Origin of the sequence: Aequorivita antarctica (genome assembly GCF_007997155.1) — a bacterium.
Lineage (GTDB): Bacteria > Bacteroidota > Bacteroidia > Flavobacteriales > Flavobacteriaceae > Aequorivita > Aequorivita antarctica.
This window is the reverse complement of sequence record NZ_VORT01000005.1, coordinates 173,015-288,357: the sequence shown is the minus strand read 5'-3', so window position 1 is coordinate 288,357 and position 115,343 is coordinate 173,015. Positions and strand designations below refer to the sequence as shown.

Below are 115,343 nucleotides of genomic sequence, written 5' to 3'. Positions count from 1 at the left end.
CCAAAATTGAAAGCATAATTTTATTCAGCTTATCAGTTACATTTTCCAAATCCGCAAATGTGGTTTTATCCAATTGCCAAAAGCTATTTTCTTTTATTTGTTCGCTGTTGCAAAAAGCGGAAATGTTTTGTTGCAAAATATAGTCAACCGCTAATAGTTTAAAACGTATTCCAAAAATTTGCCTGTTTGGCTCAATAGAAACGTCAACTTGTTTGATCCAAAGTCCTGTTAGGGAAATTTCTTCTTGCTTGTAATTGTTTAACGAAATGATTAGGTCAAAACAGCCATCTGGCAAAATTGTAAAGTCAAGTTGCTGCTTTGCAGAATTGTCAAACCACCAATAATTCTTAACGAAGTCGGTTAATAAATTGTCGGGCTGAAATTCTTTATAAATCATTCTAATTTTTTACTTATAATTCAATTCTTCTGTTGTAGTTGAAATTATACATAACAACAAGTGTATATACGACATTACTATTCGCAATATCCGGCACAGAAATACAACTAGTTATTAATAATTTCAAATATAAGTCAATACCGTATTACTTCATAACGGAAAAACGTAAAAGCGCGCTAGCGTGTATTATTTAAACTTTATAAGTAGGGGTAAAATCTGTGCTAACGGTTATAATCTTTAAACGTACAGAAAATATATCTTGGCTATTTGATTTATAAATTTTTACCTGATTTCAGGTAGAAAAAGTTACGCCAATATAGGTATAGGTATTTATTATATTGAATACTAGATTTGTAATTACAAAATGGGTTTTTAAGAATATTACATCCAGTATTTTATATCTAAAAATAACTCGAATTATAAACGTTAATAAGCTTTAACAATATTATTTGAGGTTAATCCTAAATGCGTTCAAACTTCAAGTGATATTATTCATTTTTATAATTCATGTTGGGTCATACATGCAGGATATTCAGAAGATGATTTTATGATGTATTAGTTAAATGATTTTTGACTCATTCTTGATTTTTTTTATATGGCTATGAATTTTTCAAAATTCACTACACACCAAGCATTTTAATATATTTTTTAAATATTAATTTAACAATCAAAGATTATGAAATCAACCTTTTTAATAGTAGTCATTATTTTTTTGACTCACCCTATTTGTTTTTCTCAAACCATATTTCATAAAAGAATAAATGAAAGCCCTGCCAATACATATTGGAATAGAGTTGAATTTAATGATGACGGATTTTTGATTATAGGGGAGTCTTTTTTTACAGAGTATTTGAATCTTAATTACTCAGGAGATTTAATAAATTCTAATAAATTTAGTCCAAATTCTTTTTTAAATATTAGTGCTTTTAACACAACCAAACCAATTTTTTCAAATAGTCTCTCAGATTTTGAACTATTTAATTTCGATGATAATGTTTTAAATATTATCAATGCACAAAATTTTCAATTCTTAAACGGCAAAAGCTATAGCGTTGCAAACTCACTTTTTAATTCAGAGAACACTATTTTTAAATTTGGAAAAAAATTAAGTGATTCTAAGTCTATAATATGTGGTTCTTATAATTATTTAAATCCAGATGAAGAAACAATAGACAGTTCTTCTATAATTGCATTATTTGACAACCAGCATAATTTATTGTGGTCTAATGTCTTCACATTAGATGGCTACTACTTATTGCCTGATTTTCTTTTAGAAAATGACACTAATTACACTGTAATAGGTAAAATAGGTATAGAAGGAGCAGGATTACCAAGTTCTGCTCAACAAGTTTTTATATTAAAAATTGATAAAAGTAATGGGAATCCAATCGGTTTATTGGAAAGGTATAGCCTTGGAACTCATTTTGAAATTACGAATGTGTCTTCAAATAATTTATTTCTTACTGGCGGTTATGAGGATCTTTTGAGTCCGAGTGTAATACCTACAACTGGATTAATAGTAAAATTAAATCAAAATGGAAGCCCAGCCATTAATTCTGTTGAAGCCATTCAGGTAAATAATTTTGATATATCGTTATTAGATTTTATAGAACAGTCAGATGACGGATCTGTTTATTATAGTGGAACACTTGGTAAATATCTTCAAACTGGAGGTTGGTCAATAGATTTTTCTCATTTTTTTGTTGGAAAATTAGATAGCACTTCAAATAATAGTATATGGAGCACTGTATTTTCAGATTCAGCATCAAATGGTCAACTAACAGAGTATGGTAGAGCAAACTATTTAAAAGAACTTGAACATACAATTTTTGCAATCGGAACTTATTCGGGAGCTAATGGGAATGATTATTTTATAAAGATTAATAAAGAAACAGGTTTGTCTTCGTGTAAAAATATTACTGTACAATCACAACTTGAGAATATACCTTTATCATTGAATTTTCATAGTGTTGAAGTTACAAATAATGTTCTTTTATTTAATCAAAATTTGACATTAGACAATGATGACCAAATTCCGAGCTTTGTAGATGATTCCTTAGTAATATGTGAAGAGGTTTTAAGCACAAATGATTTTGAACATGATTCTTTAAAAGTTTATCCAAATCCTGTAAATTCTAATTTGAATATTTATAGTAACTCAGCTAGTTTTTTAATACAATCAATCAAAGTTTTTGATATTTATGGAAAATTAATATACACTACTGATGATATTACTACTGAAAATATTGCTATAAATACCACATCATTTTCAAATGGTGTTTATTTCCTAGAAGCTACTTCAAATTCCGGAAAAAAACTTGTACAAAAATTTATAAAACAGTAGTTATTTTATTGCGAAACATTGGTGTTACTGAAGATTTATCATTTAACAAATTTTTAATTTGATATAGGGTATACTAGTTCCAAATGTGTTTTTGAATTATAAAATAATAAAAAAAATAAGTTATGAATTTAAAAAATGAATTTTTAAAAGTTGATAAATATTTCTCACCCAGAGTAATTGGAGAAGTAAACGACCAATTTATTAAAGCAGCCAAAATAAAAGGACAAGAAATTCCTTGGCATAATCACGAAAGTGAAGACGAATTATTTTATATCGTTGAAGGTTCTTTGTTAATGGAAATTGAAAATCAGGAAAATTTCGTTATGCAAAAAGGGGATTTATATGTTGTAAAAAAAGGAATCAATCACAGAGTTTCATCTAAAGAAGAATGCCTAATTATGCTAATTGAATCAAAAACTACAGAACATACTGGAAAAGTTAAATCTCAAATTACAAAATCAATTGACGAGCAAAAATATTGATGAAAAATACCGTATAAAAGAAAAGTAAAGCCTGGGAACGTTGGACGATATTTTACCAAAAAAACTAAAAATGAAAAAAATTTGCATTTTGCTTTTACTAATTAGCAACCTAATTTGGAGTCAAAACAATAAAATCCAAGGAGTAGTTAAAGATTCCGAAACATTTCAACCAATTCCATATGTAAATATTTATAGTGAAAATGAATTAAAAAATAATTCTACAGGTTCAATTTCAAACGAAAACGGAGAATTTACCGTAATAAATAATAAATCAAAAATTGTATTTAGCCATATAAATTATGAAACTTTTTCTATAGAATCTGACGGAAACTTAAAAGAAATTTTATTGAAACCTAAAAATTATGTTTTAGATGAAATAGTAATTTCAAACGAAAAGCCGAAAGATTATTTGAAGAAAATAATTAAATTATCAAAAAACAAAATAGATAAAAACACTTTATTAAAAGGTTATTGCAGAGAAATTGTAAAAGTAAATAATGAATACACTAAATATTCAGATGCATTAGTTGACTATTATATAAAAAAAGGTAACGGAAAAGCAAATTTAGTTTTAGGTCAACATCGAGCATTGAAAAGTAATAATCTAATTAATGAAGATGATAAAAGTATTGGTAATGATAATTCTCCAATAAACGTTAAAGATTATGTGAAAAATGCTTATAGTTTTGAAACAATTGAAAAGTTGTTAAAAAGTGATGATTATGAGTTTGAAAGGAAAATTATGAAAGAAGCAAATGGAGATGAATATGAATATATCGGAATTATTCCAAATGAAGAAAGTGATGAAATGTTAAATAAAGGTTATGTAATTATTGACCCAAAATCAAAAAGTATTTTAGAATTTAAAATTTACACATCTGAAAATCATTTAAAAAATGCAAAAACTATTAATTTATTAATTGCAAAAGCAAAGCGTAATAACATTTTAGTTTGGTCAAAGTTTAAAATAATTAATAATCAGTATATTTTGATATACAGTAAAAAGCAGGTTGGAATGTATATAAAAATGGGAAAGAAAGTTGATCATAATTTTGATTATGCAAGTGATTTATTTGTTTATGAATTTAAAAATAATGTTGAAATTCCAGACAACGGATATAGTAAAAAAACATTATTTGAAGCAGGAAATAGTTTTACCGACAATTTTTGGACAAAATATAATATTTTTCCATTAAGTGAAAATGAAGAAAAATTCATTAATTCAATTCAACAAAAATAAAAAACATCGCCCAACAGCGGTTTGGCGCAATTGGGGTTTTAGGCAAATTTTGAAGATGGTTTTGTATCTTTCAATTCAGTGCAAAACCGAAATTTTTGGCTTCCTTAATCCGCAACAGCCGTAAAGCCTGGTAACGATGTTTTGTACTAGGAATCGCTAATACTTATAATCTTAGGGATATAAAACCGTAACATATTTTGGATTATTAAGTCTAAAACAACAGCACTGTCATTTTATCTGATAATCCTTACATTTTAAAAAAAATGACTATTGTTAAAACATCAATCAATCAAAAAGTCAATCAAAAAATCAATCAAATTATGGAATTAAAAATCAAGAATTTAAGCAAGACCTATTCAAATGGTGTTCATGCATTGAAAGGTATCACATTAAACATACCTCAAGGTATGTTTGGTCTTTTAGGACCTAATGGTGCGGGGAAATCATCCTTAATGAGAACGCTCGCTACTTTGCAACAAGCAGATTCTGGCTCGGCTACGTTAGATGATTTAGATATTTTAAAAGATAAAGCTGAAGTTCGAAAAATTCTAGGATACCTTCCACAAGAATTTGGGGTGTATCCTAAAGTTAGTTCTTATAATATGCTTGATCATATTGCTTCCTTAAAAGGTATTTCAAATAAAGGCGAACGCAAAGAATTAGTAGCATCACTTTTAAACAAAACCAATTTATGGGATGTTCGAAATAAAAGTTTAGGAACCTATTCTGGCGGAATGAAGCAACGTTTTGGTATTGCACAAGCCTTAATTGGTGATCCAAAATTAATTATTGTGGATGAGCCTACCGCTGGTTTAGATCCTGCTGAAAGGAATCGTTTTCATAATTTATTATGTGAAATTGGAGAAAATACGATTGTTATTTTATCGACGCATATAGTAGAAGATATTTCTAACTTATGTAATAACATGGCAATTATTTGTTTGGGCGAAGTTGTGGCGAAAGGCATTCCAAATGAATTAACCGAAGGCGTTAAAGGAAGAATATGGACTAAAGCCATTGAAAAAGACGAATTAGCACATTACAAAACGGATTTACAGGTTATTTCTACACATTTGAAAGCTGGGAAAACCGTTATTCATGTCTTGAGCGATAACAAACCTGATGCTTCTTTTGAGGCCTTTGCAGCCAATTTAGAAGATGTGTATTTTGCTGAAATCACTTCACGTATGAATAGTACTTTGGTGTAATTGTTTAATCTAACCCTATAAAATTATTCAATTATGTTTAAAGAAATATTCTTATTCGAAATTAGATACAGATTAAAACGTCCTGCAACTTGGTCCTACTTTGGTATACTCATGTTGTTGGGATTAATTATGGCTATTAGCGGAAAAGGTCCAACTTCAGAGAAGGTCTTTGTGAACGCTCCTATCGCTATTGCCACTATATTATCAGCCATTAGTATTTTTGGTATTATGCTCACCAGTGCTATTATGGGCGTTCCAGTGTATAGAGATATTGAGCATAAAACACAGAATTACTTTTTCTCCTATCCCCTTACTGAAAAAGGGTATTTGCTAGGTCGCTTTTTTGGTTCAATGACAGTATTGCTTATGGTAAGTCTGGGATTGCAATTGGGATTAATTATAGGTTTTATGATTGGCCCTTATGCAGGCTTTGGGGAACCTGAACGCTTTACCAGCTTTAATCTTTGGTATTATATTCAGCCTACATTAATGCTGTATTGGACTAACTTTTTCTTTGCAGGATGTATTTTCTTTTCTCTGGTTAGTATGACCAAAAAGGTAATGTTGGCCTATGCCGGTGGCGCTATTTTATTCATTATATATTTAATCACGATAACCTTAACACAAGACATTGAGAACAAAAACTTAGTAAGCTTACTTGACCCTTTTGGTTTAGGAACGTATCTAAATATTATTCGCTACTGGACACCAGAAGAACAAAATACCTTGACAGTTCCGTTTCAGGGAATGTTAATCTGGAATCGTCTGATATGGGTTGGTTTAGGAGTCGCAGCATTGCTTTTTACCTTGTTCCGATTTGACTTTATGAAGTTTTTAAATAAAAATTATACTTCAAAAAAGAAAAATGACAACTTAGATGAAGCAAATACAGCGGCTGCCTTTACTAAAATTCCTAAGGTTTCAAAAGTTTTTTCTAAAGGTTTAAATGTTAGATTATTGTTTGAGTTAGCTTTTATGGAATTTAAGAACATCGTTAGAGATAACTTCTTTATAGCCATTCTAATTGCTGCTGCCCTCTTCCTGTTTTATGATGCATGGTTTGGTGCTCCTATTTACGGAACACCATCCTTACCAATGACCTACTATATGTTAGAGGTGAAAAATGATACGTATATCATTCTCATCTTTATCCTTATCGTGTTTATGACAGGTGAAGTATTGCATCGAGAACGCAACGTTAATTATGATCAGATATTTGGTGCGTTTCCGTTACCGAATCGTCTGGTATATGGTTCTAAGTTTTTATCCTTGGTGATGATTAGTTTTGTTTTAGTTAACATCATTTTGTTTAACGGTGTTCTCATCCAAATTATTAAAGGGTATTTCAATTTTGAATTTGATGTGTACTTCACTGATTTGTATTTAATTGAATTTCCTAAGTACATCACATTCGTTTTATTGGCCTTTTTTGTGCATTCGTTAGTGACCAAAAAGTTTATGGGGCACGTTATTGCTATTGCGATTTGGGTATTCCTTTTTGGATTGAATCAATTAGCCAATGTAGACAACAATTTATACTTATATAGTTATTCACCAAACTATACCGTATCTGACATGAATGGGTTTGGGCATTTTGCCGAAGCGCTATTTTGGTTTAGAACCTATTGGTTAGCTTGTGGTGGTGTTTTACTAATTATCGGATATCTTTTCTGGAAACGTGGTACCGACTCAGGGAGAAAAGCACGTTGGCAAATAGCTAAAGAGCGATTGAATGTTAGAACGATTTCAGCATTTTTTATTTTGCTTTGCATTTTTATGGGTTCGGGCAACTTTATTTATTACAATACCACAATTCTGAACAACTACAAAACAGAAAAAGAAAGAATTATTGGTTCTGCCGAATATGAAAAACAACTTAGCAAGTATGATAAAATTGCCCAACCAAAAGTTATTGATGTAAAATTAAACGCCGATTTATTTCCAGAAAAAAGGTCAGCCAAAATTAAGGTAACTTATAAAATGGTAAATAAATCTAATGAAGTTATCAAGGCTTTACATTTGAATTGGGGTCCGGAAGGTTTGCTAAAAAAAGAAGTAAATACCTTTACTATTGAAGGTACAACTCCAAAACTAACTAAAAAATACAAAGATTTTGGTTATGAAATTTATGCTTTCGACAAACCATTACAACCTAAAGATACCATTACAATGGTTTTACAAGTTACTGGTTTCTATAAAGGGTTTCCTAATGAAGGTTCGGGTTCCGATATCGTTTACAACGGTACATTTTTAAATAACAACTTCATCCCTTCTTTTGGTTATGACCCCCTAGACGAGCTAACAAGTGACCAGGACAGAAAAAAATACAAGCTGCCTATTAAAGATTATCAGTTACCAACACAAACCGATGCCTGGGGATTGAATAATTTATTATTTAACGATGATGGTGATTATATCTCTTTTGAAGGAACAGTGAGTACAGCACCCGATCAAATTGCTATTATGCCAGGCCATTTGCAGAAAAAATGGAAAGCCAATGGAAGACAGTATTATACGTATAAAATGAATGATGAGTTAGTCTTTTTCTATAACATTTCGTCAGCTGCTTATGATGTTCATAAAGAAGTTTGGAAAGGCAAAGCCGGCGAAAAAGTAAATATAGAAATATACCATCATCCAACACATACCTATAATATTGATCGTTTTGTAAAAAGCGTAAAACAATCGATGGATTATTATTCAGAGAATTATGGGCCGTATCAGTACACTCAAATACGGATCCTCGAATTCCCTCGTTATGCCGGTTTTGCACAATCCTTTCCTAATACGGTTCCGTTTGCAGAAAGCTTTGGCTGGGTAGGAGATTTTAGTGATCCAAATGATTCGGATTACGTTTATACAGTAACCGCACATGAAGTTGCCCATCAATGGTGGAGTCTTCAAATTGCCCCTTCTGCTACTCGAGGTGCCAATCAAATTTCAGAATCTATGGCGGAGTATTCTTCATTAATGGTCATGCAAAAAGAATATGGGGTTGACGCCATGCAAAAATTTTTAAAAGAAGAATTGGATGCGTATTTGCGCAGTAGAGCAAATGAAAGTAAGTTTGAAAAAACATTGATGGACAATGATAATCAGCGTTATGTGTGGTACGCAAAAGGTAGTATAGTGCTGTATGGTCTTCAAGATTTAATTGGGGAAAAGAACTTAAATAATGCTTTCAAAGCCTATATAGAGGCAGCACGTTTCAGACAAAAAGCGCCTTTCACTACTACATTAGAATGGTATGACTTTATGAAGGCAGCAACGCCGCCTGACTTACAGTATTACTTAGAAGATAGTTTCAAAAAGATTACACTTTATTCTAACAAGATAACAAATGCTTCCTATAAAAAAGTAGCCAACGGCAACTATGAAGTAACTCTCGAAGTTGAAAGTTCGAAAAGCTATTTTGATGGTAATGGTAAGTTATTGTCTACAGGAACTAAGCCAAACTTATTAGAAATTGCAGTATTTGATAATGATACTATAAACAAACAAGGCATCACTACAAAGGCACCTTTAGTTATAAAGAAAGTTTGGGTGAAACCAGGAAAATCTACCTATACTTTTATCACAAAGAAACTGCCAATCAAAGCAGGTATCGATCCGTATAACAAAATGATAGACCGTATTCCGGATGATAATATAAAGACATTAGAGAAAATTTCAAAGTAATGATTTAAAGAAAAAACTCGAACTGACGACCACTTACTCACGTCAGTTCGAGTGATTTTTACGCAAAGCAATGGATTAAAAAGTGTATCGAGAACCGTTGTTTATCCCTTCAGTTGTTTGGCTATGCCCAAATTATTAAAAAAATTTCTTTGTATAATTTCCAAATATAAAACAAACGCAAACCCACCCATTACGGAAAACCGTAACAGCATGCATTTTAAACGCCCACCTACGCATAAAGCTTCGGGGGCCAAAGGGGGAGAATACTAAATATAATAAAATTTACTTGCCTGACACTAGACTAATGGCATTACAAATGCCACAATAAATAGAAACGCTTTTAATAAGCGCGCTAGTGGGTAAATTATGAAAGTAGCCTTATACTAGCAATTAATTTTATATGGAGTTGTATGCAGCGTTTTTTCATCCTGCGGTAAACGTTATTACTTCAGTGTTAATTTCACTTTTATTCAGTTCAATAATTCTGTATCCAAATGTTTCGCTATTAACTTTAATTTCATCTGGTATTTTCTCTACTTGATAAGAACTTGCAGGCGTAATATACTGTCGGATATTACTATTACTTCTTTCATCCTCGAAATGATAATGCCCACAAAAAATAACAACATCATTTTCAAGACTCTGCAGTTCTGTTTTTAGAAGATTTCGATTTTTTAAGGCAAATTGCCTATCTACTTCGGTGTCAACAGCTAAAATAGGATGATGAATAAAGAGAATGATATTTTTTTCCGTTAAAAGTTCCTTTTTAAACCAATCAAATTGTTCTTGACTTATTGAGCCTGAGCTTGAGTCTAAAAATAGAAATTTGTAATAGTTGTGCTCTTGAGTATAGTGCAGTTCAGTTCGGTTTTCAATGACTCCAAAACTGTAGTGATTTATTACTTCGTCAAAGTAATCGTGATTTCCTAAAGTAATGGCTACATTATAATTATGTAGAGATTCAAAAAACCATTTATTTACAGTTTTTTTTCCAATATCTCCTCCGAATATAATTTCTCCTATACCTCTTTTGGAAATATCATTAAGTATTATTTCCCAATTTTTGCGGGCGTCAACTCCTTTGTCAATTGGAAATTGTTCATCTAAATAAATATCGGTTATATATGCAATTTTTTTATTCACAGAAAATATTATGGTTGTATTATTGTCATTTTCCATCCACTACTGGCTTGTTCAAAAAGTTTTCTTTCGTGTAGTCTACTTTTTTTAAACTCCATAAACTCTATTCTAATAGGTTTAATGTAAATTCCTCCCCAACTATTCGGCTGCTCAACTTCTTTATTTCCTAGCGCTGCTTTCTTCTCTTTGAAAAGCTTTTGCATATATGATATATCTAGAATTTCCTGCCCTTGCTCAAAAATAGCAGAGACAATTTTTGAGTCTCTATTCCTTTGCTTAAAGTAAATTTCAGCTTCAGACTTAGGAATTACTGATACATCTCCTTGTATCCTAATTTGTCTTTCTGTAGAAGTCCACCAAAATGATAGTGCAGCTTTTGAATGATTTTCAATTTCTCTTCCTTTTCTTGAATCTAAAGGGCCCGTAATTACAAATGATTCTTTTTTAATTTCTTTTAAAGAAACAAATCTAGAATTTGGGTATCCATCTAATCCACTGGTAGATAAACAGCAGGCAGCAGGTAATTTTAAATTGCTTAGCTCTTTTTCTTCAGAAAACCATTTTTCAAATAATAATAAAGGATTCATTTAATTTGTGTTTTAGATTGCATACGACTTATTTATACTCCCAACTTTATTGGGTTTATCCTTCAATCCGTTTGGCTATGCCGAAATTATTAAAAAAATTTCTTTATATAGTTTTCAAATATAGAAAAACTGATATCCACCCATTGTGGAAAACCGTTACAAGGACATTTTAACTGACCCTCCAACGCTATACATCTTCTTTAAAACTAAGATGCATAAAGAAGCTTCGGTGGCCAAAGGAGGGAGAATATCAAATATAACTATTTTGTCGGCTTCAAAAGTCATTGAAGGGCATTGCAAATGCAACAATAAAGAGACACGCTTTCCCAAAGCGCGCCAGTAGGTTTTTTTTTAAATTACCGCTAAGGTTTTTGTGTATGGACCGTTGCGTGTTAAAGCACGAACTATTCCAAGTACAAATCTACGTGAAAATTTCGCAGGACACGAGCGCAGCGAACCGGCGAAGCAATTTTCCAGATGGGCACAGACCCAGCAATGGTTTATACACGGCTTAAGTTAGGCACTGACTTTTAAAGTTTTAATCTTAAATCTTTATTGATTTTTGAAATTGTTTTTTTAGGTATATCAATTTCTTTAGCTACCTGGTTCCATTTAGAAACAGCATCAATTACTTCTTTAATAATTAATTTGCTGTTTTTTATCCCAAACATTTTTCCAAATTCAATTAAATCGTTTTGATTAAAGTTATCAAATTTTCCATTTAGTGATGATTGATGAACATTTGTCCACGTACCACTTGGTTTATACGAATAAGTAATATCGTATGCAGGAGATATTCTCCATTCTCCTTGTTTGTTCATTAAAAAAGAGAAGTTTTTCACATGATCGTCGTGATTCCTTGAAACAATATTGAAAATAGCTCTTCTGTACTGTTGTTCGAATTGCTGGTAATTAGATTTCAATCGTTTCATTGTCCTAAATAATGTTTCATAAGAGCTTGCCTTTTGTATTTTAAAATCAACTCCAACTAAAGAGCCTAATGTTTGCATATGGATTTTTTCTCCTAGTTCTGATCGATCAAAACGTTTTGTAAGAAAATGGAATCGGTTATTTTCATTATATAAACGACTTTCGGACATCTCAATTCCACAATCTATAGCCATTTTATAATAGGCAAATTCAATTTTGCCAACACCATCAGATTCGCCCAAAGTCTTTTCATTTGCTCCGTCCATTTTTAATAACCAATATGTATATCCATTAGGCTGTAGTATGTCTCCTGGTTTTATTTCTATTATTTTTCCTTTTTCGTCTTCTTTTATTGCTAACAATGCTTTTGCTCTTGCTCCTCCTACAGATGTTCCTATTCTTAGTATTTCTGTTAGACTCTCTTCATTTAAACCTTTATATTTTAATTCTTCCTTGCCTTCTAAAACATTTTTTGCTACTTCTAGAAGTTCTGTTACATCAATACTATAATTAGTACTAGAATTATGATTTATTGGTTCGTATTCCAGAGCTCCCATTCCTCTTTTACCTACATACGTTAACCTGTCGACGGGATTGATATCATCATATGATAGACTTTTCTGTCTTAACCATTCTTTCATCATTATATTACCAAAATCATCTGGCATTGAATCTGAAAGTAGATATGGAAGATCGTGAAAGTTTATATGATCCCTATTCGTTTCATAAGTCCTACCTTCCTTTGGCATTAGAAGAGGGGAAGGCTCTCTAGTGTTTGTGTATGAGTTTTCACTATATTGAAAAATCGCACTTCCTTTTTGTTCATTCCAATCTACTGTTCCTAAAGATTCTCCATATAAACTAACTTGAACTAACATATTTATTTGATTTTATTTGAGGCTCTTTTTCTTTTTGATTTGAGTTTGGCTTTTTCAAACTTCAATTTTAATTCTAAATCTTCTCCCACTCTAAAGACTGATTCAAAATCCTTTATTCTATTTAATCTGATTAATATTCTAATTAGACTTTCAACTGATGTTGGGTTTCCTTGTTCAATTAGACTAATCGTTGAAACACTTAAGCCTATATCTTTACTCAATTTCTTTTGAGTCAAATTGTGTTGCAATCTTATAAGTTTTAGTCTTTGACCAATTTGTTCAATAATTTCCTTTTCTGTTAGAAATAACCAATTTTCCATTTTTAAGTATTTAAATGTTAATAGTTAATAATAATAAAATAGAATAACTATTAATATATCATAAGTTATTCAAATATACTATTTATTTTAAATAACTACTAATATAGTCGTAGTTATATGTAAAAAATAGCGATAACTATTTAAATATGCTAAGTTAGTATTGAAATTGTGTGTGCTTGTGCTTAACTTGCTAATATCCCTACTTTTATTAGGTTTATCCCATCAATCTGTTTGGCTATGCCCAAATCATTAAAAAAAAATCTTTGTAGAGTTTCCAAATTTAATACAAAGGCAAACCCACTCATTACGGAAAACAGTAACAAGCGCATTTTAACTGACCTTCCTACGTTATACATCTTCGTTAAAACTACGATGCATAAAGAAGCTTCGGTGGCCAAAGGCTCACCTTCGCACAAGGCTTCGGTGACCAAAGGGGAGAAAACCAAATAAAAGTTTTTGTTAAATAGAACAGCTATTTATTTCATTTTTAGAATGCCCAAAAAAAGCAAAGCTGCTCAAAGCGGCTTATTTTAATTTTGTTCTTAAAATTTATAAGATTATACAACAGTTTCTTAATTATATCTACTAATATGTATAAGTTACGTAAATTCCTCCCCATTCATGTGCCCTAGACAGTTCTGTATTAATTTCACTAGTTCTACCAGCATTAACAGTCCAAAATAAATCGAGACTATTAGTTTTATTACAAGTTGGTATGCTCAAACCTACCCCTGTATTCCATTCCAATAGAAAATGATTTACTTGATTCCAACTTAGTGTATGATTGGAATGTCTAAATCCTCCGTTTAACATTTCATTATAAACGAAAGCCGTTGGTTTAATACTTCCAAATAAGAAAAATTCAAACTTCTTTTCATCCTTCATATTCTTGAAAATTTTATTCCCACTTCCCAATGGACTATAGTTTTGCGCCCATTTTTGACTATCAAGCAAACCAAAACGAGCGGATGCTTGAATATTTGCACAAGTATAATATCCAACCATTCCTTGCCCTCCATACTTAAACTCAAAAAATGAACTTTGCAATGCCAAGCTTTCGTAATTAATTGTGTACAAGAATGTAGGCTCACCTCCGTTTGAAATTTGGTTGTGCCATCCTCTTGGAATATAGGGTTCATGAGTATTATTATCGTTCATAAGTTTATGAATCCCCGTCTGGACCCATTTTCCAAGGTTTAACCCTAATATGCCGAAAATAAATTCCGTTGAAAGGGTTGATCTATCCTTTAAGTATAGTTTTTGGGTAGATACATACAATAAGAAAGCGTAAGGGCGATCTTCAGTAATGACGTTACTCTCCCTCAATTCATCTGGAGTAAACGCAGTTCCGTTCAATGTGATACTAGCCGGTAGTAAGCTATCATTACTGCGAAATTTTTCAGGTATGAAGATTCGGTCAATTAGGTCTACGGGCTTAAAAATATAGGAACCATTAAGTTTTGGTGATGCATACCCAAACCCTAAGCCCATTGTATAATTTTGATCATTTGCCTTTGAAAATTGTAGAAATGGCTTAAGATCTTCGTCGGTGTAGAAAAAAACACTATCGTCTTGGGCATAAGTACTTGCATTAATTAACAAGAAGATGGATAACAGAATAAATATTTTCATTTTCTTAGGTATATTGGTATTGAAAGTTACAAATGCAATAATATCAAATAAGAAAAAAAATCAATTTCTTTAGGCGATTTTATCATGCCGTCTTCAACAACATTTTGGGGAGAATACCAAATATAATAATTTTGTCGGTTTCAAAAATCAGTGAAAGGCACTTCAAATGTATCAATAAAGAGACACACTTTTAAAAAGCGCGCCAGAGGGGATTCAAAATTGATAGTATTTAATCAAATCAACAATTTTAAGCTATTGCTTCAATAACTTCAAGTTTCAATTGCTCACTAAACTCATTTTCATTGATTATTGAAAAAATAATTTTCTGAAGTAAATCTTTTTCAATTTTGTTATCTGCTATTTGTACGGTAATATTTTCCATCTCAATAATAAACCTATCGATACAATACTCCAAACCATTAATTTCCAAAAAATAAGCCCCGAGCGCGATACTGCTTCTTTTATTCCCATCACTAAAAGCGTGATTTTTATTTACCGAAAAGACTAAGTGTGAAATTTTATCTTCAAATTCGGGATAGTATAGATCGTTTTGTATATGCTCCAGAATACTTTGTAATAATCCTATAGAATTAATACCATGGGCACCCCCAGATTCTTCAATAATAAAATCGTGTTCTTTAATTGCATATGTAACGGTAAAATAGTTGAATCCCATTTTCACCTATTTTTTAGTCGCTTAAAAACATCAATATTATCCTTCAATCTTTCCTCTAATGAAATACTATGCTTGCCCAAGAATTTATCAAACTCTGTTTCATTTAGATGCGTAACATATTTGTTGAGTTTTTCGTGTAATGCATCTCTAAAGGCCATGTCCCTACTAGCCATTAATGTGCGGGCCTTTTCCAGAAGCGGTTTTAAAATGGACCGACCCTTTAATTCGAATTCGCCAAAAAGAAGTGTGGCTTGAGGAATAGTTAATTTATGTCCTAACTCTTCGTACTTCGTTTTTAAATCGTCCGCAAATCCATTTTCATAAGCAGCTATTAGGTCTAACACTTCAGAATACATAGTCTCTCTTGGAGAGTCGGTAGCTTTCAATTTTAATATTTGTTTATATTCTTTTGCATTTTCATTAAAAATACTCTTATAAACAGCATCAGTAAATTGGGCATATTTCCACTTATTATCTACTATGCATTCATCTAATGCTCTAGTAAAATTTTCTCTATAATTAAACTCCCTAATTGCACTTGGTAGAAACTCTTCCTCTCTCTGATTAATATATTTAGTTACGCCACCTATCTTAGCATTAATTGTATCTATTACCATATCCAGTATTAGAGACCTCAGTTGCTTAGCTCTATTACTCTCAGTTAAAAGCATTCCTATATTAAGGAACGTCCTAAAGTCAAATACCCCTAGACTAGGAGCTCTAGAGATGTCTCCGACATCAATGTCGGTAACATCCCCATTAATAGGATTGCTGTCATCTCTATTAGTTACTATCTCTGAATATACCTTCTTAAATACTTTAAGTCTTTTGCCTTTTAAAACTTCATAACCATTAGCAAGAAGCTCCTCTTCATGTTGATCTATATACCTTTCAATAGTTCTAACATCAATATCATAAAAATCTGCTATTTGTTTCTTTGTATATTTTATGGTAGCCTCAAATGGAATTCCAGGGAAAGCAACCTCCTTCTCAATCTCTAATAACGCAAACCTATTATTCAGAATGTTTCTTCTATGCAGGTCTGAAGTTGTAAGATTTTTATCCATGTATGATTTATTGATTAAGTAAATAACCGTATTATCTTCTCCATCAAAGATACGGATTCTTAAAAATAATTATGGTAGTCTATATTTGAATAAGATTAAAAAAGAAGATTGCCTCAAACCTTATTGATTTAAAGTAATTGTTTTTATTTGGCTTTTTCGCTGCCTAAATTAACTCATCCCCATTATGGAAAACCGTAAGAGTGGGCATTTTAACCGGGGAGAATACCAAATATAATGATTTTGCCAATTTCAAAATACCGGAAAGGGCATGACAAATGCAACATTAAATAGCCACGCTTTTTAAAAGTGCGCCAGCGGGATTATTCAGTTAAGTATTTTTGAGGATAAACTATTTCATACTCCCTAAAATTTAAAGCGTATTTTTCATACAAACATATTTGAATTGCAGGACGATAATCTAAAAAACTTTTATGACCTACTTCAAAAATCATTCTAAATGTATAATGACTATATAATTTTGGAGAAATTGACAATACTCCTATTACCCTAGATGCTTTCCAATGGAATATACCCAATTTATCTTTTAAATGGTAAATAACTTCAGCAACAGTCGTACTTTCATCTAATAGTCCTTCTTCATTCATAACTTCAACAATTGAACCAAATAAATCCATATGCTCAGGCTCTCCAACCAAATCAAAACATTCTTTAGTAGAAAAATCACATTTTGCTTTACAAACAATATATGAGTTATTAAGTTTTGATTTTCCCCACCAATGTGGCAAATGCTCAAAAGTGTCCCAAAAATAAAAGCCATGACCCAACCAAGCCTCATCGGTAGTACACATAAAGGGCCCCTCATCAATAACTGTTTTGGGATTACCTTTATCTTTAAGTGCTTGATAAAGTTTTTTTGACAAAATAATCTATTCGTTAATTGTTGTGTTTTCTTTTAATGGTTTTTCTAAATTGGATAGATTATAAGTAGGTAAAACCAAAGGGGGAATATTAGATTGCAGTGTCAGAACACTTATAAAAGCTCTAAGATATGGAAATAATATTGCGATTGAATTTGAGTAAAAATATTCAGGAATTTCATCTTGTGATTTGATGTTTTGAAACAAAAAATTCCCGTTGCATTTTATTTTAATAAAAGGATTTTTTGTGTCATTATCTTTAAATGCAATAAATTCGATAGTTAAATCAAATGAATTATTTTTTATATGAAATATACCACTCGGCATAATATCAACGGTAAGTTCTTTTGGCAGTTCTTTGTCAAAACGCAACATAATTTCATTAAAAATATAGTCGTTCAATTGGAAGGAAGCCTGGTTAGCCATAATCTTAAATTTTTAAAAAAGAAAAACCCGAAGGATACTTCGGGTTTACTAATATATTGTTTATTTCCGTAATGACAAAAAATTCTTCTTTTTTACATCGATAGAAGATTTTAGACGCATCTAGATACCTTCTAAGAGTAGGGCCTCCACGCGGAGCCTGCATTTTGGTTTCCGCCCAATCCTTCATAACTTTTTCACGAGGAGTATCACGAAAATACTTTTTTAAATCCTCTAAAATGTTGTTCATGATTTCTGTGATTTTAAATTTATTAAGTTTCTATAAGCTTTTACAAAACAAAAGTAAAAGAATTGTTTTACATAACAATACTTTTAATCTTAAAGATTATATAATACTAATGCTATAAAACAAACTCAAACCCACCCATTACGGAAAACCGTAAGAGCGTACATTTTAATGGTTCCACCTACGCATAAAGCTTCGGAGGGCAAAGGGGGAGAATTCCAAATATAATGATTTTATAGGTTTCAAAATCAGCGAGGTCATTATTAATCGAGTTTTCTATAATTTTCATCAACCTTAATATTAAATTTATGTATTTTATATTTAAAACATAAAAAGATTAAAATGTTAGTTAAAAGACTCCAGAATTTACTTTATTATCACCAAGATTTATCTCAAGAAATAGCAACCTTCTTTTTATCAAAAACGATAAATCCAGACTATTTTAATGAAATAGTAGATTTTTTATGTAAAAAACATACTCATTTAGGAACACATAATCAAATAACTTTGGGAATGTTTAAACCCGAATATTATCGAGAATATAAGCTAAGAACCGGGGCTCAAGAATTTAGACCACACATTCCTTTATATACTATTGAAGTATTGGTTCAAAGTGGTTTATTAAAAGATTTAGAACCAATCATAAATACTAAAGTATATCAAGAAAATACAAAATTCACTACACATATGTATTTCCAAGGTTTAATACCAAATATATTATTTGGCACCAGATATATTATTGAACGATATAGAAATTCTGTATTCAAAATTGAGAATACGGATAAAAATGATAAAATAGATATAGGAACTGGTTTTTTAATTAAGGATTTTGGCAAAAATATTATAGTAACAAATGAACACGTAATAGCAAAGGCTAAAAAACTCAGATTGTTGGATGTTGATGACAAGAGTTTTAAATTTTCAATTTTATATGAAAACAAATATGAAGATGTAGCTTTTTTGGAAATTGAAGTTGATTTATCAAAAATTTCCGAATTTGTTTTTTCGCAGGAACAAGAAATACTTTCAGAAATTATTACCATTGGATATCCCTCAATTCCAATGTCAAAAGCGGCCTACCAAGTTATTCATAAAGGTGAAATAAATTCACATATTGAAAATTATTCTGGAAATAAACTTTTTTTAATTTCAGCAAAAACCTCTTCTGGTAATAGTGGAAGTCCCGTTATTAATGAAAAAGGACAAGTCCTAGGTATGGTTGCTCAGGAATTATTTGAAAAAGGAGCACTTATTGAAAAAGGTAAACTTCCCTATATTGTTGTTATACCCACCAGCACAATCTTTAAACTTCTATACGAATTTATAGAGGGAAAAGAAAGACAATAAATAATCGATTTTATTTTTTTTAAATCTTTATTTCTTTTTGCCGTAAGCTTTTCATATTTGAGATAATAAGTAATAGGCAATGTTAAGCTTTTTATGTAATCCTATTTATTGGATAGACAGGGGAAAAAACGGGCGAGACGCCCGCACCAGCAAGAGGTTTATATTTTATCGAAATATTGTTCATTGGTTTTCAGGCCAAGTTTGCTTTCTAAATACTTTGCTTGATTGTAAATATAGCCACCATACCCACTGCTCTTTAAAATAAGCTTACTTATGAGTGTAAAGAGTTTTGCAGAAACATAAGCCATATATAAATTAGTGGTTTCTTCATCTCTGCTCTGGTTTGTATTTAAAAGAACGTTCCCATGGAACAAATCATTTCGATGCTCAATTATAGAAATATCGTGTAAAGTTAACTCTATATCTAGCTGTTCAAAAGGTCGAGTAAGTTTCTCATTATTGGTCAACGCTTTTTTATTCGTAGGCCTGTTGATGCCATTAAGCCTTCTTTTGAGTTTTAGAATATTTTCGGGGGTAAAACCTTTCTTGTTTTTGTCGATAACCTGGTGCAGCTCATCAATTATAGTGGACTCCAGCTCTGGATCATCAATTGGCTTATCAAGCCCAACTTCTTTAACATTCAGATGTTTGGAAAGCTGTTCAATAATTACGGCAAATGATGAGGGTATTAGCAACAGGGATGCAATTGAAGTTGATTCTAAGATTATTAAAATTACTACTGAGAACTCAGGGTTTTGATGTATTCTAGTTGCTAGGCTCGATAAGTCCTCAAGTGAAATTCTTGACAATATACCAACCATTTCTTCTGCAACACTTCTTTCAATATCCAATTTTGAAAATGGATTTGAAAATACTGGAGAATACAAACCTCTAAGGGTCGGTCTAATATAGTTTGAATAATAAAACTCACCACTATCATCGAAAACGAATTTTTCTCCACCTACCATTAATTTATTTATAAATCCTATGGCTTGTTGAATTGAGTAACAGGCATCTGAAAAATCTTCAAAAGTTTGATCTTGCAAACAATCAAAAACATAATACCCTCGATTTTCATCTTTGATTTGGGTCACATCATATTCACGCGTTTCGATCGTAACCCTCAGGCAATCATAAAAATGTTCAATGCCGTTTCTTTGGTAGGTCACTGTCTCAAATTCATTATGAAAGGTTTTAATATCCTCTAATTCTAAAGGGTAAAATGCTTTATAACACCCTTTCTTTAGGAATGCAGTTGAGTGAAATGTGTCTAAATCAATAGATGTAAGAAGTTGGACACCACTCTCTGAAGATATCTTTGTTTTCTTGCCTACATCATTAAACTCTTTAACTATGAAGGTTTTATTTTCAAGTGAAAAAGAAAGTTCTTGAAGATTATCGTTCTCTGAAAAGATATTGCTTATTTCAAGTTTAAATTTAAGTTCTTCTCTATTCAATAAAGCAAATAGATAGCGAGAGTTAGCTTCTTTTAACTCAATATTTTCAATTTCATTTATTTTCTTAATAAAATTTAATTCAGTATTGAAGGATTTATTATTTTCAATTCTTTTTGTTGAGGATTTCACTTTGCTAAAAATTGTTGGGTAGGATTGAAACTAACGGTGCCATATAACCATTTTTGTCGCTAATTCGATGAATGTTTTTAAATGATAAGATAGCGTTTCATTCAGATAAGCAATTATATTGTAATAAATGTACTTAATAATCTGTATAAATTTTATTATATCAAGAGGTAATCCTTAATAAAAAAGAATATTATTCCAAGAAAAAGACCCGTAATAATCCCCGGAAATATTGTTGTAAAAACTTCTTTTGTAATAAAAAAAATCAACTATAAAATTTATGATATAACTGTATAAATTGCAATTCATAATCATTTAAAATATTTTCTTTCATATAAAACAAACACAAACCCACCCATTACCGAAAACCATAAGAGTGGGCTTTTATCTCCGCTACAGAATTAACAAGTGATTTTCGCTTAGTGTTTTAGTTCCAATTTTTTTACTTCGTTTTTAATGCTTCGTATCTTTTATTGATTTTGGATCATTCCCCGGCTTTACAGTGTCACTATCTCGTATAGGTCCACCATTTGGCCGATGTATTCTTACTTCACCTCCACCATTATTTGATGAAAATTGTTTAGCAAGTTGTTCTGCTTGTTTTTGTGTATTTACAATTGCTGAGGCCCTCTGGCCTCCTTCTTTTTGGACATTCCATCCATCTTGTCCTTTTTTCTGTGTAACGTGATAATTTGCCATAATAATATATTATTTAGATTTAAAAATTAAACTCTCGGTACAATACGTGCTGCGGTTTTTATATCAACGGCTTGAACTCCTAATGATTGTAGCATTTGTCGCATATCGTTAAATACTGGTTTCTCTCCATTCGGGTCAGAAATTGTTAAGATAGCGGTAAACGGCACTCCATCTGCAGGAATAGTAACACCATCTCTGGCCAGGTACTCAACATCCAGACTCCAATTGGTAGTTGGACCAACACCTCTTGGAAAGGTTTTTTCATATACTTTTACAGGACTCCATTTAAACGAATGTTCAATCTGATCTTTTTCAAATAAACTGCCATCCCCCTGATCTGGCGTATAAATCGCCTTTAAACGACCGAGATAGTGACCATTATTCTGTTGTTGTCTTAATGCAGCATCAATATTTACCCTCACAAATTCAGCCCCGTACTTGTAATCAAATCTTGGTGTGCTCACTATGGTAAGTTTGGCATGTCCAAAACACTTTCCATTGCTTACTAAACTTGGTGGCCATGAGAATTTAAAACTCATTTTATGCCTATTTATAATCCGATTTGCAAAAACTAGAGTTATACTAGACGCATTACCATTTAAGATTTCATCAGAACCATTAGGGACACCAAAGCCCACTAAATGTTTTGTAATGTTTCTTAAGTTTTTATCATTTAGCGATTCTGGTAAAACCGCATGATGAACCCCGAGACCGATTAAAGTTTCACGAGATACATTACCTTCAATAGAATGGTCAAGACTAGCTAAAGTTTTTGCTACATGCGGTGCTGCATAACTAGTACCGCAACCATCGACAATTTTCCCACCGATATCTAAAGACAATAAACCATGCCCATGTTCTGGGTGAATCGTTCCAGAGCCTCCAATATGAGCAAAATCAGGTTTAAGACCTACCCTTAAGCCAGGCCCTCGACAGCTATAATTGCTCAAGGCATATGGTATTACTCCTTCTAAATTGGGAGGATTAAGTGCCGCTACACTAACGTTTCTACAGCTTTCGGCAGGTTTTTTTATCGTGTCATTTCGTGATGAAGCCAAAATTTTCACTGCTTCGAAAGCATCATTTGACCACTCACGTCTCATATCGACGGACTTTGTATTTCCCGCTGAAATAACAAACACAACATCATTTTCTTCAGCAATTTTATCTAAAAGTTGTGCAAACAGACTGTATCCAGTAGTTGAAGCATGCTCTTCTACATTCATGCTAAAATTAAATATCCTAACTCCAGTCCTTGATTTTAGGTCTTCAACTGCATTCTCCAATTCTGAAAAAAACTGGAAAGGTCGCGGAAAATAATTGTCGTACTTACTCGGAATAGGCAGGATGTCCAAATCAATAATTTTACATCCATCTACTTCTTTACAAATAGCATCTCCGTTTAAAGTTTGACCTACAATTGTTAGTCCGGCTATAAAAGTTCCATGACTCTCGTCTTTGTCTGTATGACTTATCAAGTCCCATCTGTCTTCAATCCAATCTCCATAAATGTCAGAAACACCACCATCTACTATGCATATTTTTGGATACGAATTTTCCGGCTTTATCGGAGGTACATCATAAACATCTCCTCTTTTTACAGGGTGGGAATTCATACTTTGAGTGATAATTGGTGGCAACATAATTCTTTTAACTAAAGGATGCTGTCCTAAAAAATCAAGTAGTTCGTGATGCTTTCCTGCATCCAGCTCAATTTGTTTTTTTTCACCTGATTTACCGAATGACGAAGTAGCAGGCAAAAGGTGTATTATGGGTGTAGCGGAACTTTTCTCTAATTTGATGCCAAATATTACTGCTGCTCCGCTTCCTGTAATAACTCTGGATACGACTAGTCCGTTTCCAATACTCTCCAATCGGTCGAAAAAACTTTTAAAGAGTTGGAATTTATGTGTACTTAGTAAATCCCAATCTTGCCTTTGTGGTGGTGCTTCAAATAGCTCAACTAAGTAAGAACCCCCGCTTTGTGGATGAGAAAACCATTCTAGAGCTTCGTTTACTGAGAATTTTCTTTTGTCACTTGCAGTATAAGGTATAATATTTTGAATAGCACCAATTTCACTTCTAAGCCTCGAAGGGTTAGGTTCAAGTTTCCCGTTTTTCTTATTTTCTTTATATCGGGTTTCTGTCTCAGCTTGGCCTACTGCAGTATTGATAGTGTTAACTCCTTCAGGTGTTAATTCTACAAACAATTCTCCTAAATCTCCTGCCCCAACTATTGGCGCAGTATCTCTTTTGAACAATTGAGATGTGGGTCGGTGACTTTTTGCTAAAGCAATTGGTTTTAAAGTCACTTTTGCATAAGAAATTTTCGAAAAACTGCTTGTTAACTGCAGGTTTTTAATCTCACTAAGTTGTTTTTGTAGATTATTGCGATGTCCAATAAAAGCCAGGTCATTATCGGCAAAAAAATCCTTAGAGGAGCCTCCGCCTTTATTTTCCAACGCTTCTATAAAATCATTGGTATTTAAAACTATTTGAACAGGACTATTTGCCATAACTTAATTTTTTTCTGAATCTTTATATTTTGATAATTGCTTACTTAATGAAGAAGGAGTTATTCCAAATAGGGACGCTATGTCTTTTTGTTTAAACGAATATATCTTATCGTTCAACAGCATAGCTATAAAGTCTTCATCGCTATGCAACATAATATTTCTTTTATGTATGTTCACTCTCCCAGAATTAAGTAATGCAAACTGTCTCATTACATCAACAATACTATTTTCTTTTTCTAACACAAATGCTCTTTTAAACCATTTAGACAAAATTTTAGCATCTGCACCAGATGCCCCTTCAAGGCACCACGCTAAAAATTTGATCTCATTTTCCTGGAACTCCAGTGGCTTTAAGAATTTTCCAAGTAGATGAACCATTACTTCTGGAGAGGGCTTGGGAATTTCTATTTGTATATCAAACCTTCTCCAAATAGCAGGGTCTAAAAGACTTTCGTGATTAGTTACCCCTATGGTAAATCCTTTTTCATGTCGAGAATCAAGACTTTGTAATAAGGTATTTACAACCCTCTTTACCTCCCCAACTTCCTGTGGGTCATTACGTAATTTGGCAATTGCATCAAATTCATCAAGTAAAAGCACACAATTATATCTATTAGCAAAGGCAAACAAGTTCCCTATATTTCGCGAGGTTGTTCCAAGAAAGGAAGACATCAAGCCTTCCAATCTCGCCAAAACTACTGGTAGTCCTATCTGTTTGGCAATCCATTTTGCTAAGTGAGTTTTACCTGTTCCAGGGGCGCCGTATATTAAGCACGAACTGGCAGGCATAGCGTTAATCTCCGAAAGTTGATCAAATTTCATCCATTCATTTACAATTGATTGAATTGCCAGCTGAATATTGTCATCTAGAAGAGGTATTTCAGGAGGCATATCCAAAGGAAAGAATATTTCTGCTAAAGGGGTTGAAGTTTCTTTGTCAACAGGTGTAGGGGTTTTAACCGTAAGGGATTCCCCCCTAGTTATTACGAACGACTTTTGGATTTTACTAGGTGACATATCCATACTGTATTTTGAAGACAGCAATAAACCATCTAAAGATTTAGCTTCTTTATTATGACCATCTTTTTCCAAGCTATCTTTTAATCTTTGGATTTGATGCAAAATTGCTTCATTGGGATTTGCCAATGCCGTCCTGCTTAAAGCCTGTATTATATTGAAATATTTTATCATTTTTGTGAGGGATTTTATTTTATAGCAAATATATTAAAATAATTTCCTAAAACAACAATTTATTTCCAAAATTTGAAATTAATTTCCTTTTAAGGTATTTTATTTCCAAAATACTTTATAATAATTCAAAAGGAAGGAGGCACAAATCAAAAATACTATTATAATAAAGACTGTAGAGTTCTTTCAAGCTGTTCAACAGATACCTATTCAGTAACCTTAAGCGAAGCCAAAAGGCTAGGTCGTTCCCTATGTGGATGGGAAGATTGGCATGTGACAATGCGCAATACTTAAATATTCGCTTATTTCTATTGCACAATAATTTTAGGATAATCGAAAATTAAAATATACGGTGTTTTTAAAGGAAATAGGCAGGAAGACTCAATAAGAAGTTATAAATATTAAAGACGCAGGATATTTTTCGATAAAATAAAATTAAATCTAGTTTTTCCACAAAAAATTGGAGTTATTAACATTTCATATGTTGATGAATGGTTAATATAGTTCTAAATAAAAATAAGATTCCTTAACAGAATGGAATTATCTTTACCGACAAGAATGTACCCAAGTTATTTGAGTAGATTTTTTAGAGAAGTTTTAATGTATGTTTTGTGTCATCTCAATAGGGTCCAAACCTAATGAGGGAAATCTACAAATGAACTGGCAAGGCTTCCAAAACCTTCCCCCTCTTTAAGCCCACTTGTTACAGCAAGTGGGCTTTTTGTTGGATAAGTTCAAGCAAATTTAAAGATAATTTTTATAAATTAATATCATTGTTTACAAATTTAATTCTGTTGCTAGCGACACCAATTAAAACTTAATTGCTATTGAGAAAGAAATTGACTGCAAAGAGATAAAGTTTTGGCCTTAGAAAAAATTATAATGAATCAAGTCACTATAAGAGATTTTTTATATGCGAAACAAATCATCATCAAAAAATTCTTTTAAACTTATACCAATCAAATTGCAAAACCGATTTATTGTATAGACGGTAACTCCTCTGCCTTTAATTTTTCCTGATACTAAATCTTTGGAAACTTGGTTTTCCCAACGACTAATTTCTTGTTTTTCAATATTGTATTTTTCAACAAAATCAATTTGTCTTAATCCTGAATCATTTATACGCAAAGCCTTTATACGATCAGCTATCTTATTTGCTATAATTATATCTTTTTCTGAAAGTCCGGACATACTGCAATTTTAGAATTCTTAACCAAAATCGAGTAAGCCGTTTGGTAGATAAAATATATTTTATTATGTTTGTAGTAATTAATTATATTGCGACTCTTCTAAGAGCAAAAAATTAGAAGCTTTCGCTTTGAATCTCGTACTAGAAAACTGGTAATTTTTAAACACACGAGAGAATAAGCAGAATGCTCACGGCCCGGGGCGTGAGTTCTCTCTTATTTGTGTGTTGGTATACCAGTACCTCTAGTACAATAAGTTGAGTTCCGCGCCCTTTTGTTTTGGGCTTGGTCGGTTTTTTCTTCTCAACTTTCTTTTAAAGCATTTGTTTCTGTTTTGTTTATGATTTTTCGTAATTGTATTTAGTATTGAGAATTGAGTAGTTAGTATTGAGTGGTTGCGACCCCAATTGAGGTCTCGACTGCCCTTCGACTGCGCTCAGGACAGGCTAGCTTGACCTGACATTCATGTCTTAATACTTAGAGCTTACGGCCTAAAGCCTACAGCTTTAAACAAAAATGACCCGCTCCCAGTTTTCGACGACCGGTGGAGCAGGCCAGTAGTTAAAATAGTATAAACTTAACTGATGCAAAATTATGAAAAATAATTACAGGCGAAGCTATGTCCTTGCACTAACTTCTGCCCTCTTCTTCACTTACAACTCCCCAATTTTATCACAGAACCTTCCACTAAAAACAATCAGTGGAACAATTACCGATGCCGATGGCCCCCTCGGTGGCGTCAACGTACTGGTAAAGAATACCGCCCGGGGAAGCATAAGCGATCTGGAAGGCAGGTACTCGCTAACCGCGGCCGCAAACGATACGGTGGTGTTTACCTATTTGGGGTATAAACCGCAGGTAGTCGCAGTTGGCAATGGCAGTATACTAAATGTTACTATGCAGTTGGATGCCACTTCTTTGGACCAAGTAGTGATTAATGCGGGCTATTATACTACAACAGACAACAAACGCACTGGAAGCATAGGGCGTGTAAGTGCTGCTGAAATTGATAAACAACCTATTAATAATCCCCTTGAAGCCTTACAGGGAAGGGTAACTGGAGTGGATGTAGTCCAAAATTCCGGGACTCCCGGTGGTGGATTTAAAGTTCGCATTCGTGGCCAAAACAGTTTGATGGCCGGAAATGAACCCCTTTATATAATTGATGGAGTACCTTATGATACACAAACCTTGGGCTCTCCCAATACCTCTGGTGGCATACTGCCCTTCGCAGATGTCAGCCCCCTGAATGCCATAAATCCCGAGACCATTGAGTCTATTGAAATCCTAAAGGATGCAGACGCTACCGCTATCTATGGCTCCCGTGGTGCCAATGGAGTAGTTCTCATTACTACCAAAAAAGGTCGGGAAGGAAAAACAAAAATATCCGTAAGCAGTAGTACGGGCATAGCCCATATCAATAGAAAGGCAAAACTCTTAAATACCGAGCAATATCTGGAAATGCGTCGCGAAGCCTTTGCCAATGACGGGATAACAGAATATCCCGCCTGGGCTTATGACGTTAACGGCACCTGGAATATGGATCGCGATACAGATTGGCAAAAGGAATTGATTGGGGGCACCGCCAATACACGCAAACTGTTGGCACAGGTCTCAGGAGGGTCTTCCCATACCCAGTTCCTACTTAGCGGTCAATATCAAGAGGAAACCACCGTCTTTCCTGGCGACTATAACTATGATAGAATTTCAGTAAACACAAATGTAAACCACCAAAGCAGGAATGGGAAGTTTAAGGTTGTGTTCACTGGGGGATATGCTTTGGAAAAAAACTATCTACCGAACAGAGACTTCTCTTCTGATGCCTTACAGTTAGCGCCAAATACCCCTGCCCTATATGATGAAGAAGGAAATCTCAATTGGGAGAACAGTACGTTTACGAATCCATTGGCGGCTGCGGATAGTAAATACAAACAAAATTCCAATAACCTAATATCAAATACGGTTACCTCCTATTCATTTTTAGAAAATTTTGAGGTAAAAATAAATGTTGGTTATGGGTTGTCATATTTAAAAGGGGTTACCACTACCCCCCATACCATTTTTGATCCTGCCTATGGCTTGGACAGCAGTTCCTCTATGCTAACAACGAGTGAAGGAAGACGAACCTATTGGATAAGCGAGCCTCAAATAAGTTGGAAAAAGACTGGTAATATGAGTGAATGGGATATTTTACTTGGCACTACCTTTCAGGAAAATAACACTGAGCAAGGGAGCATTATCGGGATAGGGTTTCCAACCAATCATTTCATAAACAATATGAGTGCCGCCAGCACATTGCTTATTCTCGATGAAAATAAAACGAACTATAAGTACCATTCTATTTTTGCCAGAATCAATTATGCTTATATAGATAGGTTTTTCCTAAATGCTACCGGCAGGCGTGATGGCTCCAGTAGATTCGGCCCCGACAATAAATATGGTAATTTTGGCGCTTTAGGTGCTGCATGGATATTTACCCAAGGAAACGATTTTCCATTGATAAACTTCGGGAAGCTGAGGGGAAGTTACGGCATTGCCGGTAATGATCAGATAGGCGATTATCAATACCTACAGACCTACAGCATACAGGATTATCCCTATGATGGCAATATTGGGCTCGTACCTGCGCGCCTTTACAACCCCAACTTTAAATGGGAAAAAATCATCAAGCGTGAACTCGCAGTGGAAATGGGTTTTCTTCGCAATAAAATTTCATTTTCCGCTGCTTACTATAATAACCGCTCTTCCAATCAATTGGTGAGTTACGCCTTACCGGGCACAACGGGTTTTCCAAGTATCCAATCCAACCTGGACGCATTGGTTGAAAATTCAGGATTTGAATTCGAACTGAATGGAGTTATAGGCCGGGGCTCAAATTTTTCATGGAACAGCTCTTTCAATCTATCATTGCCGCGCAACAAACTACTTGCATTCCCTGGCCTCGAAAATTCAACCTATGCCAATAGGTATGTTATAGGCGAACCACTAAACATTGTTAAATTGTATGAGCTTCAAGGTGTCAATCCAGAAACCGGAATATTTGAGTTTACCGATTTTAATGGCGATGGGGTAATAAGTAGTGACAAGGATAAGCAGTACATAGCAGATCTTTCCCCTAAATTCTTTGGCGGGATTTCAAATACCATTAACTACAAAGCCTGGTCATTAAATTTCCTTTTCCAGTTCGCAAAGAAAAAAGGATATAACCAATACCGCTTTACCACCCCTCCCGGAACCCTGTCAAATCAAAACATAAGCGTTTTGGATAGATGGCAACAACCGGGTGACCAGGCAGCGATGCAGCGCTTTACTACCGGTGAAAATTATGAGGCATATTTGGCATATTCCCAGTTTACCCAAAGCAACGGGGTAATTTCCGACGCTTCATTTCTTAGGTTACGGTCCCTCGAACTTGCCTATAAGCTTACCATAAATAAGGAAACTGGCGCTTCTTGCCGCATTTTCCTTCAGGGCCTCAATCTGCTCACTTTTAGCAGTTTTGAGGGCGGGGATCCCGAACAGCTTAAAGGTTTTATTCCACCCCTAAGAAGGATTACTCTGGGGACACAAATTAATTTATAATTAAAATATATACCAATGAAAACTACATTCACACATATCAATAAAAACCTTTTTTATCTGTTTATATGCTCCCTATTCTTCATGGGATGCGAAGACTTTTTAGAGGTCAATGATCCTTTCGGACAAATCAATACTCCAGAAGTTTTTGAGGATGAAGCTACGGCCACCGCCGCGGTAACCTCCCTTTATGCAAAATTAAGGGATGAAGTATTACTCACTGGCACTACCCAAGGTCTAACTGCCTTAATGGGCATTTATTCCGATGAATTGGACTTCTATGGCTTAGGAGCCGAACCTATGGACAGCTTTTATCAACATTATATTTTTTCTGATGACCCAATTGTTGAAGGAATATGGAACGGTTCATATTCGCTCATCTATATGGGCAACGCCATTTTGGAAAGTCTCGATAAATCCGATAAGATTGGTCCTGATATCAAGAAGCAGTTGCGAGGGGAAACACTTTTTATTAGGGCGTTAACCTATTCCTATTTGGTGAATCTCTTTGGCGATATACCGTATGCCACAACTACTGATTTTGGTTTAAACAGTATGCTTTCTAGAATGCCCGCTTCAGAGGTTTATGAAAACATCATTATGGATCTTCAGGAAGCCAAGGGACTGCTAGGCGCCAATTATATTTCATCGGAACGTACACGTGCCAACCAGATGGTTGTCGCTTCCTTACTCGCAAGGGTCTATATATTTACCGAACAATGGGATTTAGCAGCATTGGAAGCGACAACCATTATAAACAATACTTCCGTGTTTAATCTTGAGGTAGATGTGGCCAATGAATTTTTAAAGGAAAGTACCTCAGCAATCCTACAGTTTAAACCAAAATCCGAAGGGGAAAATACACAGGAAGCTTCCCTATTTCTTTTTGAGTCCGGCCCCCCACCTTTGGTAGCCCTAAACCCACAATTATATGAGGGTATGGAACCTAATGATGGAAGAAAGGAACATTGGATTGGGGTAGTGACGGATGGCAGTGAAACGTGGTACTTTCCCAACAAGTATAAGATTGAGGCCAATACAGGCACAAGCATAGAATATTCTGTGGTCTTACGCCTGTCTGAACAATTCCTAATCCGCGCTGAGGCACGGGCAAAACTAGGCAACCTTTCAGGAGCGCTGGATGACCTTAACGTCATTCGAAACCGTGCAGGTCTAATGGATTCGGAGGCTACCACTGAAAGTGGGATTTTGGATGCAATTAGTACAGAACGTTATCATGAACTTTTTTCTGAATTCGGGCATAGATGGTTCGATATAAAGAGGCTGGGCCTTGCCAATGACATCCTCGCCCCAATCAAACCCGGCTGGAAACCGACAGACTTATTGTTGCCCATCCCAGAGAATGAACTTTTGATGAACCCTAAACTTGAACCGCAAAATCCAGGATATTAATCCCAGACATTATGAAATTAAACAGAATAGGCCATAAATCTAAAATGGTACTTGCCGTGCAATTTTTTCTTGCATTAATATTCATGGAAGTGTTGGGAGCGCAGGTATCCCCAAAACTTCAATATACCTCAAACTTAAATTCCCAATGGAGTAAGGATACTAATATTCACAAAATATCCAGTGATGGGCAATGGATCGCCATTTCGGAAGTATTCCCTGAAAACAAAAGAACTGTCTGGCTAATGGCTACTGATGGGTCCCACAAGTTTCAGCTACCTGATAGTGAAAGTTTAAATTTCTCATCTAATAGTCAATGGTTTGCGTGTATTGGCAAGGGGAAGGAATTAATAAATATTGATCTAAAAAAATTAAGTGAAAGCCGATATTCCGATATATCCTATTATAGTTTTTCACCCAATGGTCACTTTATTGCTGCCATAAAGGAAACATCTAGTAATGATAAGGAAATACTCCTAATAAACCATAGAGACCAAACCGTCGATTCACTTAAAAATGTTACGAAATATGAATGGCATCCCACTAAAAATATCCTATTTGTCACAATTAAAAAATCAGATACTATACAAATAATCCAATATGATGTACTCAACAGGCAAACCAGGAAGCTTTTTACTGAAATAAATGGAACTGTCGAAGACATGGAGGTGGGCAGTTCTGGAAATTCGCTCGCATTTATTAGCTCCAAGGATGGAAACAACCGCTTGAATTATGTTGATGGCAATTCTGGGGTCGCCCACACCCTAACGGATATTATCATACAGAATAAGTTTTTAAACTTCAGGATAAGCGACGGCAAACCAAATATTGACAATAGGGACAAAAAAATAATCTTTTACTTAAAGGCTTTTAAGGAGCCCCAAAATAAATTAGAAAGTGATGTCCAAGTTTGGGATTCAAGTGATCCATGGATTGAACCCAGAATGGAGATGTATCGGGAACAGGAAGAAAATTATTTTTTGACAGCCTGGTATCCAGAAAGTGGGAAGATCATGGCAATTGGAACACCAGGCCTACCCACCTCCGCAATGAGGGTGAATCACGATTATGCCTTAGTTTACGATCAATTACAGTATGAGCCTTTATATAAATTTTATTCAAATGTAGACTTGTTTGTAAAAAACATTAATACAGGCGATACGACCTTGGTTTCTAAAAACCAATACATGAATGATAATTTCGTCACTATCGCTCCCAATGGACAGCATCTTTCCTATTTTAAAAATAACCACTGGTGGCTCTATACTATCTCAAATGGCCAAACTATCAACCTTACGAATAACTTGGAACAAAATTTTCAAAATACACACCTCCAATATGCCGGTGATCTTTTTCCATGGGGTAATCCCGGGTGGATAGATAATGAAACAATTATTCTTTATGATGAATTTGACATATGGCTAATGAGTGCTGATGGAAAAAGTAATGAAAGGATTACAAGAGGTCGAGAGACAAATAATAAATATAGAATAATTAGAAATCAGGCACAGGATTTTAAAAATGTGCAGGAATTTCAACCCCACTTTCCAACCCCTAATTTCAGTTCTAAAGAGGGTATTATTTTAAGCGTATTTGACAATAAAACATATAAAAGTGGCCTATCAATATGGAAGGATAATCATGATATAAAGCCTCTTTTATGGGTTGAAGGAAAAATTGACCAAGTATTTATAGATGAATCTGGAGAAAAAATCATATTCAGACAACAACGCTTTGACCAACCAATTACCATCAACTGTTTCAATTTAAAGAAAAATAGATCCTATTTAATACATCAATCAAATAAAGGTTTACTGCAATATGACTTGGGTACTTTCGAATTTATTGACTACAAGTTAAATAATGGAATAGAGCTTCAGGGAAGTTTAATATATCCATCCAACTACAATCCTAATAAAAAATATCCTCTGATTGTGGAAATATATGAAAGGGAATCATTTCATATAAATAATTTTGAGCCACCGTCGGATTGTATGGACATAGGATTCAATTTATTAAAATTTACCTTGAATGATTATTTTGTGCTTTTACCTGATATTTCCTATGCGATCGGAAAGCCAGGCATTTCAGCATTAAATTCCGTTACCGCGGCCGTAACAAAGGTACTGGAAAGTGGAGAAATTGATGAAGACAGGATTGGTTTGATTGGACATTCCTTTGGAGGGTATGAAACAGCTTTTATAGTTTCCCAAACCAATTTGTTCGCCACTGCAGTAGCCGGGGCGGCTGTAACAGATCTTGTTAATTACTATCATGATGTGAACTGGGAATGGAACCTTACCCAAATGTGGCGTATTGAAAACCAACAATTTCGCATGGGCGATTCCTTTTATAAGATGAAAGAGAATTATTATGCAAATTCACCCCTTACAAATGTGGAGCAAATAACGACCCCCTTATTGCTTTGGACGGGAAAGAATGATACAAATGTTAATTGGAACCAAAGTGTGAATATGTTTCTGGGTTTAAAAAGATTGGGAAAGAAGGCACAATTACTGTTGTATAGGGATGAGGGGCACACCCTGCAAAAAACTGAAAATCAACAACATTTAACCACAACTATATATAATTGGATGGAAACCTACTTAAAGAAAAAAACATAATAAGGTTTCCCGGTTTAAAAATCGGGAAACCTTACTTACTAATTAGGGCATCCATTCATACAAAAATGTATGACAATTATTACCGCTTTTGAAGCGGGTAACATTTTTGCCATCATATTGACAGACTGGACCTCCCGATACGGAGCAATTTACGGATACAAGTTCACAGGTCCCTTGAATATAACCTGGAATTAAGGTGTCCTTCTCAACCGGTTCACTTTTTTCAGAAGCAAAAGCAAACACGATTGCCAGTAAAAATGCCATCAGGGGCATTCCGAATTTTAAAATTTTAGTTTTCATTTTATAAAATTTAAATTTAATTAGCGACCTACTTTTTTTTACAGGTGTTCGGTCTTATTCCTGATACTGGCCAGTATGTGTTGTGTTAGAGCCGGAGTTAAAATACTTCGGCTTTAACTTGTAAATCCATATCCTTCCGTCCACAAGGGCAACCAAATGATCATTATCAATGCGAAAACCGTCTAGCTTTTTGTCAGGCTGATGTCCAATGTAAAAACTGAATTCATATCTGTTTCCCATGATATCGTAAACATCAATTATAGCGGCAGAATCAAGGGCTGTCTTATCTTCGTAACGGCCTAAACGATCGCTGTTTATATACAACTGGTTGCCATAAGTTGCCGTATGTCTATTGACTATTATAGAATTACCGCCCCTTTTAAACCGATCCTTTGTACCGTAACGGGCTATGTCCAAAACGGCCTTGCTTATCGTATCAATAGTCTTTCCAGAAAATTTATATTCTAGGTTTTCATCGGTAACCACATAAGTGTTTCGATAATAATAGGTGTAGAGAAATAGCTTGTGTTTTGCATTCCAAAGCAGTAAACCATCAGTGTCAAAAATTCCATCCAGCTGTTTTGTAAGAATGCCATCATTATAAAATATACTGTCCTTCAACGATTGCTTGGTTATTACGCCTAATGTAGTGCTGGATGTAGCATTGGAAACAGCGGATATACCGATCCGGGTAGAATCCAAAATTTCAAATTGCTTAAAATAGGCCGCCCCATAGCTATAAATTGTCGCATTCCAATCCTTAATGGTACCTCTAAAAATTACAGGTACAGTGCCATCCCCCACATAAAAGTATGGCGGTTCAACTATTATTCGAGCACGCCTATAGGGAAGTTTCATATTACTTATGGTAACTGGAAAATCTTCGGACGTGCCCAGAGATGTGGTTAGTGTTTTTAAATAAAGAGGATTTTGGTAATTACCGAGGTATATTATATTCTTTTTAAAGCCCGCTATATAGAAATTTTTTGATCCCAACTCATAGTTACCAATGTATTCCAAGGCATTGGGAATGTACTTTCTCTGAAAAGATTCATTCCGAAATATTTTTTTCTCCGAAAAGGCAAAAACCATGGTGAGAAGGCCAACTCCAATGATTGTTAGTATTGCAAGGAGCAGAAGTTTCATTTTATTTGTCCAATTTCCTGATAAAAGGATTGCAGTTCCCGCCAATACAATGAAAACGATATTAAAAATTAAGTGCTGTGTCCAGTTAAGTTTTTCAATAATGCCTCCGCAAGAACAAGGAATGAAGTCAGAGAAATTAAGGATAATGACAATATAGGCCGTAAACATGACTATTAAAGTAAAGGAGGCATAAAAGCCAAAATTTCGAAACGAAGAAGTTATTAATAGGAGTGAAATGATTATTTCAAGACTTGGAACGCTCCAAGCAATAATACCTGTGTACGGTCCAAGAAAAGGCGATTGGGCAATTTGCAGCGTAAAAGTTTCAAAATCCAAAAGTTTGCTTACTGCCGCATAGACAAACAAAACAATAAATAAAAGAGAGATAGTATTTAGAGTGAGTTTTCTATATTTTATATTGAACACCATATCATTTAATTTGATATGATAAAATTCCGTATTAAAATTTATGGATTCTGAAAATATGCTTATCCCAGCGGTATTATTTTCAAAAAATTGAATAAATCACGAATTTTCCGTTGAAAATTTCTTTCGTAGCTCGGTTGGTGTATGGCCAAATTCGTTTTTAAACGTGGCAGAAAAGGAAGGAATACTTTTAAATCCACATACATAAGCAATGGTTTTAAAAGGGCGATCTCAATATTGCACCAGCATTTTTGCCTTTCTAAGTCGTTCGTTTTTTAAAAAGCGAAATACGCTTGTACCATACAATTCCTTAAACCCATATTTTAGTTTAAATGTATTAGTGCCTATTTCACGAGCAAATTCCTTTAGCGGAGGTAATTCCCTCTCCAAATTATTGATCAAAAAATCCCTTGCCTCTCTAATTTTTCTAATATCCTCAAAGGTCAATCGAACCTTTTCCCGTTTATTTTGAACCATAGCAGTTCCTTTTTCCGTACGATTACCGCTCGAACGGATCATACTTTGCTTGAGTTCCTCTTCCAATTCCACTGGCTTTTTTAAATGTTTTACTACTGTAAGGATTGTTCTAAACGCTTCCCCATTGGAGCCTTTAAGAACATTTAGATAGCACGCGCTGGGAATTAACAGTCCTCCTTTAGTGCGAAAAGTTAGTTCCATGGCCCTATCTTCAAGGGTTTTTGACTTTATATTTTTCCAAACTCCATCCCATGTCTTAGCACTTTTTTCATTTAGGAAATAGATTAGTGATTTTCCAACCATATCCTCGCACAAATAATAGAGAATGGTACAGGTCTGGGGATTAACTCCTACAATTTTTCCCGTTGAATCAAGGATAAAATTCATTAGAACAATATGCTTTATGGTTTCATTCGCATTAGCATATCCTTGATGTATTAAAGCCTCTTCTATTTCCTCGGCCATCATATTAATTAATAATACAAGACCCTCTAGATTATCATTTTTATTCGATCTTTCAATACGGTAGAAAAACTTACCTGAACCCATTTCAATTAATAGGTTTCTAACTTTTTTTAGACGTTTCTTTTTTGACATAGCGATTTCATTTTTAATTTGATACTATCAATGATTGGGAAGTTATATGATAGGTTTAATAATAAGAATCAACAATAATCTATCAAGAAATTTTCGGCATTTTCAATTGTATAGAAGGCCTTTGTTGGTATTGGAGGTTTATTTGCAAAAAGATAGAATTTAGATATTGCATCCGATACTGGTGGCTCTACCACAAAGGCAACCGCTTTTAAAAGTACCGATCCCTCCATTGCGAAATAATCCCGTGCTGACTTGTTGACTTCCCTAACGCCGCGCATATCACAAAGGGCAGGATAAGATTGACCTTGCTGTAAAACCAGACGGTCTTTAACGATCTCTACTGCCGCCGATAAATTAATAAATACACCGATATGATATCTTATGTTTAGGATACCTTCGACAATTGTGTAAGTCGCATAATTATTTTCAAAATGATCTAACATGGAAACTGGTAATTCAATATAAATTTACGAAAATATGGGCGTATTAATTTTTAAGCTCATGATTCGCAGTGCCTTTTGGAGCTTTTTTCTTATTCAAAATGAAAATAAACTTATCCGAGAAGTATTATTTTTTAATAGGGCTTTTAATTCCCAACAAATGCCAGTAAATTTTATGTTCTAAAACTTAGAATCATGGCAAAAATAAAACACAACAATTTTTTGGACACCGTAAATGAGGTTTTCACCGATGCCAAAAATGAAGGCGTCATGCATTTATATGCAGAAGGCGAATATTTTTCAGGAAGAACAATTGGTATTAAAAATCGAAAACTATTTCATTTCGGGACAACTGGGTATTTGGGACTCGAACAGGACCATAGGTTGAAGGATGCAGCCATAGATGCAATAAGAAAATACGGCACTCAATTTCCGTTATCCAAATCCTATATATCCAACCCGCTATACAGAGAGTTGGAGGAAAAGGTTACCCTCATGTACAATAACCCCATTATCATAACCAAAAACAGCACTTTGGGACATTTAGGTGTAATTCCCAGCGCGGTAAAGGATCAGGATGCGATCATTTTGGATCACCAGGTTCATTGGAGCGTACAGAGCGCAGCTAGGGTTTTAAAAAATCGAAGTGTGCCCATAGATATGATTCGCCATAATGATCTCAATATGCTGGAAGATAAAATAAAATCTTATTCAGACAAGCGAAGCAAAATCTGGTATATGGCAGATGGCATTTATTCTATGTACGGTGATTTTGCCCCTGTAAACGAATTGAAAACCTTGAGCCAGAAATATCCCCAACTAAACTTTTACTTTGATGACGTCCATGGTATGAGTTGGATTGGGAAGAATGGTACCGGTTATGTTTTAAGTGAACTCAAGGAACTTTCAGAAAATATTTTATTGTTCGGCACTTTGAGCAAAACATTCGGAGCAAGTGGCGCTGTTTTGGTATGTTCCAACGAAAAAATGTACCAGGAAATAAAGACTTTTGGAGGTCCATTGACTTTTTCGGCGCAGTTAGAACCCGCATCCGTGGCAGCAGCAACTGCTTCAGCAAATATTCATCTCTCTCCTGAAATATACCAACTCCAAAATGAGCTGAGGGAGCGTATCGATTATTTTAATGAATTGCTGCACCAGACAGATTTACCCTTAATTGATGAGAACATTTCGCCTGTATTTTATATTGGAACTGGAATGCCACATACAGGATATAATTTTGTAAACCGATTAATGAATGAAGGATTTTATGTGAACCTCGGAATATTTCCAGCTGTACCTGTTAAGAATACAGGCGTTCGCATTACCATTTCGCGGCACAACCAAAAAGAAGAAATCAAAGGATTGGTAGAAGCAATGGAATATCATTTTCCAAAAGCCTTGGAAGACACCTACACAAATTCAAGTCGTGTTTTCCAGGCGTTTAAACTTGGATCCAAATCAATTACAAAAACGCCTAAAACAGAAATCACACATTCTGATTTAACTAAACAGTTAGAAGATTCAATTTTAAAAATTGATGAAGCTCAGTGGAATGGCCTACTGGGAAAAAATGGTGTATTTGATTGGAAAGGATTGAAGTTTTTGGAAAAAACTTTTAGCCAAAATAAATTACCGGAGCATAATTGGAATTTTAGATATCTCCTTATCTATGACCAAGAAAAACAGCCAATCCTGGCCACTTATTTTACTGTTTCATTGTGGAAGGATGATATGCTCGCAAATATGGGGGCATCCCAAACTATAGAAAAGGAGCGGGAATCCAATCCATATTATTTAACATCCAAGGTTTTAAGCATTGGTTCCCTGTTTACCGAGGGTGATCATTTATTTCTTAACACCAATCATCCTTTAAAGAAAGAAGCATTAAATATTATGATGCAGACTATGGAAACCCTTGAGCACACTTTGAAAGCCAAAATGATTGTATTGCGTGACTTATCAGATGACAGCGAACTTCACTCCTATTTTCAGGGACAGGGTTTTGTTAGGATAAAAATGCCTGAATCCTGCAGCATTGAAATTGAAGAAAATGAAAATATAGAAACATTCATAGAGAGACTTTCATCAAGGAACAGAAAACATTTGAGAAAAGAAATATTAGCCATTGAGCCATTGCTGAAGGTTAGCGTTTTGACCAAATGCAACAAAAAACAATTAAGAGAGATTGAAGAGCTCTATACAAATGTGCATCAAAACAATTTGGGTCTGAATACTTTTTCATTTCCTACTGCACTTTTCGAACAAATGTCCGAACATCCCAATTGGGAGTTTATTACTATCAACCCTCTTAATGATTCCAACAAAATGATAGGGGTTATGTTATGCTATAAAAATATACACAAAACCTATGTCCCCGCTTTTGTTGGTATGGATTATCATTATCTGAATGAATTTCATATCTATCGCCAATTACTATATCAAACTATAAAGCGTGCAATTGAACTGAACTTTCAGCACATAGCATTGGGTCTTACGGCTTCCTTCGAAAAAAGAAAATTAGGTGCAAATGTTTACGAAAAATATGCCTACCTACAAACGGCCGATAACTATACCTTGGAATTGATGGGAGTATTGGAATCGAGCTGATAACTAAAATCGCCCCATATGCATGAAATATCAAATCTTAATATCCGAATTCGAAGCCAAGTTGGAGGCTTTGGAATCTTGTACAGATGATATTTTATACAAGGCAGAAACCAGTATAGCATATACGGAAAAATGCATAAAGACACTTCGGGAAGAAGTTGTGAAGCACGGTTTTAATTCAATTAAGGAAGAAATATTCTTTTTTAAACATATCAAGCCCCAAATCTTGAGCAAACTGATCTACTACGCGAAACTATTTAATATTGAAAGCAAACGCCCAAGAAGCAGTTCCAAATTCCAGGTCAAGTATCTTAATAGACAGATCAATAAATTACAGGTTTTCTTCAATGATAATCTGGAATTTTACCATTATTATCGCAGAGGGGCAACCACACTCGACCAGCTATACTTTGTCAGGGGAAAATCAGATCTTCGGTCGTCCACAGAAACCTTTTATTTTTATATCGACGAAGAATTTTCTACCTGTCAGGATGGGACGGTGGCCACTATTATGGCCTATGACATGCTGATTGTATATCTGCAACAGGAAATTGAAAAACTCGAAAACAACAACGACAACCAAAACACAAATTTAATGAAGCAATCATCAAAACTTTTCTGGACAGGCAACAAAACGGAACTCATTGAATTGATCTACGCCCTACAGAGTAGCGGAGCCATTAACAGTGGCACCGCAGATATTAAGGAAATGGCATCACTATTTGAACAGATTTTTAATATAGACCTTGGTAATTACTATCACACATTTATTGAGATCAGGGCAAGAAAAGGAAGTAAGACAAAGTTTATTGATAAACTGGAGGAAGCCTTGACAAATCGATTCGACGAATCCGATTCCTGATCCCACCCCTTCCCCAAGGTGGGAAATCAAATTACATGGCTCTTCACAATAAATTTGCATTCAATTGGTATCGCAATTAACTCACCCACCCTGTCATTTCAAATCAATAAGCATCAAAATTTATTTCGAAAAATCTTTCCCACCTCTGGATTGCCTATTGAAAGGAATCAAATAAAGACCCCCAAATTTGTAGAACGAAAGTCAAATCAGGTCAGGGGCTATCAAATTAGATGATCGCAATGTGATAGTCCCTTTCTTTAAAAACCGTTCTATTATGCCAACAAGTATTATAACCACAGACGATCTTCGGGATTTCAAGATGGAATTGCTCGACGACATTAAAAAGATTTTAGCAAAACAAGCCTCTGGCACACTGAAAAAATATCTGAAATCCTCCGAGGTAATGGAAATGCTTCAGATAAGCCCAGGAACACTTCAAAATTTACGTATCAATGGAACTCTCCCATTCAGCAAGATGGGCGGAATCATTTACTATGATATTGAGGACATTCAAAAAGTGATGCAGAATAGCCGCGTAAACCATCTCACTGAATAATTATGTATGAACTATATAAAACATCTCAATACGGTGTTTCAGCAATTTTCGATGGATTCCCGATTGAATCCCACTCACATAAGTTTGTATATGGCTTTGTTCCAATACTGGAATATCAATCGATTTCCTGATGAATTTTATATAAACCGTGAGGATATAATGAAGATGTCCAAAATAGGCTCTAAGGCTACATATCATAGGTGTCTAAAAAATATGCATAGCTGGAAATATATTAGATATCTCCCTTCGCATAATCCTTACAAAGGAAGCAAAATCAGGTTGCCCAAATTAGATACAAGTAGTGAAACAAGTGATGGGACAACTACGGAGCCAACAACTGAACAATTAGTGGGACAAGCATTGGTATCTTATAAAAACATTAATAAACATATAACAAACACTAATAAAGTTAAGCTACCAAAAGATAAAAATGAAGTTTTGATTTTTTTTGAAAAAAGAAAATGGCCAGAGCTGGAAGCAGAAAAATTCTTCAATCATTACAACGGTATCGGTTGGAAGGTCGGAGGGAAAATAGAAATTAAGGATTGGCATTACACAGCCGAAAACTGGATGCTAAAATCAAAAGAAATTGAAATGGTAAAAACAGTGTCCCAAAAACGGGACAACCTTAAAACCAGTAAAACCAAAAATTATGGTCAACCCCTCTAAAATTGTCGAAGGCGGTGTAGAATATTCGATTGGCAGGTTCAATGGGTTTGAAATGTTCTATGATTTTCCAAAGATCCTGATCTATCTGGATGCCAAAGGAAAATTGTTTTTTGGAAAAGATTTTAAAATTTATGAGGATGACAGGGACATCATCTATAAACTCAGTAATTATTTTATAAAGGATATTGAAAAGTGTGAAAAAGCAGAAATAGATCCTGATAAGGGGCTATTAATAACTGGCCCCGTGGGATGCGGAAAAACTTCATTGATGAAACTATTGCAATTCATTGTCCCCCTTCAGCGTCCATATTCCGTGATTCCCTGTCGGAACATTGTTTTTGGGTTCAACCATATTGGGTTTAAAGTCATTGAGGATTATGGAAATGGTAGTTTTTTCTGTTTTGATGACTTGGGCGTGGAACCTATTGGAAGACACTACGGACAGGACTGCAATGTAATGGGTGAGATTCTGCTTTCCCGGTATGAGTTATTTCTGAAAAGCAAGCTTAAAACACACGCGACTACAAATCTCAATGCAGAGGAATTGGAGGAGCTGTATGGAAACAGGGTTCGGAGCAGAATGCGTGAGATGTTCAACCTCATTGCTTTTGATACAAATGCTAAGGACAAACGAAAATAAAAACTGGAATTATGAAAGTAGCAACCTTTAATGTTCAAAACCTATTTCACAGGGAGAGAAGTTTGATTCAACAAACCCGCGGGAAATGTGTTTCTGATTGGATCATCGAATTTGACACACTTCTAAAAAAGAAAAAATGCGCTTCAAATACTAAGCGGTTAACGGAATTATCATTTCTGCTTGATTTTGATAAAACATATCAAAATCCATACGTTGTGATGCGAAAAAAAGCCGGAGAGCTTTACCTGAAAGGAATGAATTGTTCCAAAGAACTAAAATCGGGAGAGCTGACAGACTGGAACGGCTGGATTAAAGTTCAAACTGTTCCTATTGATCCAGAAGCCACAAACCATAAGGCAATGGTTATTTCAGAAATTAATCCTGATATTCTTGTATTGCAAGAAGTTGAGGATAAAATGTCCTTGGATGAGTTTAATAAATTCATCTTGCCAAAGTTTAATTGCGAGTCATTTCCGGAATGTATCCTAATCCCCAGTTCTGAAGGGAAAGGCCGTAATCAAGCATTGTTATTGAAGAATGGATATCAACTGGAATCCATTAAAGTTCATAAAATCGATGATTCTGAAAATGCAACCCAAGAATTATTGGAATATGAAATTCCAACTCCAAAAGGAAGAAGTATTCATTTGCTCTCTGCCTATTTCTATGAAAATAAAATTGATAAAGAACTAGCTTTTAAAATTAGAAAGAACCAAGCTTATCAAGTTTCCATAATTTATAAAATGTTTCAAATGCAAGGCAAAACCAATATTATAATTGCTGGAACTCTTAACGCTCCCTCCTATTGTAATTCCCTAGCTCCATTATTGCAGGAAACAGATTTGAAAGACATCAGTAAATGCAAAACATTTAATGTTGAGTTTGATGAAGGTAAGGATGCCACCTATTTTCGATTGGGGGCTTATCGAATGGGCGTGAATATTAAGCAACAAGATTATTTGCTACTATCTCCTGAGCTATTTTCAAGTGTAAAAAGTAGTGGGTTGAATCGGAAAGGGGGATGGCCAGAGAAGCGGCCTAATTGGAGGATATATTCAACTATACATAATAAGAATCAGGCAGCTAGCGGACATCCTGGGGTTTGGGGAGAAATCAATTTTTAATTATCTCTGTAAACTTATTGGAATAATGGATATGGAAGGGTCTAGGTAAAAAAGGAATCGATTTTTTTTACATTCCCTCAAAGTCATTAAAAAAGGTAAAATAGCATACTAAAAAACTAATCTTGCAAAACAATATAGCTTTAAGACTAAGTTATTCTATAGTCACACTTTTTGCTTTTTATGTCTCAGTATGTCACATAGTAAACAATGCCATCTGATGCCAAAAGTTTATTTTTATACGGATATAAAATTTACTTCCAAATCATCTTTGATATTGAAAATTGTCTTGGTATTCGGTGGGAATTGATTTCAGCGTAGTATGAAAATACTTAAATATATTTTAACGAAAAAACACATTAATATTATTCTAAATAGTAAATAAAATTTAATTTATTAATTCTTGTAAAAATTTTTAATTATGAACAAATTCTTCTCTTCACTCTTATTCATGGTAACCATTTTCAGTATGTACTCCCAATCAGGCGTTTTAGATACTTCCTTTGGCAATAATGGAATTGTATCAACCGTAATTAATGGGTCCTATAATCTTGCACAGACTTCTGTCGTTCAACCAGATGGAAAAATTCTCATTGCAGGCGAGGCTGGGGAACCATCCCCAATGACATTGGCTGTTGTTCGTTACAACACGGATGGAAGTCTTGATAGCACTTTTGGAAATGATGGAACGCTCTTAATCCAAGTGGGATCCGCTAAATCTTATGCGAGAAATATTATGTTGCAGGCTGATAGTAAAATTTTAATTGGGGCTTATACCTATGATGACATTGCCGCCGATTTTGCTATTGTCAGACTTAATGAAAATGGAGCGCTTGATAATTCATTTGGAAATAATGGAATTACCATCGCTGATAATGGAAGTCATGAAATAGTGGATGCAATGACACTTTTAAATGACGGCAAAATACTTTTGGCTGGAAATAATTATAGTGAATTTTTGGCGGCAAGATTTAATACTGATGGTTCTCTTGACACAAGTTTTGGGACAAATGGATGGATTGCAACTGAATTTGATTCCAGCGATAGCCAAGTTAAGGATGCAGTCTTGCAAGCTGACGGTAAGTTTTTGCTCGGGGGATATTCCTATAATAACTCAACTGGCATAAATAGTATGGCTGTTGCCAGATACAATGAAGATGGCTCTATTGACACAACATTTGGAACCGCGGGAAAAGTCACTATTAATTCTGGTAACAATGAGGATTATGCAGTGGCAATAGCAATACAAGCAGACGGAAAAATTTTAATAGGAGGCTACACCTACGTTGGCAACAATCCTCTTAGATATGATTTGGTGGTAGCACGATTGAATACCGATGGCTCCTTTGACAATAATTATGGCAACAATGGAATTACCATAAGCAGAGTGCTTGAGAACGGCCAAAATTATGCAGAACAAATGGTACTGCAACCAGATGAAAAAATAATATTGACAGGTTATGCGGCAGCAACAGATAATTACAATATGGCAATGATTCGTTTTGACACCGCTGGCAACGTAGATACTACTTTTGGCACTGACGGAAAAGTGAATACAGATATTAACGGAACGGCAGATTTTGGTAAAGCAATAGCTCTTCAACCAGACAATAAAATAATTATTGCGGGTTATTCATTTTCTCCCGCAGGTATTGGTGAAATCGTGGTAGCTCGTTACGACAACATTATTTTGGGAACCAATGATTATCAAAACCTAGGATTTCGCCTTTATCCAAATCCAACAAGGGAACAGTTAACTATAGAGTTGAACGATTCTTCTTCGAATTGTCAAATTGAAATTTTAGATATTTTAGGTAAAAAAGTAATTTCTTTGGAAATTCAAAAAATAGGACAAATTGATGTTTCAGCATTAGCTTCCGGAACTTATTTGGTGAAACTTAATTCTGAAAATAGAACAAATGTCGTTCGATTTATAAAACAATAATTAGTTTCAATTTCATAAATTATAAAAAGGGTTATCTAATACAGTTAGCCTTTTTTATTATATACATATTACCCCATTTAAATATTGCTTTTAACAAGATTATATCTTTCAATTCTAAAAAGAGTAAAATGTAATAGGTTCTAGACTTTAGAATATCAAAAACCTTTAGAGTATCTAAGCTCATGCCACAATACCATTATTATTTCCCTCAAAATTTTCATTGCTTTTAAAAATAATTTTTTCAAAATTTAATGTTTAATATAGTTGAATATCACATTTAAGATTACCCATGCCACAGCATCTGCGTTTTGGGATTTTGAATAATATCCAATCTCGTTATTATTGCTCAAAAAACCAATTTCCAGAAGCGCTGACGGAAAACAATCATTAGTTTCCTTCAAAACTTGAAAATTCGCAAACTTCACGCCCCTACTTTCAGATTCTAGATTCTTCTTAATGCTCTTTTGAATTTTATATGCCAGCATTATTGATTTCTGGGAGAATTTGCCTTGGTTCTTGGAAACATATACTTCAACACCTCGCGCATTTGGATTAACGGAATAATTGCAATGTAGTGAGATGAAAAAATTTGCCTTTAACGCCTTGGCTATCTTAGTTCTGTCTCCCAATGAAATAAGAGTGTCCTTATATCGAGTTAGATATATTTCGTGCTGATTCTTAAAGAAGGTATTATTTAGTTCTGCGATCTTCTTCGCGATTTTTAGAACTATATCCTTTTCTTTAATATCATTTATACCGACTGCTCCAGAATCCCGTCCCCCGTGGCCAGGGTCGATTACAATTATCAGTTTTCTATTCTGGTCTGTTTGTGCTAACAGAGAATTTTGAAAGCCAAATACTTTTAAAACCAAAATGATCCCAAATAAAACCTTGAGCTGAACCATAATAACTTCTTGTTTTGAACAAAATTCAAAGATTCATTTCCATTTCTAACAATCCTCCAAAGTTTAACACTGGTTCACGTTAAAGTTTAAGGAATTTCTTCCTCTCCCTTCTTTTCATAATAGATTTCGTAAAATTTCAATAACCAACCTATTCTAGGTTTATAAAAACGCACAGTTATGAAAAGGTCTATTTTCATTTTAACAGCTCTTTTGTTTTCATTCACAAATGGCTTCGCACAGATCGGTGGAATCGAGGATTCCGTACAGGATGTTTCCGACACCATTCGAACCGTCTTTCCTATTATTCTTGGGGTAATCTTTCTCGTTGGTTTTCTTTTCAATGCCGGACATTTCTTCGGCGAGAATGCAGATCTAAAAAAAGGAATTACACGGGTTTTGGTATTCGTACTGATCGCGGGAGCCGTGGTAGGAATCTTTACTTATTTAATTGGCATCGTGGTGTAATGAAACAGTACGAACCATATAAAAACATTCGGAAACGGGCGGTCATTTTTGGGCTGCCCATCTCCCTGTTTGCCCTAATGATGATTTCGGTAATCGCATCACTTTTAATTATCATTTTCTCATTCAGCTTTGGGATTATTATAGGGGTTATCATTTTGAATGTGGGCCTATTTATAGCACTCATTAGAATTACAAACAATCCGCAATTGTTTCATTTCTCAAAACCCTTTCCACAGATAATCAGCAACAAAAAACCAACACTTTTCAATTATGAAGAAGATTAACGTAGCCGCATATCACCCAATCGTGGATATTCAGGATAATGTCGTCTTTGCCAATAATGGCAATGTGGTTATTTGCTATTCCGGCAATCTTCCCGAGATATATTCCTTATCAGAAAAAGATTTCGAGGATATTCATGGAGCTTGGTTCCAGGCGATAAAATCCTTACCGACTGGATGCGTGGTTCACAAACAGGATGTCTATCTAAAAAGGAGTTTTACGTCAGAAAATCTACCGAACAAAACCTTTCTTGAAAAAGCCACACACAATCATTTCAAGGGACGGGAATATATGGAGCACAATTGCTATCTATTCTTTATTCTGACCAAAAGCAAGGCGCTCAACAATGCAAAATATATAAATCCCTTCAAAAAGGTTACAAAAACAGTTGTTCCGGAAATGGACGATACCATTCACAGTTTTCTTGGGGCGGTCAACGATTCCGTTTCTTTTATAAACAACAGTAGAAAAATCGAGTTCACTCCCTTGAATTCAAAGGAAATTCAAAGTTTGACAAATGGTTATTTTAACGGTTTCAATGAGGGGTTTGATACGGATATCATCCTCGAAAAAAAGGAATTGAATATTGGAGAGAATTATTTTGATGTACTATCCATAAATAGCGAACTGTGCTTTGGGGAAAATGTGCAGAGCAGCAAGACCAATGAACACTTTACTTCGGACGATTTTGTTTTCCACCAAGGTTTTATCGATGGACTAGGTCTTACGCTCAATGAAAATCATATCGTCAATCAAATAATCTATTTGGATGACAAACAGAAATGGCGTAAGATCCTCGACAAGAAAATTGAGGAACTCAACAAAAGCTCCAATTTCGGATCACAGAATAAAGTAGTCCTAAAGAAAATCCTATATATTCAGGACCAAATAAACTCCGATGACAATGCCCGTGTAATTCGAGGCCATCTTAATATTATTTATTGGGATAAGGATTTAAAAAACCTTGAGAAAATCAGTTCCAAAATAAAGACCGAATTTAAGGATCTGGATATCATCCCCTATTATCCGCGTGGCGAGGAACGTAAAAATTATATTCTCAACAGCTATTGCTGTTTTTCTTCAAATTTTTCCAATGATGATCTTTACGTTACGGATTTAAAACACGCCTTGTGCCTACTGGTCAATAACACCAATTATAAATCGGATGCCACGGGTGTAATTTTCAATGACAGAGAACATAATATTCCTGTTTTGAAAGATGTATGGGACGATAAAAAGAAACGCATAAAGGCCAGAAACTTTGCAATCTTCGCCCCAACCGGCGAAGGAAAATCCTTTTTGGCAAACAATATTCTTCGGCAATATTTCGAGAGTGGAGTTAGACTTGTAATTATTGATTTGGGAGGTTCCTATACCAAATTCGCGAAACTTTATCCAGAACAGTATACAGTGCTGCGTTATGAGAGTGGAAAGAACCTCGGGATTAATCCTTTTTATATAAGTGATGTTAAAGATTTGACTCCCGAACGTCTGGAAGATCTTTCTGTATTTCTTTTTGAACTGTTCGCGTCCGATCTAAAAGTGACGAAGGCACAATCTGTTTCGGTCAAGAAAATACTTAGATACTATTATAAGCAAACCAAGTCCGATCACTCACTTAGCAGTTTCTATGACTTCATTGAAACCAATCAGGATTCGCTTCTGGATAAATTAAAGATCCATACCGATTATTTCAATACCACGAACTTCCTCCACATAATGTCGGAATATGTGGGTGACGGTATCTACAGTTTCCTTTTTGAGGTAAGCGAGGACCAGACCTATAAAATTGAGGACAAAAGGTTGATTGTTTTTGAGCTGGATGAAGTAAAGGACAATAAAGAAATCCTTTCCGTGATGTTGAAGCTCATTAAATCTGCCATCCAAAGAACCATTTGGAAAAACCGTGCTGAAAAAGGAATCATTTTGTTCGATGAGTTTGCAAAACAGCTCAAGTTCGAGAATGTGTTGGAAAGTGTTGAATTCTATTACCAAGCCATAAGAAAACAGAACGGCGCCATTGGGATCATTCTTCAGTCCATAAACCAACTTCCCAACAATTCAACATCAGCAAGTATTTTGGAGAATACACAGGTCATTTACAGTCTCCATAATGAAAAGGGATATGACGAATTGCAGAAAAGGCTCAACCTCTCAAGTCACGATCTGAACCAACTAAAATCAATCAAGAATAACCTATCCGGGCCAAGAAAGTACACCGAAATGTTTATCAAGATAGGAAAGGAAAGCAACATCTTCCGATTGGAAGTACCCAAAAAAGTTTATGCCGCATATCTAACTGATGGAGCGGAAAATGAAGAAATAATGAAGCTTTACGAAAAGCATCAAAATATGGAAAAAGCAATCACTGAATATACATCTTAAAAACAAATATTATGAAATCGAAGATTCACGAAAACCGAAACAAATTTTTAGCGATGAGTAAAACAAAATTTTTATTACTCGCAACTGCCTTACTATTCACAATGAATATTAAAGCCCAAGGAATTCCAGTTTATGACAACACCAGCTTTCTAAGTTTTGTAAAACAGCTGATTGAATCTGGAAAACAGACTTCCAATCTTATGAAGACCGTAAATTTTTTAAAAACACAGAAAGAAAATTTTGAAAAGGTGAACGATGTGGTCAAACAGTTAAAAGCCGTACAGGAGATCAATCGGGACAATCAACGGTTGATTGACATTGTAAATGAGGAGTTAAGGGATATTCTTAATTCCCCGTATATAAAACCCGATGAGATCACACGTATTTCGAGTTCCTTCAATTCTATCATCGACACCTCCCTAAACAATCTGGACTATATAGATCAAATACTTTCCAGCGATTATATGAAAATGACCGATGCGGAAAGAGCTTCGATCTTAAAGGACAAAGAACTTCAGACAAAGGAGATGGTGGCCGAAATCGAAAAAAAGACCGAACGCTATCGGGATATTATTTCTTTTAGAAAAATGCAGGATAAGGTAAATAACCGAGAAATAGGATACTAAAATGACCGCCGCAATCTCATTGGGAATAGGTCTGGAATATATTGACACCATATACCAGACCATACAGAACAGCGAGTTTTCCCAATACACCATTGGTGGCATGAAAACGCTCGCAGTACTGTTCTTTTTGATCAATATTCTCAAAAAGTACAATGAGGGCGCGGTAGATAAGGATGGTTATACATGGGGGCTTAGCCCTGGGGAGCTTATCAAAAATTTTGTGGTTGTTATCCTCGTTATTTTTTCAACACAGGTCTTGGGATTCTTTGATGGCATATTGGTCGCCATTGAATCCCAGTATCGAAGCACAGCTCCAGCCCTGCTCCCGCTCCAAATGCAGGATATGCCACTGGAAGAGGAGGTTGGCGCACTGGATATGTTTCAGAAAGCAATGGCGCTATTGTATGATGCTCTGGTAACACCATTATATGGATTTAAGATTTTTGCCTTTATCATAAGCCTATTTCTTTGGATATTGGATCTGTTTATCTATCCATTGTTCTTGGCAGAACGGTTCTTTCTCTTGGGAATAATGCGTGCGTTCTTTCCACTTGTTATCAGCTTGGCGGTTTTTGAAAAATTCCGTTCACTTGCCTATACCTTTTTTAAATTATATGCCGCTGTTTATATGTTGGTGCCCGCTTTCTTTTTGGTGAATGTTTTTATTAATGCGATCTATACTGAAATAAACACCAATTTCTGGGTAAATCTTTTCGGGACCGATGTAGGAAGCCGATTCTTTGCACCTGTCGTAGAATTGGGCTCCATAGGATTTATCGTATTCCTAAAGTTCAAACTTTATAAACGGGCCACTTCATTCACGCTAAGACTTTTTACCGCATAATGCGGATGTATAAATTATGAAAACACCTTATAAAAATATATACACTGTACTTAAGACAAATCGATTCATTGTAATTGCCGTTTTGGCCTTCTCCTTTCTTTCAAGTGGTATCGCCATATGGTCTGTTTTTAGCATTAATAACAAGGCCTTGAACAACACCTTCGCCGTTAATACCGATGGGTCTGTTATTCCCTTAAAATGGGTAGCGCAAAAGGAAAATCTAAAAGTAGAGGCCTTGGCACACCTTGATCTTTTTCACACCTATTTCTACAATATAGACGCCAGCAATTATGAGAAGAATTTAGAAAAAGCTTTGTGGTTGGGAAACAGTTCTGTCGATAATCTGTACCGACAAAAAAAGGCGGATGGGGTATACAATAGATTGCTCCAATATTCACTTGTCCAGAAAGTACTGAGCATTGAATCACAACTGGATCTTCAAAGCAATTCATACACATTCCAATCCACTACAATATTTGAAATCAACCGTGGGACCGTTGTGGACAGATATGAATTGATTTCCACTGGCAATTTGATTGTTGTGGACAGAAACTTCCCCAAGAACACACATGGACTTTTGATTACCAATTATTTTGAAAAATCCCTTAAAAAGCTGACAAATGAAAATTGAAAAGAACAAAATAGTATTCGGTTCTGTCCTCGCGGTAGTGTTGATTTTTATAATCACATACTCGATTACGGTTATGTCTAGCGACGAAACCGATAGCGAAAACATAACACAAACCGCCGTGCCAGAACTGGACGAAAACCAGAAAGAGTACAAAAGTAAACTGGAAGCAATAGATGCTCTAAAGGAAATTAGGGAAACCAATGCCCCCAGTATTTACGATGAAAAGAAAATAGATTCCTTGGGTTTCTATGATCCTGATTTTATGGACAAAGAGAAAGTCAGAATTGTTGATAGCATCTACAAGCACAACAAAATCAACTATTCAAAAGATACTTATGTGGTACCAGAACGGTATCGAAGAAAACCAAAAGTGGACGAGGATTCCCTAACGAATGAAAAAGATGAGGCTATTGCTCTAAAAGAACTTGGAGTGGAACATCAATTATTTTTTGCTTCCGATCCAATGGCTAATCCCAAATTAGGCATCGCAAATACCGATTCGGAAATATTTGTGGAAGTGGACGGAAACCAAGTAGTGAAAATCAATTATCGCTTGCGAATGCGCTTACTAAAGGCGGCAGTAATAAATGGAGTTAAAGTTCCCGAAAATACACCCGTTTTTGGTTTCATAAGTTTCAAACCGAACCGTGCTTTGATTGAAATTGAGAACATTAATCACCGTCCGGTCAAGTTAAAGGCATTCGACCTTCAGGACGGAAGCGAAGGGATATATGTGGAGAACAGTTTCCGGTCAGATGCTACTCGGGAGGTGGTAGATGATATAGTTGGGGATATCAATATTAATGGGGTGCCGGAGATAAGCGGAGTCCAGAAAATATTTCGTAAAAACTATAGAACCGTCAAGGTCACCGTCACCAATAATTACAAACTAATACTAAAACCAACGTTATGAAAAATTCAATTTTATTTGCAAGTTTATTTCTTGCCAGCATCTTGTTAGAAGCACAAAATATAACCCCAATGGATACTATTTTTGCAAACGATCAAAAGAACGTTTCCCTGTTTTTTCCCAACCCAGTTCGCCAGGGAATAGTAGGTTCCGATAATTTCGTATTTACCTATAATCGCGAAAAGGAACAATACTTTGGGCTGCTCCAGGCAAAGCCCGGAAAGCCAAGCAATCTTTTAATTATCAATTCCAATGGCTCAATTTTTACATACATCATAAGCTATAAGGAGCAACTGGAAAAGCTGAATTATTTTATTCCCCAATCGGAAAACATTGGATTTGAGCAGCCAAGATTTACAGAGAGTTCCGATTCTACTAATGTTGCCAATCTGTTCACGGACAAAACATTTTACTACGAAAGGTTTTGTTCTTTTCTGTTGACAAGGAAACAACATATTGGGAACATTCAAAAACGTAAAAACGGTATTGTTCTAAGTTTGGAAAACATTGTTTTTGACAAGGAGGAGCTATATTTCGTAATCAAAATTGAAAACAAGTCTTCGTTGGACTATGACCTGAATTTCTTGGATATTTCGACACAAACCAGAAAACAGGGGAAAAAGAAGTCAATACAGCGAATTTCACAGCATCCAAATTTCAAGTATAATGTGCCGACCAAAGTTGGCGAGAAAGAAATAAAAAGAATGGTTTATGTTCTTCCCAAGTTTTCATTAAGCAATGACAAAATGATTGTTTTGGAATTGAATGAAAAAAATGGAGAGCGAAATATAAAAATGAAAGTATCCAATAAATATATCAATAACCCAAATTGAAACTGATATGAAAAATTTAGCGTTAATACTTCTGCTTCTTGTTGGTGCAGCTTGCTCTCAACAAAACCTGTCCCCTACTGAAACATCTAAAGTTGTTGTGGAAAGTTTCTATAGTAAAGACAATCAGAAATTAAAAGAATACACTACTCCTGAAAGCTATGAGGCTTTCTTATCCATACAGGATATAATGACCGCCGAAACTTCTGGAAAATCCAACTTTAAGGTTTTACAGGAAAAAGTTGATGGGGATGTTGCTTGGGTTCAATTCTCTACTTCTTATGAAGAGAAGCCGGAGACTTTTAAGCTTGTCAAAAATGATGGAATGTGGAAGGTTGCGGAGAAGGGATTGAAGGAGAAATCACCTTTTTAAAGCACTATCCCATAAGGGTGTAAGTTAATTTTCACCCTTTAAATTAACTTGCCAATATCCTCTTGTACCTTCCTTCCTTTCTAAAAAACCTTTATGTTTAATGGAATTAATATGTTTTCCTACAGCAGATTCGTTAATACCTAATTCTTCAGCTATCTCGTTATAAGTTATAGCTTCATTTGCTACTATAAGTTTTAAAACTTCTTTTTGTCTTTTAGTAAGTTTAGTACTTTCTTCAATTGCACCACCTATTTCACTACCTATTACACCACCTATTACACCACCTTTTTCATTATCATTAGTAGTATCATCTTTATCAGCAACATTAACAGCAGTTTTATTAGTAACCAATGTCATTCGAAGAAAGTTTTCACTAAAGCTAAAACTCTCTTTTCCATAGTGTTCTAAAATACGTGGAATACCAGAACCCAACTGTTCCACCAATTCTAAATCCTTAAAAATACGCATCAGTTCTTTATTCCGAGGAACAGAAAAGCCTTCAAAAAATTCTTGTTTGCTCAAACCTTCCGGCAATCCACCAGCAGATGTAATCTCAATTCGGTCTGAAAAGATTTCAAATTTTGGGGGAATTTCATTTGTATAATCATTGTGGACAAACGCATTGATGATGGCTTCACGCAGGGCAATCGGATTCCAAAGATTGTTCTGTTGTCGTTCTTTGGATGTGATTTTAGTATTGGTTTTATTCTCTACCGCAATTTTATCAATAACTTGTTTGGTCGCTTTTACCAAACTTTCGTGACCATATTCGTTGCTTTCTATTAAATCCGCACGAGTTGTACCTGAATATTTAGCAACTTTTAAAGATGTATTATTTTTGTCAGCCAATAAATAGGCAGCATAATTATATAAACCGTCTTCAGTAAGAAGTTCCAGATTTTTAGCAAAAGTATTCCCAAGACTATAACCTGATTCTTGATAATATATTTTTAATTGACTGAAAGTTAAATCTTGTCTATTTGCCTTGATTTTGCTTATGGAATTACGGGTGCGTCTGGCAAAAAGCTCATCAATCATCTTTTGTGGCATAGGTTCTGCGGCTGAACCTAAACGAATAAAACAACCTTTTTCACTCATCCCATATTTTTTGAGATGATATGGTTTTTCCGGGCCACTGGCGACAATGACTTTGAGGATGTCCATTCCATCCCTAACTTCACTAACAATATCAAATAGCCCCATTGCAGAGGGACGAATATTATTTTTTAATCTGTCTTTTAGTTTTAGTTGGTCTCCATCAGAATCTGTCAATCCGTATGTGTTTCCATTTTTATCTATGCCAATAAATAGAATGCCACCTTCACGATAGTTCAAAAAAGCGACAACCTCTTTTTCAAGTCCTTCGGAAAGTTCTCTTTTATATTCTAAGCGATTGGTTTCGGTCATTAATTAAATAATAAAATCAGGCAGTAAAGATACTGATATTAAGTTGTGAAAATAGATTCTGCTTTCTGAGATAAAGTGTCGGGTATTTTTAAATTTGTAAATCATATTTTATTCTTTCTTTGTGAAAAAAAACTTGATATCCAATTTTTTTTATGACACCATCTGAACAGTACGTTGCAGAACTTTGCCAAAAATCGTTTCTTCCTTTTTGGAATTTCCCCAATCCAATAGGCAAAAAGAATAAAGAATTGTGTGATGTTTTAGTTGTGTTTGGCAATTATATTTTAATCATATCGGTAAAGGATATTAGGGTGTCTAGCCATACTGATAAAAAAGTTCAATACGAGCGTTGGTTGAAAAAAGCAGTTGAAGATTCAGCAAAGCAAATTTATGGTGCAGAGCGCTTTCTTAAAACTGTAGATGAAGTATATTCGAAAAATAGAACAAATAAGATTTCTCTTCCACCTAAAAACAACAGGATAATATTTAGGATTTCTATTGCATTTGGAAGTGACAACACATTCCCTTTACCATATGGGAATTTTGGTCAAGGCTACATACACGTTTTTGATGAGGAAACAACCTCTATACTTTTAACCGAATTAGACACTATAACAGATTTTACAAGATACCTTACTGACAAAGTGCAATTTCTAAAAGGAAAATACTTTTCAATGCCCAAAGAATCTGATTTTCTTGCTTTCTACATTCAGACTGGTCTTGATATTGATAAAAAAGTTGATTCAATAGTATCAGATGGTGGCTTATGGGAATCTTACGTAGAATCCGAAGAATATGTAGAATGGCAAAAACTTTTACCTCAAAGTAAAATTTGGGATTATATGATTGCTCAATTGCACGACTACCATATTTCCGAAGAAACAACAGACGAACGCAGAAACGAATTAGAGGAAGCTATTCGAGTTATCAATCAAGAATCTCGTATAAACAGAATAGAATTAGGCGGCATTTTAGATAATGCTATTCAAAGAAAATCAAGTGCCCGAATGTTAAGGCCTCTGAAAGATGCAAAACATTGTTATGTTTTTATGCCATTAACATCCTTGAACTGGGAAGGCAAAGAAAAAGAATTAGAGTTAAGATGTATAGTAGCAAGAATGGACAATCCAACTGTTGATTGGGTCATTGGTATAGCATTTGGCAACAATGGTGATGGACGAGATGTTTATGATATTTGTTCTCACTACATTCCAGAAATGAGTGAAAAATTTATTACACGCGCCAAAGAAGTACAAGACGAATTAGGCTATTTTAAAAAACCAACTATCTCAAATAGTAAAGCTTACAGGAAGGAAGATTTTAAAGGATTTGGACTTTAGTAGTCCCGCAATCATAAAAGCAGGAAAAACTTTGTTAAATTTATAAGCTAAAAATCATTTGCTTATAATATGTATGTATCCCAACTTGAAATTTCCAATTATAGAAACTTTACCAATTTTAATGTAAAACTAAAACCCGTTACTCAAATTATTGGGGAAAATAATATCGGAAAATCCAACCTGTTAGATTCATTAGGTTTAATATTCAGCCAAGATGTATCTTTTTTCAAAAGGCGTATACTTGAAATTTCGGATTTTAATTACAACACTATCTTGGAACTTAAGAAGTCAATCTTAAATACTTCCATTCCACCACAAGATATATTATACCCCAAAATTGTAATAAAGGCCACTCTTAAAGACTGGAATTTAAAACAAGAAGCTGTAATAACAGATTGGATGAGCAATTCTGATTTTACTGAAGCTACACTTACCTATACATTCGCTCCAATATCGTCTTTTGACAAAGTTGAAGAAATCACACAACAAAGACAGTTTCTTAAGGATTACGAAGAGGAATTAGGAACTGAAGAATTTAAAAAAATACCGGAAAGCGAGATATTGAATCTTATAAATTTTCCAATTTCAAAATATCACTACCGCATACACGGTGGAAATCAAAACGAAAGCTTAGCAAACGCTTATCATTTAAATCAACTAAAATTTGAGTTACTGGACGCCCTAAGAGATGCGAAATCAGAACTTTCAGCTAGTAGAAATAATGGCTTATTATTTAGGGTATTAAATGCAAATGAAGAAACTGAGTATCAAGATTTGAAGAAACAGTTAGTGGGTCTTCAAAGGGCTATTGAAGATAATGATGCTATTTCAGGGATAAAAAATCGTATTTCGGAACAACTGGATAAAATTTCGTTGAGCACAGAAACATCTAATAACGTTGTTGACCTTATTTTCTCTCTTCCCAACGTAGCCGATTTGTTAAGAAAGCTAAGTTTAATTTATAATGATAACCCTATAAAAATTGAACGTAATGGAACTGGACGAAATAACCTTTTATTCATTTCATTAATGTTATCATTCATAGAGGACCCAGAGCGTATGCAGTCCACTTTTTTTAGAATAGTGGGGCTTGAAGAGCCGGAAGCCCATCTTCACGCAAATCTGCAAAATCATTTAGCCTCAAATCTAGAAGGACTCATTAAAGAAGAGGATGGAACGTATAGAAAAGACATACAGCTAATTCTCACTTCACATTCGAATCATATCACTACCAAAATTGATTTTGAAAATACCGTTGTCCTGCATTTTAAAAATGGCAATGTTCAGGCTCATTATATTTTAGATGGTTTTGGAACAACTGCTGAAGAAAAAAGACAGATAAATTATCTCAAAAAATATCTCGATAGTGAAAACATTAATTTGTTTTATTCAAGACGATTAGCTTTGGTAGAAGGAATCTCTGAAAAGCTTCTCTTTCCTATATTCTATAAAATTAAGACAGGCGAAACTGTTGACCAATCTGCTTGCGCTATTGTCAATGTCAACGGGCTTGCGTTCAAGAATTTTTTGCAGATAGTTGTAAATGGTTTTCATACGAAATGCTTAGTTCTTACGGATAGCGATATTGGAACTAAATCCGAAGATAGAGCTGAAGAACTCAAAAACAAATATGATGGTGTAGATAAAATAAATGTCCAAATTTCGGAACTATCTACTTTTGAAAAAGATTTAATAGACTGCAATAAAAGTAAAGAAGGTAAAAAAATACTCTGTGGGACACTTAAAATAGTACGACCAAATGCTGGGGAAAAATATGTAGATGATTTGGGCACAGATGATATTAATGTCGAAAACTACTTTTCTTTGATTGAAGATTATAAAAGTGAATTTGCTTTGCAACTATCATTGTCACTAACTGCTGAACATACAGGTTTTAACATCCCAAAATATATTGAAGATGGTATTAGTTTTTTAGACCCTTTAATATGTAAGTGATATGATAAATGTGGGTAAACCAAAAATTGTAATTGCAGGTCCTGGTGCTGGAAAAACGCACGGAATGGTAGATGAAATAATCCAAGCACTAAAACACTTAGAACGACACCGCTATATGGTGGTTGTTACTTATACTAACTCAGCTACAAAAAATATAAAGGAACGTCTTGGAAAAAAAATAGCTATACCGCCAAATTTGTTTATTGGTACTATTCATTCGTTTTTAAATCGTTTCATTGTAATACCTTATTCGAGCTTAAATAATAATGACATTAATGGTGAAAAGCTTTTCATTCAATGTGGAACAGACGATGTTCTAAACAGGATGTTCAAAAATACTGGCGAAACACCCGATTTTAAGGCTAAAAATTATATTAAAAGCAGATTAACCACATCCCTAAATAAAGACGGATACATAACCTACGACCAAACATTAAATTTAGCTGAGAAATCTCTCGAAAATAAAAGACTTAAAGAAATTCTAGCGAATAGAATCCAATACTTGTATGTTGATGAATTTCAAGATACTGGGAATAAAATGTTTGGAATTATAGAGTCTCTAAGAAAAGAAAAGAAGACAACTATATATTGTGTTGGCGACCCAGAACAATACATTCAAAGTTTTGACTCATCAATTAAGAACTTTCAAAACATCCCCATTCTTAGGGCTTCAAGGATGAATCAGTACGAAACTACGCTGAATAAAACTAACAGGCGCTCTGTAAAGACCATAGTGACTTTCTTAAATAATTTTAGTCAAAGGATTTGTGAAGCCAATACATTTGAACAATATTGTCATAGCGAAATTTCTGGTGTGCCTGTTAAGTTTATAAGTGCTACCCAAAATATAACTGCAATGTTACCAGAATTCTTTAAAAGATGCGATAGCAACAAAATTCCTTACAAGGAACGAGGAATAATAGCAAAAAAAAAAGATGTAGTAAAAAAGGCAGTTGCTGCATTGAATGGGAATGTTCTTACACCAGATAAATCTGCTAAAATTTCTGCAGTTTCTGAAATTAAAGACACATTATTATCATCTTTGGGAACTAACCAAAGTGCATTTTGTGAAGAACAAGGATTAACACCATTTGATTTAAGGATAATGGCTGTTCAGATAATAAGAGCAATACGCACAGAAATTATAACTAATGAAAATTCATTCGCCTCTTTTATTAAAGACACATTCGACCTTGTTATAAAAAATGATCTTCCTTTCAAAATTGATAACCTGCGTCAAATTATTGTTTCTAATACTGATACTGAAGCTATAATGGTTTCAAATATTCATAGGTTTAAAGGACTTGAATTAGATGCTGTTCTTGCAGTAGCAAAAAATGAAGTTGAGCTTAACCTTTGGTTAGAGTCAAATACTGAAACCAGAGACGGACATTCAGATAGGGCAACAAGTGACTATCCCAGGTTAGGCTATGTAGCTTTTAGTAGAGCAAGAAAGGTATTGTGTATTGCTTGCTTAGAGCCCATTTCAAATAGCACAAAACAAAAGTTAAATGATTTAGGTGTTGAAATAGATACCCCAACTTTAAAATTTCCTGAGTTGTTATAATTGATTTTTTCTGTCATCACTTAATTATCAAATATCGACTTCGCTTCATCATAAATCCTCTCAAAATTAGCTTCCAAATCTACCTTAGAATACTCCTTTGTCCCATTTGGCAGGCTTCTCTGAATCTTCTGTAATTTGAACTGCACTTTTCTATCCTTCCCATCCGCAAAAGCCACAAATTGTCCCTGTTTGAGACGAAAGAAAACATCCGCCCTACGTTTGGACACCTCCTTTTCCCCTTTAGTAACCCGGCTTTCAAAACTCAGGCCGCTACTTTTGCTGATACTGTGCGTGGGCATTTTGATGATCTCGAAGAAACGCTCATAATATTTCGCGGTGTCAGGATCATTGACCTTCCCGAAAAACTGATAGGAAAGGTTGCTCAATATGGCCTTGCTTGCCTTCTCCCCGTACATCATATCATTCTGTATCTTATCCTGCATCACATAGATAGTTGCGATGTCATAACTCCTCAATGTTGCTGGGATGCGGTGCATATTCAATAAACGTATGGTCGGAGCTTCTTCCATCATTAAAAATGACGGAAGGGAATTCCGCACACTCATCTGCTTGGTAATGGTATGGATTATTGTTGCGATTACAGGGGAATAGGCAGTTTCAAATTTTGGATTGTTCACTACAGAAATAACGGCTGGATTACTTCGGTTATTTATATTCAGGGGAACCTCATCTGCAGAAAGTGCCATAAAGATATGTTGGGTGCTGATACGTTTTAGGGCATTTGCCAACGTACTCTTTACCGCTGCCGTTTGCCTCTCGGAGTCCTTGCCACTAATAAACGCATCAGCCATTGCGCGCGAAGTAGTATTTGTACTTAAAAAAGCTACCAAGCTTTCTGTGTCAAGATATTGGTAGATTGCAATAAGATGTGGCAATGTGCAGTATTGCGGATAGGATGTTCGGAGTCTCCAAATAAGACCACCGATCAATCCCTCTGCGGCATCATTAAAGAATTTTGTACTTCCAGTGGTGCCAGATTCCCTATGTTCCAAAAGGTTTTCAATAATGACCCTGGAGAGCTCATTAACGCTTTCCTCATTTTCGATATATCTTGGAGCAATGGGATTTACGCGATGTATTATTTTATCAAACGATATTATATAAAAAGGGACATCGGACTCCCTAAAAAGTGGATATGCCATTTCGGTTATCTCAAAATCCTTATAGTCGTGTATTACCCCACAGAAAGAATATTTTTTAAAATGTTTCAGAAATCCATAGACTACGCTTTCCGTTTTACCGCTACCCGCTGCACCAATTATCGAAGCACCCCTTCTTATATTTTGGATTTTGAAACTACCGATGTTCAATCTAAAGTGAACTTTGTATTTCGAACTGTCTTTAATAGTATGGTCATCTTTTTGAAAAAAAACATACAATATGGTGTTCATCAGCAATATGGGACATACAAAATATAGTAGTGAAGTTTTCCAACCAATTGCATCGGTTATAAAATACAGCAACGAAAAGAGTAAAATCAGGTTTAGCCAAAATCCATATTTTGTCAATCGAAAGATTCCATAGAAAATAAACCCAGCCAGAGCGATGATGGTAATAATATTTATGGGGTCATTAAATTCCATCATTTAAAAATTAAATTCCTATTGAGCTGGATTTGACTGCAATGTCCACTCCCCGTCTCAGTCTGTTAAAAACTTTCAGTGCCAATTGCGCCGAGTTTGTTGGAATGCTCTGGACTGGCAATCCGGATTCCCGTATCAGTTTAAAGGCAATCGCCTTTTCATTTGTTGGCAGTTGCAACAATGCGGAAAAGTAGAAATTTGGATTTTTTATAAATTCCTTTCTCGCGTGATAGGTTTCCACATAATTTCGCTTGTAGCCAAAGTTGCTATCAAAAGTTTTCTCCGCTTTGGCAAAAAATTGATCCCGGTCAAAGCCGCGTTTTATCAGCTTACCGTTCATAATTACTTCGGAAGATTTGTATTTGCTCCCTGGGGAAAGGCTTACTGAATTTGAGGCATCCTTTCGACTTACGATGATGTGGATATGGCTTTGGTTACCTTCCTTTTGCATTCCCCTGACTATACGTTTTCCATTCTGCTGATGGGGAGCTTCCCTTTCCAATTTCCTTATTTCACTTTCCAGAGCTTTGGTGCTCCCCTCCTTCTCTCCGCTCTTGATTGTCCGTATCTCCTTTTCAAGTTTTAGAATTTTAGTTGCAAAGGGTTGGTTCTCCCGAATCTGGATATCCGCTCCCTTGAAGGTGCGTTGGTGTTCAGTTTTTGCATAGTATTTTATATTATCTATGGTTATAGCCTTGCCGTTTATTTCCCGGTTGAAGGAGGCCACATAATCCTTCATAATTTCCCGTGTATATTTTCTTAAATCCTCGCTACTATTTTGCAGATTTTTTATTTCGTATTTTGAGGGGCTGACCGTAATGGAATAAAATTTTGGTTCAATTTTTTTGAGTTTCGCGGTGTTGCCATCAATTTCCTCGACCACCTCCTCCGCTCCTATTTTATCCTCATATTGATTGAAAAAGAATTCCTCATTTTCATTTTCCACACTTAAATTTTCCTTTTCCAGATATTCCACAAAATCAGCTGCACTTTGTGAATAGTTATCTCCCAACTTCTGGGGTGTTATTGTTATATACATTACTAATAAATTTTAATTTTCATCCTGTCGTTCCGTGTATTTCAAAGGTTTTACTTCCGTAGATTTCTTTTCCAAAATGAGGGGCTTTTCATTTGGTGCTGATTCCTCGAAAAGGGAAAGTATCATCGCGGCGGTTGGTTTGGTCTGTGTTTTTTCCATATCCCTCATAATTGCTATCACAGCATTTATTCTTTTCATTATCCGCAATTCAGATGCCATCAGATTTGGGCCCAGGGACTCCTCAGGCGAAATGCCATTGTCCCGAAAAAAGTCCAACATTAGCAGGAGCGTCATCGACTGTGATCTGGATATTGTCTTACAGTACTTCTTAAATTTTTTGGCCACCGATCGTTTAATGCTTAAGCTTTCAAACCGTTCCCTTTCATATCCTCTGTCCATTTTTTTCGTGAAAATTTTGTTGGTTTTGTTGGCGCGGAAAATTTTTTTCGTGAAAAATAATTACCGTTCCAACTTTATCAAATTCCTATGAGAATATAATGAGCTACAAATCAATTATTTATAAATTAAATTGGAATTCTAACATCGCGCAGCGTGTTACCCTCTTGCTTCTCCAATTTTTTCGCGCGCGGACAAAATTTTCGAACTTTTCCATAGAAAATTATAGTTCCAATTTCATTTCCGAAACCGATTCAAAAACTTTGTGATATCCTACTTTGACAACTCGAATTATTGGTATCAAACAATCAATTCCATTGCGGATATTTCACTGGAATTTTATAAAAATAAAAGACCCCTGAAAATTCAGAGGTCTTTGGATTTTGGTTTTAAATGTTAAATATTGAATACAAAATCATAGCTGTAAAGATTTCGCTGTGCTTCCTCATCGAGCATCCTTTCAAAATCAATATTGTGCTTTTCAGCATAATTTCGGATATCATCCCCAAACCGCTCTTGTATTTCCTCTTTGGAATTTTTCAAAAGCTGCGTTTGGGTTTCCTCGTTCAGATTGGAATAATTAAGATAAATCATAACATTTGTTTTGGGATTTCTTAATATTCGCTCGGTAACATAAGTGTATCATTTACAAAAAATAACCGCAGTTCATCCAGTGGAAAATCGGTTGCTCGATAACCGTGCTTTTCCAAAATGGTATCGTTGCCATCTGTGTAGATAATTTCCGCTTCGTAACCAGTAAAATCCTGTTTTTCCTCGGACAATCTTTTAAAGTCGATGGTTACAAATTCACTTCGGTTCATCAGACTTTTTGCAATCACTGAAGTATCTGTTATCAGCCAAAAACAATCTGCAACTTCTGAAAGATATTTCAGTCCGTCCGTAAAACGTGTTCTTAATAATGGGATTTGATAGAACATTTCAGAACCATGGAAATGTTGCAATCCCTGTTTTATTTCGTTAACTTGTGCTTTCATTGTTTAATTTTTTTAGAAGTTAATAATGAATAAGAGGGCGTTGGTTTGGTCGCGAACGCCCTCTTACATTTTACCGCTGTTATTCAGCGTTTCCGTTGTCCTTGGTTCCAAGCAAAAGGATTTCATCTGCTACCACTTCGGTAACATATCGTTTCTCTCCTGCTTCGGTCTCATAGGAACGGGAGGTCAATTTACCGGCTATGGCAACTTCCTTTCCTTTGCCTACGTATTTCTCTACGATTTCGGCAATCTTGCCCCAGGCAACAATAGTGTGCCATTGGGTGTTCTGCACTTTTTCACCTTCTAAATTTTTATAAAATTCATTGGTTGCAAGTGAAAAGTTTGCGACTTTCTTGCCACTCTCTAGGGTCTTGGTTTCGGGGGCATTGCCCACGTTCCCGATCAACTGTACTTTGTTTTTTAGTGTACTCATGATTGAAAAATTAAGGATTAATTAAAATACCATCCGAACCCTTCGGATAGTTTGCGGTTATATTTTTTTTACAGTGATTTACTTATTATATCCAGAGCGTTTTCCTTTTTTTGTTTTTTTAACTTTGTTCCCGCTTCCCTTTTATTGATTTCGTAAGATTCCATAATTTTCGTTTTAGATTTACTTCCCATAGGCCGTCGCTGTTACCTTTTTTTGTTGCTGATACATTTTCAATATTTGGAATTAATAAGGACTTATAAAAGGGAGCCCGCGACCGGTTATGCAGTCCGTTTAACTTCCAAATGTTGGTATTTTGCCGTCAAAAAAAGGTAGGGACAGTGGCGGCTCGGGAGGTTTCTAAAGGACGTATGTGAAATACTAAATCAAGGGAAGTGGGAACAAACGCAAAAATGTGAATTCCGAACGGGCGGACTCCGTTCACAATTTCTGCTTGGGAATGGAGCTCCCGTTCCGGCGCAGCGGATCGGGTCAGTGGAATGGAAAGCGGAAATTGGGACGGTGTTCAAGACTTTTTGTAGAGAAGCTCTTTTCCCGTAATGCAGCTTTTCGCGGAATGCAGGGGAAAGTGCTGAACGGGATATAAATTCTGTATATTATAAGTTTGTAGGATTTAACCCGAAATATTAATTGGTATAGTGTGGATCTAAACTTTCAAAGAAACCTAATTTCCACTTATTAGAAGTGTTCCAAAAAAAGAAGTATACCAGTGCTCTATAGGTTAGAATGTGAAGAAATCCAGTTTTATCGGTTAAATCAAATAACCCTTTTCAAATGACTTTAAAGTACAAATCATTAAAAAAGATAAACAAATAATGATATAATACAATTAGAATTGTTTTTTATTGAATTCTTCATCTAACACTTAATTTAAGTTCTATTTTTTTAGACTTTCATTTTGGTAAAATGGTTGTCCGTAGTAATAACTTTAAGTGTAGGCTATTCATTTATAAATTATGCTGAATCTTAAGTATGGGGAGGTGGCCTAGATAATGGTTCGAACTTTAAAACCGGGACACCTCGATACTAATTTGAAATTGCTGGAGCATTTCAAATTCAATCAGTCAACGGTCATGATATTGGATGTGGCTTCAATTCAAAAATTTTCATTTAATAAATACATAAAAAAGCAACGAATCAGACACAATCGAATAATTAAATGAGTTAAACAAAAGACATATTTCTTAATTTTACAAATTCCGTGTTATTTTAAATTATTGATTTTCAATGTTCAAAAATTACAATAAGTCCCTACTTTCACGCAAGGTCGATTAATTGTTTTTGTTTGATGAATCTTTGTAAAAACATTTAAGACAATGGGAAAATCAACAATTCTTTTAGCCATAGGGCTATTTACCTCAATTATTATATTAGCACAAGAAAAAAAACAAATAGAAATTTTATCTAGTGAAGATATTGTAATTGAAAATACAAATTATTCAACATTTAGAGGCACTATTGAAGTTCCAGAAGATTATAAAAGCCTAAATTCAAAAAAAATTCAATTACCTGTATTTATTGTAAAATCCTCAAGCAAAAATCCGACTGAACCTATTTTTTGGTTAGATGGAGGTCCAGGAGCATCCAATATTCTTTTAGAAAGTAAAATAATATCCGCCAACCCTTCAAAACTATTAGCTAATCACGATTTAGTTTGTATTGGTTATAGAGGAGTTGACGGTTCGACTATTTTAAAGTCAAAAAAAGTAAATAAGGCATTAAAAGGCAAACACAATCAATTGTTAAGTGAGCAATCATTGAATAATGTTGAAGAGAAAATAAAAGAATATCAAGCGCAACTTAAAGAACAAAATATTGACTTAAATAATTACACAATGCTTGATGTTATTGAGGATTTAGAAATTGTTAGAAAACATCAAGGCTATAAAAAGATAAACCTATTGTCAGTGAGCTATGGTACAAGAGTTGCGTTATTATATAGTTATAAATTTCCCGAAGTTATCAATAGAACAGTAATGATTGGAGCAAATCCTCCTGGGCATTTTATTTGGAATCCCGAAAAAACAGAAAGTATTCTTAACAAGTACGATAGTTTATATAAAAATCAAGATGAAGTTGACTACAAAGGTTCTATTAAAGAAATTATGAAAAAATCCTTTGATAATATGCCTAAAAGGTGGTCGGTTTTCAAACTAGATGCTGACAAAATTAAAGTTGGAACCTTTACTTCCCTTTTTTCAAAAGATATGGCAGGTCTTGTTTTTGAGGCCTATAATAGAGCGGCAAATAATTACGACTACAGCTATTTATATTTAATGCAAAAAATGGTGGATATGGCAAGCTCTGAAATTGTATTTGGCGAAATATCATCGAAAGCAGTTAATGCAGATTTTGTAGAAGGAACAAATTACAGAAAAAAACTTCAAGGAGATAATACAATTTTAGGGGGAAACATTTCCAAATTATATTGGGGAGTTTCAAGTGCTTGGCAAATCAAAACAATACCTGAAGAATATAGAAAATGTAGAGAAACTTCAGCAGAAACTTTGATAATAAGTGGTGACCTTGATGTTTCTACACCATCAGACAATGCAAGAGATGAGTTGATGCCATATCTAAAAAATGGACATCAAATTATTCTGAAAAATATGTCGCATTCTGATATTTTCATTAAAACGATGATGACCCCGAATTTTTTATCTGATTATTTTGATAATGGTATAATTAACAAAGATTCTATAACCACACCTGCTTCAATAGATTTTAAGCCTATAATGAAATTTAGTAAATCCCAAATTTTCATAATGGGATTGTTAATGTAAATTTAAAAAAACCTCAGTTTAAAAATATGAAATTAAGAACTTCTCCATTAAAGATAACACTATTATTTGTGTTTGGCATACTATCTTGTACTGAAAATTTAACCCACATGAACCAGGAGCTTTAGTATTCAAAAAGGTGACCAAGACTCAATTTTGCCCTCTATTTCTGTTAATGATACTTTGTTATAAATAGAAATATTTGGAAATTCCCAATAAATAAATGATCTTGTTTTCACTAGGAAGTTCAGGTGCTAATTACAAAAATGCACTTAATGTTAAACAATTAAACTATAACGGCTATTTTGTAGTTTTTTATTACCAAAGATTTGCAAGCTTATGAGAAAGGTAGGTCAATAAAATTTGTACTATTCAAATACTTGAAATCTATAGTTAGTCATTTTAAATTTTTAGTAGTATTATTTTTTTTACTCACAGAATAGTTAAAGTCTTGAAGATTGATTTCTGTTCCAATTAAAACGATTGACTTATTATATCCAGAGCGTTTTATTTTCCACTTTTATTGATAGCAGAATATTAAATGTTAGGGTTCGTTGCCCATTAAAATAGCCCCTTCTTTTCAATCTCATCATCATAATAGATTTAATCTATAGAACAAATCTAAAGACCGTCGCTATTATCCTTTCTTGTAACTGATACATTTTTCAATATTTGGAATTGACAAGGACTTATAAAAGGGAGGCCCGCCCTGAGCCTGGTCGAAGGATACGACCAGTTATGCATTCCATTCAACTTCCAAATGATGGTATTTTGCTTACCAAAAAAGGCAGGGACAGTGGCGCTACGGTAGGTTTCTAAAGGGCGTATGTGAATTTCTAAATCCAGAGAAGGGTAACAAAAGAAAAAAATAAGTTCTGAACGGGCGGACTCCGTTCACAATTTCGGATTGGAATGGGGCGTTCCGTTCCGGCGTAGCGGATCGGGTCAGTGGAATGGAAAGCAGAAATTGGGGACGGTGTCCAAGACCTTTGCAGTGAAGCTCTTTTACCGAAATGAAGTTTTTGCGAAGTGTAGGGGAAAGTGCTGAATGGATTATAAAACTGCAGTTGATTCTTTAAAGAATTCAATGTTGATTTAACTTCAAAGATGGATAATTAGTCCTTAGCTAGATGAGGATTAATCCTAAAAGTCTATTTAAAAAAAAGACCCTGGAAAATCCCAAGGTCTTTTGCTAAGAGTGTCCCCTTTTTTTCTAATTTCAAATCTCTAACGCGGCTCTTTGCCCTTTATCCTCTCTTCATACAAAAATAGCAACTTTATGAAAAAGGTATTGCAAAATTTAAAAAGCCTTCAGAAATTTGAAAATCTTTTATGATTTTGTTTTAATTCTTAATCAATTTATGGACTTCTGTTCGTCCATCCATTAAAAGGATTTTTACGAGATAAATTCCTTTATTCAAATATGACACATTAGTTCTGGTGGAGGTATTTGTTATAATTTTTTGTCCAGCAAGGTTATATATTTCAATTGACTTAATTTCTTCTTTGCTTTGAATATTTACCCAGTCGTTTGTAGGATTTGGATAAATAGCTGTTGATTTTTTTCCGATGAGATCAACATCTATGATTTTCAATGTAGTCAAGTCCAATATGTATTTTAAGACGCCCAACCCAGATGTTCCCAAATAAATGTCGGCAAAATTCTCATGAAAATGAAAATCGGTAGAAGAAAATACATGAGATAGATTAATTGGAGTGAATGATCCGCCTTCAATGTTTTCCCAAGTTTGTCCATTATTTTGTGAATATATTATTTCAAGATGTGTGCCATCGGGATTGCTTGTGGTCGCAATAATTCCCTCTTCAGAATAGGCTATGTTGTTTGAAAAAGAATTATAGATTTGCCCCCACGTTTCTCCACTATCAAAAGATTGGAAAATCCCTTTTGATGTTGCAATAGTAAAATTCTGTTGATTTGAAGAATTTTGAATTAATTTTATAATCAGGTCTGATTCTTCATTTAATACTTCGAGCCCAATACTACTATTAATCCAAGAACTTCCTCCATCGAAGGATTTAAAGATTCTACCTCCCTGAGATATCAAAATACTATTTGAGTTAGTGGGGTCGAGGTGAATATTCATCACTCTCCCATTAATTTGTGGCACAGTAATATTGGTGATTTGGGGCGAATTTATATTTGTAAAATCAATTTTTTTAATTTCAGCTATGTCTCCGTTGAAGGAAAATGACACATAAATTATATTTTGATTATTCGGAAGTGTAGAAACTGCATTAAATTCATTCTTGTTAGCTACGGTGTAAATAATATTTTGGTCTTCACCATGATTTTCACTTACTTTTAGATCAAATGGCGGGGAAAAAACATAAACCCTTCCTTCAATATTTTTATCAATATGGAGCACAGTATTTGGAGTAAAAGATTGGGAGTTTAGTGGAGTAAGATTATAGGCGTCTTCTTCCATATTTTGTAAATTCTTGTGAACAAAACCATATTGAACCCCATAATATAAATGTTCAGCTCCATTTTTATTAAAATATTTCAAATTACCCTGTTCTTTAAAGAAGGAAGTCTTTAGCCTTTCTAAATCTACTCCCTTATTAGTAGAAAATAGTGGAAAAAAAGTCGAGTTAATAAAAATTTCATTTTCATTAAATGGATTGAAGGAAGCATTTCTTCCAGAAAAATATCCCTCAACATTATTATCAACGTCAGGATGTATAAATAAGTCCCAGTTTTCACCCCCGTCATTAGAGATTGCTATTTCGTTCTCTTCTAATACAATAATATTATTAAGATTAGACGGATTTATCTCAATTACACTAATATTGTCCCCTATATAAGGAGTCCAAGGAATAGAAATTAAATTCCACGTTTCTCCTCCATCAATCGATTTATATAGACCCTCTGAATGATCATTTCCATAACCAATTCCTGACCCTAACCAAATCTCCTGAGGGTTTTCGGGATAGAAAGTGATAGGTTTGAAACAGATTCCAGTCAATTTTTCAGTCCAGGTTTGCCCTCCATCCTCTGAAATCAATAACCCTCCTGCAGAATCTTGAAAACTAATACCTCTCGCTATAAAGAGTTTTTCTTGATTATCAGGACTAATAGCCACGTTTTCTGGAAAATAATCCAAGTTATCGTTGGAATAGTATACTTCTGTCCAATTTTCACCTCCATCGATTGTATAATGTACTTTGGAATAACTAAAGAAATCAATTTTATAGTCTTGAATAACTAACGCAACATCCGTATCTCCTTCCCAGATTGAATAAGCCTTAATCCGTTCTCTATCTCCCTGTTCTGGAACATAAAAACTCTTTGTTATTGCACCAGAGTCTAAATCATATATATAAAGTCCGTAATTTTCTGTGTTTTTTGTAACAAAGCTCAATGCATTTTCAGAAGAAATAAATTTTAAGTCATCTAATTCTCCCTCTGGGTGCGCGTAAAGTATATCCCATGTGAAACCGTTGTCATTTGAAAAGATAATATGATTACCTTGGGTAATTGCATAAACTCTGTCTTCAACATTTTTATCGTAAGTCAAATTAAAAATTCTACCATACTCGCTTGACCCAATCACTTGAAACTGCGAAAATAGATAAGAATAAGAACCTAAAAAAATAATGACCAAAAGCGTAAATTTTTTCATAATCTGTATATTTATAATTAATTCAAGCGCAAATTCAAACCTTTATTTCAAAATTCTTGAAATAACTAAATAATAAGCGAGACAATAAATGGCAAAAAGCGTGACCTTGCAGCTAAATATCTGATATGTAGTTATACAAGTCGGAATATTCTGGTAAATTCATTTTTTTAAGTATACGTTCTTTTCTCTTTCTACAAGCCACAACCGTTATATTTAATAAAGAAGATATTTCTTTGGTTGATAAATTCATATATATATAAGAAAGATACCTGAGGTCATTTGATGTTAAATCAGAGTGTTTTTCTTTTAAAGATTTTAAAGCTGAAGGATTTACTCTTTCAAAGTGAGTGAAAAAGTTATCCTCTTGTGAGTCTTTTTTTAAATGATTTTTTAATTCAAAAATTCTTCGATTCAAAAATTCATTTTTTGAGATTTCGGCGGAATTTGTAAGCGAATCTATAATATTTTCAATTAATTCGTTTCTTGTGGAGATTGAAACTACTTTAGAGGTAAGTTCACGATTTTTAGAATCTATTTCACTTTTTAATTTTTCTTGTTTAAAAAGATTTAAAACTTCCATTTCTCTGAGGTGTTGTATCAACAAAATCTTGTCTTTTTTTTGTTTTTCAACCTCGAGTCCAGCTATCTTATAATTTCTTTCGGAGATTATTTTTCGTTGTCTTAATTTAACTGAATAATTCCAGATTGCCCAAAATGAAATCAATATTAAGAGGATGATTCCACCGATAATACTGTAAAACAAGTTTCTTTCAGCCTTCAATATTTTCTGGCTTTCTCTGAGCTCCTTCTCGTAATTTTGCAATTCGAATTTGACGCGGCTGTTTTCAAAAAGTCTTCCGTTTTTGATTTGATTTAAAGAGTCTTTTGCCCAGATAACAGAATCTTTATAAATAAATGCCAAAGAGCTTTTATTCTCTGTGCGGTAAAGTTCACTAAGTTGGTTGTAAACATCAATTTTATTTTCAATGTTTGAATTGGAATCATTTCCGGCGCGCATCGCATAATCAATAGCCAATTTTTGGTTTCCCTCATACTTATATATATCAGAAATGTTCATCAACAAGGAAATTCGATGTTCACTCAGTTCGGGAGTATTTAGTGTTGTTAGCAATTGCAAAGCTATTCTCTTTGCCTCATCAAAATCTTTTTTTAGAATAAGAGTATGGACATAGGTGATTTTAGCCTGATCGAGAATTGGGGGAACATTTTTAAGTAAGGGAATTGCTATCTTAATATATTGATCTGCTTTTTCTATTTCACTTTTTTGGCTGGCAACCGTCGCTAAATTGGTTGCATACAAGCCAATTTTGAGACTGTCTTGATTCTTCTTAGCAATATGGTAGGCCTTCAAAAAATATTCTTCAGCTTTCTCAAACTTTTGTTCTTTTGAGTAAAGTATTGCTATGTTATTGAGAACAGACATTTCGTATTTGGCATCGAGTCCTTTCAAAGCAATTTTGTAGGCTTCCAAGTAATTATCAAGTGCTTCGCCATAATCGAGCATGAGGTAATAATTTGCACCGAGATTATTGAAGGCTAAAAAAAGTTGTTTTTGCCAAGCATTATTTATCGCCATAGTTTTGACTTCGGTTAGTAATTCCAATGAACGGGTATGGTTCTTTTGGTTCATTTCCGAAATAGCTTCTACAAAAATTTTGTCGCATTCTTCGATAGTTTGTGCTTGAGTAAAACCACAAAGCATCAAAAAACTAAATAATTTAAAATGCTTCAAATTATTCACAACAAAATTTATCGGATTTAAGGGCACGATAAACAGTAATCCATTCCTACATCGGTCGAAGAGGATATTTTGCAAAAACTTCAAAGGTTTGAAAGCTTGAATAGATTTACCAATCAAAAACTTTCCGTATCCACCCCCACCATAAAGCTGAAAGGAAATAACACTTATCTTTCTGAAATAATCAAGACTCAATCGCATATTTTATAAGTAAGTATATTTGAAAAAGACCCTGGAAAAAATTCCAAGGTCTTTTAATTGTAAAAATTAACCTAATAAAACTATTCTTTCAGCAATCGTTTTGTAATCTGACCTTCTTTTGCTTTTATTATTACTATATAGTTAGCCGCAGCAAGATTATCTACGTCTAGGGTTTTGGTTCTTGACATTCCTTTTAAATTGAATGAGTGTACCAATCTTCCTGTTAGGTCATAAATATCTGCCTTTTCCAAATCAAGATTTTGTGGGTTCCTGATAGTTATATTGCCTTTTGCTGGGTTAGGATACATTGTTACAGTACCAAGGTTCTGATTGTTGCCTCCCATACCTAGCGTGCTCTCCACAATAAGCTCAAACTCACAGGTGCCAGTGTTTCCGTATTCATCTGTCGCCGTGAGAGTGATGGTATATGTACCGTCTGATAATGACGTACCCGCTGCAGGATCTTGGGTAGTAATGGTTACCGGGTCTGTACAGTTGTCTATTGCTGTAGCTTCACCAGTTCCGAAATAATCCGGAACGATGTAGAACAGATTACCAGCTCCCGGATCAACAGTTTGGTCAGCTGGGCAAGTAATTACGGGTGCCAGGAGATCAACTGCTGTTACTACTGCCATACAAGTGGATAGGTTACCGTTATTATCCTGGCTGAAAACCTGAACCGTTACCGGAGTACCGATATCCGCACAACTGAACTCCGTAATGTCCACTGCTACCGTAAGGATACCACAGGCATCATCGTTGGAAGCTATCACATCACTTGGGTTAAGAGTTGCAGTTCCATCCGCTCCGATTTCAATAGTGAAATCTTGGCAGACAAGCACTGGGCTTGTATTGTCCTCCACCGTTACAATAGCGGTACAAGTTTCAGAGTTTCCGTTCACATCTGTTACGGTAAGTACCACTGCGTTGTCGCCTATGTTCGAGCAGTCGAACGTGTCAATATCCAGCTCATAACTTGCAATACCACAGGCATCGGTAGAACCATTGTCTATATCAGTTCCAAGAATAGTTACAGTTCCTGTAACAGGATCAAGTTCCACGGTAATGTTCTGACAGGCCACTATTGGGGCGGTTACGTCTTCAACCGTTACGATGGCTGTGCACGTACTTGTATTTCTGTTTACATCTGTTACAGTAAGAACCACGTTATTATCTCCAACATTAGAGCAGTCGAATGTATCAATATCTATTGAAATATTCGCCACGCCACATTGGTCGGTGCTTCCTCCATCAACATTCGCTGCAACAATGCTTGCGTTTCCAGATGCATCCAATTGGATAGTAATATTCTGGCAAACTGCCACCGGAGCTTCATTATCGATTACCGTAATGATAAAGCTACAAGTGTTAGTATTTCCGTTTACATCGGTTGCAGTAAACTCAATGGTAGTTGTTCCCACTGGGAACATACTTCCGCTTGGGTCGCCTATCGTTTGCACTATGGTATCAACCCCACAGTTGTCAAATGCTATCGGTTGTGGAAAGTTTACAATGGCGGAGCAATTGCCGGCATCAGTGTTAACCGTAATATCTGCAGGACAAACTATAGTAGGTGCAATACTATCTTCAACTGTAACTATTGTAGTACACTGTGAAGCGTTTCCGTTTACATCTGTTACCGTAAGAATTACCGCATTTGGGCCTACATTACTACAATCAAAATCGGTAACATCTATCGAAGTGCTTGCAATTCCACAGGCATCGGTGCTGCCATTATCAATATCCGCTACGGTAATGCTAGCCATTCCGTTAGCATCAAGCTGAATAGTGAAAGGTGCGGCACAATTGGCTACTGGGGCAACATTATCTTCTACTGTTACAACAGTTGTACAGGTTGAACTGTTTCCGTTTACATCGGTTACAGTAAGTGTTACGTTGTTGTCGCCAACATCCGCACAGGTAAAGTCGGTAACGTCAATGCTCGTGTTAGCAATGACACAATTGTCAGTAGAACCGTTGTCTATATCGCCAACTGTAATACTCACCATTCCATTAGCATCTAGTTGAACCGTAAATGGTGCGGCGCAATTGGCCACTGGGGCTTCATTATCATTAATAATTACATCAAAACTGCAAGTTGACGAATTGCCTGAAGCATCAGTAACGACAAATGTATTTGTTGTGGTTCCTACAGGAAAAGTTTCGCCTGAAGCCAAACCAGCTGTTTGAGTTGTGGTTGCGCCTGAACAATTATCAGTACCAACTGGAGCGGTATATGTTATCACAGCACCGCAAATTCCAAGGTCATTGTCTTGGGTAATATTTCCAGGGCAAGTGATTTCTGGAGCTTCAGTATCATTTACTGTAACATCAAAACTACAGGTGGCCGTGTTTCCCGCTGAATCTGTTACAACGAACGTATTGGTTGTAGTTCCGACTGGGAATGTGCTTCCTGAAGGAAGTCCAGCGGTTTGGTTAGGTTCCACGCCCATATTCCAAGTAATATTAACTTCACCGTTGCCTGATCTAGCTCCTGCAGTATTAGTTTGATTAGTGCCTGTATTTAGAGATCCACCGCCACCACCACCGCGGTTAGGAACTAATCCAAGGTTTGCGCCACCTGCTCCTCCAGAGTATCCGCCGCCGCCGCCGCCAGCATTTCCGCCAGCACCGCCACCACCAAAGCCACCACTACCACCTACTACACAACTTCCAGAAGGATCTGTACCACCAGTTCCGCCGTTTACAAAGGCAAAACCTCCACCATCTGCTGATGCTCCTCCATTACCGAGTAAACCTGCTCCACCAGAACCAGACCAACCACATCCAGATGTATTTGGGTTTCCTAGTTCACCACCGCTTCCAGCGGTACCGCCATTTGCATTTTCTACACTCATCCCATCAGAAGTAATAACAGCATCATAACCAGGAAATGAATTGTCATGCTCAGCTCCACCGCCACCACCTGCAATAACTAAGGGTGCATCGGTATCTGTAGTTACAAAGCTTCCGCCGCCGCCGCCATAGCCATAATCAACTAGACCTTGTTGACCAACCAATATTTTTAATTGGTTTCCAGGAGTGACTGAAAAATCTCCTTTCATATAAGCTCCTAAACCGCCAATGGTGCTTCCCCCTTGAGCGCCAAAAGCCTCAACGGTGATACTGGTAACACCAGCAGGAACTATCCAATTTTCTAGAACACCTGTATACGTAAATGTTTGTGATCCAGAAGCTCCTGCGCTACAATTATCTGAAATAGCTACATTATAATTAACTTCAGCACCACAAACTCCAAGATCATTATCTTGTGTAATATCTCCAGGGCAAGTAATTGTTGGTGCTTCGGTATCGTTAATCGTTACATCAAAAATACAGGTAGAGGTATTGCCTGAGGGATCAGTAACTACGAATGTATTCATAGTTGTTCCCACTGGGAAAGTACTTCCTGATGGAAGGCCAGCAGTTTGGGTGGTAGCTGAACCTGAGCAATTATCTGTTCCAACAGGAGCAGTAAAAGTTATTACCGCACCGCATACGCCCGGATCGTTATTTTGGGTAATACTTACTAGGCAATTGATAACTGGATTTTCATTATCAATTACTGTTACTGTAAAAGAGCAGCTATCATTGTTACCACTTGGGTCTATGGCCGTATATTGTAATGTTGTAGTGCCTATGGGAAACATACTTCCGCTCGATAAACCACTAGTATCTGTTTGGGTTACCGTAGCACTACAATTATCGGTTACAGTAGGAATTAAATATGTTACCAATGCTCCACAAACAGTAGCATCGTTATTTACATTTATGTTACCTATACAGGTTATTTGTGGGGCAATTGTATCTTGAACAGTTACAGTTGCATTACAAGTAGCTACATTTCCACTATTATCCGTTACGGTTAGTGTAACTGTATTACCCCCAATATTAGAGCAATTGAAAGAATTTGGACTTACCGTGCGTGAGGCTATTCCACAATTATCTATGCTACCAGCATCTACGTCAGAAGCAACAATACTTGCAGTTCCAGAGGCATTTAGCTGTACCGTAATATTTTGGCAAACAGGAATGGGGAGTGTATTATCAACGCTGCTAACAGTTACACTTCCGCAAGAACCAGGAGATACACAGCCACCTTCCCCACGCACATAATAAGTTGTTGCTGGGTTTCCAGGGTTTACTGTAAAAGAATTTGTAGATGTCGTTCCCACAAGAGTGCCTCCGCAAGAACCTGTATAAATAGCCCAAGAGGTGGCATCATTCAATGACCCAGTGATATTAAGAGTTGCGCTACCGCCAGGGCATACCTTATTTGGAGTTGCCGTAACAATAGGAACCGTGGGATTGTTACATGGTGGAGGACCTCCTGTAACATTTACCGTGAGGGTCCAATTATTACCTAATGCGAAATCACCACCAACAATAACCTGATAGGTACCTGGAGCTGAAGGCACGGGGGTTATATTACCTCCGGGAAAGCTTACTGATCCAAGACCTACTAAAAAAAATCCGCTGGGATTTCCATTTGTAGAAACAGAAGCAGTGATACTGGTAACTGTTTGACCAGCCCCTACAACAATCTGGAAATTATCCCTTGTATCACCTGGACTAGTTACGGTACCAGTATATGTATTGGCTCCTACAGCAAGGTTAAATGAAGGGCCAGTTCCCGAACCTGGAAAATCAGGTGGTTCATTTTGAGCAATTAAAAAATTGAAGAATAGCATTGCCATAAGAGCAAAACCAAAGGTAAATTTGTTCATAGATTTGGGATTTTGTTAAAATTTATTAGATTAGAAAACATAGAGCATACCTATTATCAGAGTATAAAATTTTAGAATGATTCATACTATTTAAAAGAATTCAAAAGAGCTGTTGCTCCTGAGATTAACAAGTATATAAAATCCACCCTACGAACTCTTTTATAAAAAAGTTAAGGAATTTAAGCACGAGATTTCTTTCAGAAACTGTACAGAATCTTTTTAGATACTGCTGTAAAAGCAGTATCTAAAAAGAACTTAGGGTGGAAAATATTTTTTGTATATCTTATTTAGGAATGAAAAAGGATTTAATCTTTTATCACTCTAAATGTTTTTTGACCACCATTAATTGTTACTTTCATAAAATACAACCCTGGCATCATGGCACTGGTATTTACTTCCAATTGAAGAGCATTTTCCATAATCTCCATAATATTTTGACCCAACAAATTATAAATTTGCACCTTTTCTATAGGACTATTTGCCTTTAAGGTAAGTTGATTGGTTGCTGGATTCGGAAAATATCTGAATTGGCCAAAGTTCTCTTCTGTTATTGAGAGTGCCATGGTATTAAAAGTTTCAGGCCCAGTGAAATTACTTTTGATATCAGAATTGCAGACAGCACGAACATAAAGATCGTATATTGTATCAGGATCGAGGTTGTTTATGGTTTCACCAAGAACTCCATCATTATCCATAACACTAATGCCTGTAATTTCGGGATCAAAACCTGGCGCTCCGTATTTAATTTCCCATTCGGTTTCACTACCTCCAGCTGTCCAGCTTACATCGGCCGTGTTTTCAGTAACATTACTAACTGAAATATCTGTTGGTTGAGGGCAATCAATGCCATCATTATTTACTTCAATACAAAATGAACCTTCCATTGTTCCATCACCAAAACTAATAAAACCATTAACCTGAACATAATAAGCATTACCAGCAGTTAACCCAGTTAATGTTACAACAGATAAAAATCCCATTCCAGTATTTCCGCCATCTTCATCGCAACCCACTTCAATACCTAAAGTAGCTAGATTTCCACAATTTGTTGGAGCTTCATATACAGCAACTTCTGTATCTTCCAATGTGCCTCCTTCAAAGTCTGTAGTAACAGTAACCTCACCACTCAACGGAGCTACAAAACTAAACCAAACTGTTTGATCCCCTGCAGCTTGAAAACAACTGCCTTGAGGTTCATTTATTTCCAAGGTGCCACCAACATTTGAGAAACTGCTGCCGACACAACCCCCATCAACAATCAAAGGTATTGCATTACACAATTCGTCATTAACAGGGCGGGTCTTCATAGTTATGGGGCCAGCAAAAAAACTGTCACCATCAGAACCACCACATTGTGCTTGTACATAAACACTATAAATATGTGCTGGAATAAGATCAGTAATGGTTGTATTTGGATTGTTACTTACTTGGACTGAAGTTCCATCTATGGCAGGATCAAAACCTGGTTCTCCATATTTTAAAAGCCATTCAGATTCATTACCCCTTGGTGTCCAACTCATATCAGCGGATATAGAGGTAGTTGAATCAACCCGTAAACTTGTTGGTTTTGAACAAGCGGGTGTTTCAGTAATGGAAATATCATCCATAGCCATATACACAGGAAAAAAACCACCATCTAAATGTCCTAAAATTCCAATATAAACAACCCCTGATGTTGTAGTTGTAAATGTCCCGCTAACTTCTTGGTAGTCGCCATCCGTTATTTCAGTAATAGGAATAATTTCATTGACCATATCTCTAGCAGTTCCTGAAATGCCATAGCTTGCAGATAGATTTGATCCCGAAACATTGCTCTGTCTAGCATAGAAGGTAAGTGTATAATTAATACCAGCTTGTACTTCTATTGGATAAAACATCCAAGTATCACTGCCCTTAGGTAGATATATATCCCAGTTTCCGGTTCGTGGAGCTCTGTTGTCGGCAGTAATAGAGTTATTGACTTTCCAATAGGTATTATTCACTAATTCCTGTGTCCAACATCCACCTAAGTCATCATTGTGCGAATATCCATTTTCAAAGCCTTCGAAAAAAGGTAGTGTTGCCGCTACGCAAGGAGTAAAAAATCTGGACGGTCCTGCAAATTTACTCTCACCATTGCCGCTGCCGCATAAGGCTTTAACATAAATGTCTTGAATAGTTCCAGGCTCTAAATCTAATATGGTAGTATTTGGAGATCCTGTAACTGACATTAAACTGCCTTCAGTAACTGGATCGAAACCTTTTGGGCCATATTTAACTTCCCATTCACTTTCTGTCGCTCCTAGAGCCCAATCTAGATCTAATGATGTAGCTGTCAAATTCTCAATACTGATATTTGTAGGCTTGGGACACGGCGGCAAGGCCGAAACAGAGAATTCATCTACATAAAGATGAAAAGCTGCAGTAGCTGTGGCCACTACTGCTATATGAACAGACTGCCCATTATAGGCGGAAAGATTATAAGTATAGTTAATGTATTCACCAAAATCATCTACATCAGAAATTGTAGTTTCTGAGCCTAATAAATCTCTAAAATCGCCAGGATTTGTACCTGTAGTAGACAATTTAACCTCAAAAGATTCCGGAAATCTTAAGCCAGTTCCTCCTGCAAAGAAGGAAACAAGGTCTGAAACTCCTGGGGTCACAACAAATTGGGGTGAAATTAAATAATCATCATGCGCATTTGTTTCATAATTAATACGAACTCCCCCATCCCCTCGATAGCCATCTCCTGGATTAAATTGCCAAGTTCCTCCCTGACCATCATTATCAATAACTGTCCATTCACTAGGAATTTCCACATCGAAACTTTCTAAAAATTGTGCTGCGGCTTGCCAACTTGACAAACCCAGCAACATTATGCCCATTAAAACTGTAATTTTTCTCATTTATTCATTTTTATTTATTAGTATTCAAATTAATTTTATATTTAAATTTTAAACCCTTGTTTAGTGTATTAATCTTGCCGCTCTACAATTCTTTTTTTAGCGCTTCGCTATATAGTCCAATTTGCACTAAATTGTTCCGATAGTCTGCCTCCTAATAAATACCATCTTTAAAAAAAGGGGTTATTCATTGGTGGTATTCCAGAATAGTTATGTTAATTCAATAGTATTATGCGGCTTTATAGTTTCATTATCAATCCACATTTCTTGCCTGAAATTTTTCAAATAAATAATCCTAATTAACTGATTAGTCTGTTTGTTTTTTGGGCCATTTCCATGCATACCCAATTATCAAAATGGTAATGAAACTTTCCAGAAAAGCGAGAAAAACGTAAAACATTCTCCAGGGCACCATAGAGGTTAAAGCAATTAATAACATCATTGCTGCAAACAAAAATCCAAACAAGAGATTCAAGATTCTATTTGCTTTAGGCTTAAGGAGAATAGATAAAAAAACCATAACTGATGGAATTGCCAAAAGAACTGAGGCGGCAAACAATTTTACCGGACTGTCCAATATATTTACACCGCTTATAAGACCAGCAACTTTATTAGGTACATATAATTCAAAATAATCACCATATAACATGCAAAGTGTTACTGATGCCCATAGTGCAGACAACTTTATTTTTACGTTGATTTTAAAGTCTTTTAAATTGCCTTTTGTTGTTTTGTTCGGGTTCATGTCTTTATTTTTTAAATAGTTGATGATATAACTGTCTTACTACTTATCACTATAAGTTTAGTGTCTACTTAATAATATTTTATTAAATGTTCTTTATCCAGTTTTCATAGCTCATTTCAAACTTTATTTCGTCAATCCCATGTGTGCCTATTTCATTCCATCCTGCATTTCTATAAAACATTTCAGCTCTCGTTTCTGGGTTTGTACCTAACCACAAATTGGTTCGTGTATGGTCAAAATACCAATTGAGCATCACGTCGTGAAGTTTTCTTCCAATGCCTTGCCGTTCAAATTCTGGCATTAAAAATAGCGCCCAGATATTGTTATCTTTTAGATCGACTATTGAAAACCCGATAATCTTATTGTCAATTTCACATACCCATCCCCTTCCCCGTTGCATTATAAATTCTTCACAGTCTTTATCGGTTACCAAATTGGGATTTGAAAGTGTATTTTCCTTAACTGAATTTCTCACTATCTGGATTTGCTTTATGTCGCCGATTTCTGCTCTTCTGATTATCATTTTCGATTCTGTAATAACTTCTTTTCTATTTAAATCAACACTATTTAAAGTATTGAATTATGCTTTATAATTTATTTCTCTTAATAGAAATTAAGGAGTATATGGTAGCTTTATTTTATACCTATAAAATGTTCCATTGATTTCTTGGTCGAGCATTAGTATTTCTTGTGTTTCTTTACTTACCCAATAAATTTCCTCATTGCCCTTGTCTCCATGCGATAATAGCCAACACGGTATTCTCTTTTGATCATAACCAATAAAATCATCTTCCCCTTTTACTTTATATATCTCATTTTTAAAATTTATGTAGCCAGGTTCGTAAAATTTAATTGCGAATATTGCGCCCTTTTTATAGGGTAGTATTGAAAAAAATTCTAAGTCAATATGCCAGTTGAATACTTCTTGCTGTAATGCTTTTTTAAAAGTTTCTAACGACACTTTTTTCTTTTCATCTACTTCATTTTCGCTAATAACATTTCCATTCAATATTAATTTCTGATTCAAAAAATCAACAGTAGTAGTACCACGACCTTTATACCAACTATCGTGGTATAAAGGCCTCATTGTCTTTTCCTCACTTACAGAAGTAGTAGTATGTACAATTGTATCAGAGCTTTCCCAATACTGGGTAATGGTTATAGCCTTTATTCCGTTATAATCCTTTCTTTCAATGGTGCGGTTCCATATTTGTGCACTGGTTCTATTTTCGTTCTTACCGTTTTTAAAATAAACCAAATATTGTTTAGTTCCATTTGTTAGAAATTCGGTTTTTAAATCTGATGCTTTAATAAAAATGGTATCATTGGATTGTGCGTTTAATAAAAATCCTACAAAGAGGATGGGTAATAAAATTAGGTATGATTTCATAACGTTAGTATTTTAATAATTGATTATTAAAAATTTATAATTCGATTGGTGTTTGAGAAGTCAATCAAAATCCTCTCATATCCCTATCTTTTTTCTGAAAAAAATTATCAAACTTAAAATTATTAAAGAAAAAAATGTTCCAATTGGCAAATACCAAAGTGTCATAATACAAATAGCAATTCCGAAAGTAAATGTCCACTGTTGGTTTGTCCATAGTCCAAATAACCAACTAAACCATAATAGCCCAAATAAGATAAAAAAGGGTCCAAGTTTAAATACATCAATATTTAATTTCTGGAAAATGATTGACCAAACGCCATTTTTTTTGGGGCCTATATATTTTCCTCTCATTAGAACATAAATTCCATCAAGTAACATATAACCACCATTTAGAATCCCTAGGATTGTAATCAAAATTTTCATTTTTTTTATTGGTTTTGCTTGAGGTTTATGATTTGGATTAAGAATAAATCGGCTTTAGGATTTATATCAATAGATAGTCTTTTCGTGGTTAACTTATCGCACAAATTTAATCGCAAACACCTGATTGTCTACTGTTTGTATTTTACATAAATACAAACCATTACTTAGATCGCTAACATCCAGATTTTCATTTTGATTTAAAAATTCTTTTATTTTTTGACCATGAATATTGAAAATCTCAGCCTTAACAATTGTAGATTTGTCGGATAATTGAATATTTAATTTATCGCTTGTTGGATTCGGAAAAACAGATAAACCAGGAATTATTTGTTCTTTAACTCCTAAAAGAGCACACTCCGCATCTATTTCATAAAGGCCTTCTAGTGTTCCCAATTCAAACCAATCAAAACCATCACCACCTATAACAATAGCTTTTCCTGTAATACTTGCACCATTGTCAACTCCATCAGTTGTAGCCCAGGCATCTGCATCAGAAATTGGGGACATCCAAAATCTATCAATAGTTTCTGCTCCATTTAAAATTATAGGTTCCTCCAATTGTAAGGTTATATTCCTTATAACAAATTGAAATCGTGGTTCATAGCCAATACTGTCAGAAGCTATAATAGTTGTATTTAGTACTTCCCTATAAAGATCAGAAGGAATGCTGTCATTACTTTTATAAAATTTAAAATGCACAAATCCAGGCTCAAGTGCACTACTTAGTGTGACTTTAATTTGGTTAATGGTAATTTCAGTATTGGAATCAATGGGGATATCTATTGCTGCTTTTTGCCCTGAGCCACCATTAATAAAAACACCATTCTCTAAATTATCACAGGTGATGATATCATCACATTCCTCATCAGGCCCATTAAAATTGGATATTTCGCCACTTTCAAATGGTTTTTTTATTGAATTATTTACCTTAGTCCCGTATCCAATATTTTGAGAGAAGGCACTTAATGATATAAGCAGCGATACTAAAATTGATAAAGTAATTTTTTTCATTCTTGAACAGTTATTTGATGTATTTTCCTTTTAAAGCTTCAATAATTATTTTATGATCCTCTTCATCGTGAAGTCCAGATACAGTTACGATTGCTATCATTCCAGCATTTTTCACAAATATTGGGATTGATCCCCCTCTTGCTAAATAATCTTCATCATCAAGGGCAAATGTTTCTTTTAATGTCATTTTGCCATTAATCAAATCCGTTTTTACACTTAATGAACTTTGTTCGAAAAGTTTGGCTACATTCGATTTTCTTCTAAGCCAATTATGCTTGTCTGCTGGCAATCCATCATCTATAAAAAGAAAAATCTGGTGATTTAGTCTTTCAACTTGAACAGCAATTTTTTGATTCTTTGCTTTTGCATAATTAACAATGGCTAAACCTAATTCGAGTCCAATTCTATTATTAAAACTATCTAGTTCTATTTTTCTGATGCCTTCCAAATTCATGGTTTTAGTTAAATCTTTAAGGTCTTTAACTTCATTTTGTCCGTATAGATTTATTAAAAATCCAATGCTAAAAAACAAACATAAATACCGCTTCATAAGACAATTCTTTTGATTGAAAATTTTAAAAATCTTTGATAATGATATTCTTGTGTTTATTGAAATATATTTCTATCAATAATTATTTTAAATTTCTCCATCAATAAAAGGTTTTAACTTATCCTTATTAGATTGGATCAATGAATTATAGAACTCGGTTATTTTTGACTTGACATATTCTATTCTTACAACACGAATAATTTTGGGAGCATTTTCTGTATTACTGGCCCTAACCATAATTCCCAATAATTGACCTTCAGAATTGAACACACCGCCTCCACTCATACCTGGTAAAGCTCTAGCTTCAATTAGGAATTCAACATTGGGATTATAGGGAATATTTCCTTCGGTATCACCGGCACTTTGCAATTGAGTTATCATTGACTCTGCTTGCAAATTTGACAGTATCTTCCCATAAGCAACTGCCCCATTTGGATAGTTTACACGATCTTGTGGGTATCCTACCACCAAGGCTTTTTCTCCAACTATTGGAGTACTCCAAGTTTGAGAGGCCAATGAACGGCCATTTGGATCATATATCTCCAATGGAGTATTCACTTGAACCACGCTTGGGTATTGGGGAAATGGGCCTTGTTCAACTCGTTGATTGTCGATAATACCTAAATAAAAATCTTCGGAAGGTAATATTGTAGTGTTCGTTGCCGATTGTGAGATATCAAAATGCATCAAGGGAAAATCAGCAATCAAGGTATTTCCCAATTCTACTCTTCCGTTAATTGGTACTATTTGTGATGTTTCAAAAATGCCCATATTAATAGAGGCTATATCAAAAAACTCTGCACTTCTTGAACTCCATCCATTTATATTATACACATGATTGGCACTAATATAGAGACCTAAAGAGTGATCATTTTTTCGACTCCAGATGGTTTTTGATGCTGGTCCCCTTTTTCCTACACTGCCCCTAACTTTATTGAGCAATTCAATTAAACTCTGGTTGTTTCCATTTAAAATATCCTCTATTTTTTGAAGCTGCAGTGTATCTCCAGGTGGTATTATCAAGCCAGCTTTATCATCATTACTACAACTAATTGACAAAACAGATCCAACAAGAAAGAACAATTGCAACATTTTAATTTTCATATCTTATTTGATGATTGAAATTTTCAATACTCTTTTATTTAGAAATACCAGAACCTTAATTGCTCGTTTACTTCTTTAATTCCCTCACGTAGTTCCAAATTCTATTTCAACTAAGTGGGCCAACAAATGAAATGATTATAATATTTCATAAATTATTATTTGTAAAACCGATTATTTTAGTTAAAATTAATTTGTTACAATAAACTTTTTGACGGCTATTTTTCCATCATTGGAAATAACTTTTGCAAAATAGATTCCTGTTACAAATTTTCTTAAATCCAAGCTATATATACTGCTATTTATATTTTTCTCCTGCTTTACAACAGCACCAAGTTGATTGAAAACCATAATAGAATCAATTTCAGCATTAGAAATAAACGTTACTTTTTCACTAGCGGGTATCGGAAAAATGGTTAAATCATTTTGTATTGCAACTTCATTGTTGCCTAAGATTGAAAGATCTTTAAATATATATGCAGAACCAGCTCTATCAATTTCATTCTCTCCATTCTCGTCATGATCTTCCCATGGCGCCCCAACAATAAGTTGATTTTCATGCATCTCTATATTCCAACCATAAAAATCTTCAGGAGCTAGATCGTTGCTAAGTACTTTTTGAATTTCGTTCCAATTATTATTGTTATCCTTGGAATAAACATACACTTCGGCTGACTCCAATCCATAAACATGAGGGGCACTTACAACAAGGAATTCATTCTTAAGTATACAATTAAAGCCAAACAACCCTTCAGTAGAAGGTGAAGAAGGAGTAATTTTACTTTCTTCAACCCAATCGCCATTGCTATCTTTTTCAAAAACATATGTAGCGCCAATACCTCCATTATCATTATATGCCCCAATAGCTATAGAATTATCATAGACGCTAACAGAGCTTCCGAAATAAGCTTCCGGCATGGCATCAGAAGCCATTATTCGCTTTACATATACCCAAAGTCCGTTGCCATCTTTCTCAAAAATATGAACAGCCCCCTTTGTGTTATCTTCTTCATTGGCCCCAACAACAAGATAATTTTCGGATACAGCTACACCTATTCCAAAATTTTCATTGACATCTGGATTTGGACTTGATAGTCTCTGAACCTCAACCCAGCTTCCTGCTATTTTTTGAAATATGTATACACGCCCTTCCCAAGCATTTTCGCCAGGGGCTCCGGCCACAATAATATTATTTTCCACGGCAAGTGAAGTGGGGTTCATTCCTAATTTAGCATCATCAGCCAATTCTTCAGCAACAAGCTTTTTACTAAAATCCCAAGTTGTTCCATTAAAATCATAAACGTACAATGCTCCAGCACGAATAACTCCGTCTACATTTGCTCTTCCAGCTGCAATAACAATATGATCTTGTGAAATTTTAGCACCGCCACCGAATTCCGCTCCAAAGTTAGGATCAGGGGCACTAAAGCGCTGTAAGAACTCCCAATTGCCATCTGCGTTAAGTTTATAGACATATGCTGCCCCGGATGCAATATTTTCACGTGAAGCACCAACTACTGCAAAGTTTTCATCTATTGCAACAGCGGTTCCATACTCTGCTCTGGATTCTCTATTATTACTAACCACTTTTGCCGTTTGTTCATATTGTGCAATTGCTGAAGTACTGGCAAAGGCAATAAAAAAAATAAGTAAAAAAAATATTCTATTTTTCGTCATGAAAGTATCTTTATATTAAATGTATTTTTTGAGAAATTAAAAATATCTTCAAATGCTAATATTTAAGCAGTTTGAGCAATGTTATTAACTAGGAATTTCTATAATAAATTACCATCCTAATAACTAGAACAACAAACTTACTTTCAGAACAAGTATTCTACAATACCCGTTTTCAAGTATATTAAATTACCTATATTCAGGTATTAAAAAAGTAGGTGTAATTTGCACGAAAAAACAACTGATACTATACATTTTATCTTTTTTGAGAATGGATAAAGTTTCATAGGTATTATTCAAATTTTAATATTTAGTAATTTAAATTTTTGGTATAATTCTAAAAAACAATGATACTTTTGTCTTGGATTATTTTAATTAATTGGAGTTTGAATATTGATAATCATTTCTAGATAAAAGATTAGGGGTATCTACAAAATAATATGATATGTTATATTTTTCTGGTATTGTTATTGGCCTATTTCTTTCTGCTTTATTGTTGACAAAAAAAAGAAAAACACAAGCAGATTACATACTCTTTGTGTGGATGATTGCCCTTTCCTTAAACCTGTTCCTTTTCTATTTATTTATTTCGCAGTTGGATACAGAATACCCATTTCTACTTGGGTTAATTTTTCAACTCCCACTTTATCATGGACCTTTATTATATCTTTATACGACATCACTAACCAAAAAGAAAGAAATTAGAAAAATTCATTTAATCCATTTTTTACCTATTATAATTTCATTTGCCCTATTTTTCGATTTCTTTCTACTTTCTTCTGACGAGAAAATATCGGTATATAAAACTGGAGGTGTTGGCTATGAAAATATCTTAATTATTAACTCGGCATTAATAATCTTTTCAGGAATATTCTACACTATTCTTTCTTTCCTGAGATTAAGAGCCTATAAGAAAAAGCTCAAAAATGAGTTTTCAAATACCGAAAAAATCAATCTCGACTGGTTGCAGTACTTAATAATTGGTATGTCAGTTATCTGGTTTGTTGTTTTATTTGCTACCAATGACAATCAAATCTATACCATTGTTGTGCTTTTTATGATTTTTATTGGCTATTTTGGCATCAGACAGGAAGGCATTTTTACAAAACGTATTACCATTCCTTTGGCTTCGCAGCAAAATGAAATATTACAGCTTCCAGATATTGACCACCCTAGCTTAAGCATTCCTGACGAGGGCAACAGTCTAATTATTCAAACATCAAAATATGAGAAATCGGGACTAACCAATGAAACCGCAATGGAAATTCATGGGTTGCTTTCTCAAAGAATGGATGAAGAAAAACTCTATATTAATCCTGAACTAACCTTAAATGAGTTAGCACAGGTATTAGACGTACACCCAAATAATTTATCGCAAGTCATTAATACTTTCGAAAATAAAAACTTCTATGATTATGTCAATTCTAAAAGAATTGAACATTTTATCAAACTGTCCTCCAATTCCGAAAATAGAAAATTCACTATTTTATCATTAGCTTTTGACAGCGGGTTTAACTCTAAATCCTCCTTTAATAAGTATTTTAAAAAAGTCACCGACTCTACACCATCGGAATACCTAAAGTCTTTGGAATAAGATTCTTGTGTAAGTATTTATTCTTTTTTTTTAAAGTCTTTGCCTATAAGGAAGGGCTATATTTAATTTAATACTAGTCCCTTCCTATAAGTTAGGTCGATTATTAATTCGGGTTTGACAAATCTTTGCCGAAACAAAATTAATAATCATGAAAATTAAATCTTTTTTATTTAGAGCTTCTCTCTTATTAGTTATTAGCTCACAAATTTCTTGTACAGAAATTGACCCTGACGAACCTGGTGCGTTAGTTCCAAAAACTGTTGAACAGGATCCATCATTGCCGTCAATTGAAGTAAACGGCACTATGCTTCATAGTGAAACATTTGGAAATCCAAATAATTCAATGCTCGTGTTCTTGCACGGGGGGCCAGGTGGTGACTACCGCAACGGTTTAAATGTTAAACAATTGGCTGATGATGGATATTATGTTGTTTTCTTTGACCAAAGAAGTGCCGGTCTCTCCAAACGGCACAATAAGAATAGCTTTAGTATTCAGCAAACAAGAGATGATCTTACAGCCGTTATTGAATATTATAAAACTTCGCCGGATCAAAAGGTCTTCCTTTTCGGTCATTCTTGGGGGGCAATTTTAGCCACTTCCTATATAAATTCATATCCAGAAAGAATTTCGGGGGTAATTTTGGCTGAAGCTGGAGGTATGAATTATGATGATCTAAAAGATTATCAAGAAAATAGTAGAAGGCTTTCACTCTTTTCAGAAGTAACTAATGATGCACTATACCTAGATCAATTTTTTACTGGTACTGAGAATCAACATGAAGTACTGGATTACAAACTAGCTGTCCTATCCTCATTTACTTATGCAGAAGATAATGATGAAGGTATTGAAGGCCCATCTCCTTTCTGGAGAAATGGAGCTGTTGTTCTAAACAGTCTTGGTGATTTAGCTGAGAAGGACAAATTTGATTTTACTAAAAATTTAAATCAATACACAACAAAGGTTTTACTGTTATACGGTCAAAACAACAAATCCTATGGTTTGTCCTTTGCCCAAAAAGAGGCCAATTATTTTCCTAATTCCGAAATTCAAAGAATTGATGGAACTGGACATGAAATGATCTATTTCAAATGGGATAATGTTTACCCTAAAGTTCTAGAATATCTTAACGCTCTTAATTAAAAAAAAAATGCACAAAATGATGAAATCAAAATTATTGGTTGTATTGCTTTTTTCAGCCTCTTTAAACCTTTTTTCCCAAAACATTAATTGGAAAAGTTTATCTAAAGAACAAAAGCATTTGGTTAGTATGAATATAGGCTTGGACTATAGTACAACTCTCACATTTGGCTATGGTTATCAATTAAACACAAAATTACCTATTGTTTTAAACGCGGACTTATCCCTCCCATTTGGCAATAAACCTTTTGATGACCTTAAGTCAAAATTAGGTGGTCAAGTTGAAGTACTAAGTATTGGAGATTTTTCTACAACAGCTAAGGTCTATGGCGTCTTTAGACGGTACGGGAGTGAAAATGCAAGGCTTCTCAATTTTGGAAGTGAATTCACTGCAGTATCTGGTTATTATAAACCAAATTGGCACGTAGCTGGTGAGTTTGGCTTTGATAAGGCGATTGTCACCCATGTAAAACACGGGGATCGGATGAAAGAGTATAATCCTTCCATTAAGGACGGCTGGTATATCCCGACAGGAGGCAATTTCTTCTATGGTTTACAATCAAGTTATTCTTTTGGAAACAACGACCTAAACCTAAACGTTGGTAGAAACATTGAACAAGATTTTAAAACGAATAATTTCGTGCCTTACTATCTAAAACTAGGATATGTTCGAAAATTTATATAAAGAATAACCTAGAATCTCTTAAGGGGCATAAAACTAAAGATATCAAAAATTTGATTGTTTGATTAGCAGCATCTGTCTAAATTTTCAGGTACTAAAGCAGGGTGTAAATTTAATTTCTAAGTGTTAAGACGGAAAAAAGTGTCGATTATTTGTGCTCTTTCTTGACTTAAGTTAAGGAGTTACTACAAAAGGCATAAATATTTTTGCACCCAAATGCCCCTTTTATAATTATACTAATCTTTTAAAATTTTATTAAATGAAAATAAAAGTGATAAGGAAAAAGAGAAAATCATCTGCACTCTCTCAAAAAGTGATAATTCCAAATAGACTTTAATTGCAGCTTATATGAAATCAAAAAAAAAAAGCCAATAGGCTTTCGTTCACTGAAGCATGAAATATTGGTTCACAGAGTTCATTGTTAATATAATAGCTTGTGGTAAATATGAAAGTTTTTTTATAAAAGAGCTACTCTTCCATCAAGAACTATTAATCCAAAAATACCTGTTATTAGGTAATAAATTATACCATTTTGAAGGTATAGAAATTCGGGTTATTTCACATTATTTTCGCCCACATTTTAAACAATTTGAATCAGTTTGGCTCCTACTAAATCTTAGAATGAAAAAATATCAAACAACACTTTTATGAAAAACATAGCCTTTTTTATTTTACTAACCCTTTTAAAATCATAATAAATGAAAATAAAACTATTACTGATAACATTGTTATTAGTTTCTTTTATATCCCTTTCACAGGAAAAACATACCCTAAGTGGTACAATTAAAGATGGAAAGTCCACTGAAACACTTATTGGAGTAAATATCTATATACCTGAGCTGGAAGTTGGTACAAGCACGAACGAATACGGGTTTTACTCCTTAACAATTCCTACGGGAGTTTACACTCTTGATATATCGTACTTAGGTTTCCAGCCTTATACAGAGCGTATTTCATTGAACCAAAATACCAAAAAAGACATTTCCATTTTGGAAGAAAGTGAAAGCCTGGATGAAGTTCTAATAACGGAAACTAAGAAAAGAACTGACATTAAAAAAGCGGAGATGAGCTCAAACAAGCTTTCTGTCCAAACAATCAAGCAAATGCCTGTAGTATTGGGTGAAGTTGATATAATTAAATCAATTCTTCAACTTCCAGGGGTAACGAATGCCGGGGAAGGTCAATCAGGTTTCAATGTACGTGGAGGAAGTGCAGACCAAAATTTGATTCTTCTCGATGAGGCATCAATTTATAATGCTTCCCATTTATTTGGGTTTTTTTCAGTATTTAATTCTGATGCAATTAAGGATATGAAATTATACAAAGGGGGAATACCAGCTAGATATGGTGGCAGACTCTCTTCAGTTCTCGATATCTATCAAAAAGATGGCAATAATGAAACATATAATTTCTCTGGAGGAATCGGAATCATTTCAAGTAGATTGATGGCCGAAGGACCTTTACAAAAAGAAAGAGGATCTTTTTTGTTAGCGGGTAGGGCTTCATATGGCCATTTGTTCCTTAAACTTTCGGATAATAAAAATTCGGCATCCTTTTATGATTTAAATACAAAATTTAACTATAAACTTGATGAAAATAATACCTTATTTCTCTCGGGGTATTTTGGTAGAGACTTATTAAATCTTAGCAATATTTTTACTAATACCTATGGTAACACCACAGCTAACCTTAGATGGAACCACCTATTTTCAGACAAATTATTTTCTAATGCCTCTTTTATTTACAGTGATTATTATTATGGGTTAGAACTTGAAGTCCTTGGATTTAAGTGGGACAGTGGCATACAAAATTTTAATTTCAAATATGACTTTAAGCATTACTTTGGAAATGCTACAAAGCTATCATACGGTATAAATGCGCAATATTATATTTTTAATCCCGGAACTATCAATCCCCTTGGAGAAAACTCTGGTGTCAACCCAAGACAATTATCAAAAAAGTATGCTTTTGAACCCGCCATTTATATAGAGGCCGAGCAAAAACTTTCTGAAAAAATTGAAGTAAATTATGGCTTGCGATACGGGCTATTTTATAGACTGGGTAAGCAAGACATCAATATTTATCAAAACAATCAGGCTGTGGTCTTTAATCCAGAGTTTCAAATCTATGAAAAAGCTGATCCTATTGGTGTAAAAAGCTATGATAAAAATGAGACAATTGCCAGTTTCAACAACTTAGAACCCCGAATTGCAGTTTCTTATGCATTAAATGACGACCAATCAGTTAAGGCTAGTTATAATAGAATGGTACAATACCTCCACCTTATATCTAACACTCAATCTCCAACCCCGCTGGATATTTGGGCACCTAGTGATGAATTTTTAAAACCCCAATTTTTAGATCAGGTTGCGCTGGGCTATTATAGAAACTTCAGTGACGATAATTATTCTTTGGAAGTAGAAACATTTTATAAAAAAATCAAAAATAGAGTAGATTATATTGATGGGGCTGAGCTGATTGGAAATGACGCAATAGAACAAGTAGTCTTAAATGGTGAAGTTCGTTCTTATGGTTTGGAAATGATGCTACGAAAGAATTCCGGGAAACTTACAGGTTGGGTTGCATATACACTCTCTAGATCAGAACAAAGAACTCCAGGAAGAACAGCTTCAGAAACAGGAATAAATGACGGTAATTGGTACAAATCGGGATATGATAAACTTCATAATTTGGCTATCACCGCAACCTACAAGAAAAGTGAAAAATGGAGTTTTGGATCTGTTTTTAACCTACAATCTGGGCGTGCCGCCACTTTTCCTAAGGGACAATATGAATATCAAGGTATTATAATTCCAAGCTTTGGGGCTAGAAATATGAATAATTTACCAGCTTATCATCATCTGGATATTTCAGCAACTTATACTCCAAAACCAAATAAAACGGAAGGTTGGAGAAGCGAATGGGTCTTTGGCATCTATAATATTTATAACCAAAAAAATGCCGCATCTATAGATTTTAGACAAAATATAGATACAGGGGAAAACGAAGCCGTAAAGTTTTCAATATTCGGTGTGGTTCCTAGTATAACATATAACTTTAAATTTTAAAAAAATGAAAAAACTCATATTATTACTCTCTGTATTTTTCTTTATTAGTTGTGAAGACGTTATTGATGTTGATTTAGATACAGAAGCCCCAAGACTCGTTATTGATGCTAATATAAATTGGGAAAAAGGGACATCAGGAAATATCCAGACTATAAATTTATCAACATCTACGGGATATTATCAAGATATTATTCCTAAAGTAACAGGGGCATCTGTGTTTATAACCAATAGTTCAAATATGACTTTCACATTTCTTGAGGAAATGAGCCCTACAAGTAATTCAGGCAGATATACTTGTAATGATTTTGTGCCAATTATTGGTGAAACTTATACTCTAACAGTTATCTACGAAGAACAAACTTATTCTGCAACTGAAATGTTATTAGCCACTCCAGAGATAACAGATATCGAACAAAGAAATGATCTTGGTCTTAATAATGACCAAATTGGAATAAAAGTGAACTTTAACGATTTCCCCTTGCAAGAAAACTTTTTCCTTTCTCGGTTCGAGACAACCTTTAGTCCTTTCCCAGAGTTCCAAACATGGAATGATGAAGCTTTTGAGGGTAACAAAATCTCTGCGCTTTATTCTAATGAAGATTTAGAAGTTGGAAGCAATATTGACATTTCAATTTTCGGAATTTCGAGGTCTTATTATACTTATATGAGTATCCTTATAGCAAATGCCACTGGTGGAGGACCTTTTGGGTTACCCCCAGTGAGAATAAAAGGAAATATAAAAAATGAAATAAATCCTGACAATTATGCACTAGGGTATTTTAGATTGGGGGAAATAGAAAACAGAACTTATACAGTACAATAGAAAAATAATAAGCCTCTATTTTCAAGCATTTATTTGGGAATAGGGGCTACTATTTTTATTAGTTAAAAAAAATTAATTACTACTTAGTATATTCTTAGAATCAAAATAAGACCTATATCATAAAACCAGAAAATTATAAAAATGAAAGCAATAAAATGGATAAAGAAAATACTTCTAGGAATTTTCATCCTAATGTGTAGTATGTTAATAATTGGAGTTATTTACGAATACGTTTCTCGATTAAAGGGAGAAAAAATAATTCCTGATGGTCAATTTGCAGATATTGGTGGTCATAAACTACATTATTTAAAACAAGGAGAAAGTGGTCCAACCATAGTTTTTGAAGCGGCATTTGATCCTACAGGACACTTGCAGTGGCACAATTTGCAAAATGAGGTGTCAAAATTTGCTACAACAATTTCTTATGATAGGGCAGGGATTTTATGGAGTGAAAGAGGCAATAATCCAAAAAGTGGAGAAAAAATGGCGGAAGAACTTTACCTCTTACTTGAGAAAATCAACGCACCCAAGCCTTACATACTTGTAGGCCATTCACTAGGAGGTATGCTTATTAGATTCTATATGGATCAATATCCTAAAGAAGTGGCGGGTATAATACTTATAGATAGCGAATGTCCGAATGATGAAGATTATTTATCTCCTGAGTTATACGCTATGGTTAGTCAAGGCCTGCCAGAAGGTTTTCTAAAATTTGCAAATTCAGTTGGTCTTGCGAGATTGATTTATAAAGATATGTTTCCAGACACAAAAGAATATGAATATCAAAACACAGTAATGCCCGCCTTACTTCATAAGAGTGCTTATGGAATACTAGAAGAGGGAAAACAGGATTCCTTTATAAAAAAAGAGGCCAAAAAGATTAAAAACTTTGGTAATACCCCTCTTTATGTACTTAGTGCCATAGATGAAAACCGATTTGATCAATTCATAAAGGATAGTACCCTAAATACTGAAATGGTCAATGCTTGGAATAAAATGCAACGCGATATGTTAAAGTTATCAACAAATAGCAAACAAATTTTAGTTCCCAATAGCTCACATTATATAAATCAAGACCAACCAACGGTTATTGAAGATGCCATTAAAAACATGGTTAATGAATTAGAATAAAGTGAAGTGTATTTTAACTCTAATTTTATCAATTGGTTCAACTCTGACTCCCTTAAAATGTAGTAAAATAATGATAATTTTTAAAAGCATTAATAGATTTAAATATTTCTCTTGTTCAAATTTTTAAGACCATCTTTTTTAGTCCAACGTTATTTTTTGATTTAAGTTAAGAAATGGAATTTTTTTTTATACAATATTTGTTTATTAAAATTAAAGATCATAATGTTCAAAAAATTAGCCATAGCATTAATCATTAATTTCCTTACGCTTGGAGTCTTAATAGCTAAGAGTGATAAAAAAAATGATTCCATAAGTTCCTATAAATACTATGTTGGCAGTTCAACCTTTATGTTGGGCAATTTAGCAATAACCAATTCACCCGCATTTTACCAGTTAAATTTAGGATATAGAATCAACAAGAAGGATGTTATTTCTATTGAAGCTATTACATGGAAATACTATTTACCCTTGGGTATACCATTGGGTAAATTTTATAACACTGATGAGGAGGAATATCCGGGATATGTAAAGGTATTTGGTGTTGGAGCGGTCTATCAACACTTCTTGTGGAAAGGACTATTTACCTCCATACGTGTATTGCCAGTAAAAACTAAATACACGAATGAATATAACCATAAAATTCAAAGTGGATTTCAACTTTTCTCAACTATACGATTGGGGTATCAAATCCCAATTTTTAAAAAGAAGTTCTTTATTGAACCAGCCATAGTTGGCACATTTTGGCCTATAAATACAAACGTTCCTGAAGATTTTGCTGAAAAAGATAGAAAATGGAATAAATTCCATCTAATAGAACCAGGAGTACATTTTGGATATAATTTTAATTAATCTATGAGAATAAAATAATCAGAATTTATAAAATTATTCTCAACCAAATGCAATGAATTATCAACTGCAATCTTGATTTGACAATTTCTATAAAGTAGATATTCAAAAAGATGTTAAAAAGATATTTCTTTTTTCCCTTTCAAAGGCAAAGAAATCAAGAATTAAAGTTTTATAAAATTAAGAAAGACGATAATCTTCATTCATTCTAATTTAACGTAAGAAGAATAGAACGGATAATATAGTCCTAACTTTCAAGGAAGGTCGAAACCTCCTTTATTTTAGTTGAAATTTGACCTTTAAATAAATGTAAATCATTTGAGCCATTGAAAAAAATCACCACAAAAATAGTAATTAATAATTTTCAACCTCATTTAAATATTAAAATGAAGTCACTTTTAAATCTTTTTTTTGGATTTGTATTTTTATCAAGCCAGGGTCAAGAAACAATAAAATTTGCCGACTCTATTAGGCAGGAATATAAAATTCCAGAAATTAGTTACGCTGTTATAAATGATACTTCAATCTTAGAGATTGAAGCGATAGGCCAACATTCCATATCCGTAAATGACCAGGCCACTTTGGAGGATAGATTCCACCTAGGTTCAAACACTAAGGCAATGACGGCCTTTATAGTTGCCAAGTACATTGAAAAGAAGAAATTAAATTGGAATACCAAATTCTTCAAAATTTTTCCAGAATGGAAAAAAGAATCAAATAAAGATTATTACAATATAACTCTCCAAGACTTATTGTCCCATAGAGCAGGAATTCAACCTTTTCAAGGCATAGACGATCCACAAATCCCTGACTTTAAAGGTGAAAATAAAGAAAAACGAAAATTATTCGGAAAATTCGTACTCACGTTGGAGCCTACCAAAATGGATAGTATTAACAATTTTGTCTATTCCAATGCAGATTATACATTGGCAGCTTTGATGCTCGAAAAAGTAACCCACAAAAGCTGGGAGGAATTAGTAGAAAAAGTTTTCAATGAGGACCTAAAATTAAACGTCGGGTTTTCATGGCCCGATAATCAAGAGAAAAAAGATACATGGGGCCACTACTATGAAAACAATCAATTGGTTGCAGTTCCTTCTAACGCAGATTTTCATTTAGATTACACTGAGCCAGCAGGCGATCTAAATATTAAATTAAAAGATTACATCAAATTCATTCAACTCAATTTGGATGGACTTCAAGGACATGATAATTACCTGCAAAGTCGCACTTATAACTTTCTTCACAATGGCATAAAAAATTATTCGCTGGGGTGGTTCAATATTATGGAGAATGGTCAAAATTGGTCTACCCATAGTGGAACGGTAGGAACATATTATACAAACGTTCAAATTGATAAAACAAACAAAATAGCTTACATCATTTTTGCAAATGCATATTCTGAAGACACTGTAAAAGGAGTTAGAATCTTAATGCGAAAACTTAAAGAGGAATATACCAAAGAAATAAAATAACCATCATTTTAAAAATAACCTAAAGTGGTATTAATCATGAAAATTAAAGTTTTGATACTCTTACTTGTATTTACAGTACCTGCAGTTTCAGCGCAAAAGAAGATTGAATTTGTATATCCCAAGGTCCCCTTTGACAGTGAAATGGCTGCAAAACAATTGGATCATAAAGGTACTTCAACAATAAAAGGAACTGCCATGATTAACAATAAACCAGTTGGATATTATGTCAAGGTCTTTCTTTTTCCAATGACCCCATATCTCGAAGAGTATTTGGCACTTGAAAATAAGTTGGGGCTAAAAGAAAAAAAAAGAGCAAGTATGTCTCCATTAGCACTTTCATATAGATTAATTAGCAAATGTGAAGATGCAGAAACCTTTGAGTTTACAAATTTAAAACCCGGTAAATACTATATAGAGAGTTATGTGACAAAAACTAAAGAGAAAAAAGGGGCATATTTAGTGGGTCAGGAGGCAATAACTTTTGAAGGATCTTACATTTCAGGTCCCCCTATCTTTCAGGAATATACCTATAACAAATCAAGACAATACCATATGTCAGGAATTGCAGAAATTACGAGTGATGGACAAACTGTGGATGTAACCATTAAAAATTAGAACATTATGAAGTTAATTTATCTAATAATATCTTTCATGATGTTTGGAAACTTTTGCGGGTCTGCTCAGACTATAAAATTTTCTGATCCACAATTTAAGCGAGAATTGTTAACACAAGGTTTTGACTTAAATAGTAATGATGAAATTGAAGTTTCAGAAGCTGAAAAAATTGAGGTATTATATGTTAAAAACCAGGGAATTGAATCTGTTGACGGTATTGAGGAATTTAAAAACCTAAAAGAATTTGGATGTTATAACAACAATATCAAAAGTTTAGATTTGACGGCCCTACAAAAACTTCAATTTTTATATGCCTATGATAATAATCTTGAGAAAGTTCAGATTAACGGTCTAAAAGAGCTTAAACACATTTTTCTTCAAAATAACCCCAATTTATACATAAACATAGATTTTAAACAATATGCAGATTTAGAAGAAATTTGGGTTGATAATACACGATGTCCAATTCTAGATGTTAGTAATCTTAAGTCTTTAAAAGAAATCCACGCTACAGACTGTCAATTGAAACAAATTAATGTCGATTCCTGTATAAATTTAAAAAGTTTATGGTTGGATAAGAACCAACTTACAGAAGCCGATTTTAAACAATTAGAAAGCATTGAATATATAACATTATCCTACAATCCCATAAGTAAAATTAACATTAAATTTTTAAAAAACTTGATACATTTTAGTTGTCTTGATTGCTCTAGATTAAAGCAAATCAATACGAGCGGATGTGAAAACCTTGAACCCATTTTATGGTAAAATTTATTCGGTAACCTTTAAATTAAAAAAAATGATTATAAAATGAAAACAACATTAAGCATACTATTGCTTTTAGCAATCATATCAAACTCGTGTAATAAGAATAACGACGATGATAGTAATATCCCCAGTCCTAGCCTCCTTGCTGAAAACAATTGGCTTTTGGGAGATTATGTGTATGCAAGATCAAGTTCCGCACAGGAGAACGGGTCCTATGTAAATGGGAGCCCTTTTACCCTTATAAACATTGAGTCCGATATAGCTTCTGTTAACGATTCCTTCATAGCCTCAAATCTTCAAGTTTCCTTTAATACTAGTACAATTGGAAATTATACCATCAAATCGGAAACCACAACAGTTGTCGCGGATGAATTAAAATATCTAGACATTCAATGCACAATAATGGACGCTACAGGAAAAACTGCATTATATAAATCTCAAGATACGACAACATTGGCTCAAGTAAGAGAGATGGACGGGAAATTTGTAGTGAACATTCCAGAGCTAATTACTTTGACACTAGCGTCTAACAATGGTTTACCCGATCCCCCTGAAAGCTTTTTATTTATGTGCAATAAAGTTCGATAAGAGTCAAGTCTTCTCAAAATCTTTCATAGATAAATCCCGTTTCAAATCTATAAATTAAACAATGTAATAAAAGAATCCTATCCAATGAAAACGTTTCTAATCTTAAATATAACCTCTGGTTTTCTTATAAGTATTTTATTACTTGAATTTTTATTTGCTGGATATTCAAAATACGAAACAGAATATATTTTAACTAATGAAACCTTATCCCCAAATAATCATTGCGTGTATTTTCAAAAAAATCCAAACCTTATTTATATACCTTTTGAAATAACTTATAAACTAATTGAACAATATCAATGTCCAGAAATTCAAAATATTGTAAATAAAATTCATTTCATTAATATTAATGCATTCTGCAATACTTCTGGCGAAAACTCCAAAAGGTCAAAAATACATACCAATGGCAACCAACCTTTAAAAGAAAAAGCGAAAACCCCAATAAACAAAGTTATAATTGGTCATTCTATTAATGGAATGGTGACATATTGAAAATATGAAAGATCTATCAAGTTATAAAGATCTATCAAGTTATAATGAGGTTGGTGCTTATCAGCATATCATTCGATGGTTACCATTAAAAAAAGGATATAAAAAGGAACTTTTGGTTTATGATTTTGATCCAAATAGTAATACAAGTTTTTCAAAGGTCAAAATTTTAGAAGTAAAATATGAAAACTTTCAAACCGAAAATTCAGGGATACGGCCAGTGTTTAAAGTAACGGAAATCTATAAAGATTCCAAAACAGTTCATTTTATTGATAAAGTAGATCGAAGAATCTGGAAACAAGAGTTTAATGATGGAAAGCTAATAATTCTTTACGATGCATGATTTTACCCGGCCAAAAAAAATATCTCTTAAAAAATAACTTTAATAATAATTTAAATATGATAAAACATTTTGAAATACCTTCAGAAAACGGGAGTTTCATTCATGCTAATTTCTTTGAAGCAAAAAAACCTAAGCAACTACTTATTATTTGCTCAGCAACTGGTGTGAAGCAAGAATTTTATCACGAGATTTCTAAATTTATTCATCAAGAGGGTACTACAGCAATAACATTTGATTATTCAGGAATCGGATACTCATTAAAGACAAATATAAAAAAAGTGAAAAGTTCGTTGAGTGATTGGGGAACTAATGATCTGACCGCTGTAATTAATTACAGCGTTAAAATATATCCAAACTTGCCGATTGCCATCTTGGGCCATAGTATAGGCGGTCAACTTATTGGATTAACAAAAGCTTCCCTTCTTGCTCACAAAATTATCTTGGTTTGCGCTCAAAATGGCTTTTGGGGAAATTGGAGTGGAATTTCAAGAGTTAAGATGTGGACCAATTGGAATATACTGGTTCCTATTTTAATAAAAATTTTTGGGTATCTACCGTCCAAAAAATTCAGTAGGATGGAAGATTTACCAAAATATGTTGCCGATGAATGGAAAGATTGGTGTAATAACAGGAATTATCTTTTTGCATTTATTGATAATGAAAGATTATTCTTTCGTAAAATCAAATGTGAGATAATTTCTTATAGCGTAGCTTTTGATAAATATGCTCCCCAAAAATCCATTGATAAGCTAATTGAGCGTTATTCGAATGCCAATATCAAAAGAGTCCAGATATATCCAGAGAATCTAAACTTTGATAAAATAGGTCATTTTGGTCTATTTCAGCAAAAGTCTAAATACACCTTTTGGGATAAATTAAGGCAAGAAGTTCAACGTTGATTCAACAATTAGAAAAATTCACGCAAAGTTACAAAAATGCTTAAACAAAGTCTTTAATATAAGTAAAGCATACATATTCTAGTTAAACAAAAAAATTAAAAATTTAATTTTATGATAAATAATAAAAACTTTGGCGAAATAGTCGATGGATATACAATTCCAGTTCTAAATGAGCGAGAAATTAGGGCAGCGGCTGGAATTATGTTTTTGGGAATATTCATCACTTGGATTTTAATAATATTTAATGGAAATTTTATTCCAATAAAATATGCACTGATAATTTTTCTTACTGATTTTTCAATTCGCCTTTTTGGTAATCCAAGGTTTTCCCCGCTTTTGATTATAGGACGCTTTTTTGTGAGAAATCAAAATCCAGAGTATGTTGGTGCAGCTCAAAAAAAATTCGCTTGGTATATCGGGTTTATTTTATCCGGAACTATGTTTTTACTTCTAGTTGTCCTTAACACTTATAGTTTCATAACCGGAATAGTCTGCTTAATTTGTCTGATTTTTATGTTTTTTGAATCTGCTTTTGGAATATGCATAGGCTGTAAAATTTACAACCTTTTCAATAAAGATAAGGCCCAATATTGTCCTGGTGAAATCTGTGATACAAAAGCCAAACAAGAAATTCAAAAAATAGTATGGCCTCAATTCTTTCTCCTGTTTATTTTTATTATATACATATTTCTAACTGCTTTTTTCTTTAATAAAAAATTTCAAGAAAGGCCACATGACCTTTTTAAAAATCAAAAAATCACCGAATTAAATAAATAAAAAACGTGTCCAACCATTATTTGAAAAGAGTGGCATTAACAACCATATTAAATAATATTTAACAAAAATAATTCAGAAATGATTTCAAACAAAAAAACAGCCAGAATTGCAGGATTATTATACTTGGGCGTTGTACTCTCCGGCATATTTAGTTTAATGTACGTACCCTCACAAATAATTGATTACAACAGTCCGTTACAAACGTATCTAAATTTGTTTTCTTTTGAACTACTATACCGATTAGGTATAATAAGCGGTTTGTTGTGCTATACTTTTTTTCTTTTCTTACCACTTGTACTTTACAAGTTATTTAAACCTGTCGATGAAAATTACGCAAAATCGATGGTCATTTTAGCAATAATAAGTGTCCCAATGTACTTTTTGAATGTGCAAAATGAATTCACAGTTCTATCACTTCTTGATGTATCAACCAACACTTATGGTTTTAGTAGCGCTCAGATCCAATCACAAGTTATGTTATACTTAGACCAATACGATAACGGAATGCGGATGATTCATATTTTTTCAGGACTGTGGCTCTTTCCATTTGGATATTTAGTTTTCAAATCAGGTTTTCTACCAAAAATTTTAGGCGTGCTCTTAATGTTAGGGTGTTTCGGCTATCTCATAAATTTTATTGGCCATACAATCAGTCCTCAATATGCAAATATGGGAATATCATCATATATAAGTTTGCCTGCAAGCATTGGGGAAATAGGGATTTGTTTATGGCTATTGATTATGGGGGCAAAAAATTCAAATTCCAATAATGAACAAAATAATATCTCATAAATTTTAAATTTTTCAATATGACTAACGATCTATTTATAAAGTTGTTCCAAAGGGACCTCGACAAACTGAAAGTTGAAATTAGTTTGTACACCAAGAAAGCCAATATCTGGGTAATCGATCCGGAGATTTCAAATTCCGCTGGAAATCTTTGTTTACATATTGTAGGCAATTTAAATCACTTCATTGGATTTGCATTAGGCAAGACAGGTTATGAGCGAAATAGAGAATCTGAGTTTTCAACAAAAAACATACCTACTTCCAAATTAATTGAAGAAATAGAAGAAGTTTCAAAAACAATTTCCAATACCCTGGCCAAGCTATCAGATGAAAATCTTAATGAGCAATATCCAATCCAAAAATTTGAAGAAAACGCAACTATAGAATTTTTACTCGTCCATCTTTTATGCCACCTTAATTATCATCTAGGACAGGTTAATTATCACCGGCGCCTCTTCGATATTTAAGAATATTTAAATTTTTAAAAAAAGAAAGCATGAGCTCAAGCTTTGAAATTCGTGAAATAACTTTTGGTGAATTTCTTATTACAAACGATGAGAAAAAAATGGACCTTTCATCAATTCACGATTTCTTATCAAAACATTCCGGATGGAGTGATAATATTCCGTTGGAAATAGTTCGAAAATCAATAGAAAACTCACTTAATTTTGGTCTGTTTCATAAGGATATTCAAATAGGATATGCAAGGGTTATTTCTGATTTTTCAACAATCGCCTATTTGGGCGATGTGTATATCCTAGAAGACTATAGAAAGAATGGGCTGTCAAAAAAAATGATGGACACTATTCTTGAACATCCAAATTTACAAGGTTTAAGACGTTGGATTTTATTGACTTCTTCAGCAAACTGGCTTTATGAAAAATATGGTTTTACAAATCTGCAAAATCCCCAGATTTATATGGAAAAATATGTTCCATATATATATGAGAATAAATAATTAATCTTCAAGAAAGAAAAATGAAGTCTAATTTACTTGCATTAATAGTTTTATCAATTTTACTTTTAAGTTGCACCTCAAAAGTTGACGAAATTAGTCCTGTTAATGATAATGAGGAGCTAATTGAAATGGTCTTGAAAGATCAAAAAATGCGATTAGAAAATTTTGAAAACTTAGAAGAAATAGACCAAGAGCATAGGACAAAAGTAATGGAACTCTTGGCTGATGGTAAAATAATTACAAACAAGGACAAACTTAATGCAGCTCTAATTCTTCAGCATACCAACTTGACCTACTGTAATGATAATCTAACTAGCTTAAGCAATGAAAACTATCTTCTTGCCTATATGCTTTCTAAAAGCGCATTTGAAAACGGCTCGAATGAGGCGGCATATTATGTGGCAATAACTTTTGATAGATATTCCTTGTATACTAAAGGATTTCAAAAATATGGAACACAGCGTGTGATTGACGATAAAACGGAAAAGGAGTTATGGGCGCCCATAGATACGAGTACTACCGATGAAGAAAGGGCAAAATATAACGTACCAGCTTTAAAAGATTTATTGAGGATGTATAACATACAAAAACCTAAAAAATGATAAAATCAACTAAAGCATTATCAGAAAAGAATTTATTAAACCTTAGTGTAAAACTATGGTTTATTGTAGCTGTGATAGGTCAATGGATATTTGCAACCTATGTAATTTTGTTCTATGGAAAATCTACTGTTACGGGACATCTTTCAAACTGGAACATAGTTCTTCCGAAAGGCTATATTTCTGGAGAACATATAGGAAATGCAATTGTAGGGATACATCTTCTTCTAGCCGCAATCATAATTATTGGAGGACCATTACAAATTATTCCTAAAATGCGCTCCTATGCCCCATTATTTCATAAATGGAATGGTCGTTTATATATTTTTATTGCATTTATAATAAGCTTAAGCGGTCTATATATGGTTTGGGTAAGAGGGTCAATTGGAGGTATGGTTCAACACATAAGTATTAGTATAAATGCCATATTAATAATGGTTTCGGCATTTTTAGCCTTTAAGTATGCTTGGATGCGAAATTTCAAAAAACATCGAATATGGGCAATCCGCTTGTTTTTGGTAGTAAATGGTGTATGGTTTTTTAGAGTAGGCTTATATTTTTGGTTATTTATTAATAATGGCCCTTTAGGTTTTGACCCTAAGACTTTTGAAGGACCATTTTTATATTTTTTAACCTTTTCACAATATTTAATCCCCTTAGCATTATTTGAACTTTATCTTAATGCACAAAAAAGTCATAATAAGGTTTTTGTAATTTCTATAGCCACAATACTATTCTTGTTTACCATTTTAATAGGAATTGGAATTTTTGCTGCTTCATCTGGTATATGGATTCCAAAAATGATGTATTAATTTATTTCAGATTGAGCTAAAAGATTAATAATTAAGTAGAATCAAAATGATTAATCCAAACATCGTGCTTTCAAAAATTTTAATTACAAGTCTTTGAAATATGAAAAGATTAGAAAATAAAATAGCACTTATTACAGGTGCTTCAAGTGGGATTGGCAAATCTATAGCCCAATTATTCCATAAACAAGGGGCCACAGTTCTTTTAAGTGACATCAAAAATTACGAAGGAGCAATTATTTCTGAAGGTTTAGGTGAAAATTGTGATTATCTATCCCTTGATGTAAGTGATGAAAACGATTGGATTAATGTTTCAAACTATATAAAAAAGAAGTATGGCAGATTGGACATCTTAATAAATAATGCCGGAATAACTGGTTTTACAGATACAGCAGAACCTCAAAATCCTGAAGATATCAATATTCAATTGTGGGAATACATTCATACGGTCAATTCCACCAGTATAATGTTGGGTTGCAGATATGGAATACAATTGATGAAAGCATTGGGAGGCAGCATAGTAAATATTTCCTCAAGAAGTGGCAATATTGGAGTTCCATCTGCAGTAGCGTATGCATCCAGTAAAGCTTCTGTTGGAAATTACACAAAAAGTGTTTCATTATACTGTGCGGAAAAAAAATATAACATAAGATGTAATAGTGTTCATCCCGCAGCAATTTTGACTCCAATGTGGGACAAAACGCTTGGTGAGGGAGATGAGAGGGAAATAAGGATTAAACAAATTGAAGCGACTATGCCCCTTGGAAGTTTTGGCAATCCATTAGACGTTGCCTATGGTGTGTTATATCTCTCGAGTGATGAGAGTAAATACGTAACGGGCATAGAGCTAAACATTGATGGGGGCATTGCGACGAGTAATAATTAATGTTTCTAGTCTCAAATAATATAAAGACTTTCTCAACTAAAAAAATAAAAAAATTTAACAAACTGACTATGTATATACCTAAAACGAATATTGAGACAAATAGAGATGAGATTGTAGCTTTTATGAAGCGGTTTAGCTTTGCCACAATTATTACAACTGTTGACAACTATCCATTGGCTACTCACCTACCCTTTCTCATAAAAATTATAGATAATAATGTTGTCTTGACTTCCCATTTTGCAAAAGCAAATGACCACTGGAAGCAAATTGAAAATAGTAAAGCACTAGTGATTTTCAGTGAACCCCATGCGTATATTTCTACAAAAAATTATTCTAAAGAATTGGAGGTACCAACTTGGAACTACATTTCTGTCCATGCTTATGGTGAAGGGAGGCTTATACCTGAAGAAAAAGAAGCTTTTGAACTGTTAGAAGCTACAATAGACAATTATGAAGAAGATTATAGAAAGCAATGGGATAATTTTCCGATGGAATATAAATTAAGAAAGATAAAAGGTATTATGGCTTTTGAAGTTAAAATAACCGATTTGCAGGCAAAGAAAAAATTAAGTCAAAATAAAAGCGAGAAAGAAAAAGATAAAATCATCGACACTCTTTCCGAAAGTGATGACACCAATGAGACTATAATTGCCGATTACATGAGGTTAGAAAAGAGAAAAGCCAAAAACCTTACATTTGCTGAAGCCTGGAAAGTTGCTTCAAGAAATTCTTTAATAAATAACATTTGGTAAAATAGAATTGGGCCTATAAAGAGAACTTCCGGTTTACATAACCCTCCATTTAAAGCTATTGACTGCAACATACCTGTTTAGAGGTAAAAAATTACACCTTCTTAAAGGTATAATTATTCCACAAATTTTAAATTATTTTCGATAGGAATATGGAAAAACTTTTTTTGTTAATCTTTAAAAAAATTTACGGAAAAGATTACCCTTAAAGACAAATTTTATGAAAAATGTAGCTCTTTTTATTTTTTTAAGTTTGGTCGTATTGAACAACACATTGAAAGCTCAAAACTTTCAAAAAGCATACGGGTATAGTGAGGACCAGCAGGAATTGTATGATTTAATACTAGATCAAAATAACAATAGCTTTACTTGTGGTGTATATAGAAATGTGTTCTTATTCCCAGAGCGAAACTTTTTCGGCACAGTAAACAAAATCGATACTGATGGAAATCTGTTATGGAATAAAGCATATCTTCCAACAGATGCCGTCAGTCTTGACGGCTTTTTCCTATATTCTATTATCCAGGATAGTCAAAATTACATTTATGCCATAGGTGTGTATTTAGGTGGTCCAAATAGGGATGGATATTATTTACTCAAAATCAATGACCAAGGGGAAGTAATCTGGGCAAAATTTCTCAATGAAGAAATTCAACTTTTATCCGACCTTCTGTATGCCAATAATGCAATTTACGCCGTCTTACAAGATAGAATAGTGAAATTTAGCCTAGATGGCGAGGTTTTGGAAGCTGTTAAAATAAATTTGGGTTTCGATATTCTCTTAAGAAAAGGGTTGGCTCTAAGTAATGGAAATATTGTTGTTACCGGTGAATCTCTTTTAAATAATAATCACAACGCTCCTGTTATAACGTTTGATCAAAATTTAAGTCCTGTAAGCAGCTATACTTATTACAGGGACACACAAAATGCAATCTATGGGACATCCCTTGCTGAAGCTGCGGATAGTTATCTAATTATTGGATTAAGTGATAGTTCTGTTTTATCTATTGACCAGAATACGGGGGAAATACTATGGGTAAAAAGCTTCATTACAAAAGAAACACCGTCCTCCTCGGATTCTCTAAATTTTGTAGAGCAAATTGTTGCGACAAGCAATCTTAACAACAACTTTTTTGTAGCAATAAACGGTTCCTATTTCGACCAAAATACAAACCAGCTCTATATTGCACTTACTGAAATAGATAGCCAAGGAAATGTTTCAGATATTAAAGCAATTAAAAAAGTTCCTTTCAATTCCATTGACACATATCTTTCTGTCTCCACCCTTGCCTTAAATAATACTGGATCCTATTATTTATCAGGCCGCCTTGTTGCTGTTCAAAACGGAACTAGTCATCATTTAAATTATTATCATAAAGGAACTATTGATGAATTGGGGTGTGGCGAAGAGACAATCAATTTTGAAATTGCTGATACAAAATCCTCCTTATTAAAAGATATTTTTCCTGCAAATTTAATTATCCCAACTACCCAGGCAGTAAGCTCAAAACAATTCAATGTATTAGATATTCTTACAGATTATGATAATAAGTATTGCATTGATCCAATTCTATCAGTTGAAGATTTAGAAACTTCAGTTGAGATTTATCCTAATCCAACCCAAAATATTTTAAATATTGTCTCTCAACAATCAATTGTGGAGGTGAAAATTTTTGATGTCCTAGGGAAGGATGTTGGAAACCTCAATATTTCAAACAACCAAATAGACGTTTCTCAATTAAATCAAGGTTTATATTTTTTGAATATTAAATTTGATAACAACAAATTGAACATCTCAAAATTTATAAAACAATAAGTCAATCAATTGTTTAACCTCAAAATTATAAATTGAAAATCAGTATAATATGAAATTTCAAAAAATAACCAGAATATTCCTTTTTGCAGCCTCAATGTTGATTATAGGTTGCTCCAAAAGTGATGACAGACCATCATCAACAGATACCTATTATTTGGAAATGAAAATGAATGGTACAGCAAAAAACTTTAACAATGCAGCAGTGGCACAGACAGCATTAGATAATGAAAATCTAGTTAAACTAATTATAGGTGGGACGAAGGATGGGTTATTAAATGAGGGATTTGAACTAGATATTGAGTTTCTGGAAAATAATATAACAATAGGTACCTATTTCCAACCGGAGCCCAACGGAGATCCTAATTATGAATTGTCAGCAAAATTTTACAACACTTCTACTAACACCTATTATAACAGTTTCTACTATGAACCTGAAGAATTTACTATTACGATAAGCGAAATTAGTAATTCGGCTGTTAAAGGAACCTATTCGGGAAAAATAAAAAATCTCGATACTCAAGATGTAATAATAGTTAGTGAAGGTCGTTTTTTTGTGCCTATTCAAGACTAAATACACTGAACCATAAACTTTAATTTAGAAATACATGCCCTTTAAAATATTGCTCTCAATTGCATTAATATATATAGGCACATTAAGCTCTATTGGTCAAAATATTGAATTATCTGGGCAGGTGAAAGCTGCCGATGGTGTAGTTCTAGAGTTCGTAAACATCGGGATTCAAAATAAAGATATTGGAACAGTTTCAGATAAAAACGGTCTTTTTTTTTTAAATATCCCCCCTTCTAACCAAAAAGACAGTATCACTGTTTCATATGTGGGATACTTTAATAAGACATTATCCATAGAGGAGATGATAAAAAAAAGTCCTGAAACAATTTTACTAAAGTTAAATCCATTCCAACTTGATGAAGTCATCATAAACAATTCAGAAAAAAAAGAATTAAAATTAGGCACTCAGAGTTACAGCAATTGGGTGGTTGGATATGTAAAGTCAAAAAACGATAGCAATAATGACATCCAAGAATTTGTAAAAAAAATAAAAATAAAAAAAGCCTCACAAGTTTTAAATGTAAATATTAATCTATTTAATATTAAACAGGAAACGGCAATTTTTAGGGTTAATTTTTACAATGTTAAAGATGGACTTCCCTTTCAAAAAATCAACCGTTCAGGCATTCTATTTGATCAGCCCATCTCTGAAGGCTGGAATCAGTTAGATCTAACCCAATACGACTTAAAATTCGATACTGATTTTTTTGTTTCCATCGAATATATTCCTCAAAGTGGAGGTCAAGAAGAACCTTTTAACTATAGAGGAAAACTTTTTGGAAAATCCATTAAAAGGACTGCTAGCCAAGGCGAATGGAATATTACAAGAGGTGCGACAATAAGTATGTATGTTACAGTAATTCAATAATCTATTTCAAGGAATGTCTTTGTATAATCAAGTTCAAACTATGAAAAAAAATACTTTATTAAATTTAAAAAAAACCTAAACGTTTAAAAAACAAATGATGTTTAAAAAAAGGTATAGAATGGCAAAGATAGAACTGATTATGATTCTTTGTATATTAATATGTTCATCAAAATCTCAAGTAATCAATAAACATCTTATAATTGTTATTTAGCAAATCAAAAATTGAGATAAATAAAAATTTAAAGCAAAAGCTAAAACCTATTCAACTTTGGTCTTAAAATATGTTTCGCTGATAATCCAAGGAAAAATATTTGATAATTTTAGCAAGCTTTGGCACGAGTTAAGTATTATGTCAGCTATAATCAATTTGAATTTTAAAAAAATGTTGCTAATTTGTTTAAAATCGAATTTAAATTACGAATATTCCGAGACTGTAAGTACATCACTTATATATAAAAAATGATAGAAACAGAAACACTTTTATTAAGGCCTATCACAATTGAAGACAATCATCAAGTTTTCAGTTACAGGTCAGACATTGAAACAAACAAATACCAAGGGTTTGTGCCAAAAGAATTAAAAGAAGTAGATAACTTCATTGCGAAAAATCCGTTAGAGATTAATCAACCTGAATCTTGGTTTCAATTAGTTATTATAGAAAAATCCTCTAATGAAATTATTGGAGATATAGGAATCCATTTTATTGCTGATGACGGCTTTCAATGTGAGCTTGGGTGTACTTTAAGTAAAAAACACCAAGGAAAAGGTTATGCCACGATGGCTATGAAAATTACCATTGATTATTTATTTAACTCTTTAGACAAACATAGAATAAAAGGCTCAGTTGATCCTAGGAATATTGATTCAATTCGACTTTTAGAAAGGCTGAACTTTAGAAAAGAAGCCCATTTTAAAGAGAGTTTATTAATTGATGGAAAGTGGGTAGATGATATAGTATATGGTCTATTAAAAAGTGAATGGGATCAATAAATTAACAATGCCTAAGCAAATACAGAAGCTCATCTAAACAATAAACCTCTAGATTACTAAAAGCGCCTTTAGCTGAAAAGTTCTCAACATTATGGCAATACTCTACTAATCACTGGACAAATACCTAATTAATTCTATAAAAACAGAGTTTTAAAAAAATTTACCTGAATGCAGGTATTTTATTTTACTTCTAATTGAGTATTGAAAAATACCTCCCTTCTCAATAGTTTTACTACTAGCATTTACACTTTATCAAAGTAATAAATTCCTACCCCCGACCTTAAATTATTATATAATCATGAAAACAATTTTTATTTTTTTAATATTCATTTTATCCTCTTTTAACTCCCAAGCCCAACAAGAATTGCCTGAGTTTATTGAAAAACCAACTTTCTTCGATACACAAAGCAATAAATTGGTCGATCTGGAAAAGTCTCAATATAATACGATAACGAAGTCAAAAGGGCTTTTTGGAGCAGAAGGAGGTTTCTTTTTAAATGGAGTAACATCTAAAGTTAGAATACCAAAAACTAGCTCACTAAAATTTATAGTGAAAGTTAATCCGGGTGTAGATCCAACATCTATTCTGGATTTGGTACAATTTGAAATAAAAAATGATAAAAGAGTTTTTATCACTACCAAATCAAAAGGTACTAGTACTTCAACATCTTTTGAAAAAATAAGCTATGATGTTGAAAAAATAAAAGAAGGCTATTATTATTTAATTGTTAAAAACATTGATACTGGAGAGTTTTTCTTTGGTTCAAATGATTTTATGTATGCCTTTAGTGTTAATTGATAAGTCGATTTGCATAAAATATTCCTGAAGTTTTAAAGGTAGAATATGAATAAGTCTAACAGGGAAACTAAGATATGACACATTTCTCCATACACAAGCTAAAACCAACCCTCCTATTTCTATCTATTAATTTGGCTTTAAGTTCACTATTCTATTTTTTGATTATTTATTCTGGAAAACTCGGTGGAGGAAGTGGCTTATACGCGGCAGGTTTAATGTGGTGTCCTGGAATTGTTGTATTAATTACAATGAATTTTTATACCTCTTACTACAGACACGGGAAACACGGCTTATTTTATTGATGAATTCGGTATAGAATTACCATGCGTCGCTATTGGAATTGCTCTCTATTTTTGGAATATAAGAAGTGAATTAATGCCAATACTAACTTTAAAAAATTAACCATAAAATGGCAGTTCCGGAGTTATAAGAAAAAATGACCAAAGAAATCTTGACTTAAGATGTCTTGAAAAAAGCGTCGAAAAAGACGGACACGCCGAACAACCGTAAAAAAAAGTAGGCTTATCAATCTTATATAAATATGAAAAGAAAAAAAATGAAATTTTTGCCAACCGTTTTAATTTTATTACTAATGACCATTATGATATCCTGTAACAAAGATGATGATTCTGGCTCTTCTGGTGGTAATTCCAAAACAGTGAAATATGAATTGTCCGGAACTTATTCAGGAACTTTAACCATTGTATATATTAATGGGGATGGTGTAAATCAAGTTGTTGATAACGTTTCCCTCCCGTGGTCTAAAGAGGTTGTTATTACAGCAGCAGATCCAGTAGCATTAGTTCTACAAGCAGGGTCAACAGTTGGTGGTTTTGGCCAAGCAAATGAAAGTATGACCGGAACTATTAAAGTTGGAGGAGTTGTTAAGAAAAATGGCAGTGTAAACTCTACAAGTATTGGATTTATTGATTTGGGTATATCGACCTTACTATAGTATAGACCTTAAAGATAAAACACCTTTTAAGCAATGGAAGAACCATTATTACAAAATAATCAATATAATAATAAAATTCTCGCGTATCTGTGGATCTTTCTTACCGTAAATTATATTTTTTGCGGTGCGTTTAAATTAATGTACTCCAGGGACTTTCAGCAAATCCTAGAAGGAAGTATAGGTGGTTTGGAATTGACCTTGAGTTTATTAAAGAGTAATATGCAGATTTAAGATAAATATACGTTGGGGTATTATATATAAAAAAATGAAAATAATATTAGTATTTATAACTGCTCTTTTGATATCATGCGAGCAAAAAAAAAGTGAAAAAAAGCAACAGGGCAATGCTAATATTGAGGTTGAATTAATCGGGGTTCAAAAATGGTTTGATGCTTGGGAACTGGTTGCAAATGATATTTTAAAAATTTCTTCATTTGAACCCCCTTTAATGATATTCTATGACGAAATATTTGTCTATACAAATACGAAGGAAGAGATTGAGAATAGCTTAGAGATAAAAGGTCCACAGTTTTTTGGAAAAAAAGAAAAATGGGTAAAATACAAACATTATGATAAGCTGACATTGCCAAATGGACAGATTACACCCATTGAAATTATGTCATTTGCAGCGTCAGGAAAAAAAGGATCCAATCAAACCTTTTTTGTAATGGGAACCCCTTCATTTTGGATACAAAATCAAATTCAAAGTGATGAATTGGGTGATGAAAATTTATACACCAGTATTTTTCTTCATGAATTTGCACATTCTCAACAAAATAAAAATTTCGGTAAAAAACTTCAAGAATTTGAAAATGAAATTAACCCCGAAATTGAATTAGATGATAATTTAGTTCAGAAACAGATGGATGGAAATCTAGAATACAACCAATCTATGAAAGCTGAAATAAATCTATTTTACGATGCCTTTTGGGCTATTGATCCTGTTGACTCAAAAAAACTGACAAAGAAGGCCTTAAGCATGTACAACGCGAGACAAACTCAATATTTTGTTGGCACAAAAGAACTATTTAAGACATATGATGATTTTTTTATCACTATGGAGGGCATTGGCAAATATGTGGCTTTTATCTGGCTAACAAATCCAAAAGGAGCAAATCTAGATAATGAAACTGCTATTGAAGGTCTTAGGCGCAATAAAAAGTGGTGGTCACAGGATGAAGGTTTGGCGATGTTTTTATTATTTTATAAACAAAATACAAACGATATTGGGAAATTAATGTTTGGCACTGATATAATAACTATAAATAAGTGTATCGAAGATATTGCCTACTAATTTTTAAATTAAAAACTAAAAGAAAAAAATGCTATAGCGATATTTATTGCTATATATCATTCTTTTTATATTATAAATT

At 34.1% G+C, this 115,343-nt stretch carries 100 protein-coding genes and 1 pseudogene (1 of these 101 cut by a window edge); 60 read left to right on the top strand and 41 right to left on the bottom strand.

What is annotated here, in order from left to right:
- A protein-coding gene (locus ESU54_RS09410) for a DUF6597 domain-containing transcriptional factor (protein ID WP_111846083.1) crosses the window boundary here: on the bottom strand, positions 1 to 397 show its 5' portion. The gene continues 353 nt to the left of window position 1, outside the view; the window shows 397 of its 750 coding nt (coding positions 1-397); it begins with the start codon at positions 395 to 397; its stop codon lies beyond the left edge, outside the window.
- Between the two features lie 676 nt (positions 398 to 1,073).
- Between ESU54_RS09410 and ESU54_RS09405 the strand changes: the two genes are divergently transcribed.
- The 5 genes from ESU54_RS09405 to ESU54_RS09385 all read left to right on the top strand — a co-directional run bounded on the left by ESU54_RS09405 (position 1,074) and on the right by ESU54_RS09385 (position 9,349).
- The gene (locus tag ESU54_RS09405) at positions 1,074 to 2,741 is read left to right on the top strand and encodes a T9SS type A sorting domain-containing protein (protein ID WP_146848112.1); all 1,668 of its coding nucleotides are present in this window, start codon (positions 1,074 to 1,076) and stop codon (positions 2,739 to 2,741) included.
- A 122-nt stretch (positions 2,742 to 2,863) separates the two neighbouring features.
- Positions 2,864 to 3,223, top strand: a complete 360-nt coding sequence (locus ESU54_RS09400) for a cupin domain-containing protein (protein ID WP_146848111.1) — start codon at positions 2,864 to 2,866, stop codon at positions 3,221 to 3,223.
- A gap of 70 nt (positions 3,224 to 3,293) precedes the next feature.
- Positions 3,294 to 4,463, top strand: coding sequence for a carboxypeptidase-like regulatory domain-containing protein (locus tag ESU54_RS09395; protein ID WP_146848110.1), 1,170 nt, complete (start codon positions 3,294 to 3,296; stop codon positions 4,461 to 4,463).
- A 320-nt stretch (positions 4,464 to 4,783) separates the two neighbouring features.
- Complete coding sequence (locus ESU54_RS09390; RefSeq protein WP_111846015.1) at positions 4,784 to 5,671, top strand: ABC transporter ATP-binding protein; 888 nt, start codon at positions 4,784 to 4,786, stop codon at positions 5,669 to 5,671.
- Between the two features lie 33 nt (positions 5,672 to 5,704).
- On the top strand, positions 5,705 to 9,349 hold the full coding sequence (locus ESU54_RS09385) for a M1 family aminopeptidase (RefSeq protein ID WP_111846014.1): 3,645 nt from the start codon (positions 5,705 to 5,707) through the stop codon (positions 9,347 to 9,349).
- Between the two features lie 423 nt (positions 9,350 to 9,772).
- Here ESU54_RS09385 and ESU54_RS09380 read toward each other — a convergent pair whose 3' ends face one another.
- From ESU54_RS09380 to ESU54_RS09365, 4 genes are all read right to left on the bottom strand, one after another.
- A complete protein-coding gene (locus tag ESU54_RS09380) occupies positions 9,773 to 10,528 on the bottom strand; it encodes a metallophosphoesterase family protein (protein WP_111846013.1) in 756 nt (251 codons plus the stop codon).
- Complete coding sequence (locus tag ESU54_RS09375) at positions 10,501 to 11,076, bottom strand: pyridoxine/pyridoxamine 5'-phosphate oxidase (RefSeq protein ID WP_111846012.1); 576 nt, start codon at positions 11,074 to 11,076, stop codon at positions 10,501 to 10,503. The genes ESU54_RS09380 and ESU54_RS09375 overlap by 28 nt, the downstream gene beginning before the upstream one ends.
- 530 nt (positions 11,077 to 11,606) lie before the next feature.
- A complete protein-coding gene (locus ESU54_RS09370) occupies positions 11,607 to 12,884 on the bottom strand; it encodes a type II toxin-antitoxin system HipA family toxin (RefSeq protein WP_111846011.1) in 1,278 nt (425 codons plus the stop codon).
- Positions 12,885 to 12,886: 2 nt separating this feature from the next.
- The gene (locus ESU54_RS09365; RefSeq protein WP_111846010.1) at positions 12,887 to 13,204 is read right to left on the bottom strand and encodes a helix-turn-helix domain-containing protein; all 318 of its coding nucleotides are present in this window, start codon (positions 13,202 to 13,204) and stop codon (positions 12,887 to 12,889) included.
- Positions 13,205 to 13,441: 237 nt separating this feature from the next.
- Here ESU54_RS09365 and ESU54_RS09360 point away from each other — a divergent pair, with 237 nt between their 5' ends.
- A complete protein-coding gene (locus ESU54_RS09360; protein ID WP_146848109.1) occupies positions 13,442 to 13,654 on the top strand; it encodes a hypothetical protein in 213 nt (70 codons plus the stop codon).
- 135 nt (positions 13,655 to 13,789) lie between these two features.
- On the opposite strand, the gene ESU54_RS09355 is transcribed toward ESU54_RS09360, so the two are convergent.
- The 6 genes from ESU54_RS09355 to ESU54_RS09330 all read right to left on the bottom strand — a co-directional run bounded on the left by ESU54_RS09355 (position 13,790) and on the right by ESU54_RS09330 (position 18,130).
- Positions 13,790 to 14,836, bottom strand: coding sequence for a lipid A-modifier LpxR family protein (locus ESU54_RS09355; RefSeq protein WP_111846008.1), 1,047 nt, complete (start codon positions 14,834 to 14,836; stop codon positions 13,790 to 13,792).
- Positions 14,837 to 15,083: 247 nt separating this feature from the next.
- Positions 15,084 to 15,512, bottom strand: a complete 429-nt coding sequence (locus ESU54_RS09350) for a type II toxin-antitoxin system death-on-curing family toxin (protein ID WP_111846007.1) — start codon at positions 15,510 to 15,512, stop codon at positions 15,084 to 15,086.
- Between the two features lie 2 nt (positions 15,513 to 15,514).
- Entirely contained in the window at positions 15,515 to 16,579 is a 1,065-nt protein-coding gene (locus ESU54_RS09345) for a DNA-binding protein (protein WP_111846006.1), read from the bottom strand.
- Between the two features lie 320 nt (positions 16,580 to 16,899).
- A complete protein-coding gene (locus ESU54_RS09340; protein ID WP_111846005.1) occupies positions 16,900 to 17,460 on the bottom strand; it encodes a hypothetical protein in 561 nt (186 codons plus the stop codon).
- Between the two features lie 6 nt (positions 17,461 to 17,466).
- Positions 17,467 to 17,883 (bottom strand): protein-export chaperone SecB, encoded by a 417-nt coding sequence (locus tag ESU54_RS09335; protein ID WP_111846004.1) that lies wholly within the window; start codon positions 17,881 to 17,883, stop codon positions 17,467 to 17,469.
- A 4-nt stretch (positions 17,884 to 17,887) separates the two neighbouring features.
- On the bottom strand, positions 17,888 to 18,130 hold the full coding sequence (locus ESU54_RS09330; RefSeq protein ID WP_111846003.1) for a hypothetical protein: 243 nt from the start codon (positions 18,128 to 18,130) through the stop codon (positions 17,888 to 17,890).
- Positions 18,131 to 18,469: 339 nt separating this feature from the next.
- On the opposite strand from ESU54_RS09330, the gene ESU54_RS09325 reads away from it, so the two are divergent.
- Positions 18,470 to 19,474, top strand: a complete 1,005-nt coding sequence (locus ESU54_RS09325; RefSeq protein WP_111846002.1) for a S1 family peptidase — start codon at positions 18,470 to 18,472, stop codon at positions 19,472 to 19,474.
- A 158-nt stretch (positions 19,475 to 19,632) separates the two neighbouring features.
- Here the strand turns inward: ESU54_RS09325 and ESU54_RS09320 are convergent, their stop codons facing one another.
- The 5 genes from ESU54_RS09320 to ESU54_RS09300 all read right to left on the bottom strand — a co-directional run bounded on the left by ESU54_RS09320 (position 19,633) and on the right by ESU54_RS09300 (position 26,651).
- Complete coding sequence (locus tag ESU54_RS09320; RefSeq protein WP_111846001.1) at positions 19,633 to 21,060, bottom strand: hypothetical protein; 1,428 nt, start codon at positions 21,058 to 21,060, stop codon at positions 19,633 to 19,635.
- 450 nt (positions 21,061 to 21,510) lie between these two features.
- Complete coding sequence (locus tag ESU54_RS09315; RefSeq protein WP_111846000.1) at positions 21,511 to 21,756, bottom strand: DUF2188 domain-containing protein; 246 nt, start codon at positions 21,754 to 21,756, stop codon at positions 21,511 to 21,513.
- Between the two features lie 26 nt (positions 21,757 to 21,782).
- A complete protein-coding gene (locus tag ESU54_RS09310; protein ID WP_111845999.1) occupies positions 21,783 to 24,272 on the bottom strand; it encodes a S8 family peptidase in 2,490 nt (829 codons plus the stop codon).
- A gap of 3 nt (positions 24,273 to 24,275) precedes the next feature.
- Positions 24,276 to 25,463 (bottom strand): AAA family ATPase, encoded by a 1,188-nt coding sequence (locus ESU54_RS09305; protein ID WP_111845998.1) that lies wholly within the window; start codon positions 25,461 to 25,463, stop codon positions 24,276 to 24,278.
- A gap of 906 nt (positions 25,464 to 26,369) precedes the next feature.
- Entirely contained in the window at positions 26,370 to 26,651 is a 282-nt protein-coding gene (locus ESU54_RS09300) for a helix-turn-helix domain-containing protein (protein ID WP_111845997.1), read from the bottom strand.
- 590 nt (positions 26,652 to 27,241) lie between these two features.
- On the opposite strand from ESU54_RS09300, the gene ESU54_RS09295 reads away from it, so the two are divergent.
- Genes ESU54_RS09295 through ESU54_RS09285 form a run of 3 tightly spaced genes read left to right on the top strand, consistent with a single transcriptional unit; the run spans position 27,242 to position 34,260 of the window.
- Positions 27,242 to 30,229, top strand: coding sequence for a SusC/RagA family TonB-linked outer membrane protein (locus tag ESU54_RS09295; protein ID WP_111846046.1), 2,988 nt, complete (start codon positions 27,242 to 27,244; stop codon positions 30,227 to 30,229).
- A gap of 15 nt (positions 30,230 to 30,244) precedes the next feature.
- Positions 30,245 to 31,639 (top strand): RagB/SusD family nutrient uptake outer membrane protein, encoded by a 1,395-nt coding sequence (locus tag ESU54_RS09290; RefSeq protein ID WP_235004642.1) that lies wholly within the window; start codon positions 30,245 to 30,247, stop codon positions 31,637 to 31,639.
- Positions 31,640 to 31,650: 11 nt separating this feature from the next.
- Positions 31,651 to 34,260 (top strand): S9 family peptidase, encoded by a 2,610-nt coding sequence (locus ESU54_RS09285; protein WP_146848108.1) that lies wholly within the window; start codon positions 31,651 to 31,653, stop codon positions 34,258 to 34,260.
- A gap of 42 nt (positions 34,261 to 34,302) precedes the next feature.
- Here the strand turns inward: ESU54_RS09285 and ESU54_RS09280 are convergent, their stop codons facing one another.
- The 5 genes and pseudogenes from ESU54_RS09280 to ESU54_RS09260 all read right to left on the bottom strand — a co-directional run bounded on the left by ESU54_RS09280 (position 34,303) and on the right by ESU54_RS09260 (position 37,649).
- Entirely contained in the window at positions 34,303 to 34,560 is a 258-nt protein-coding gene (locus tag ESU54_RS09280) for a DUF6520 family protein (protein ID WP_111846043.1), read from the bottom strand.
- Positions 34,561 to 34,614: 54 nt separating this feature from the next.
- Complete coding sequence (locus tag ESU54_RS17975; protein ID WP_211362140.1) at positions 34,615 to 36,135, bottom strand: MauE/DoxX family redox-associated membrane protein; 1,521 nt, start codon at positions 36,133 to 36,135, stop codon at positions 34,615 to 34,617.
- Positions 36,136 to 36,231: 96 nt separating this feature from the next.
- Positions 36,232 to 36,348: pseudogene (locus ESU54_RS18255) on the bottom strand (helix-turn-helix domain-containing protein); the annotation flags it as partial.
- Positions 36,349 to 36,363: 15 nt separating this feature from the next.
- Positions 36,364 to 37,206 carry a PAS domain-containing protein gene (locus tag ESU54_RS09265; protein ID WP_111844353.1) on the bottom strand — a complete coding sequence of 281 codons (843 nt, stop codon included), beginning with the start codon at positions 37,204 to 37,206 and terminating at the stop codon, positions 36,364 to 36,366.
- 68 nt (positions 37,207 to 37,274) lie between these two features.
- Positions 37,275 to 37,649: a DUF7793 family protein gene (locus ESU54_RS09260; RefSeq protein ID WP_111844352.1), complete on the bottom strand. Its 375-nt coding sequence runs from the start codon at positions 37,647 to 37,649 to the stop codon at positions 37,275 to 37,277.
- Between the two features lie 192 nt (positions 37,650 to 37,841).
- Between ESU54_RS09260 and ESU54_RS09255 the strand changes: the two genes are divergently transcribed.
- The 7 genes from ESU54_RS09255 to ESU54_RS09225 all read left to right on the top strand — a co-directional run bounded on the left by ESU54_RS09255 (position 37,842) and on the right by ESU54_RS09225 (position 46,049).
- Positions 37,842 to 40,256: an aminotransferase class I/II-fold pyridoxal phosphate-dependent enzyme gene (locus ESU54_RS09255; RefSeq protein WP_111844351.1), complete on the top strand. Its 2,415-nt coding sequence runs from the start codon at positions 37,842 to 37,844 to the stop codon at positions 40,254 to 40,256.
- Positions 40,257 to 40,278: 22 nt separating this feature from the next.
- On the top strand, positions 40,279 to 41,118 hold the full coding sequence (locus tag ESU54_RS09250; protein ID WP_111844350.1) for an RteC domain-containing protein: 840 nt from the start codon (positions 40,279 to 40,281) through the stop codon (positions 41,116 to 41,118).
- Positions 41,119 to 41,392: 274 nt separating this feature from the next.
- The gene (locus tag ESU54_RS09245) at positions 41,393 to 41,674 is read left to right on the top strand and encodes a helix-turn-helix domain-containing protein (RefSeq protein WP_111844349.1); all 282 of its coding nucleotides are present in this window, start codon (positions 41,393 to 41,395) and stop codon (positions 41,672 to 41,674) included.
- Between the two features lie 6 nt (positions 41,675 to 41,680).
- Positions 41,681 to 42,343 (top strand): hypothetical protein, encoded by a 663-nt coding sequence (locus ESU54_RS09240; protein WP_111844348.1) that lies wholly within the window; start codon positions 41,681 to 41,683, stop codon positions 42,341 to 42,343.
- Positions 42,327 to 42,983, top strand: a complete 657-nt coding sequence (locus ESU54_RS09235; protein WP_111844347.1) for a P-loop NTPase family protein — start codon at positions 42,327 to 42,329, stop codon at positions 42,981 to 42,983. Before ESU54_RS09240 ends, ESU54_RS09235 begins: the two co-directional genes overlap by 17 nt.
- An 11-nt stretch (positions 42,984 to 42,994) precedes the next feature.
- Entirely contained in the window at positions 42,995 to 44,107 is a 1,113-nt protein-coding gene (locus ESU54_RS09230) for an exonuclease/endonuclease/phosphatase family protein (RefSeq protein WP_146743987.1), read from the top strand.
- A gap of 418 nt (positions 44,108 to 44,525) precedes the next feature.
- Entirely contained in the window at positions 44,526 to 46,049 is a 1,524-nt protein-coding gene (locus tag ESU54_RS09225) for a T9SS type A sorting domain-containing protein (protein WP_111844345.1), read from the top strand.
- Positions 46,050 to 46,297: 248 nt separating this feature from the next.
- On the opposite strand, the gene ESU54_RS09220 is transcribed toward ESU54_RS09225, so the two are convergent.
- Positions 46,298 to 46,954 carry an N-acetylmuramoyl-L-alanine amidase family protein gene (locus ESU54_RS09220; protein WP_111844344.1) on the bottom strand — a complete coding sequence of 219 codons (657 nt, stop codon included), beginning with the start codon at positions 46,952 to 46,954 and terminating at the stop codon, positions 46,298 to 46,300.
- Between the two features lie 177 nt (positions 46,955 to 47,131).
- On the opposite strand from ESU54_RS09220, the gene ESU54_RS09215 reads away from it, so the two are divergent.
- From ESU54_RS09215 to ESU54_RS09175, 9 genes are read left to right on the top strand one after another with little or no spacing between them, the layout of a single operon-like run.
- Complete coding sequence (locus tag ESU54_RS09215) at positions 47,132 to 47,419, top strand: hypothetical protein (protein ID WP_111844343.1); 288 nt, start codon at positions 47,132 to 47,134, stop codon at positions 47,417 to 47,419.
- On the top strand, positions 47,419 to 47,703 hold the full coding sequence (locus ESU54_RS09210; RefSeq protein WP_111844342.1) for a hypothetical protein: 285 nt from the start codon (positions 47,419 to 47,421) through the stop codon (positions 47,701 to 47,703). Before ESU54_RS09215 ends, ESU54_RS09210 begins: the two co-directional genes overlap by 1 nt.
- Positions 47,690 to 50,086, top strand: a complete 2,397-nt coding sequence (locus ESU54_RS09205) for a TraG family conjugative transposon ATPase (RefSeq protein ID WP_111844341.1) — start codon at positions 47,690 to 47,692, stop codon at positions 50,084 to 50,086. Before ESU54_RS09210 ends, ESU54_RS09205 begins: the two co-directional genes overlap by 14 nt.
- An 11-nt stretch (positions 50,087 to 50,097) precedes the next feature.
- Positions 50,098 to 50,712 (top strand): type IV secretion system protein, encoded by a 615-nt coding sequence (locus ESU54_RS09200; RefSeq protein WP_235004571.1) that lies wholly within the window; start codon positions 50,098 to 50,100, stop codon positions 50,710 to 50,712.
- Position 50,713: 1 nt separating this feature from the next.
- Positions 50,714 to 51,556, top strand: coding sequence for a hypothetical protein (locus tag ESU54_RS09195; RefSeq protein ID WP_111844339.1), 843 nt, complete (start codon positions 50,714 to 50,716; stop codon positions 51,554 to 51,556).
- A gap of 16 nt (positions 51,557 to 51,572) precedes the next feature.
- Entirely contained in the window at positions 51,573 to 52,187 is a 615-nt protein-coding gene (locus ESU54_RS09190; protein WP_111844338.1) for a conjugal transfer protein TraK, read from the top strand.
- Complete coding sequence (gene traM, locus ESU54_RS09185) at positions 52,177 to 53,100, top strand: conjugative transposon protein TraM (RefSeq protein ID WP_111844337.1); 924 nt, start codon at positions 52,177 to 52,179, stop codon at positions 53,098 to 53,100. The genes ESU54_RS09190 and traM overlap by 11 nt, the downstream gene beginning before the upstream one ends.
- A complete protein-coding gene (locus ESU54_RS09180; RefSeq protein WP_111844336.1) occupies positions 53,097 to 53,930 on the top strand; it encodes a DUF4138 domain-containing protein in 834 nt (277 codons plus the stop codon). The genes traM and ESU54_RS09180 overlap by 4 nt, the downstream gene beginning before the upstream one ends.
- A gap of 7 nt (positions 53,931 to 53,937) precedes the next feature.
- Complete coding sequence (locus ESU54_RS09175; RefSeq protein WP_111844335.1) at positions 53,938 to 54,300, top strand: DUF4878 domain-containing protein; 363 nt, start codon at positions 53,938 to 53,940, stop codon at positions 54,298 to 54,300.
- A 24-nt stretch (positions 54,301 to 54,324) separates the two neighbouring features.
- On the opposite strand, the gene ESU54_RS09170 is transcribed toward ESU54_RS09175, so the two are convergent.
- Entirely contained in the window at positions 54,325 to 55,707 is a 1,383-nt protein-coding gene (locus ESU54_RS09170) for an RNA-binding domain-containing protein (RefSeq protein ID WP_111844334.1), read from the bottom strand.
- Positions 55,708 to 55,859: 152 nt separating this feature from the next.
- On the opposite strand from ESU54_RS09170, the gene ESU54_RS18075 reads away from it, so the two are divergent.
- From ESU54_RS18075 to ESU54_RS09155, 3 genes are all read left to right on the top strand, one after another.
- Positions 55,860 to 57,047, top strand: a complete 1,188-nt coding sequence (locus tag ESU54_RS18075; RefSeq protein ID WP_235004570.1) for a hypothetical protein — start codon at positions 55,860 to 55,862, stop codon at positions 57,045 to 57,047.
- 69 nt (positions 57,048 to 57,116) lie between these two features.
- Positions 57,117 to 59,003: an ATP-dependent nuclease gene (locus tag ESU54_RS09160; RefSeq protein ID WP_111844333.1), complete on the top strand. Its 1,887-nt coding sequence runs from the start codon at positions 57,117 to 57,119 to the stop codon at positions 59,001 to 59,003.
- Between the two features lies 1 nt (position 59,004).
- Positions 59,005 to 60,570: a UvrD-helicase domain-containing protein gene (locus ESU54_RS09155; RefSeq protein ID WP_111844332.1), complete on the top strand. Its 1,566-nt coding sequence runs from the start codon at positions 59,005 to 59,007 to the stop codon at positions 60,568 to 60,570.
- Positions 60,571 to 60,590: 20 nt separating this feature from the next.
- Here ESU54_RS09155 and ESU54_RS09150 read toward each other — a convergent pair whose 3' ends face one another.
- From ESU54_RS09150 to ESU54_RS09125, 6 genes are all read right to left on the bottom strand, one after another.
- Positions 60,591 to 62,174: a type IV secretory system conjugative DNA transfer family protein gene (locus tag ESU54_RS09150; protein WP_111844331.1), complete on the bottom strand. Its 1,584-nt coding sequence runs from the start codon at positions 62,172 to 62,174 to the stop codon at positions 60,591 to 60,593.
- A gap of 10 nt (positions 62,175 to 62,184) precedes the next feature.
- On the bottom strand, positions 62,185 to 63,213 hold the full coding sequence (gene mobB / locus ESU54_RS09145; protein WP_111844330.1) for a MobB family relaxase: 1,029 nt from the start codon (positions 63,211 to 63,213) through the stop codon (positions 62,185 to 62,187).
- A 12-nt stretch (positions 63,214 to 63,225) separates the two neighbouring features.
- Positions 63,226 to 63,612, bottom strand: coding sequence for a BfmA/BtgA family mobilization protein (locus tag ESU54_RS09140; protein ID WP_111844329.1), 387 nt, complete (start codon positions 63,610 to 63,612; stop codon positions 63,226 to 63,228).
- A gap of 393 nt (positions 63,613 to 64,005) precedes the next feature.
- Positions 64,006 to 64,203 carry a hypothetical protein gene (locus ESU54_RS09135; RefSeq protein WP_146848107.1) on the bottom strand — a complete coding sequence of 66 codons (198 nt, stop codon included), beginning with the start codon at positions 64,201 to 64,203 and terminating at the stop codon, positions 64,006 to 64,008.
- A 20-nt stretch (positions 64,204 to 64,223) separates the two neighbouring features.
- Complete coding sequence (locus tag ESU54_RS09130) at positions 64,224 to 64,604, bottom strand: DUF6876 family protein (RefSeq protein ID WP_111844327.1); 381 nt, start codon at positions 64,602 to 64,604, stop codon at positions 64,224 to 64,226.
- 79 nt (positions 64,605 to 64,683) lie between these two features.
- Complete coding sequence (locus ESU54_RS09125) at positions 64,684 to 65,037, bottom strand: single-stranded DNA-binding protein (RefSeq protein ID WP_111844326.1); 354 nt, start codon at positions 65,035 to 65,037, stop codon at positions 64,684 to 64,686.
- A gap of 1,334 nt (positions 65,038 to 66,371) precedes the next feature.
- On the opposite strand from ESU54_RS09125, the gene ESU54_RS09120 reads away from it, so the two are divergent.
- Entirely contained in the window at positions 66,372 to 67,838 is a 1,467-nt protein-coding gene (locus tag ESU54_RS09120) for an alpha/beta fold hydrolase (RefSeq protein ID WP_111844325.1), read from the top strand.
- Positions 67,839 to 69,178: 1,340 nt separating this feature from the next.
- On the opposite strand, the gene ESU54_RS09115 is transcribed toward ESU54_RS09120, so the two are convergent.
- The 12 genes from ESU54_RS09115 to ESU54_RS09060 all read right to left on the bottom strand — a co-directional run bounded on the left by ESU54_RS09115 (position 69,179) and on the right by ESU54_RS09060 (position 87,948).
- A complete protein-coding gene (locus ESU54_RS09115) occupies positions 69,179 to 71,479 on the bottom strand; it encodes a T9SS type A sorting domain-containing protein (RefSeq protein ID WP_111844324.1) in 2,301 nt (766 codons plus the stop codon).
- Positions 71,480 to 71,591: 112 nt separating this feature from the next.
- On the bottom strand, positions 71,592 to 73,439 hold the full coding sequence (locus ESU54_RS09110) for a tetratricopeptide repeat protein (protein WP_146848106.1): 1,848 nt from the start codon (positions 73,437 to 73,439) through the stop codon (positions 71,592 to 71,594).
- A gap of 80 nt (positions 73,440 to 73,519) precedes the next feature.
- Positions 73,520 to 78,166, bottom strand: a complete 4,647-nt coding sequence (locus ESU54_RS18170; protein ID WP_111845625.1) for an HYR domain-containing protein — start codon at positions 78,164 to 78,166, stop codon at positions 73,520 to 73,522.
- Positions 78,167 to 78,471: 305 nt separating this feature from the next.
- A complete protein-coding gene (locus ESU54_RS09100) occupies positions 78,472 to 81,054 on the bottom strand; it encodes a T9SS-dependent choice-of-anchor J family protein (RefSeq protein WP_111845624.1) in 2,583 nt (860 codons plus the stop codon).
- Positions 81,055 to 81,358: 304 nt separating this feature from the next.
- Positions 81,359 to 81,796 carry a DUF6326 family protein gene (locus ESU54_RS09095; protein ID WP_111845623.1) on the bottom strand — a complete coding sequence of 146 codons (438 nt, stop codon included), beginning with the start codon at positions 81,794 to 81,796 and terminating at the stop codon, positions 81,359 to 81,361.
- A gap of 82 nt (positions 81,797 to 81,878) precedes the next feature.
- On the bottom strand, positions 81,879 to 82,319 hold the full coding sequence (locus ESU54_RS09090; RefSeq protein ID WP_111845622.1) for a GNAT family N-acetyltransferase: 441 nt from the start codon (positions 82,317 to 82,319) through the stop codon (positions 81,879 to 81,881).
- A gap of 90 nt (positions 82,320 to 82,409) precedes the next feature.
- Positions 82,410 to 83,186 carry a hypothetical protein gene (locus ESU54_RS09085; RefSeq protein WP_111845621.1) on the bottom strand — a complete coding sequence of 259 codons (777 nt, stop codon included), beginning with the start codon at positions 83,184 to 83,186 and terminating at the stop codon, positions 82,410 to 82,412.
- A gap of 75 nt (positions 83,187 to 83,261) precedes the next feature.
- Positions 83,262 to 83,609 carry a hypothetical protein gene (locus tag ESU54_RS09080; protein WP_146744040.1) on the bottom strand — a complete coding sequence of 116 codons (348 nt, stop codon included), beginning with the start codon at positions 83,607 to 83,609 and terminating at the stop codon, positions 83,262 to 83,264.
- A 93-nt stretch (positions 83,610 to 83,702) separates the two neighbouring features.
- Positions 83,703 to 84,620: a T9SS type A sorting domain-containing protein gene (locus ESU54_RS09075; RefSeq protein ID WP_111845619.1), complete on the bottom strand. Its 918-nt coding sequence runs from the start codon at positions 84,618 to 84,620 to the stop codon at positions 83,703 to 83,705.
- Between the two features lie 10 nt (positions 84,621 to 84,630).
- Positions 84,631 to 85,170 carry a heme-degrading domain-containing protein gene (locus tag ESU54_RS09070; protein WP_235004626.1) on the bottom strand — a complete coding sequence of 180 codons (540 nt, stop codon included), beginning with the start codon at positions 85,168 to 85,170 and terminating at the stop codon, positions 84,631 to 84,633.
- A gap of 87 nt (positions 85,171 to 85,257) precedes the next feature.
- Positions 85,258 to 86,274, bottom strand: a complete 1,017-nt coding sequence (locus ESU54_RS09065) for a S1 family peptidase (protein WP_111845618.1) — start codon at positions 86,272 to 86,274, stop codon at positions 85,258 to 85,260.
- A 186-nt stretch (positions 86,275 to 86,460) separates the two neighbouring features.
- A complete protein-coding gene (locus ESU54_RS09060; RefSeq protein WP_111845617.1) occupies positions 86,461 to 87,948 on the bottom strand; it encodes a T9SS type A sorting domain-containing protein in 1,488 nt (495 codons plus the stop codon).
- A 442-nt stretch (positions 87,949 to 88,390) separates the two neighbouring features.
- Between ESU54_RS09060 and ESU54_RS09055 the strand changes: the two genes are divergently transcribed.
- From ESU54_RS09055 to ESU54_RS08915, 30 genes are all read left to right on the top strand, one after another.
- Entirely contained in the window at positions 88,391 to 89,539 is a 1,149-nt protein-coding gene (locus ESU54_RS09055; protein ID WP_111845616.1) for a helix-turn-helix domain-containing protein, read from the top strand.
- 148 nt (positions 89,540 to 89,687) lie between these two features.
- Positions 89,688 to 90,680 (top strand): alpha/beta fold hydrolase, encoded by a 993-nt coding sequence (locus ESU54_RS09050; protein ID WP_111845615.1) that lies wholly within the window; start codon positions 89,688 to 89,690, stop codon positions 90,678 to 90,680.
- Between the two features lie 16 nt (positions 90,681 to 90,696).
- A complete protein-coding gene (locus tag ESU54_RS09045) occupies positions 90,697 to 91,362 on the top strand; it encodes a hypothetical protein (protein WP_146744039.1) in 666 nt (221 codons plus the stop codon).
- A 695-nt stretch (positions 91,363 to 92,057) separates the two neighbouring features.
- On the top strand, positions 92,058 to 94,427 hold the full coding sequence (locus ESU54_RS09040) for a TonB-dependent receptor (protein ID WP_111845612.1): 2,370 nt from the start codon (positions 92,058 to 92,060) through the stop codon (positions 94,425 to 94,427).
- Positions 94,428 to 94,431: 4 nt separating this feature from the next.
- The gene (locus ESU54_RS09035) at positions 94,432 to 95,250 is read left to right on the top strand and encodes a DUF4249 domain-containing protein (RefSeq protein ID WP_111845611.1); all 819 of its coding nucleotides are present in this window, start codon (positions 94,432 to 94,434) and stop codon (positions 95,248 to 95,250) included.
- Positions 95,251 to 95,391: 141 nt separating this feature from the next.
- Positions 95,392 to 96,381: an alpha/beta hydrolase gene (locus ESU54_RS09030; RefSeq protein ID WP_111845610.1), complete on the top strand. Its 990-nt coding sequence runs from the start codon at positions 95,392 to 95,394 to the stop codon at positions 96,379 to 96,381.
- Between the two features lie 222 nt (positions 96,382 to 96,603).
- The gene (locus ESU54_RS09025; protein ID WP_111845609.1) at positions 96,604 to 97,230 is read left to right on the top strand and encodes a hypothetical protein; all 627 of its coding nucleotides are present in this window, start codon (positions 96,604 to 96,606) and stop codon (positions 97,228 to 97,230) included.
- A gap of 383 nt (positions 97,231 to 97,613) precedes the next feature.
- The gene (locus ESU54_RS09020) at positions 97,614 to 98,702 is read left to right on the top strand and encodes a serine hydrolase domain-containing protein (protein WP_146744038.1); all 1,089 of its coding nucleotides are present in this window, start codon (positions 97,614 to 97,616) and stop codon (positions 98,700 to 98,702) included.
- A 36-nt stretch (positions 98,703 to 98,738) separates the two neighbouring features.
- Positions 98,739 to 99,317, top strand: coding sequence for a hypothetical protein (locus ESU54_RS09015; RefSeq protein WP_111845607.1), 579 nt, complete (start codon positions 98,739 to 98,741; stop codon positions 99,315 to 99,317).
- A gap of 6 nt (positions 99,318 to 99,323) precedes the next feature.
- The gene (locus tag ESU54_RS09010) at positions 99,324 to 100,085 is read left to right on the top strand and encodes a leucine-rich repeat domain-containing protein (protein WP_146744037.1); all 762 of its coding nucleotides are present in this window, start codon (positions 99,324 to 99,326) and stop codon (positions 100,083 to 100,085) included.
- A 42-nt stretch (positions 100,086 to 100,127) separates the two neighbouring features.
- Entirely contained in the window at positions 100,128 to 100,673 is a 546-nt protein-coding gene (locus tag ESU54_RS09005; RefSeq protein WP_111845605.1) for a hypothetical protein, read from the top strand.
- Positions 100,674 to 100,757: 84 nt separating this feature from the next.
- Positions 100,758 to 101,165: a hypothetical protein gene (locus ESU54_RS09000; protein WP_111845604.1), complete on the top strand. Its 408-nt coding sequence runs from the start codon at positions 100,758 to 100,760 to the stop codon at positions 101,163 to 101,165.
- 4 nt (positions 101,166 to 101,169) lie between these two features.
- The gene (locus ESU54_RS08995) at positions 101,170 to 101,505 is read left to right on the top strand and encodes a DUF3108 domain-containing protein (protein WP_111845603.1); all 336 of its coding nucleotides are present in this window, start codon (positions 101,170 to 101,172) and stop codon (positions 101,503 to 101,505) included.
- Positions 101,502 to 102,404: an alpha/beta hydrolase family protein gene (locus ESU54_RS08990; RefSeq protein WP_111845602.1), complete on the top strand. Its 903-nt coding sequence runs from the start codon at positions 101,502 to 101,504 to the stop codon at positions 102,402 to 102,404. The genes ESU54_RS08995 and ESU54_RS08990 overlap by 4 nt, the downstream gene beginning before the upstream one ends.
- A gap of 111 nt (positions 102,405 to 102,515) precedes the next feature.
- On the top strand, positions 102,516 to 103,181 hold the full coding sequence (locus tag ESU54_RS08985) for a DUF4395 domain-containing protein (RefSeq protein WP_111845601.1): 666 nt from the start codon (positions 102,516 to 102,518) through the stop codon (positions 103,179 to 103,181).
- Positions 103,182 to 103,259: 78 nt separating this feature from the next.
- A complete protein-coding gene (locus ESU54_RS08980) occupies positions 103,260 to 103,973 on the top strand; it encodes a DUF4386 domain-containing protein (protein ID WP_111845600.1) in 714 nt (237 codons plus the stop codon).
- Positions 103,974 to 103,990: 17 nt separating this feature from the next.
- Positions 103,991 to 104,437, top strand: a complete 447-nt coding sequence (locus tag ESU54_RS08975) for a DinB family protein (protein WP_111845599.1) — start codon at positions 103,991 to 103,993, stop codon at positions 104,435 to 104,437.
- A 29-nt stretch (positions 104,438 to 104,466) separates the two neighbouring features.
- A complete protein-coding gene (locus tag ESU54_RS08970) occupies positions 104,467 to 104,928 on the top strand; it encodes a GNAT family N-acetyltransferase (RefSeq protein ID WP_111845598.1) in 462 nt (153 codons plus the stop codon).
- A gap of 20 nt (positions 104,929 to 104,948) precedes the next feature.
- On the top strand, positions 104,949 to 105,530 hold the full coding sequence (locus ESU54_RS08965) for a hypothetical protein (protein WP_111845597.1): 582 nt from the start codon (positions 104,949 to 104,951) through the stop codon (positions 105,528 to 105,530).
- Positions 105,527 to 106,339, top strand: a complete 813-nt coding sequence (locus ESU54_RS08960) for a DUF2306 domain-containing protein (RefSeq protein ID WP_111845596.1) — start codon at positions 105,527 to 105,529, stop codon at positions 106,337 to 106,339. The genes ESU54_RS08965 and ESU54_RS08960 overlap by 4 nt, the downstream gene beginning before the upstream one ends.
- Positions 106,340 to 106,439: 100 nt before the next feature.
- On the top strand, positions 106,440 to 107,222 hold the full coding sequence (locus ESU54_RS08955; RefSeq protein ID WP_111845595.1) for an SDR family oxidoreductase: 783 nt from the start codon (positions 106,440 to 106,442) through the stop codon (positions 107,220 to 107,222).
- A 68-nt stretch (positions 107,223 to 107,290) separates the two neighbouring features.
- The gene (locus ESU54_RS08950; protein ID WP_111845594.1) at positions 107,291 to 107,974 is read left to right on the top strand and encodes an FMN-binding negative transcriptional regulator; all 684 of its coding nucleotides are present in this window, start codon (positions 107,291 to 107,293) and stop codon (positions 107,972 to 107,974) included.
- A 217-nt stretch (positions 107,975 to 108,191) separates the two neighbouring features.
- Positions 108,192 to 109,787, top strand: coding sequence for a T9SS type A sorting domain-containing protein (locus ESU54_RS08945; protein ID WP_111845593.1), 1,596 nt, complete (start codon positions 108,192 to 108,194; stop codon positions 109,785 to 109,787).
- Between the two features lie 49 nt (positions 109,788 to 109,836).
- The gene (locus ESU54_RS08940) at positions 109,837 to 110,358 is read left to right on the top strand and encodes a hypothetical protein (protein WP_111845592.1); all 522 of its coding nucleotides are present in this window, start codon (positions 109,837 to 109,839) and stop codon (positions 110,356 to 110,358) included.
- Between the two features lie 34 nt (positions 110,359 to 110,392).
- Positions 110,393 to 111,226, top strand: a complete 834-nt coding sequence (locus ESU54_RS08935) for a carboxypeptidase-like regulatory domain-containing protein (protein WP_146848105.1) — start codon at positions 110,393 to 110,395, stop codon at positions 111,224 to 111,226.
- Positions 111,227 to 111,685: 459 nt separating this feature from the next.
- On the top strand, positions 111,686 to 112,216 hold the full coding sequence (locus tag ESU54_RS08930) for a GNAT family N-acetyltransferase (protein WP_111845590.1): 531 nt from the start codon (positions 111,686 to 111,688) through the stop codon (positions 112,214 to 112,216).
- 298 nt (positions 112,217 to 112,514) lie between these two features.
- Positions 112,515 to 113,015, top strand: a complete 501-nt coding sequence (locus tag ESU54_RS08925) for a hypothetical protein (RefSeq protein WP_111845589.1) — start codon at positions 112,515 to 112,517, stop codon at positions 113,013 to 113,015.
- A 541-nt stretch (positions 113,016 to 113,556) separates the two neighbouring features.
- Positions 113,557 to 113,970, top strand: coding sequence for an MmpS family transport accessory protein (locus ESU54_RS08920; RefSeq protein ID WP_111845588.1), 414 nt, complete (start codon positions 113,557 to 113,559; stop codon positions 113,968 to 113,970).
- A 33-nt stretch (positions 113,971 to 114,003) separates the two neighbouring features.
- Positions 114,004 to 114,201, top strand: a complete 198-nt coding sequence (locus ESU54_RS18250; RefSeq protein WP_111845587.1) for a DUF6326 family protein — start codon at positions 114,004 to 114,006, stop codon at positions 114,199 to 114,201.
- A 34-nt stretch (positions 114,202 to 114,235) separates the two neighbouring features.
- Entirely contained in the window at positions 114,236 to 115,264 is a 1,029-nt protein-coding gene (locus ESU54_RS08915; protein ID WP_111845586.1) for a hypothetical protein, read from the top strand.
- Positions 115,265 to 115,343 lie beyond the last annotated feature (79 nt).

What these genes read in the sequence shown, in the direction of transcription:
- ESU54_RS09405 (WP_146848112.1), top strand. Translation starts at nt 1,074, where the DNA reads ATGAAATCAACCTTTTTAATAGTAGTCATTATTTTTTTGACTCACCCT.
- ESU54_RS09400 (WP_146848111.1), top strand. Translation starts at nt 2,864, where the DNA reads ATGAATTTAAAAAATGAATTTTTAAAAGTTGATAAATATTTCTCACCC.
- ESU54_RS09395 (WP_146848110.1), top strand. Translation starts at nt 3,294, where the DNA reads ATGAAAAAAATTTGCATTTTGCTTTTACTAATTAGCAACCTAATTTGG.
- ESU54_RS09390 (WP_111846015.1), top strand. Translation starts at nt 4,784, where the DNA reads ATGGAATTAAAAATCAAGAATTTAAGCAAGACCTATTCAAATGGTGTT.
- ESU54_RS09385 (WP_111846014.1), top strand. Translation starts at nt 5,705, where the DNA reads ATGTTTAAAGAAATATTCTTATTCGAAATTAGATACAGATTAAAACGT.
- ESU54_RS09380 (WP_111846013.1), bottom strand. Translation starts at nt 10,528, where the DNA reads ATGGAAAATGACAATAATACAACCATAATATTTTCTGTGAATAAAAAA.
- ESU54_RS09375 (WP_111846012.1), bottom strand. Translation starts at nt 11,076, where the DNA reads ATGAATCCTTTATTATTATTTGAAAAATGGTTTTCTGAAGAAAAAGAG.
- ESU54_RS09370 (WP_111846011.1), bottom strand. Translation starts at nt 12,884, where the DNA reads ATGTTAGTTCAAGTTAGTTTATATGGAGAATCTTTAGGAACAGTAGAT.
- ESU54_RS09365 (WP_111846010.1), bottom strand. Translation starts at nt 13,204, where the DNA reads ATGGAAAATTGGTTATTTCTAACAGAAAAGGAAATTATTGAACAAATT.
- ESU54_RS09360 (WP_146848109.1), top strand. Translation starts at nt 13,442, where the DNA reads ATGCCCAAATCATTAAAAAAAAATCTTTGTAGAGTTTCCAAATTTAAT.
- ESU54_RS09355 (WP_111846008.1), bottom strand. Translation starts at nt 14,836, where the DNA reads ATGAAAATATTTATTCTGTTATCCATCTTCTTGTTAATTAATGCAAGT.
- ESU54_RS09350 (WP_111846007.1), bottom strand. Translation starts at nt 15,512, where the DNA reads ATGGGATTCAACTATTTTACCGTTACATATGCAATTAAAGAACACGAT.
- ESU54_RS09345 (WP_111846006.1), bottom strand. Translation starts at nt 16,579, where the DNA reads ATGGATAAAAATCTTACAACTTCAGACCTGCATAGAAGAAACATTCTG.
- ESU54_RS09335 (WP_111846004.1), bottom strand. Translation starts at nt 17,883, where the DNA reads ATGGCTAACCAGGCTTCCTTCCAATTGAACGACTATATTTTTAATGAA.
- ESU54_RS09330 (WP_111846003.1), bottom strand. Translation starts at nt 18,130, where the DNA reads ATGAACAACATTTTAGAGGATTTAAAAAAGTATTTTCGTGATACTCCT.
- ESU54_RS09325 (WP_111846002.1), top strand. Translation starts at nt 18,470, where the DNA reads ATGTTAGTTAAAAGACTCCAGAATTTACTTTATTATCACCAAGATTTA.
- ESU54_RS09315 (WP_111846000.1), bottom strand. Translation starts at nt 21,756, where the DNA reads ATGGCAAATTATCACGTTACACAGAAAAAAGGACAAGATGGATGGAAT.
- ESU54_RS09310 (WP_111845999.1), bottom strand. Translation starts at nt 24,272, where the DNA reads ATGGCAAATAGTCCTGTTCAAATAGTTTTAAATACCAATGATTTTATA.
- ESU54_RS09305 (WP_111845998.1), bottom strand. Translation starts at nt 25,463, where the DNA reads ATGATAAAATATTTCAATATAATACAGGCTTTAAGCAGGACGGCATTG.
- ESU54_RS09300 (WP_111845997.1), bottom strand. Translation starts at nt 26,651, where the DNA reads ATGTCCGGACTTTCAGAAAAAGATATAATTATAGCAAATAAGATAGCT.
- ESU54_RS09295 (WP_111846046.1), top strand. Translation starts at nt 27,242, where the DNA reads ATGAAAAATAATTACAGGCGAAGCTATGTCCTTGCACTAACTTCTGCC.
- ESU54_RS09290 (WP_235004642.1), top strand. Translation starts at nt 30,245, where the DNA reads ATGAAAACTACATTCACACATATCAATAAAAACCTTTTTTATCTGTTT.
- ESU54_RS09285 (WP_146848108.1), top strand. Translation starts at nt 31,651, where the DNA reads ATGAAATTAAACAGAATAGGCCATAAATCTAAAATGGTACTTGCCGTG.
- ESU54_RS09280 (WP_111846043.1), bottom strand. Translation starts at nt 34,560, where the DNA reads ATGAAAACTAAAATTTTAAAATTCGGAATGCCCCTGATGGCATTTTTA.
- ESU54_RS17975 (WP_211362140.1), bottom strand. Translation starts at nt 36,135, where the DNA reads ATGGTGTTCAATATAAAATATAGAAAACTCACTCTAAATACTATCTCT.
- ESU54_RS09265 (WP_111844353.1), bottom strand. Translation starts at nt 37,206, where the DNA reads ATGTCAAAAAAGAAACGTCTAAAAAAAGTTAGAAACCTATTAATTGAA.
- ESU54_RS09260 (WP_111844352.1), bottom strand. Translation starts at nt 37,649, where the DNA reads ATGTTAGATCATTTTGAAAATAATTATGCGACTTACACAATTGTCGAA.
- ESU54_RS09255 (WP_111844351.1), top strand. Translation starts at nt 37,842, where the DNA reads ATGGCAAAAATAAAACACAACAATTTTTTGGACACCGTAAATGAGGTT.
- ESU54_RS09250 (WP_111844350.1), top strand. Translation starts at nt 40,279, where the DNA reads ATGAAATATCAAATCTTAATATCCGAATTCGAAGCCAAGTTGGAGGCT.
- ESU54_RS09245 (WP_111844349.1), top strand. Translation starts at nt 41,393, where the DNA reads ATGCCAACAAGTATTATAACCACAGACGATCTTCGGGATTTCAAGATG.
- ESU54_RS09240 (WP_111844348.1), top strand. Translation starts at nt 41,681, where the DNA reads ATGAACTATATAAAACATCTCAATACGGTGTTTCAGCAATTTTCGATG.
- ESU54_RS09235 (WP_111844347.1), top strand. Translation starts at nt 42,327, where the DNA reads ATGGTCAACCCCTCTAAAATTGTCGAAGGCGGTGTAGAATATTCGATT.
- ESU54_RS09230 (WP_146743987.1), top strand. Translation starts at nt 42,995, where the DNA reads ATGAAAGTAGCAACCTTTAATGTTCAAAACCTATTTCACAGGGAGAGA.
- ESU54_RS09225 (WP_111844345.1), top strand. Translation starts at nt 44,526, where the DNA reads ATGAACAAATTCTTCTCTTCACTCTTATTCATGGTAACCATTTTCAGT.
- ESU54_RS09220 (WP_111844344.1), bottom strand. Translation starts at nt 46,954, where the DNA reads ATGGTTCAGCTCAAGGTTTTATTTGGGATCATTTTGGTTTTAAAAGTA.
- ESU54_RS09215 (WP_111844343.1), top strand. Translation starts at nt 47,132, where the DNA reads ATGAAAAGGTCTATTTTCATTTTAACAGCTCTTTTGTTTTCATTCACA.
- ESU54_RS09210 (WP_111844342.1), top strand. Translation starts at nt 47,419, where the DNA reads ATGAAACAGTACGAACCATATAAAAACATTCGGAAACGGGCGGTCATT.
- ESU54_RS09205 (WP_111844341.1), top strand. Translation starts at nt 47,690, where the DNA reads ATGAAGAAGATTAACGTAGCCGCATATCACCCAATCGTGGATATTCAG.
- ESU54_RS09200 (WP_235004571.1), top strand. Translation starts at nt 50,098, where the DNA reads ATGAAATCGAAGATTCACGAAAACCGAAACAAATTTTTAGCGATGAGT.
- ESU54_RS09195 (WP_111844339.1), top strand. Translation starts at nt 50,714, where the DNA reads ATGACCGCCGCAATCTCATTGGGAATAGGTCTGGAATATATTGACACC.
- ESU54_RS09190 (WP_111844338.1), top strand. Translation starts at nt 51,573, where the DNA reads ATGAAAACACCTTATAAAAATATATACACTGTACTTAAGACAAATCGA.
- traM (WP_111844337.1), top strand. Translation starts at nt 52,177, where the DNA reads ATGAAAATTGAAAAGAACAAAATAGTATTCGGTTCTGTCCTCGCGGTA.
- ESU54_RS09180 (WP_111844336.1), top strand. Translation starts at nt 53,097, where the DNA reads ATGAAAAATTCAATTTTATTTGCAAGTTTATTTCTTGCCAGCATCTTG.
- ESU54_RS09175 (WP_111844335.1), top strand. Translation starts at nt 53,938, where the DNA reads ATGAAAAATTTAGCGTTAATACTTCTGCTTCTTGTTGGTGCAGCTTGC.
- ESU54_RS09170 (WP_111844334.1), bottom strand. Translation starts at nt 55,707, where the DNA reads ATGACCGAAACCAATCGCTTAGAATATAAAAGAGAACTTTCCGAAGGA.
- ESU54_RS18075 (WP_235004570.1), top strand. Translation starts at nt 55,860, where the DNA reads ATGACACCATCTGAACAGTACGTTGCAGAACTTTGCCAAAAATCGTTT.
- ESU54_RS09160 (WP_111844333.1), top strand. Translation starts at nt 57,117, where the DNA reads ATGTATGTATCCCAACTTGAAATTTCCAATTATAGAAACTTTACCAAT.
- ESU54_RS09155 (WP_111844332.1), top strand. Translation starts at nt 59,005, where the DNA reads ATGATAAATGTGGGTAAACCAAAAATTGTAATTGCAGGTCCTGGTGCT.
- ESU54_RS09150 (WP_111844331.1), bottom strand. Translation starts at nt 62,174, where the DNA reads ATGGAATTTAATGACCCCATAAATATTATTACCATCATCGCTCTGGCT.
- mobB (WP_111844330.1), bottom strand. Translation starts at nt 63,213, where the DNA reads ATGTATATAACAATAACACCCCAGAAGTTGGGAGATAACTATTCACAA.
- ESU54_RS09140 (WP_111844329.1), bottom strand. Translation starts at nt 63,612, where the DNA reads ATGGACAGAGGATATGAAAGGGAACGGTTTGAAAGCTTAAGCATTAAA.
- ESU54_RS09135 (WP_146848107.1), bottom strand. Translation starts at nt 64,203, where the DNA reads ATGATTTATCTTAATTATTCCAATCTGAACGAGGAAACCCAAACGCAG.
- ESU54_RS09130 (WP_111844327.1), bottom strand. Translation starts at nt 64,604, where the DNA reads ATGAAAGCACAAGTTAACGAAATAAAACAGGGATTGCAACATTTCCAT.
- ESU54_RS09125 (WP_111844326.1), bottom strand. Translation starts at nt 65,037, where the DNA reads ATGAGTACACTAAAAAACAAAGTACAGTTGATCGGGAACGTGGGCAAT.
- ESU54_RS09120 (WP_111844325.1), top strand. Translation starts at nt 66,372, where the DNA reads ATGGGAAAATCAACAATTCTTTTAGCCATAGGGCTATTTACCTCAATT.
- ESU54_RS09115 (WP_111844324.1), bottom strand. Translation starts at nt 71,479, where the DNA reads ATGAAAAAATTTACGCTTTTGGTCATTATTTTTTTAGGTTCTTATTCT.
- ESU54_RS09110 (WP_146848106.1), bottom strand. Translation starts at nt 73,439, where the DNA reads ATGCGATTGAGTCTTGATTATTTCAGAAAGATAAGTGTTATTTCCTTT.
- ESU54_RS18170 (WP_111845625.1), bottom strand. Translation starts at nt 78,166, where the DNA reads ATGAACAAATTTACCTTTGGTTTTGCTCTTATGGCAATGCTATTCTTC.
- ESU54_RS09100 (WP_111845624.1), bottom strand. Translation starts at nt 81,054, where the DNA reads ATGAGAAAAATTACAGTTTTAATGGGCATAATGTTGCTGGGTTTGTCA.
- ESU54_RS09095 (WP_111845623.1), bottom strand. Translation starts at nt 81,796, where the DNA reads ATGAACCCGAACAAAACAACAAAAGGCAATTTAAAAGACTTTAAAATC.
- ESU54_RS09090 (WP_111845622.1), bottom strand. Translation starts at nt 82,319, where the DNA reads ATGATAATCAGAAGAGCAGAAATCGGCGACATAAAGCAAATCCAGATA.
- ESU54_RS09085 (WP_111845621.1), bottom strand. Translation starts at nt 83,186, where the DNA reads ATGAAATCATACCTAATTTTATTACCCATCCTCTTTGTAGGATTTTTA.
- ESU54_RS09080 (WP_146744040.1), bottom strand. Translation starts at nt 83,609, where the DNA reads ATGAAAATTTTGATTACAATCCTAGGGATTCTAAATGGTGGTTATATG.
- ESU54_RS09075 (WP_111845619.1), bottom strand. Translation starts at nt 84,620, where the DNA reads ATGAAAAAAATTACTTTATCAATTTTAGTATCGCTGCTTATATCATTA.
- ESU54_RS09070 (WP_235004626.1), bottom strand. Translation starts at nt 85,170, where the DNA reads ATGAAGCGGTATTTATGTTTGTTTTTTAGCATTGGATTTTTAATAAAT.
- ESU54_RS09065 (WP_111845618.1), bottom strand. Translation starts at nt 86,274, where the DNA reads ATGAAAATTAAAATGTTGCAATTGTTCTTTCTTGTTGGATCTGTTTTG.
- ESU54_RS09060 (WP_111845617.1), bottom strand. Translation starts at nt 87,948, where the DNA reads ATGACGAAAAATAGAATATTTTTTTTACTTATTTTTTTTATTGCCTTT.
- ESU54_RS09055 (WP_111845616.1), top strand. Translation starts at nt 88,391, where the DNA reads ATGTTATATTTTTCTGGTATTGTTATTGGCCTATTTCTTTCTGCTTTA.
- ESU54_RS09050 (WP_111845615.1), top strand. Translation starts at nt 89,688, where the DNA reads ATGAAAATTAAATCTTTTTTATTTAGAGCTTCTCTCTTATTAGTTATT.
- ESU54_RS09045 (WP_146744039.1), top strand. Translation starts at nt 90,697, where the DNA reads ATGATGAAATCAAAATTATTGGTTGTATTGCTTTTTTCAGCCTCTTTA.
- ESU54_RS09040 (WP_111845612.1), top strand. Translation starts at nt 92,058, where the DNA reads ATGAAAATAAAACTATTACTGATAACATTGTTATTAGTTTCTTTTATA.
- ESU54_RS09035 (WP_111845611.1), top strand. Translation starts at nt 94,432, where the DNA reads ATGAAAAAACTCATATTATTACTCTCTGTATTTTTCTTTATTAGTTGT.
- ESU54_RS09030 (WP_111845610.1), top strand. Translation starts at nt 95,392, where the DNA reads ATGAAAGCAATAAAATGGATAAAGAAAATACTTCTAGGAATTTTCATC.
- ESU54_RS09025 (WP_111845609.1), top strand. Translation starts at nt 96,604, where the DNA reads ATGTTCAAAAAATTAGCCATAGCATTAATCATTAATTTCCTTACGCTT.
- ESU54_RS09020 (WP_146744038.1), top strand. Translation starts at nt 97,614, where the DNA reads ATGAAGTCACTTTTAAATCTTTTTTTTGGATTTGTATTTTTATCAAGC.
- ESU54_RS09015 (WP_111845607.1), top strand. Translation starts at nt 98,739, where the DNA reads ATGAAAATTAAAGTTTTGATACTCTTACTTGTATTTACAGTACCTGCA.
- ESU54_RS09010 (WP_146744037.1), top strand. Translation starts at nt 99,324, where the DNA reads ATGAAGTTAATTTATCTAATAATATCTTTCATGATGTTTGGAAACTTT.
- ESU54_RS09005 (WP_111845605.1), top strand. Translation starts at nt 100,128, where the DNA reads ATGAAAACAACATTAAGCATACTATTGCTTTTAGCAATCATATCAAAC.
- ESU54_RS09000 (WP_111845604.1), top strand. Translation starts at nt 100,758, where the DNA reads ATGAAAACGTTTCTAATCTTAAATATAACCTCTGGTTTTCTTATAAGT.
- ESU54_RS08995 (WP_111845603.1), top strand. Translation starts at nt 101,170, where the DNA reads ATGAAAGATCTATCAAGTTATAAAGATCTATCAAGTTATAATGAGGTT.
- ESU54_RS08990 (WP_111845602.1), top strand. Translation starts at nt 101,502, where the DNA reads ATGATTTTACCCGGCCAAAAAAAATATCTCTTAAAAAATAACTTTAAT.
- ESU54_RS08985 (WP_111845601.1), top strand. Translation starts at nt 102,516, where the DNA reads ATGATAAATAATAAAAACTTTGGCGAAATAGTCGATGGATATACAATT.
- ESU54_RS08980 (WP_111845600.1), top strand. Translation starts at nt 103,260, where the DNA reads ATGATTTCAAACAAAAAAACAGCCAGAATTGCAGGATTATTATACTTG.
- ESU54_RS08975 (WP_111845599.1), top strand. Translation starts at nt 103,991, where the DNA reads ATGACTAACGATCTATTTATAAAGTTGTTCCAAAGGGACCTCGACAAA.
- ESU54_RS08970 (WP_111845598.1), top strand. Translation starts at nt 104,467, where the DNA reads ATGAGCTCAAGCTTTGAAATTCGTGAAATAACTTTTGGTGAATTTCTT.
- ESU54_RS08965 (WP_111845597.1), top strand. Translation starts at nt 104,949, where the DNA reads ATGAAGTCTAATTTACTTGCATTAATAGTTTTATCAATTTTACTTTTA.
- ESU54_RS08960 (WP_111845596.1), top strand. Translation starts at nt 105,527, where the DNA reads ATGATAAAATCAACTAAAGCATTATCAGAAAAGAATTTATTAAACCTT.
- ESU54_RS08955 (WP_111845595.1), top strand. Translation starts at nt 106,440, where the DNA reads ATGAAAAGATTAGAAAATAAAATAGCACTTATTACAGGTGCTTCAAGT.
- ESU54_RS08950 (WP_111845594.1), top strand. Translation starts at nt 107,291, where the DNA reads ATGTATATACCTAAAACGAATATTGAGACAAATAGAGATGAGATTGTA.
- ESU54_RS08945 (WP_111845593.1), top strand. Translation starts at nt 108,192, where the DNA reads ATGAAAAATGTAGCTCTTTTTATTTTTTTAAGTTTGGTCGTATTGAAC.
- ESU54_RS08940 (WP_111845592.1), top strand. Translation starts at nt 109,837, where the DNA reads ATGAAATTTCAAAAAATAACCAGAATATTCCTTTTTGCAGCCTCAATG.
- ESU54_RS08935 (WP_146848105.1), top strand. Translation starts at nt 110,393, where the DNA reads ATGCCCTTTAAAATATTGCTCTCAATTGCATTAATATATATAGGCACA.
- ESU54_RS08930 (WP_111845590.1), top strand. Translation starts at nt 111,686, where the DNA reads ATGATAGAAACAGAAACACTTTTATTAAGGCCTATCACAATTGAAGAC.
- ESU54_RS08925 (WP_111845589.1), top strand. Translation starts at nt 112,515, where the DNA reads ATGAAAACAATTTTTATTTTTTTAATATTCATTTTATCCTCTTTTAAC.
- ESU54_RS08920 (WP_111845588.1), top strand. Translation starts at nt 113,557, where the DNA reads ATGAAAAGAAAAAAAATGAAATTTTTGCCAACCGTTTTAATTTTATTA.
- ESU54_RS18250 (WP_111845587.1), top strand. Translation starts at nt 114,004, where the DNA reads ATGGAAGAACCATTATTACAAAATAATCAATATAATAATAAAATTCTC.
- ESU54_RS08915 (WP_111845586.1), top strand. Translation starts at nt 114,236, where the DNA reads ATGAAAATAATATTAGTATTTATAACTGCTCTTTTGATATCATGCGAG.